Genomic DNA, 115095 nt, shown 5'->3' with positions numbered 1-115095 from the left:
AGAGCCGCCTGTGCGAGTCGTTGATTGACGCCGCCGAGAACGGCAAAGAGGTCACGGTGCTCATGGAGCTCCGCGCGCGCTTTGACGAGCAAAATAACATCGAGTGGGCAGAGCGTCTGGAAGAAGCGGGCTGCACCGTCATCTATGGCTCCGAGGGTTTTAAATGCCACTCAAAGATCTGCCAGCTTACCTATCGCGAGGGTATGGCGCTCACCCGACTCACGCTTTTGGGTACCGGCAACTTTAACGAGAAGACGGCCAAGCTCTACAGCGACTTTATGCTCATGACCGCCCATCCCGGCATCGGCGAAGACGCCAACCTGTTCTTCCGCAACCTGTCGCTGGGCAACCTGCACGGCGACTACCGCTTTTTGGGCGTGGCGCCCGTCGGCCTTAAGCCGCTCATCATGCGCGGTCTGGACCGCGAGATACAACGTGCGCTCGCCGGCGAGCCCGCCCGCGTGTTCTTTAAGCTCAACTCGCTGACCGACCGCGAGGTCATCGACAAGATCTCCGAGGCATCGTGCGCAGGAGTCCGCGTGGACATGATCATCCGCGGCATCTCGTGCCTGAAGCCCAACATTGCGGGCAAGACCGAAAACGTGCACGTACGTTCTATCGTCGGACGTTTCTTGGAGCACGCGCGCGTCTATGCCTTCGGCGTGGACTCGGACATGATCTACCTGAGTTCTGCCGATATGATGACGCGCAACACCGAGCACCGCGTAGAGATCGCCTTCCCCGTGCTCGACCCCACCTGCCGCGCGCTGGTGCACGAGTACATGGGCGTGCAGCTGCGCGACAACGTGAAGGCACGTAGCCTGACGAGCGACGGCACCTGGGTTCCCGTAGAGCGAAAAGAGGGTGAGAAGCCCTTTAACTCGCAGGAGTTCCTGTTGGAGCGCGCTTATCGCAACGCCGAGTCCGCAGCCGTGGCTTCGGAGCCCGTCGCCAAAGCAAAACCGGAATCCGCACCTGTTCTGGGCCCCAAGCCCAAGCCCCAGACGGACGTTCCCAAGGTCCAGAAGGTCCAGGCAACCGTCATTGAACCCGACCTGGAATCCGAACCCGAGCCTGCGCCCCAGCCCCAGCCTCAGCCGCAGACCGTCAAGTCCGCGCCCCATGCAAGCGCCCGCCGCGAGAAACCCGCCGGCAAGACCAAGGCCATCGAGCGCCATCGCCCCGGCCGCGTGCGCATGGGCTTGGGCCTGATCGGCCTGGGTCTTAAGACGCTCATTACCGGCAAGACGAAATAGACGTTTGTAGAAGCGCCCCGTATTTGAGGAATGCCTCAGATACGAGGCGCTTTTCCCTGCTACCATGGTTGCGGACAACAACGCGAATGACAGGCAGGAATATGAAGCTCACCATAGAATCGATGACGTATGGCGCCGACGGTCTGGCGCATGCCGACAACGGCAAAGCCGTATTTGTGCAGGGCGCCGTGGCGGGCGACACCGTCGAGGCCGAGATCGTGCAGGACGGCAAATCGTTTATGCGCGCCCGCGCCACCGAGATTCTGGAGCCGAGCCCCGATCGCATCCAGCCTCCCTGTCCCTTCGTGGGCATCTGCGGTGGCTGCTCGTGGGGCAATCTCTCACGCACCGCTCAGCTTGCCGCCAAGGAGCAAAACCTGCGCTCCACGCTCGAGCGCATCGGCAAGTTCACCCCTGAGCAAGTCGACGAGCTGGTGCAGCCCATCCGCCAGACCAAGGACGATTGGGGCTACCGCAATAAAATTGAGCTCGAACCGACCGTCGTCAACGGCCGCGTTCGTCTTGGCATGCACGGCGTCGATCCCAGCAAGATCGTGACCGTCGATTCGTGTCCGCTGTTCGATAAACGTTTTCCCAAGGCGCTCAAGTCGGTCGTCGGCGCGCTCAACTATCTGAGCGGGAGCCACGACCTAAGCCTGGAGCGCGTGGGCATTCGCGCCTCGCGTCGCACCAAGGCGCTCGAAGTCGCGCTCTGGACGCCCACGGGCTCGTTTCCGCGCTCGCAGGTCTCGCGCGTGCTGGCAGACGCTGCACACCCCACGAGCATAGTGCGCGTTATGAGCAAGGGTGAGAAGAAGGCCCGCCGCGTCTCCAAGGTTGAGATGCTCGCCGGCGAGGGCTCCTGGACCGAGAACATCGCCGACGGCCAGATGCGCCTTTCGGCCCCGTCGTTTTTCCAGGTCAACACCAAGGGTGCCGAGATTTTGATCGAGCTTGTCATGGAGGCGCTCGACCCGCAGGAAGACGAGCTGGCCGTGGACCTGTACTGCGGTGCCGGTACCTTTACCCTGCCGCTCGCCCGCCGCTGCGACTTTGTCGCCGCCGTCGAGGCCTACGGTCCGGCCGTGCGCGACCTGCGCCGTAACCTCGAGATCAACAAACTCGACAACGTCGACGTCATCGGCGGCGATGCCGTGCGCGAGTTCCCCGACCAGGATGCCGATGTCCTGGTAGTCGATCCGCCGCGCGCAGGCTTGGCACCCGAGGCCATCGACCTCATCGCCAGCACGAGCGCACGCGACGTGGCCTATGTGAGCTGCGACCCTGCCACCCTGGCGCGCGACCTTAAGCGCTTTGTCGAGGAAGGCACCTTCTCCCCCGTCAAGATCACACCGGTCGACCTGTTCCCGCAAACCTTCCACTGCGAAACCGTCGTCCACCTCAAGCGTAACTAGACCGTTTGCCCAAGACCACGCCCGATGATTTTTCTGGGACGGGGATAAAAAATTGTTCTGAATGATTATTTAATCCCCGTCCCGAAATTGAACCGCCCCCTCATTTCTTGGACATTAGAAATGGGGGGCTTCTTTATGGACGGGAGAGTCAGGCACGACGCCACGCTGAGGACTCTTGCAGCAGAGCTTTGCGACAGGGGGTGCGGGCGCGCCGAAGGCCAGCGGGAGGCCGAAGGGTGCCCGGACCCGGCCGGGGCCGGCAGCGTGCGAGGGCAAGCTCATGCGACGGAGCTGCTGCCCGGGCGCCTGAAGGACGAATTCTACAGGAGCCGGACGTGGCGGAGCTTCGAGGAGTTCAAGCGGGACCTCGAAGCCTATACCGTTCACTGGAACAAGAGGAGGCGGGTTAAGCAAAAGGGACTGACCCCGGAGGAGTTCCGAAATCAGTCCCCATGTGCGGCATAGGCCGCTAATTGACCCGTCCAAGTATCGGGGCGCAGTTCATTTCAGCGCCGCCCGAGAAAGCTAAACGCCTTCTGGCAGGTTGTCCCGGGCCGAGGGCGGCCACCTTGATCGCCCTCGGCCCTCACCCACCTCAACTGCCCCTCAATTACATAGAGCTGATTGAGGAGGGCGCAGGCTAGCGGGTGCCTTCCTCATCGTCGTTGGGCCGGTAGGTGATGAACTCGATAACAAAGGCCAGGACGGCAGAGACGAGCGAGGCGATGATCGCGAAGATCATGTGGGAGATCCCGGCGCCACCAGGGGTCCCGTCGATAAAGTTGAGCAGGTTGAAGACGCCGAGGCCGCCCGAGATGTACATGAGAGCGCCAGTCATTCCCACGATGGCGCCGCCCACGGCGGAGCTCAGGCATGCCACGACGAACGCGCGCTTGTTGGGGAGGGCGATGCCGTAGATGCCCGGCTCGGTGACGCCGAAGAAGAAGGCGGAGATCATCGCGGGAAGGGCGATGCCGCGGAAGCGCTCGTCCTTGTTTCTGAGGTACATGGCAAAGATGACCGCTCCGAGCGCGAACCCGTGGCCGATGGTGGCGGCGAGCACGCTGTCGTGGCCGAGGGTGTTCAGATTCATGATGGAGATGGGGATGAGGCTCCAGTGGAAGCCAAAGATGACGAGGCACATCCACAGTCCGCCAACCAGGGCGCTGCCCAGGACGGAACCAACCACGGGGAGCTGGAAGATGAACGAGAATGCCGCGCTCAGCAGGTTGGTGATGAGGGTGGCCACCGGGCCGATGATGAGGTAGCCCAAGACGATGGAGACCGTCATCGTGGCGAGCGGGACAAGGAACATCTTGAGCGCAGCCGGCATCCAGCTCTTGAGCCAGCGCTCAAGGATAGAGCCGAACCACACCATGAGAAGGACGGGGATCACCGAGCTCACGTAGCCGGACACGGGCATGATGATGGGGATCCCGAGGGCGGTGGCGTACCACGAGAACGTGCCGGCCACGCCGAGGTCGATGCTGCCGAGCGCCTCGCCCGAGGTCAGGGCGACCATCGTCGGGTAGAGGAGCGCCACGCCGATTGCCACACCGGTGAACTCGTTCATGCGGAACTTGCGCGCGGCACTGAACGCCAGGGCGACGGGAAGGAAGTAGAAGAAGCCGTCAGCCACGGTGTAGAGCAGCGTGTAGAGGCCGTCGTTTGCAAAGTCCGGGACGAAGTAGGTGATGAGGGCAAGCAGTCCCTTCATGATGCCTGCGGCGGCAAGCGGTCCCAGGATGGGCTGGAAGATGCCAGAGATGAGGTCGATGATGACGGAGGCCACGGTCTTCTCGCCCTGGGGCTCGTCGTCGGCGCTTGCGCCGCTCGAGAAGTTGCCGGACTCCAGGACCGCGTCGTAGACGTCCTCGACGATGTTACCCACGACCACCTGGTACTGGCCGTTGGCCTGGATGACCTGGATGACGCCCTTGAGGGCCTCGATCTTGGCCGTGTTGGCGCGGGACTCGTCCTTGAGTTTGAAGCGCACGCGCGTGATGCAGTGCGCGACGCTGGCGACGTTCTCTGTGCCGCCTACGTTCTCGAGTATGGATCTGGCCAGATCGTCGTATTTTTCAGCCATTATTTTCTCCTTAGTGATATTGCCCGGGCGGCTAGCCCAGGTCGCCTCCGTTGGTGGCGATGGCCTGTTGATACCAGTAGAAGCTCTTCTTGCGCCTGCGCTCGAGCGTGCCGTTGCCCAGGTTGTCGCGGTCCACGTAGATGAAGCCGTAGCGCTTCTCCATCTCGCCGGAGCCCGCGCTCACGAGGTCGATCGGCCCCCAGGTGGTGTAGCCGAGCATCTCGACGCCGTCCTGCTCGATGGCGTCACGCATGGCCTCGATGTGCTCGCGCAGGTAGGCGATGCGGTAGTCGTCCTCGATCGTGCCGTCGGGAAGCACCTCGTCATAGGCGCCGAGGCCGTTCTCCACCACAAAGAGCGGCTTCTGGTAGCGGTCCCAGAGGTCGTTGATCGTGATGCGGAATCCCAGCGGGTCGATGACCCAGCCCCAGTCGCTCGTGCGCACGTAGGGGTTCTCCACGCCGGCGAAGGCGTTGCCCTCGGCGACGCCGCCCACGGAGTCGGGGTCGCCCGCGGTGCAGCGCGAGGAGTAGTAGCTAAACGAGATGAAGTCGACGGTGTTCTCCGCAAGGATGCGCTCGTCCTCGGCGGTCATGCCCACGTCGATGCCCTCGCGCTCGAGCATCTTGAGCGCGTAGCCGGGGTAGTGCCCGCGTGCCTGCACGTCCACGAAGAAGAGGTCCTCCTGGTTCTTGACCTGCGCTGCACGGACGTCCTCGGGACGACAGGAGTAGGGGTAGTAGCTTCCCGCGGCGAGCATGCAGCCAACCTTGTTCTCCGGGTCGACCTCGTGGGCGATCTTGGTGGCCCAGGCGCTCGCCACGAGCTCGTTGTGCGCGGCGCGGTACTCGGCCTCGCGGGCATTCTCCCCGGGCTCGAGGACGATGCCGGCACCCATGAAGGGACGGTGCAAGATCATGTTCATCTCGTTGAACGTGATCCACCAATGCACGAGGCCGCGGTAGCGGTTGAAGAGCACCTTCACGAGCCGCTTGTAGAGCTCGATGAGGGCGCGGTTTCGCCAGGCGCCGTACTTCTTGACGAGGTGGATGGGGCAGTCGAAGTGCGTGATGGTCACGAGGGGCTCGATCCTGTGCTCGCGGCAGCAGCGGAACACGTCCTCGTAGAAGGCGAGCCCGGCCTCGTTGGGCTCCTCCTCGTCGCCATTGGGGAAGATGCGGCTCCAGGCGATGGAGAGGCGAAAGACCTTAAAGCCCATCTCCGCGAAGAGGGCTATGTCCTCGCGGTAGTGGTGGTAGAAGTCGATGCCCGTCTGGGCCGGGTAGTAGTACCCGGGCTCGAAGTCGAGCATGCGCCTCAGGCCGCGGCTTACGTCGTTGCGCTCCGGCCCGTGTGGGATGACGTCGACGTTGGCAAGGCCGCGGCCGCCCTCGTCATAACCTCCCTCGCATTGGTTGGCGGCGGTGGCTCCTCCCCAAAGGAACCCTTTTGGAAATGGCATGGTGCCTCCTTCTCTCTGGCGCCCCCATCTCTGCGGGGGACGCTTTATAACGTCCTTGCGGCCTCGCGCGCCTGGCCCGTGGCCCTTTCCCTGATGCGCGCGGGCCGCCTGTGAAGGGGTGACTAGCTGACGGCTTGTCCTGCGGCGGCGCGACGTGCCTCCCGGCCTCCAAGCAGGGAGGGGACCTGTGCCAGGCACACGCCGGCGAGGATGATGGCGACGCCCAGCCACTCGACGACGCCGAGCGGCTCGCCGAGGACGATCATGGCGATGAGCAGGCCGGCGGGGAGTTCCGCGGCGGCCATGACGGTGGACAGGCCCGCGGGCAGGTGCGGAGAGCCCATGCCGAAGAGCAGGACCGGGCAGAGCATGCCAAAGAAGCCGGCGATGACGGCAAAGGGCAGGATGCCCTGGGCGAGGACGCCCGAGACGACGTAGTCCGGACACACCGTGAGCGACATGACCACGGAGCCCGCGCATACGATGACGCCACGCTGCTCGGACGAGCAGGGGGCCTCGACCTTGCCGGAGAGGGTGACAAAGAGGGAGCAGGACACGGCCGCCCCCAGCGCGCAGAGCAGGGCCACGGGGTCGTACCCGGTGATGCCGGTCTTGTAGACGCCGCTGGCGAACACCGTTCCGAAGACGATGACCAGGGCGGAGACCACTTGGAGGAGCCTCGGCGGCCGGCGCGTCATGACGGTCTGCCACACGAGCCCCAGCCACGTGAACTGGAAGAGGAGCGTGAGTGCCACCGGGGCGGGCAGCACGCTCATGGCGTAGCAGTAGAGGATTGAGGTGAGGCAGGTGAGGGCTCCCAGGCCCATGAGCTTGAGGGCGAGCTTCCAGCCCACGCGCTGCCAGCGGTGCCCGAGTGCGTGCCCTGCGAGCGTGGCGAGGGCGAAGAAGAGGCAGCCGAACCACGCCTGGCTCGCCACCACCTGCGCTGAGGTGAAGCCCGCGGCGTAGGCGAGCTTGTAGGTCGTGGCCATCGCGCCGTAGCAGGCGCCGCCCGCAAAGACCTGGAGCGCCGCCTTGACCTGCCCCGCGCCCGCGGCTCCCGCCTCGGCGGTCTGTTGCTTGATTGTGTTTGTTTCTGCCATTAGGCTCCCTTCCGTCTGCTGTCTTGCAGATGCACGTCTCGTGCGTCTGTTCCCTGCAGTCGGAAGGTGGGCTCGTGCGGTCTTCTGGCGGTGCATGTGGTACCTGCTGCCAAGACGAAAAAAGCCACGCAACCGACTGCTCGGTTGCGTGGCAAAAAGGTGGCTAGCGCCCAGAAAAGTCCACGCGTTTTTAGACTGGGACAAAGTACTACAACAGGTGAGATTCCGTCAAGAAAAACCGAAGAAAAAAGTGAGCCTCTGCCCGCCGTACCTGTAGCGGTCGTTTCCCCGAACGGGGCGGTGCTGTTGGGGGCTGTCTCGATCTGTAACAGTAAGACCCGGTTTTGGTCCGTAGATGTTACAGATTTAGACGTTTTGTCGGGGCGGTTTCCGTTTGTCTTGATCTGTAACAGTTAGGGGTCAAAAGTGGGTCTAGATGTTACAGATTGAGATTGTTGAGGATGGGTGAGGGTAGCTAATTCGGACGGGGCTATTTTAGCTACCCTGCAAGTGGGGTAGCTAAAATAGCCCCGTCCCTTTTTAAACAATGGGAAATCGAGCGTGGCAAGCGGAGGTCTTCGGGGTATAAGACGGCTAATTGTATGCCGCCTATGAAAGGAACCCTCATGCCCAGCGTTGCCGTTCTCGCCGCCGATGGCTTTGAAACGATTGAATGCCTGACCATGGTCGATGTCATGCGTCGTGGCGGCGTGCGCGCCACGCTCGTCTCGATCATGCCCACGCGTGAGGTCGTAAGCTCGCTGCAGATCCCCGTGACCTGCGACGCGCTCTTTGATGAGATCGACTTTGACGAGTACGACTGCGTCGTGCTGCCCGGCGGCCTGCCCGGTGCCACCAACCTGCGCGCCGATCAGCGCGTCTGCGACGTGGTCTGCGAGTTCGCCGCGACCAAGCACGTCGCCGCCATCTGCGCCGCCCCGTTTATCCTGGGTGAGCTCGACCTGCTCGAGGGGCGCCACGCCACGTGCTTCCCTGGCTTTGAGAAGAGCTTCCCCGAAGGCGCCTATACCGGCGAGAAGGTTACGCAAGACGGCAACATCATCACCGCCAGCGGCATGGCCCAGTCGCTCCCCTTTGCGCTTGAGCTGCTGCGCACGCTCGCCGGCGACAAGGCCGTCGAGAAGGTCGCCGAGGGCATTCAGCTATGATTTTGGCTTCGCAATCACCGCGCCGCATCGAGCTGATGCGCGAGGCGGGCTATGACATTCGCATCATTCCTGCCGATATCGACGAAACGCCATTTGATGGCGAGGCCCCGCTTACGCTCGTTGAACGCTTAGCACGCGCCAAAGCCGCCGCCGTTGCCGCCGAGCATGCCGAGCCCAATGAGCTGACGGTCGCGGCCGACACCATCGTCACCTTTGACGGCAAGATTCTGGGCAAGCCGGCAACCGAGGACGAGGCGTGTACCATGCTCCGTGAGCTTTCGGGCCGCACGCACCAGGTCGCAACCGGCGTCTGCATCGTTAAGGCAGGCGATACGGCCGCCCCACATGCCGCCGAGAGCCTGTCCTTTGTCGATGTGACCGACGTGACGTTCTACGAGCTCAACGACGAACAGATCGAGCACTACGTCGCCTCGGGTGAGCCCATGGACAAGGCTGGCGCCTACGGCATTCAGGGCACAGGAGGACGCATGCTCGTGCATGATATATCGGGCGACTTCTATAACGTGGTGGGCCTACCCATCGCTCGCGTCGCGCGCGCGATTCAAAAACTCTCGTAATTGCATCTGGCGCTGGGTATCCCCCAGCGCCTACAATTTTGGCGTACCGTACGGATCCCGACCGGGCATAAGGCCCGGCGGAAAACCGATAGGAGATAATATGGACACACTGCTCGAAGCCATCGATGTCTGCAACGTCGATGGCTTTTGCTTTGGCAACTATACGGATGAGGAGGCTGGCACCGGCTGCACCGTAATCGTGGCGCCCGAGGGTGCCACCGGCGGCGTTGACGTACGCGGTGGCGCTCCCGCTTCGCGCGAGACCGACCTGCTGCGTCCCGAGAACACCGTCGATAAGGTCCACGCCGTCTGTCTTTCGGGCGGATCGGCCTTTGGCCTCGAAGCCGCAAGTGGCGTGGCCCGCGAACTCGAGAGCCGCGGCATCGGCCTTCCCGTCGGCCCCACGCAGGTGCCTATCGTGTGCTCCAGCTGTATCTTCGACCTCGCCTTTGGCGATCCCACCGTTCGCCCCGACATTGAAGCCGGCATCGCCGCCGTGCGCGAGGCACTCGACAACACCCCCACCACGCTCGAACAGGGCAATGTAGGTGCCGGCACGGGTGCCACCGTCGGAAAGCTCATGGGGCCCACCACCTGCATGAAAGCCGGCCTTGGCGCTGCCGCCGTGGCGCTCGGTCCCGTTAAGGTAGGCGCCGTGGTTTCGGTCAACGCCTGCGGCAACGTGGTCGACCCCTTCACCGGCGAGTGGGTCGCCGGCATGCGCGCCGCCGCCGATAGCGACCAGATCGTCGACATGGAACTCGCAGCCTTTGCTGCCGCCGGATCCATGCAGATGCCGCTCGACCGCACCAACACCACCATCAGCTGCATCGTCACCAACGTGGAGCTCACTAAGGCCCAGGCTACCAAGGTCTCCCAGATGGCCGCAGACGCCTACGCACACGCCATCCGCCCCACACACACCACCAACGACGGCGACACCATCTACACCCTCGCCAGCGGCAAACTGGGCGCCCAGGCAAGCGCCGCCGTTCCCCTAGACCTGCTGGGCATGCTCGCAGTAAGGGCCCTGGAAACTGCCATCGTAAACGGAGCAAAAAACGCCAAAACCTCCCACGGCATCCCCGGCGCCGCGAAGTAATCCACTCGACCGCCGGTCGGAGGCGGGCGGGCGTTACGTTTGCTGCTCTACAGTCCTATGCAAGACGAAGGCCACATTAAGTGGCCTTCTTTGCATGCGGAACTCGCGACAAACATAACCAAGCCCCGCCGGGCAACCTACCAACCAGATTCTTTTCAGCCCAGGCCCCTGTGTACCGCGCGTCTAAGATCTTCAAATTCAGACAGCCTGACAATTGATTCTTATAGCAGAGGCCCCTTGGCCTTTAGTTTGATACAAGTTCCGCACGAGCTGGAAAGCACTAAATGTGCCTTCCGTGCGAGCAGGACTGTTCGCAGTAGCAAACTAAAGGCCAAGGGGCCCAGTCAACCTATCAGCAGCGATTACTCAGCAGCTAGTTGAATTTGAAGATCTTTGAGGCAAGACGGTATAGGCCGAGTGTGGTTTTGTCTCCGGCCCGTCCGCGCAGGTTGGTGAAGAACCCGACCACGCCGTAGCGGGCACGACGATACATGCGCTCGTCGTAGGCCTTCAAATCATTCCACAGCGTCTTTAGGCGCTCGTCGGCGCAATCTTCCTCAGAAAGCTTGGTGAGCACCGAGCAAATCGCCATCATCATGGTGAAGTAGCCCATCATGTACGAACGCAGGCGCGACGACTCGACATCGCTGTACAGGTGGTACGACTCCATCATGATACGCGTAACACGGAACTGCTGGTCCAGACGCTTGACCATCGTTGCCTCGTTGACGCTCTGACCTTCGCGACCGATAAAGTAGCGGTAGAGGTCGATGTCGGCGTAGTACATGGTCTTGCAACGCGGCAGCGGCACGTAGGCGTAGATGTTGTCCACATAGAACGTGTGCGGCGGCATGGGAAGGTTGGACTCGCGCAGCACATCCGTGCGATAGCACAGGCTGTGCATGAGTAGGTTCTGGTCCAGGCGGAAATGACCGATCTGATCCCAGGAAAAGATCTTTTTGCGTGGCAGGGCAAATTTGTAGCCAATAGCGGTATGCGTGCCCTCGTAAACCTTCTCGTACACGTAGTTCGAGATAAACAGGTCAACGCGCTGGTCGCGCTCTTCAAAGCCACGCAGAATCGACAGCATGGTCGAAAGGGCAGCGCCGTCAAGCCAGTCGTCCGAATCAACAACCTTGTAGTAGGTGCCCTGCGCCTCGCGCAGACCCGAAAGGACGGCAATACCGTGACCGCCGTTCTCCTGGTGCACCGCGCGGATGATTCCAGGATAACGGGCCTCCCACTCGTCGGCCTTGGCGGCCGTCTCGTCCTTGGAGCCGTCGTCCACCACGATAATCTCGATATCGGTGGCGTAATTGCTCCCCTCCAAGATGGAGGTGATGCAATGGTCCATGTCCTTGGCGGCGTTATACGAGGGAATACCGAATGTTATGACTTTATGCATGGCAGGCGATAATCTCATCCGAAAGATCGAGGGCGGAATTGGTCACGGCGTCCATATCGTAGTAACGATACTCGGCCAGACGACCCACCGGGTGGAAGTTCGTCAGGTTCTGGACGCGCTCAAGATAGCGCTCATAGAGCTCACGGTTCTCGGGCTCAAGAATGGCGTAGTACGGCGTCTCGCCCGAGCCGGGCGTATAGGCCTTGGAGTACTCCTTCATGATGGTGGTCTTGCCGGGCAGGACCTGACCGGTCATGTTCTTGAACTCGGTGATACGCGTGTAGTCCTCGCTCGTGGTGTAGTTGACGGTGCCCACGGGCTGGAACTGGTCCATATCGAGCGTCTCGAACTTCATATCGAGCGTGCGGTACGGCAACGCACCCAAGTCGAGGCTGAACAGCTCATCGAGAGGACCGGTATAGACAATCTCGCCGCCGTAGACCTTGCCATCGATCTTGACGGTGGTCTCGTCGATTTCAAAGAGATCGCGGGCGTCCACGTCGCAGAACACGTCGATTAGGTCGTGGTCGAGCATGTGCTCAAAGAGCGCCGTGTAGCCCTCCTGCGGCATGCCCTGGAAGGGAGCCTGCGGGAAGTAGCGGTCATCGTCGCCCACAAAGACGGGAACGCGGCCAGTGATCGAGGGATCGATCTGGTCGGGCGTCTGGCCCCACTGCTTCATGGTGTAATGCAAAAAGACGTTCTCGTAGACGTAATCGGCGACCTCGGCCAAGTCGGGGTCGTTCTTCTTGCGCAGCTCCATGATGGGCACCTTGACATCCTTGCCAAAGGTCTCCACGAGCTTCTGATACAGTTCCTCGCCGCGCTCGTCACCAAAGGCGAGCTTGAGACTCGCATGGTTGAAGGGCACGGGCATAAGGGTACCGTTGATGTTGGCGAGCACCTTGTGCTGATAATCCGTCCACTTGGTAAAGCGCGACAGGAAATTGTGCACGCGCTCGTTAAAGGTGTGATAGATATGCGGACCGTACTCGTGGATCAGGATTCCGGCCTCGTCAGTGCAGTCATAGGCATTGCCCGCAATGTGGCTACGGCGCTCCAAAACGGCAACACGATAGCCGATGGTCTCGGCAAGACGGCGGGCGCAAACGGCACCGGCATATCCAGCACCGACGACAATCATGTCGTACGCGCCGGCGTTAAAGCCTTCAGGCAGGCCTGAGGTAATCTGCATCGATACTCCTTGTCAAAAGCCACGGGCTCGTTAGCTGGGCTTTTCTCGAACATTCTTCGAGACATATTTATCAGAGCGATTATAGCGCTAATGCGTCCTATAATGAGCTTGCCACACAAGGAAAGCTCAAGCACCGCGGCGTACAAATTTGAAAGGTAAACCCGCTAGCAGCGGGTTTATTCGTGAACAGCCGGGCGCCTGGAGCTTAGCAAAACGCTTGTAAGGAGTAACATGAGCGATTTCCTAAACCGTATGAAGTCTGCCGCTAAGGCCGACCTTAAGACGATCGTCCTGCCCGAGGGCGAAGATCCGCGCACTATCGTCGCGGCCACCAAAATCATCGAGGAGGGCCTGGCAAAGATCGTCATCCTGGGCAACCCCGACGAGATCAACGTTCCCGGTGCTACCGTCATCGACCCGCGCAATGCCGAGAAGCACGAGGAGTACGCGCAGAAGTTTGCCGAGCTCCGCGCCAAGAAGGGCGTTACCATCGAGCAGGCTCGCGCCCAGGTGATGGACGCCACCTACTTTGGCACCATGATGGTCAAGATGGGCGACGCCGACGGCCTGGTCTCCGGCGCCTGCCACTCCACCGCCGACACCCTGCGCCCTGCGCTTCAGATCCTCAAGACCGCCCCGGGCACCAAGCTGGTCTCGGCCTTCTTCGTGATGTGCACCGATACCCCGCAGTTCGGCACCGACGGCACGCTGATCTTCGCCGACTGCGGTCTCAACATCAACCCGTCCTCCGACGAGCTCTCCGAGATCGCCATCGCCTCCGCTCACTCCTGGTCCACCTTCATGGGCAACGTTGAGCCGCACGTGGCCATGCTCTCCTACTCCACCATGGGCTCCGCTGGCGGCGAGGTCGCCAAGAAGGTCCAGGAGGCTGTGAAGTTCTGCAAGGAGAAGGCTCCCGAGCTCGCCATCGATGGTGACCTGCAGCTCGACGCCGCTATCGTCCCCACCGTCGCCCAGCTCAAGGCTCCCGGCTCCTCCGTTGCCGGCAAGGCCAACGTGCTTGTGTTCCCCGACCTCGAGGCCGGCAACATCGGCTACAAGCTGGTCCAGCGCTTCGCCGGCGCCGACGCCTACGGCCCCATCCTGCAGGGCATCGCCAAGCCGGTTAACGACCTTTCGCGCGGCTGCTCTGCCGACGACATCGTGGGTGTCGTGGCCATCACCGCCGTCCAGGCTCAGATGGCTGAGTAGCGGACGTATCCCCTCGGGACCCTACAGGGTAAAGCTCTGAAAACGTCCTCGGACATGCATGAAACCCCCGCTGCGCACTTCGTGCGGCGGGGGTTTCATGCGTCCTGCGGAAAGTTTTCAGAGCTTTACCCTGTAGGGTCCCTGCCGCCATGTGGCAGTCAGGGTATCTGGAGTGGACGGCGGCTTGGCTACGAGCTAGAGCTGAGGATCTGAATGGTTGGGTGCCGTTGCTGGGAGCGCAGGCGTTGCTGATGATGATCTCTTTAGGACTGGAATTTCCGCCTGCTAGCAAAAAAGCCTCCGGAGCTGTTGCTCTGGAGGCCTTTCGTTTACTTGCAAATGCGCGCGTTAGTTGTTCTTGGTCAGACGCTCGACGTCGTGGGCGATCATGTATTCCTCGTCGGTGGGGATGACCATGACCGTGACGGCGGAACCGGCGGCGCTGATGACCTGCGGGCCGTTGCCCACGGCCTCGCGGTTCTTGTTGTTGTCGATACGTACGCCCAGCCACTCAAAGCAGTCGCAGAAGGCCTTGCGGATCGACCAGTCGTTCTCGCCGATGCCGGCGGTAAAGGTGATGGTGTCCACGCCCGCCATGGAAGCGATCATGGAGCCAGCCTGCTGCATGGCCTTGTAGGCGAACATATCGAAGGCGAGCAGGCAGCGCTCGTCGCCCTCGGAGGCGCGTGTACGGATGTCGCGAGCGTCGTTGGAGATGCCCGAGATGGCAAGCAGACCAGACTGCTTGTTCATCATGTCATCGACTTCCTGATAGCTGTAGCCGCCCTCGCGCTGGAGGTAGCACACGGTGGCAGGATCAATGGAACCACAGCGAGTGCCCATCATCAGGCCGTCGAGCGGCGTGAGGCCCATCGTGGTGTCGCGGCACACGCCGTCCTCGATAGCAGCGAGCGAAGCACCGTTACCCAAATGGCACGAAAGCAGACGGTGGCAGCGCGAACCCAGGATCTCCTTGGCCATCATCCACTCATAGCGGTGGCTCGTGCCGTGGGCGCCGTACTTGCGCACGTGGTACTTGTCGCACACGTCCTTGGGCAGCGCGTAGGTATAGGCAACCTCGGGCATGGTCATGTGGAACGAGGTATCGAAGACGGCGACGTTGGGCAGCTCCGGATACTTCTCGCGGCAATACTCGATTGCTGCGGCCTCGCCGTAGTTGTGCAGCGGAGCAAGCGGTGCCACCTCAAGAATCTTGGCCATAACCTCGTCGTCGACAACTGCGGAATCATCGAAGTGCCAGCCGCCCTGAACGATACGATGGCCAATGCCATCAATCGTAAAGTCGGTCTTCTCGAGCTCCTCGAGCACGCGAGCGATAGCAGAGCGATGATCGGGGAAAGGGACCTCCTCGGTCTGCTTGGCGCCACCGTTCTCGGAGTGGCCAAAGATGCCCATGTCCGAACCGATACGTTCGCAGTTGCCCTTGGCGAAAACCTCTCGGGTATCGGTATCCAAAAGCTGATATTTAAGGCTTGAGCTGCCGGCGTTGACAACAAGTACGTTCATGAGACTCCTTTGCAGTGCAATACGGTCGACGCAGACCCCTTAAGGCGGCCGCATTTTAATAAGAAGTTATCACAACTTGATAAATAGCTATCAAGCATATCGCCCAACGAGCACAAAAGAGGGGCCGAACGGCGCTCGGTCGTCCAGCCCCTCCCCTCTTGCAATTACTTGCCGTTGACGATGCGCTCGACGTCGGAAGCGATCATGAACTCCTCGTCCGTGGGGATGACGAAGATCTTGACCTTGGAATCCTTGGCAGACAGGCACCAAGCGCCGTCACCACGCAGGGCGTTGCGGGCATGATCCATCTTGACGCCCATAAAGGCCAGACGGTCGGCAACGCCGGCACGAACGGCCGGAGCGTGCTCACCGATGCCAGCGGTGAAGACCAGCGTGTCCATGCCGCACATGGAAGTAGCCATCTCGGCAGCCTTGGCGGCAATCTTGTAGACAAACATGTCGAAAGCGAGCTGAGCATCGGGGTCACCAGCGGCGGCGAGCTCCTCGACGTTGCGGCAGTCGTTGGTCTTGCCGCCGGTCACAGCCAAAAGGCCGGACTTCTTGTTCATCATCTCGTCGACCTCGTCGAAGGTGTAGCCGCCCTCGCGCTGCAGGTAGCACACGGTAGCCGGGTCGATGGAGCCGCAGCGGGTGCCCATCATGACACCGTCGAGCGGGGTCAAGCCCATGGTGGTGTCCATGCACTTGCCGTCCTCGATGGCGCACAGGGAAGCGCCGGAACCGATGTGGCACACGACGACCTTGCGGGCCTCGCCGTTGGTCATCTCGGCAACCTTCTTGGAGATGTAGCGGTAGCTGGTGCCGTGGGCGCCGTACTTACGGATGTGCAGCTTGTCGCAGACGTCCTTGGGCAAGGCGTAAGTCTTGGCGACCTCGGGCATGTTGAAGTGGAAAGCGGTGTCGTAGACCGTGACGTTGGGCAGGTCGGGATACTGCTCCAGGCAAAACTCGATAACGTTGGCCTCGGGGTTGTTGTGGAGCGGCGCCAGCGGGGCGACCTCGCGGATCTTGGCGAGAACGTCCTCGTCGACGAGGGAGGAATCGCCAAAGTACCAACCGCCCTGAACGATGCGATGGCCGATGCCCTCGATCTTGACGCCGTTGGCCTCGAGGTCCTTCAGGACGACCTCGATGGCGACCTTGTGGTCGGGGAACTCGATGTTCTCGGTCACCTTCTTGGAACCGTTGGCAGCGTGGGTGAAGGTACCGCCGGTAAAGCAGACGCGCTCGCAGGAGCCCTTTGCGGACACCTTGTGGGACTTGGTGTCGATGACCTGATACTTAAGGGTCGAAGATCCCGCGTTGACGACCAGAACGTTCATGTGACTCCCTACTAACAGGCGGTGTGGCGCCGCCAGGTTACATACGCTTTAATAATAAACCCAAACGCCCTCGCGCTCGGGTTTATTGCGTTGATATATAAGTTATCGGTGCCTAAATACTCATGGCCTTTGACTTGTAAGACGAAATAGCGCGGGGATATACACCAGGGAAGAAATCCCGAGCGCAACAAGCAATACGACTCGAATGCCCGCAACGCTACTCAGCACAGAGTTAAGCAGATAGAAAAGAACGGCACCCACCGCCACCATCTGGCTTTGAACCGAAATCAGTGAACAGCGCATCGATGAGTCGGCAGCATTTTGGAAAACTGAGTATTTGATTGGGGCAAACAACGAGTACGCAACCGTCTGCAGCACATAGAACACGGGCAGCAAATTAGCCGGAGTAAGGGGGATCAAAAACAAAGCTGTCAATACTAAGCGAATGATGCCGCAAATACGCGCAAAACGGCCCTTGTCGACATGAGCAATCACACTGGGCACAATAAGCCCCATGGAGGCCGAGGCAAGGAGCTGGACCGCAATGGTCACACCCGAAGCGACGGAATTCATTCCGCGGCCCGCAAGCAGCAGTGAGAAAAAGTCTTCCAGGGCGACAAAAGCAAATGCCTGAGAACAGTCCATTATGAACGCTGAACGAAGAATGCCATTACACGCAATAGCGGCACCGATCATCTTCGGGCTAATTCCACGCTCAGGTGCCCCCGCAGTGCCCCCTCTTCGCATCTCAGGAATGCAGACAACGACAACCAACGTCAACACCATTGCGATGATATCTGCCGAAAGACCAATGAGATATGCACCGACAGACGAAATGAAACCGCCCACGCAAGCGGAGATGGCATAAGAGGCATAGAAAACAAATCGCTCAACGACATTAAGTCTTACGAGCTGGTCCTGAGAGACGCTGTCAATGTAAATCGCTTCTATGGATCCGCTCAGACATGCAACGGCAAAACCTTTGAGAGCGAACGCACCGATTAAAAGCAGAGGGGAACGGACGAGAAGCAGGGCGGCGTAGTATCCAAGCATCCCCACGACGCCAACGAGACCGCTTGCCTTTCGTCCAAACCTATCAGCAATATAGCCAGTGGGAACTTCGAGGATGAACTTGCTCACTTGATATGCAATCATCATGCTAGAAATCGCCACTATCGAGAATCCGACGAATTCAAGGTAAACCGTCAGAAAATACAAAATAGTGCTGAAGTTCGACAGAAAAACGAACGTCATATAAAGCAAAACCGTACGGTTTTTCATGCTCCGCCCTCCAAGAGTCAGCAATCTAAATCGAAATCTTGGAAAAGCATGAGGGCAAAGCTGTCAGCTATGTGTTGCAGGGCGTCAACATTCACTTGACGACACGAGGCCAAATGGCCTCACGAAGCGAGATGACGCAATAGGTGAAGAAATACCGTCTGGTGTCGATCGGTCCAGGCATTTTGTCGATAGCAAAAGTAGATGGGCAAGGCTACGTCATGTGAGGCTTCAATGGAGCACTCGCTCACTTCCGATCCATCCGATGCGAGAGAAGAGCCAGAAAAACTCAATATCAATCCCCCGGCTTGAAGAAACTCAGCCTGCGCCCTGTTTCCGTATTCGACATCGCGAAAGCGGAAATTAACCAGCTGAGCTTCGGGACATTGATTGATTGCATTGAGACAGGGTGACAAATTAATGGGAACAGCGAGCCTGCCGCCCAGTAACTCACGAATGGTCATAGCGTCAACAGATTGATGACCAGCTGGACATGAAAGAACCCTGAGCTCCTTTTCACCCATATATTTTGAAGAAAGGACGCTGTCCCGTGGTTCCTCAAACGAGATAGCCGCGTCCGAAATTCCAAGTATAAGTGATTCAAAGCATGTTGCCGTTGGCTGATGCCACACATCAAGATGAATCTGAGGGTGCGAGCTTTCAAACGAGTCGTACCAGTTTTCGGAAAAAAGGCGCCCCCGCCCGTGAAGACAGGGGGCGTAAAGACGGAAATGGCCGTCGGGCGAAACGCCGCCGTTCCCCGATTGAGCGTACTTTTTGAGATCGTCGACTTGCGCCAGGATCACGCGTGCACGACGCGCAAATTCTCTGCCCGCCGGAGACAAAACAGCCTCCCCCGCCGATCGGTCGAGCAAAACAATCTGATACTCAGATTCCAACTTTTTTATTGCCGACGAAACGGCCTGCGGACTCACGTGAACGGCGCGAGCTGCTTTGCGCACGCCGCCATAGTTCGCTACAGCTTGAAGGTATTCGAGTTGAGAAAGCTGCATAGATTACTCCAAAGGCAGCCAAGTCGACGGCCTACGCGCCCTCAGATGAGGTTCTCGCCCAGGTTCTTGCCACCGAGAACGTGCATGTGGAAGTGCATGACGGTCTGGCCGGCGTTGACGCCCTTGTTGGAGATGACGCGGAAACCGTCCTCCAAGCCCTTGGCCTTAGCGACCTCCTGGATGGCGTGAGCCATGGCGCCCATGGTCTCGGCAGGTACGTTGTCGGCGATGTCACTGTAGTGCTTCTTGGGGATCACGAGCGTATGGACCGGCGCCTGGGGATTGAGGTCGTCGAAGGCGATGACCTGGTCGTCCTCATAGACAACGGTCGAGGGGATCTCGTGGTTGGCAATTTTGCAGAAGATGCAATCGCACATGGTTGGTTCCTTTCTCACAGACCAAGGTAATTATATTTGGTCGGGATGGTTAGAACGAGAGGTTGTCGTCGGTGTTGGCGGCTTCGCCGTCGGCGAGCACGTCGTTGCCGTCGACGTCCTTAAGGAGCACCGAGACTTTCTGCTCGGCATCGGACAAGCGGGTGCGCAGGCTCTTGAGGAGCTCGACGCCGCGGGTATAGCTCTCGAGCGACTCCTCAAGCTCCATATCGCCCGACTCCAGGCTACGGATGATGAGCTCCAGCTCCTGCGAGGCCTGCTTGTAGGTGAGCTGCTCCACCGGGGTCTTCTCTGCCATATCTGTTTCCTTTCCTAAAGGTTTATCACTATGAAACGCGGTCTACTCGACTGCGTTGACGGTTGCCGACACGTTGCCGTCCGCCATGCGCACGCGGATGGCGTCGCCGGGCTTAAAGGTCTTGGCGCTCGTAGCAACCCCATCATCGCTGTACGCGATGGAGTAACCGCGGGCAAGTACCTTAAGCGGCGACAGGGCATCGAGCGAAGCCGCCGCTCGGCCCAAGTCGGACGCGGGCTTGCTGAGCATCGTGCGCCCCTGATGCTCCAGACGGGAACTCGCAAGCGTGAGCGCATGGCGTTTGCCATCGAGCCCCGAAGTGCTTGCAACCAAACGCTCGGGCAGGCGCTCAAAGTTGGAGCGGAATGCCCCGACCGAGCGCGCTATGGCGCCCGACAGGCGGTCGGCAGTCAGGGCAAGCTCGGACTCGCGACGCTCAACCATAAACGTTGGATCGTTAAGACACGGGCGGCACGCGGCTGCATCGAGCGCGTCGCCCAGACGAGCCGTATAGGTGTCCCAGGCACGACGGCCGCGTTGGTCGAGCATTTCCAGATCGACCTGATCAGACCCGATCATCGAAGCCATCGCGGCGCCCAGACGCTGATGGCGCGTCTCGAGCACGTCGGCCAACTCCGTCATAGCCGGCGCCACCGATTCTGCCGCTGCCGTTGGCGTGGAGGCGCGACGGTCGCTCACCATGTCGCAGATCGAGGTATCGGGCTCATGCCCAATGCCCGTCACCACAGGCACGGGACAGGCTGCCACCGCACGGGCAAGCTCCTCGTCGTTAAAGGTCATGAGGTCCTCGAAGGAGCCACCGCCGCGCACGAGCAAAATGCAATCGGGCGCCGGCGTAATGGCAGCGGCGCGGCGCAAGCCTTCAATAAGCTCTGCCGGCGCACCCTCGCCTTGCACCTTGGCACCCACGCAAACAAGCTCGACAAGCGGGTTGCGACGGCGCAGCGTGCGCTTGACGTCGTCGATCACGGCACCCGAAAGCGAGGTGACGACTGCCACACGCGAGCAAAACACCGGAATGCGACGTTTGCGCGCCTCGTCCATCAGGCCCTCGCGACGCAGCTTTTCGGCCAACTGAGCCACCTGCTGACGCAGCAGGCCCTCCCCCGCCAGCGAGAACGAGCGTGCAACGAAGCTCATGCGACCCGTAGGCTTGTAGAGATTGAAGCTGCCCTTAAAGCTCACCTGCATGCCATCACGCAGATCGAAGGTACGCTTAAGGTAGGCGCCCTTCCAGATGATGCAGTCGACGGCCGCCGAGTCGTCCTTGATTTGGAAGTAGCAGTGGCCGCTTCGGGCATTGGGGCCACGGAAGCCCGTGACCTCGCCCAGAACGCTCAGCTGCGGAATGGCATCGAGCGCACCGGCGGCGATCTCTACCGCCTGGCTCACGCTGAGCTCTTTACGCTCCTGCTCGTCCGATCCGTCGAACTCGGCGGAAACGGTATTGCCGGTCAGATTCCAGCCTGCCACGCAGCCCCCTTTCGTCATCGTGCACATGGGCTCCGGCCCTGCGCAAATTCAAGTCCAACACATAGTACAGCGCCGCGGGGACACAAATCCCCACGGCGCCCAGCGACCCAATTTGTTATCGGTTGGAGTTTCTGTTGTAGCGAGCCATAAGGTAGAGCAGCTGAATGATCGAGGTGAGCGCCGCAGCCACATAGGTAAGCGCGGCGGCCGTCAGCACCTTCTTGGCACCGTTGACCTGCTTGGAGCTCATACCCGACTGCTCAATATACGCCACGGCGCGCCGACTGGCATCAATCTCAACCGGCAGCGTAACCAGCTGGAACAGCACGCTAAACGAGAAGAAGATCAGTGCGAGGGTCGTGAGTCCCGCGATGTTCATAAACAGGCCCATGAGCAGCACGATCGTCCAGGTGTTCTGGGTAAAGTTGACGACGGGGACCAAAGCGGTGCGTACCTTCATCATGGCATAACCACTTTGACGCTGAGCGGCGTGACCCGCCTCGTGACAAGCGACGGCAACGCTTGCGACCGAACCGCCCGAACGGTTGGCGTCCGAGAGATACAGGTTGTTATCCTGCGGGTTGTAATGGTCGGTGAGCTCACCGGCGACACCCTTGATACCCACGGCATTGCAACCGTTGGCGTCGAGCATGCGGCGAGCGACCGTGGCACCCGTGTCGCCGTCTGAGCGAACCTTGGACCAGGTTTTGTACGTCGAGTTGATATAGTTCTGTGCGGCAAGGCCAAGTACCGTGCAGACAAGAACAACCAGCAGGTACAGTGGGTCGATGCCAAAGCCGTATCCATAGTAATAAGGCATGCGAATTCCTCCGAATCGAGTTACACGTTGGAGGCATTCTACCCACTCAAGCTGCTAGGCTTCCTTATAGCAATTCAATTTTGCCGTCCTTCACCGTCAGCCCCATATTGCCCGAGAGCAGATCGTCCAGACGCGAACCCACAAGCTCAAAGCGCCAGCCTTCGCGCAGGGGGCTCTGCTCGGGGTGCTCGATATAGTCGGCCAGGTCATCGCGCGAGGCAATGACCGAGGTCGCCACGCCCGAGCGCTCAGCAACCAGGCGAATGAGCGCATACATGAGGTCCGTCACGCTCTCCAGCTCCGGAGAGATCTGGCGATGCCCGCGCACCATGAGCGGCAGGCGATCGTGCGGGCAGCTCGCGCCGCGCTTGATGGCCATGAGCGCACCGTCCACGTCGCGCTCCCCCAACTGATCGGTACCACGGATGCTGCGGAACTCCTCAACGCGCACAGGATTGCGCTTAACGAGCGCCAGCAGCGTGTCGTCGGACATGACCCACTTGCGCGGGATGTTGCGGCGCTCGGCGCGGTCCTCGCGCCAAGCGGCGAGCTCGCGCGCGATACCCAGCTGGTGACGGCTGCACGAGTTGATGCGTTTGACCTTGCGGAACGCCTCGTGGCGATCGGCGCGATAGTGCGATTCGTCAGCCAGCGGACGCAGCTCGTCGAGCACCCAGTCCACACGGCCCAGCTCGCGCAGGCGGCTCATCATCTCGGTATAGGCGACGATCAGGTACTTGACGTCATCGATCGCATACTCAATCTGCTTATCGGTCAGCGGGCGACGCGACCAGTCGGTCAGCGACTCGGTCTTGGGCAGCGATACACCGCAGAACGTCTGAACAAGCGCGCCATACGAAATCTGCTGGCGCTCGCCCAAAAAGGCGGCGGCCACCTGCGTGTCAAAAATCGGACGCGGCAGCACGCCTACGGTATGGAGCATGACCTCCATATCCTGCGAGCAGGCGTGGAAGACCTTGGTCACGCTCTCGTCGGCCATAAGCTCGGCCAGCGGCGATAGGTCGTCGATTACCAGGGGATCGACCGCTACGCTCTCGGCAGGGGTGGCAATCTGAACCAAACACAGACGTGGATGGAACGTGCGCTCGCGCAAAAACTCGGTATCGACGGCAATCGCGTCGAACTCACGGGCGCGCTGGCAAAAGTCGAGTAGAGCCTGATGTGTGGAAATGTACATATCAACCCATCGAATAAGGTTAGGCCCGAAAAACACGGGTAGGATATCGGCATTGCCTTACAACTATACTCGGTTAGTCACAGAACGGGAACGTAAGCATGCGCTGCCTTATCATCCACAACCCGGCATCGGGCCCCAGCTCAGATGAAATCTACGCATTCACGCACGCCCTCGCGCAGGGCGGCGACGAGGTCATGATGCGTTTTATCGGTGATGGCATGGAGCCCGAGGACGCCGTGGCAGACGTGCGCGAGTTCGACCGCGTGGTCGTTTCGGGCGGCGACGGCACTGTCTCCAACGTGCTCGACCAGATGCGCGGGTGCGGTGTCCCCACGCTCGTCTTCCCCTCCGGCACAGCCTGCCTGTTCTTCAACAACATCGGCAATGCCCCCGAGGCAGCGGCGCTCGCCAAGGCCTGCCGCGCCGGTCGCACGGTCAAAGTGGACATGGGCGAGCTCTTTTGGCTAGACGAGAACGGCAACGAGAAGCGCCACGGCTTTATCATCATCGCCGGCTCGGGCTTCGACGCCGAGATCATGATGAAGGCCGCCCCCACCAAAAACGATATCGGCGAGATCGCCTACTTCCTCTCCGCGCTCGCCACGCCCAACCCCACGGTGGCGCACTTTACGATTGAGCATGACGGCATTGTCGAGGAGCTCGATGGCATCTGTTGCATGGCCGGCAACACCTCGGTCATTCAAAACGACATCAACCTGTTCCCCGATTGCCGCATGAACGACGGCATGGTCGACATCGCGGTCATCGAGCCCGTGCGCACCGTGCAGCTGCTGCCCACTGTGATCACCGCTGCGCTCGATCCCGCCGGCAAGGTACTCGGGCGCCCGCAGTTCAAAATCATCCAGACCAAGGAAGCCAAGATCACCTGCACCCCGTCGCTGGGCATGCAGTTCGATGGCGAGATCATCTCCAGCAACTCGGGCGTCTTTGGTGCCCGCGCACTTCCGCAATGCCTCGACCTCATCGTCGACGAATTCTCACCGCTCGGAAAATAGGAGGACCCCATGAACGACAATCCCCTGCTCGGCTTTATCGTCATTGTTCTGGCCATGCTCGTCGGCTATGCGATCAACGTGATCCACCGTCGAAAGAAGTAATTCCACATTGGTCTGATATTCATCCAATTATCGTCTCCCCCGTTGTTTATGCATTTGCCAAACAGCGGGGGATTTTCTTTGCGCCCCGTGCAAGATGCTTTATTCAGGTACAGTAATTGCAGGGTGCCTTTATTTAAGTAAAGCTACAAACCGAGTATAATTAACCGCTCATCGCATATTTCATTACGCTTATCGAGTAAGTTTCTTTCATAGATGAATATTGTTTCCAGTTCGTTACGCTAATGGGGTGTCTTTATTGGCTGAAGCCCTCTGGCGACAGAGGGCTTTCGCACGCTGGGAGGGAAAATGAGGAAAACTCACCCCGTCAACGCGCTCAAGAAGCTAGGCATAGGCCTCGCCTTTGGAGCTGCAACCATCATGTCCATGCCGACCTCTGCGCTCGCCTGCACGCAGGTCTATATGGGCAACAAGCTGACGGCCGACGGTAATACGTACTACGGCCGTGCTGAGGACTACCGCAAGCGTTACCTCAAGCACTTTGGCATCGAGCCTTCGTTTGGCCCTGGTCACACCTACAGCTCGGATGAGTCTGCATTCGTGTATACCTCGACCAAGACCTCGTATCGCTACACCTATGTGCGTGACCACCCCAGTCAGTGGGACGAGCGCTGGGATGCCTACTCCGAGGCTGGCATCAACGAGAAGGGTGTCTCCTGCTCCGCCACGCTGACCACCTACATGAATGCAGCCGCCAAGGCTGCGGACCCCCTGACCGATACTGGCATTGGCGAATAAAGCTACGGCAGCGTAATCTTGGGCGAAAGCGCCACGGCACGTGAGGGTGTCGAGCTCCTCGGCAAGATCATCGACGACCAGGGCGCCTGCGGCAACGACCAGATTATCATCTCCGACAACAATGAGACCTGGCTGTTCGCCGCACTTTCCGGCCATCAGTGGATCGCCATGAAGCTCACCGATGACATCGCCTCGCTTAACCCCAACATCGGCAACCTCAACTACAAGGTTGACCTCAACGACACCGAGAACTGCCTCCACTCCGAGGGCATCGAATCTATGCCCAAGGAGAAGGGCTTTGCCGAGTACACCGACGGCAAGTTCGACGTCGCCGCAACCTATGGCGAGACCATTCAGAATTCCGGTATGCACCAGTGGACCCGCTACGTCCAGGGCCGTAACTACTTTGGCAACGAGCTCCAGGAGGGCACCGACTACGAGATCGTCAAGGACGAGCGCGAAGAGGCTCGCGCCACGACCGGCGCCTTGGTCCACGAGATGCAGCCGCTGTTCTTCCAGCCCGGAAAGACAGACTGGACTACCTTTGAGATGATTCGCTCTCTCGGTAACCGTGGCGAGAATACCCCGGGCCTTAACGCCAACACTGACGGTGCCTATGCCATCGGCACCGAGCGCAACACCGAGATTCACGTCTTCCAGGTTCGCAACGGTCTTGATCCCCAGGTTGCAACAATCCAGTGGGAAATGCTCTCCCGCGCCGCGTACTCCGTCGCCATCCCCTTCTACTCCGCGCTGATCACCGAGGTTAGCCCGTATTTCAGCGACCAGACCGTCTCCTTCGACCACTGCAAAGAGACGGACATCGTGAACAACGAGGAGCCCGAGAACTCCATCAACTACGTCCTCATGGACATCAGCTCCCTCTGCTTTGAGAATCCCGATACCCTTGGTATCAGCGTCCGCTCCTACCTCGATGCACTCCAGAACGAGCTCATCGAACAGAACAAGGAAGTCGACGCCGCCATGCTGGCCGAGACGACCACCGAGGGCCGCACCGCTCTGGCCAACAAGGCCGGCAAGGCTGCCACCGAAAACACCTACGTCAAGTGCAAGGCCCTGCTCCAGGAGATGCGCGCCTATCAGAAGGCCGGAAACTTTGACGAGCCCTTCACCCCGAGCGACCTGAACACCGAGACCAACGGCCTCAAGGTGTCCATCACTTACGCCAAGGATGCTCTTGCCACCGATCCGGTCACCCCGGATCAGCCCGGCACCCCCGAGCAGCCCGGCACCCCCGAGCAGCCCGGCACCCCCGAGCAGCCCGGCACCCCCGAGCAGCCCGCTAAGCCCGAGCAGCCCACCACCAAGCCCGAGAAGCCTGGCAAGTCGGACACCACGACTACGGTAACCACCAACAAGACGAACACCAAGGGCGGCCTGCCCACCACCGGTGATCGTTTTGATGGCCGCGTGGTGGCTGCATTCGCCATCGCTGGCGTTGCCGTCATCTCCGCGGGCGGTTACTTCCTCTACCGTCGCAATAAGGAGTAACGTCTTAGCTGAGCGGGCAAGGCAGCAATGGCAGCCTCGCCCGCTCAGCCCGCTCTTTTGACCGGCGGGAAACCCGCCTGAAATCTTTTTAAAAAAGATTTCCCCGCACACACTTCGCTGTGCTATAGTGCAGCGCAACAGCAACTAGGTGCGACCGCGCCACGGCATCACGAAAGGAGCCACCAACATGAAGAACACGATGAACTCTCTCAACAACTGGTGGTGGCGTGATGCGAATACGATCGGTCGACAGTGAGTCCCTCACGCCTGTTTTTGCGCTCTAGGTGATTGGAAGGCCTCCGGTTTCGACCGGGGGCCTTTTTTCTATCTCGAGCCCGATCGCATTCGCATCACGCGCCTCCGCTTTTCTCTTGCACTCCCATTCCGAAAGGATTTTCACCATGTCTCAGAACACCACCGCCGCCCAGCCCCGCACCGTCCAGACCGCCGATCGCGGCAAACTCGATGTCCGCGCCCTCGTCCTGCTCGCCATCCTGCTCGCCGCCGGCTTCATCCTCAACTTCACCGTCGGCAAGGCAATCTCGGGCATCTCGGGCGGCATGATCAGCCCCGAGTTCATCATCTCGGCCTTCTGCCTCACCATCCTGGTCGTTCGCCCCAACATCGGCCAGGCGCTCGTCATTGGCCTCATCTCGGCTGCCGTGATCCAGATCACCACCACTTCGCCGTTCGTCGATTTTGCCGCCGAGGGCATCGCCGCCATGCTCATGGCCGTCATCGTTAACGCTGCTGCCAAGGACGGACAGGTCAAGTCTGCCGTCGCCATCGTCGCAACGTTCGTGACCACCTTTGTCTCGGGCGTCATCTTCATGGTCATCAAGATGGCCATGCTCGGCGTGGTGGGCGAGCTCGCCGCCGCTATGCTGCCCGTCGTCGCCATGACCGCCGTCTTTAACGCCATTCTGGTCGGCGCCCTCTACTTGCCCATCCAGAAGGCCCTTAGGCTCAATTAACCCGCTCGGCTTTACGAGCCACCCCATCTTGGCGTTCATTCGTCACTCGCGTACCCAAGTACGCTTCGCCCCTCTTTCGCGCCAACCTGGGGCCCCTCGCAAAGCCGTCTCCGCACTCCACCAACAAAGACTGTCCCAAACGACTAGCTTTTGGGGACGTTCTTAAACAACTGGTCATTTAAGACTGTCCCCAATGACTATGAAAGGTATCCATGGAAACGATCATCAACGTCGACGATGTCTCGTTCTCCTATGGCACGCAGACCGAGCAGGCGCTTAGCCACATCTCGCTCAGCGTGAACAAGGGAGATTTCATCGGCATCATCGGGCCCTCGGGCGCCGGCAAGTCCACGCTTGCCGCCTGCCTGTCGGGTGCCGTGCCCCACCACTACACCGGCACGTTCTTTGGGTCCGTCATGGTTGACGGCCACGACACCTGCGAGGTCTCGCTGACCGACGTGTCGCAAATCGTCGGCAGTGTGCTGCAGGATATCGACACGCAGATGGTCGCTTCGGTCGTCGAGGACGAGATGCTCTTTGGACTCGAGAACTTTGGCGTTCCCCACGACCAGATCGAGCAGCGCGTGAGCGAAACGCTCGAGACCGTCGGCATCAGCGACCTGCGCGACCGCGAGATCGCCACCCTCTCGGGCGGACAGAAGCAAAAGGTAGCCATCGCCGCCATCCTCGCCATGCGTCCGCGCGTCTTGGTTCTCGACGAGCCCACCGCGGCACTCGACCCCGCCAGCTCCACGTTGGTCTTCGAGACGCTACGTGAGGCAAACCGCGCACTTGGAATCACCATCGTCGTCGTTGAGCAAAAGGTCGCCCTGCTCTCGGAGTACTGCAACCGCGTGCTCGTGCTCAACCATGGCGAAATCGCGCTGCAGGGCGAGCCACACGAGGTCTTCGCGCATACCGACGAGCTCCGTGCCATCGGCGTCGACTGCCCTCGCGTCACGCGTATCTTCAATAGCCTCGAGGCCGATGGCCTGGTAAGCGGTACCCCCTGCTTGGATGTCGATGAGGCCGAGCGCCTGATTTCGGGCATCGTCGACCCCGCACACTCGGCCATCGAAGCCCAGGCGCCCGCTGGTTCCCCGCATGCACCGTCGTTGCGCCCTCATGCCAAGGACGCCGAGCCCGTGCTCACCTTCGATCATGTTGAGTTTGCCTATCCCTATGGCGGCGCCGCCGTCCACGACCTCAACCTGACCCTCTATCCCGGCGAGCTCGTGGGTATCGTCGGCCAAAACGGTGCCGGCAAGACCACGCTCACCAAGCTGCTCACAGGCCTGCTTAAGCCCGCCTCGGGCAGCGTGCGCGTCACGGGACTGGATACCGCAGCCGTTCCCACGAGCCGTATCGCCCGCGAAGTCGCAACCCTCTTCCAAAACCCCGACCGCCAGATCTGCAAGGACACCGTGCTCGACGAGGTCGCCTTTGGCTTGGAGCTTACCGGCATCGACCGTGCCGAGGCGCTGCGTCGCGCCCAGCTCGTCATCGACCGCTTTGGCTTGCCGGCCGACGAGGCGCCCTTCTCGCTCTCGCGCGGTCAGCGACAAATGGTGGCGCTTGCCTCCGTCGTAGTTGTTGAGCCCAAGATCGTCGTGCTCGACGAGCCCACGAGCGGCCTTGATTACCGCGAGTGCATGACCGTCATGGAAACGGTGCGCACCATGGCCGAGCGCGGCTGCGCCGTGATTATGGTCTGTCACGACATGGAAGTCGTTTCCGACTTTGCCGAGCGTATCGTAGTAATGGCCGACGGTCGTATCCTCGACCGCGGCCGCACGCACGAGCTATTCTCGAACATCGAGCTCATGCAGCAAGCCTACGTTGAGCCACCTCAGGTCATAGAGCTTTCTCATCGTCTGGCATCCTCCGTCTCTCCCGTCTTTGCACAGGTGAGCGAGGTCACCGATATCGTTCGCATTACCGAGGAGATGGTCCACCGTGGTTAACGTCATCGACTATATGCCGGGCGACACACTGCTGCACCGCTTGAACCCGGTCGTCAAACTGGGCCTTGCCGCCGCCATCATCATCGGCATCTTCCTGTCCGACACCTACGTGGCGCTGTTGGGCTTTTTGGCACTCACCCTCGCACTGGGCGCCTATGCCGGTGTCGTCGACCGTCTGCTCTCGCTACTCAAGCTGCTGATTCCGCTCGCACTTATCATGCTGGTGCTTCAGCTGGCCTTTATGCGCGACGGCAACATAGTGTGGGGCTTTATCACCGACACGGGCCTCATTACCGGATCGAAGGCCTGCCTACGCCTGTTGGGCGTGGCGCTGCCACTCATCCTCATGCTTATGGTGACCAAGCTCAACGACCTCGCCAACGCCTGCGTCGAGGTGCTGCACGTGCCGTATCGCTATGCCTTCACCTTTACCACGGCGCTACGCTTTGTGCCGGTGTTTGGTCAGGAGATGAACGCCATCATGGAAGCGCAGACCGCACGCGGCGTCGAGTACGACACCAAGAACCCCATCAAGAAGCTTAAGCTCATGCTGCCACTGTGCGTGCCACTGCTCATCTCGAGCGTGGGCAAGACCGATGCCACAGCCTTGGCGGCAGAACAGCGCGGCTTCTATCTGCGTACACACGCCAGCTCGTACAAGCGCTACCCCATCAAGGGCCTGGACATCGCCGTGCTCATCGTCAGCATCGCCCTCATCGCCATCGGCTTCCTGTTCTAGTTCACCACCGACAGCAACCACCCAACGCAAAAGGCCTCGGCTCGCACCAAACGAGCCGAGGCCTTTACTGTTTCACCAGATAAAATCTACCAAAATTAACCTGTCCCTTTTTTGGCAGGTCGGAAGCTAGAGGCGGTAGGGAGCGCCGCTGCGGATGATGGATTCGCGCACCAGGACATCCATGGCATCGAGGGTGATCTCGGGCATCTCTCGATACTTCTGCAGCACCGATAGCTCGGTGCAGGCCAGAATGACACGGTCGCAGCCGCTACGGGCGAACTCCCACATCACGCGGTCGAACTTATCCATATCGGGCTCACGTCCGGCCTTCACATCATCGTAGATAAGCGACATCACATCGTTCTGACGTTTCTCGCTGGGATAGACGACCTCAACACCCGCAGCCTCGCATTCGCGGCCGTAGACGCCCGCGCCCACGGTTCCGTCGGTGCCCATAATGCCAATCTTGTGCACCGGCTCGGCCGGCATACTCAGGTTGGGGTCGAACTCGCACTCCCCCATCACCGCACCCGCAAGGGCATAGCGCACCGACTCACGCGGCATGTGGATAATCGGCACCTTCGTAAACGACTGGATCTGGTCGTAGAAGTAGTGTGACGTGTTGCAGGGAATGGCAATGTGCGCACAGCCCAGCGACTCGAGTGCCTGGGCACACTCTTTCATGGTCGCCAGCAGCTTGGCATGCTCGCCGGTCTTAATGGCCAGCGTGCGGTCGGGCATGGTCGACTTGGAGAGCACCACCATGTCGATATGTTCCTGATCGCAGGCAGCAGCCGTATGACGCACCACCTGGTCGTAGTAATATGACGTGGCCTCGGCGCCCATGCCGCCGATAACTCCCAGCTTTTCCATCGCCGCCTCCTTGGTGACGCTTGCGCAATTGCGCGTATCATACCCGCGCCCGCCCGATGTAAACCGGACGGGCGCCGCACTCATCTACTTGTAATACGTCTTGAACAGCTTAAAGTGGCGCAGCTTGGTGTGCCACATGCGCAGCCAGCGGTTAAAGACAAAGTCGCCCTTCATAAACGAAGGGTCGGCGCCCTTGCCTTCCTTGTCCAGGCGATGCACCTTAGCGCGCAGCTCGGGATCCTTGACGTACTTGTCGACGACGCCCATGGGAACGACCATCCACAGCGCCTCGTCCTGCGCCGTCACAAACTCCGGCTCAAACGGGCGGTTGAACACATACTCGTCCACCACATACTTGGCAACGTTAAAGCCGCTGTTAGTGACGTAGTAGTTGCTGCGACCTTGGCGCGTGTTGAAATCGAAGAACTTAAACGAGCCGTCGCGCTCGTCGTACTTAACGTCAAAGTTGGAATAACCCACAAAGTGAAGGTCCTCGAGCAACTTGCGCACGCCGCCCATGAGCTCGTCATTGGGCTCGGTGATGATACAGGCGTGGTTGCCGACACCGTGAGGCTGATGCTCCTCGAGCAGCACGTGGCCCAGGCACATCATGCGGACCTTGCCGTTGCGGTCGGAATAGCTGGTGAGCACGCGCATATACTCGTCGTTGCCGGGCACGCGATCCTGCAAGATCAGGTCGTCGGTGTAGCCGCTGGCATACGAGTCGCGAATGACCTGTTCCAGCTCGGCACGGTCGGCAATCTCATAGGCCTTTTTCTGGCCCTCGAACTCGTGCTGCCACCACATGATGCCGTCGGAAGGCTTCAGGATCATCGGGTAAGGAAAATCGATCTGGTCGAGCACTTCGGCAGGTGCCTCGCCTTGGGCATTCAGCATCGCCATGGTGAAGGTAAAGGTATGCGGATAGGGCACGCCGTGCTTCTCGCACAGCTCGTAGAAGATCTCCTTCTTCTGACACTGCTCAAGCATGCTGTAGGGAACGTAAGGCGCGACGATGTTATCCGCCAGCTCATGGGCATCCTTGGCCTGAGCCACAAGGGCAACATAGTTATCGCCACAGCCCACAAGGACAATCGTCTTGTCGGCATGCGCTTGGGCAATGCCGTTGACGGTTTTGAGCATCACGGGCATAGTGTCGATATCCACGTTGGGCGTGTAGTCGATAATCTGGCTGCGGTAAGCGGGACCCGTCTGGTACTTGCCAAAGACCAGACTCTTGACCTGGTACTCTTCGTAGAAGGCGCGCGCCACCGAATAGGCGTTGATGTCGCCTCCGAGCAGCACGGGAATGAACTCGCGCTCTGTAAACTGCAATGCCATGGAAACTTCCTATCATGAACTGCCCACACAACGGGCGGTCTTTGCGCAACTGATTTATTCTAGCGTGCCAAGCCGCCGGCGCCCAAAGCTCCACCGTATCTATGGCAATCGACGTGATCGTCCAGCATAAAGCCGCACTCACCGCGATGGGGCCTTGTAGCCGCAAGCCCCCTGTTGAGATAGCTTTCACGACCGAAAGCCCGTCCGCAAACAGGCCCCCGTAACGTTAAAGTTGAACTCTATGGTTTCTCAACAATTCATCATAACTGCTGGTCAAAGCCAAAGCCTCAAGTTCAACTTGACCCTTTGGAACCTTTAAGGTTCAAGTTGAGGTCGAAAGCAGTAGTAGAATACCGTTCGAACCATAACCTACGATTGATTGCAGAGGGACTGGATGCAGCATTCGAATCATCGCACCGCAGCGCTCATTGCGTCGAAGCCGGCTCGTATCATCACGAGCGCCGCGCTCGCCGTTGCGCTGACGGCCACGCCGATGCTCTCCCCCGTTGCGGCGTATGCCGCCTCGCAGGCAACGCAGGACCAGCTTTCCGCAGCCCAGCAGAAGATCGAAGCCGCCACGAGCGCCTACAACGACGCCCGCACCAAACTCGATGACCTGCAAAAGCAGATTGACTCCAACGAGGCAAGCATCGAGGAAATCGAGGCTAAGCTTCCCGAGCAGCAGGCCAAGGCAAGCTCCGCCATGCGCGATCTGTACAAGTATCAGAAGGGCACCAATCCCATCGTGAGCTTCCTGGTCAATGCGCAGAGCCTGGGTGAGTTCATCACGACCTGCAAATACACCAACCAGATCACGAGCTCGAGCGTCAACGAGATCGAAGAGCTCAATAATATGCAAACCGAACTCGAGCAGAACAAGGCCGAGCTCCAGCAGGCCAAGTCACAGCTTGAGGCAGAGCAGAAAAACGCCGAGGATGCGCTGGCGCAGGCCCAGCAGCTCCGCAGCGAGGCACAGGCAAAAGCCGAGCAGGAAAATGCCGCCGAGCTTGCCAAGCTTGAGGCCGATAAGGCCGCTGCCGCCGAGAAGCTCTCGGGCGAGGGCGTAAGCGGCGGCAATTCCAGCAGCCAGGCCACCAACACCAACACCACCATAGACACCACGGTGAACAACTCCAATACCGGTAGTTCCGATTACGATTCGTTCATTAATGAGTGGACGAGCCGCATCGACAATTATCTCGCCGGCTCCCCCATGGCAGGCCAGGGCTATAACTTTGCCGTCGCCGCCTGGAATACCGGTGTCGACCCCCGTTGGTCCCCCGCCATCGCCTGTATCGAGAGCACCAAGGGTGCTTATTGCGCCAATTCTTACAACGCCTGGGGCTGGAGCGCCCGTGGCGGCGGTTGGCGCAGCTTTGGCAGCTGGAGCGAGGGCATCTCCGCTCACGTTGCCTATCTGGGTGCCAACTACGGCTCCACCCTTACTCCGGCAGCGGCCAAAAAGTACTGCCCGCCCACGTGGCAGGACTGGTATAACAAAGTCGCCGCTCAGATGAACCGCATCTAAGCGCAACTGCAAAGGGCCCCAATGGGGCCCTTTTCTTTTAGGTAGCGGAGGTATCGACGACGCCGGTCGCATTGGCAACCGCGACTATGACGATCATGCATAGGAGCAGCACACCCAATGCCTTGAGCCAGAGTTTCGCGAGTTTCTTGCCGCGATAGCTGTCGAGCAGTACGAATCGCCGACGAAGACGGCGCTTATCGAGCAGCGCAAAATGCATAAGCACCATAAGGCCATCGACAAAGAAAAAATACTCGATTATGAGAAGCCACGTCGGGTAGCTTTGGTTTGCTCCCGTGGGGTGAAAGACGGCAAAGTGGCTTCCGGCAAAGAACACAAGTAGCGAGAAGCAGACAAGCGTATTCCAAATGCGCCCCAGAGACTCCGGAACGCGAGAGAGCAGACCGCATGCAACAGAGGCGGCAGGCCTAGGAAGCCCTGCGGGGTTCTGGAGCCCTTGGGGCGTCAACACCGTCTCCGAGTCTGGAGTACGGACAGGCGCAGGCGCAGGAGGCCGCACGGGGCGACTCAGATCGTATGCCGCGCGCGTAGCCCGTCCCAACGCTTCCGCACTCGCAAAACGCTTAGCCGGGTCGAGCGCCATCGACATGCAGATGACATCGGCAAGTGGAGTGGGAATGCCACGCGCCTCGCATTGCTCGCGCATGTCGAGCCCTGGTTTAGGGTCGATTCCCGTCAAGCAGAAGAACAACAGGGCGCCAAGTGCGTAGACGTCGCTGCGCACACTCGTCTGCCCAAACCCATACTGCTCGGGCGGCGCATAGGGTCGCGTGCCAAACTTGACGGTGTCGGCATCGGCGCCATCGCGCCATACGCGCGCGATCCCCAAGTCGATAATCACCAGCGATGAAAACGTCAGGCCCTCATCGAGCGTACGGCTCGCACCTGTCACGATGATATTCGATGGCTTGAGGTCGCGATGGATCACCGGCGCCGACGTCTCCCCCGCCATTGCAAAACCGGCGTGGAGCTCGCCCACGGCGTCGCAAAGGGCAGGATACAATTCACGTGCATAATCGGGGGTGGCTCCCAGACGGTCCACCAGCACCCCGAGCGTCTCTCCTTCGATATATTCCATAACCACGTTAAGCTCGTCGCCCACACGACGGCAATCGACGATTCTGGGCAGGTGCTCAAAACGCCCGCCCGCCCGCTGGGCGGCAAACAGACGCTCGTATGCCCCGCCGATTTGAGCCGAAGCATCGATGCGTTTACGGACAAAGGGGCCGATCGAACCACCACCGGTTCCTTCAAAGTACACGAGCTCGGTTGTTTCAACGGACGAGCGCTTAAGTACACGCTCCACGCGATAGCTGTCGTCGCGATCGAGCGACGCCAGATGTTCGGCAAGCGCTGCGGTCAGCTCGTCATCGGAATATGTTGTGGTCTGAGTATCCATAGCCTCCATCATAGCGCAGGGCGCAGACACCCCATGGCATCCGCGCCCCGTTCGTTTGCATCGTTGTTCGGCAGCTCCGCCGGCTCAGATATCAGCCGCTAACTCACCGTCTCCTCGCCAAAGCGATACAGCTCCTCGTTGACCTTTTGGAGGCTGCACCCGCGATCGATGCAAAAGATGATAATCGCATCACGGCGATCCTTGCAGTTAAGGACGCTTACCCCGGCAGCCGTCAGTGCACGGTTGGCCTCTTTGAGCGTCAGCGCCATCGCAAAGGCAATCTGCAGCACCTTATTGCGACTCGGATTGCGCGAACCAGTAAAGATCTGATAGCCAAAGGTCTCGTTGAGGTCGGCCATACGCACCACGCGCGAACGCTCCAAGCCCTTTTCCTGCAGCAGCTGCTTCAGGTAGTCCGAAAGCGACGGGGCGGCAAAGTCGTGCTCCCTGATATAGCCATCGATGTTCGGCGCATCGAGAAGCTCATTGAGCAACTCCTCGGTCAGCTTTTTATCGGGCATACGACTTCACCTCCCCCAGTGCATGCAACATGCTAGAAACCGCTTACGTCCGAACGCTCCCAGCTAGCAACCTGGTCGGGAGACACCGTACCCAGCGCCTCGAACTTCCAGGAGCCGCCCGCCTTCAGATGATTGGTGTTTGCAAGAGCCGTTCCAACCTGGTTGCCATCGGCATCATACAGAACATACTCAATCTGAATGTAGCTCTTTTCCTTGTCCGTGTTATTGGTCAGCGTGCCCGTGATCTTATAGGCAAACTGATTGGAGGTGTCTTCAGCCTCGTCAGCAATGGTATACGGTTCTTGCGGTTCTTTTTGCTCCTCAGCCTGCTGTGTCGTCTCGGCAGATTTTGCCGAATCGCTCGCAGACGAATCGGTTGAATTGCCACCCATAGAGCCCACGGCACCGACGATAACCAGCACCACGATGACGCCTAGGACAATCTTGCCGATCGGCTTCTTTCCCTCTTTTGCCATTATTCATCCTTCCTACGATCCGGCTACCGTGCCGGCACACAGCACATCGTAGGAAGGATTGAATTTGAATTCATTAGCTGAGAGCTAAGGTTGCGGTAAACGGCCAATGCAGCTATCCAGACGCCGAGCAAACGCACTTTGCGTGACCGTCTGCTGGCAGCGCATCAACCCACCGTGACGGATTTCCCGGTAAAGGCACTGATCATCAACAGGGCAAAGAACACCAGGTAGCTGACACTCAGCGGGTACGCAATGATCAGGAATACGACCCAGCCGACATTGGTTTTACCGTCGGCACGGCGTTGCCCGCGATTGCGGCAGAGCCAAATCGTCACGCCGATGGCAGTGATAAACAGTACGAGTGCCGCCGCAGCCAGCCCAGCAAGCACAAACATCACGCCAATGCTCACAGCAATGACCGGAAGTAGCAGCAAACCACACCCGCATCCACCCGGACTATATACGGCAGATTGCCGACGTCGCCTCATCGTCACTCCATCACAAGCAATCGTTTGTAGACATCGAGGTCCTTGAGTAGGATTTCCTCGTCAAAGAGCATGGTATCGGTATGCAGGGCGCTTGTTGCATAGGCGGGGCAGCCATCCGAATCGCTCGGGTTTTCTTGACCCTCCGGCACGCCCGTGCCCAGCAAGAAGAACACGCCCGGCAGATGACGCTGATAGAACGCGAAATCCTCGGCGATTAGCAGTGGCTCGTCCACAAGTTGCAGCTCGGACAAGGCAGGCGCAATGTGGGCGAACAGCTCGGGGTCGTTATCGACCGGCGGATAGCCCTCGGCAAAGTCGAGGTCGTACGTGCAGCCTGTTGCGGCGCAGGCCTCGTCCAACACGCGGCGCACGCCCTCGCGCGCACGGTCGAACATACCGTCCGTAAACACGCGCAGGCTGCCAGCCACATGGGCCTCCCCCGCCACCGCATTGCAGACGGTGCCGGCCTGCAGCAGGCCGAACTTACCAATGCAGGGCTCGTCGGCACCCAACTCGTCCATGAGCTCGCGCTCGGAAACCAAGAACTTGGCCGCTGCCAGCGCGGCATCATGCGATTCCTCGACTGGAACGCCGTAGGTCTTGGCGATATGGATGCTCGTGCCATGGATATGAATGTGCGTCTCACTTGAGCGCGCCAGCAGCGGACCGGAACAGCTCGCCAACGTGCCGGCGGGCAAATCGGGCCATACGTGGAAGCCAAAGATGCGATCCGCCCCGTAGCGCTCGAATACGCCGCTCTCACACACCGTCTTGGCGCCACCGGTCGTTTCCTCGGCCGGCTGAAACACAAAGAGCACGTTGCGCTTGATGGCGCCCGGCTGCTCACGAATCGTTCGGTCGACAAAAGTCGCCGCCGCGAGCGCCATGGCCATGTGACCGTCGTGACCGCACGCATGCATCCTACCGGGATGCGTCGAGGCAAAGGCCGCGCCCGTTGCCTCCGCGATGGGCAGGGCGTCCATTTCGGCGCGAATCGCCGTGGCATGCGCGGCGCCCGTGCCGGCATCGAAGAAAGCGCAGACGCAGCTGCGACACGGATGGGTCACCTCGCAGGCGAGCGGCGCCAACACGCCCTCGATATAGGTGATAGTCTGCGGAAGATCGAAGTCGAGCTCCGGAATGCGGTGCAGGTCGCGACGATAACGACGGAGTTCTTGGAGCTCGGTCATAAAGGTTCCTTTCATAGGTGCGCGCCAGTTGTCATCTTATTGTGCCGCAAGATTGCCGCGCCCTTATTTCCAGCATATCCCTGCATTTTTTAAACGTTATATACGAATACTCTTGTTTGGTAAAGTGCAACGTGATAGGGTCTTTACCACTTGATAGAGGCGCGGGCACGAAGAGCCGCGGGCGAGCCGGCAGGCTTTGACCCCGTGGGGAGGCGAAACCCGCCGAACTGGGTTTTTCGGGCACGAACAGCCTGGTGGGCCTGCGGGAAACACCCGCAGGACTGTCTGCAGCAATGCGGGAGCGCTATCCGGACATTGGGTCCACGCTATGCGGATTCGATGCGCAGGTAGCGCCGTCTGGATAGCGAGGTTTACGGGACATGTCATTGACTCCCAACGAGGCATATGCGGCCAAGCAGCCGTTTGTGGACAAGGAGACGCTCGAGCATATCGTCGAGCAGTTCCCCACGCCATTTCATCTATACGACGAGGCGGGCATCCGCCGCAACATGCAAGAAGTGCGCGACGCCTTCGCATGGAACCCGGGCTTTAAGGAATACTTTGCCGTCAAGGCCAACCCCAACCCGGCGCTCATCTCCATTCTCAACGAATACGGCTGCGGTTGCGATTGCTCGAGCTATACCGAGCTCATGATCGCCCGCTCGCTGGGCATCACGGGGCATGACATCATGTTCTCGTCCAACGACACGCCGGCGGCGGACTTTGAGCTCGCCGACAAGCTGGGCGCCATCGTCAACTTTGACGACATCAGCCACATCGAGTTCTTTGAGCGTGTTGCGGGACCCATCCCCAAGACGGTCAGCTGCCGCTTTAATCCAGGCGGCCTGTTCCAGCTCTCCAACGGCATCATGGACAACCCGGGCGACTCCAAATATGGCATGACCACCGAGCAGCTCTTCGAGGCCTTCCGCATGCTCAAGGCCAAGGGTGCCGAGGACTTTGGCATCCACGCATTCCTTGCCAGCAACACTGTCACCAACGACTACTACCCCAAGCTCGCGCGCATCCTCTTTGAGCTTGCCGTACGCCTGGAGCGCGAGACCGGCGCACACGTCGCCTTCATCAATCTGTCCGGCGGCGTCGGCATCCCCTACCTGCCCGAGCAGCAGGCCAACGACATTCGCGCCATCGGCGAGGGAGTACACGCGGCATACGACGAGATCCTGGTTCCCGCCGGCATGGACGATGTGGCCATCTGCACCGAGATGGGCCGCTTTATGATGGGCCCCTACGGCTGCCTGGTCACCAAGGCTATCCACGAGAAGCAAATCTACAAGGACTATATCGGCGTGGACGCCAGTGCCGTCGACCTCATTCGTCCCGCCATGTATGGCGCTTACCACCACATCACGGTGATGGGTCAGCCGGGCGGCGCCGACAAGGCCACAGCGCCCGTCACGAACACCTATGACATCACGGGCAACCTATGCGAGAACAACGACAAGTTCGCCATCGATCGCGAGCTGCCGCATATCGACATGGGTGATGTGCTCGTGATTCACGATACCGGCGCGCATGGCTACTCCATGGGCTACAACTACAACGGCCGTCTGCGCTCCGCCGAGGTGCTGCTGCGCCCCGACGGCTCGGCCGACCTTATCCGCCGCGCCGAGCGCCCGGGTGATTACTTTGCCACGCTCGACGTGCTGCCGTGCGGTCGTGAGCTGCTGGCCAAGTCGCGCGCCGAAAGCGCCCGCCGTCGCGCCCAGGACGAGCGCCTGGCAGTCGCCGCCCAATGGAACAAACGCATCCAGATCGCGGAAGCGAAGGAGAAGAACATGGACATCCGCAACCTCGAGGGCTCAATCGTCGCCCTTGTTACGCCGTTTAAAAAGGACGGCAGCGTCGACTTTGACGCACTCGAGCGCCTTATCGATTTCCACCTGCAAAACGGCACCGACGCCATCCTCACCCTGGGCACCACCGGCGAGAGCGCCACGATGACCGATGACGAGGACAACTCCGTTGTCGCCGCGGTGGTCAAGCATGTTGCAGGACGCGTCCCCGTCATCGCCGGATCGGGCTCCAACTCCACGCAGACTATGCTCACCAAGTCGCTCACCTATCAGGGCCTGGGCGCCGACGGCCTGCTGCTCATTACCCCCTACTACAACAAGTCCAACGAAGAGGGCATCTATCAGCACTTTAAGACCGTTGCCGATGCCGTAGATATCCCCTGCATCCTGTACAACATTCCCGGCCGCTGCGGCTGCGGCATCAGCGAGCGCAACGTAGAACGCTTGGCCGCGCACCCTAACATCATGGGTATTAAAGAAGCCTCGGGCAACGTCGCCTACGCGGCCAAGATCGCCCACCTGCTGTCCGACGACTTCCGAATGTACTCGGGCGAGGACGCCCTCACCGTGCCGCTCATGAGCCTGGGTGCCTCGGGCACCATCAGCGTGTGGGCCGATGTTCAGCCGCAGCTCGTGCACGACATGTGCCGCGCCTATCTGGACGGTGACGTGGAGCGCGCCCGCGATATCCAGATTGCCGGTCAGCCGTTCATCAACGCCCTCTTTAGCGAGGTCAACCCCATCCCCGTCAAGGAAGCGCTCGCTCAGATGGGTATGATCGAGGCAAACTACCGCATGCCGCTGTGCCCCATGGCAGACGACACGCAAGCCGCACTTACCGATGCTCTGAAGGGAGCTGGTCTGCTTGATTAAGACCGTCATTATGGGAACGGGCCGCATGGGCTCGCTCATCCGCACTACCGCCGAGGGTATTGTCGATACCGCCGGACAGCCCGTTTTCGACATTGTGGCCCAGATTGGCTTCGATTTGGGCGAGCTCGAGAACGCACCGGCTGCCGATGTGATTATCGACTTCTCGAACGTCGTGACCTTTGACGCCGTCGTCGCCTATGTCGAGCGCACGGGCGCGGCGTTGGTCTCGGGCACCACAGGCTACACTCCCGAGCAGATGGACCGCCTGCGTGAGCTGGGCCAGAACGCCCGCGTCATGCACTCCGGCAATTACTCCATCGGCATCGCAGCCCTGCGTCATCTAGTGGCCCAGGCCACGCGTGAGCTGCCCGGCTTTGACTGCGAGATTGTCGAGACTCACCACAACCAAAAGGTCGACGCCCCCAGCGGCACCGCAAAGCTGCTGCTCGACGCCGTAGTCGAGGCCGAGCCCGAGGCAGGCTACCACCCCGTCTATGGCCGCGAGGGCATGTGCGGCGCGCGTGACCCCAAGGAGATCGGCATGCACTCGCTGCGCGGCGGCACCGTCGCCGGCGTGCACGAGGTGAGTTTCTTTGGCCAGGACGAGGAGGTCACGCTCACCCACCGCGCCACGAGCCGTCAGATCTTCGTCAACGGTGCCTTGGCAGCCGCGCAGAAGCTCATCACCCGCGAACCCGGCTTCTACACCTTCGACCAGGTCATGTTCGCCTAACTAGTTATCAACCATACCCCCTCAAAGGAGAGACAGCATATGAGCAACGCAGCCGAGATGGACGCACAGGAGATTATCAACTACATCGCCACCGCGCCCAAAAAGACGCCCGTCAAGCTGTACGTGCGCGAGAAGCCCGGCATGAAGGTTGCCTGGGGCGACGCGCATGTCTACGGCGGGCGGCGCGGCAAGACCGTCTTTGGCGACTGGGATGAGCTCAGGGCAATCCTCGACGCCAACGCCGACTCTATCGACTACTACGACGTAGAGAACGACTGCCGCAACTCCGCCGTGCCCATGCTCGACCTTAAGGGCATCAACGCCCGCATCGAGCCGGGCGCGATCATCCGCGACCGCGTCGAGATCGGCGACCGTGCCGTCATCATGATGGGTGCCATCATCAACATCGGCTCCGTTATCGGCGAGGGTTCCATGATCGATATGGGCGCCGTGCTGGGCGGCCGCGCCACCGTGGGCAAGAACTGCCATATCGGCGCCGGTACCGTGCTGGCAGGCGTTGTGGAGCCCGCCAGCGCCACGCCCGTCATCATCGAGGACGATGTCATGATCGGCGCAAACGCCGTGGTCCTGGAAGGCGTGCGCGTGGGCAAGGGCGCTGTTGTCGCCGCCGGCGCCGTGTGCGTCGAGGACGTCCCCGCCGGCGCCGTCGTGGCCGGTGTCCCCGCCCGCGTCATCAAGATGCGCGACGAGAAGACCGACAGCAAGACCGGCCTGGAAGAGGGTCTGCGCCAGCTTTAATAGTTACGCGGTTTTGACAAACCGCGTTTTCGCTGACTTATGCTCAACCTGCGGGGCAATTCATCCCCAAACAAGAAGGCCGAAGCCCCTAGGAGCTTCGGCCTTTGCTTTCTCGCTGTAGGCGTAACGCAACTTATCGATTCTCGATGCTGCCGATATTCTTGAGCTCGATGGAGATAAGGCCGTTGGGCTCGTTGACGAACTCGATGTACTCGGAATTCGAACCCATCTCGGCCGGGAAGCTGATTTCGATACCCGTGTCGGTACGGATCTTGTGATTGCGCACGGCAGCGCGCTCGACCTGCTTGCGCTCCACGGGAACGCGCTCGGGAACCTTCTCCTCGGTCAGTGCCGCGCGCACGCTTTCCTTGATGACCGGTTCGTCCTCAAAGACCTCATCGACGATATCCCAAGGCGGCAGCTCCTCGTCATCCTCAACCTTCTCGGCAACGGCAGCCTTAACCTTGGCGAGTGCCACGGCCGTATTGGCACCATGCTCCTCGGCGACTTCCTCGACCACACGCGTCACGGTGTCGATGACCTCCTTGCCCGATACACCCGTGTCGCACTGCAGCAGGCCATCGGGGATAAGCATACGGTCCTCGCCGGCAATCTTGCGCTTCTTGTCCACGTAGCCGATCTCCATGGTACTCGCGCGCACGATGGCATAGCTCGGCACCTTTTGCGAGGGGTTTGGCAGAATAGCGTAGTGGCGCGCGATGTCGTTGCGCACCTCCCCCTCCTCGCGGCCCACTTCGTGCATAAAAGCCTGCTTGGAGCCCAGCAGCATCACGGCAAACCAGCGGGCATCCTCATCGTCATCAAAGTCCGCCACAAGCACGTCGGTGGACTCGGCTTTCTCGGCTTTGGTGAGCTCGGAGGAGATAAACTCCGCAATCTGCTGCGACAGGTCCACGAACTCGCGCTCGCCAAAGAAATAACCCTTGAGCTCGCCGCCAAACGCAGAGTTCTCGGCAAACGTGGCGCGTTTATTGTCGGCCGAGGTACGTGCGCGGCGCAGATGCGTGGTCACGAAGTTGCGCACGGTACGGCTCTCGATATCGAGCTCGCGCTGGCTCATAACGTTGACGGCAGAGTCAAAGTCCAGGATATGCAGAATCGCGTGATTGATTTTCATATACGGCATTCCGTTCTAGATCGATTTCGGCACGAACCAGTATAGCGGTCGAGCCCTCCCCGAGCGCATCGAAGATTGGTGCATCGGGGACAGGTTGCTTTGCACCAATGGCTAGCGCAGGAGCTCGGACTGCCAAGCCTCGAGCTGTTCTGCCAGACTCTTACCGGCAGCGGACATGTCGATCTGGGGTCGTTTGGGCAGCAGTGCGCATTTAAGGATTGCCACTATGGTCTGCGAGACAAAGCGGCGCGTATCTCCGTCAAAGCCCTGCGCAGCCTGGAGCATCACAGGCAGGCTCTCGCGCAGATTCCCAGCGATATCCGCAAACCGCTCAGCACCCGTAGCCTCAAACACGGAGAACAACGCATCTACAAAACGCTCGCGCTCGCTAGGCCCCACTGCAAGCAGCATCTCGCGAATGGAGCCATCAACGTATCGAGCACCGGCGGACAGGCGTTCACAGTACACGAAGTCGCGGCCATCAACCACCCAGCTAAAGGGATTGTGCTGCAGCAGGCTGAACTCGGTGCTCTCAACGATGGCATAGTCCTCCTGTGTCTCGAACATCATGCCAAAGATCGACGACCGTGGCAGAGTCTTGTCGATTCGACCGGAAAGATCGGCAAAGGCGTTACCGTTCAGAAACTCCTCGACGAAGCCCGGACCATCATGGGAATACGCCCGTTCGATTCGCGCACGGGCGACATCGGAGCACATCGCCGCACCGTACACCGCAAGGTTTCCACCCTTGGAATGACCTCCGCACAAAAGCGGCCCGTCGATCGCATCCGCCGCCTCGTCCACATAACGCGCCGCGGATTCCTGGGCCGGCACAGGATACCGGAACGCCATGTTAAAGTCCTCTTTCCAGCCCACAATCGTGCTGTCGGTCCCTCGGAAGGAAAGATAGCTAAACCCCGCCGGAAACCGGAACGCCATGGCTGCAAACTGCTCTGTCGCCACCACATCGCTCACGGCACGATAGCCGCAAACGTGCACGCCACGGTAGCGAGGGCTTGCTGCCACGGCCTCCAACAAGGCCCTGCTCCCCTCTGGATCCCACAAGTCGTCAATCATGTCCCGGTAGCACTCGGCACGCAGCAGCTCGCGTACGTCTAGGCCCTGCCAGTTCGTCAGCTCTGCCATATCACCCGGCAAACGCAAATACGACAACCAGGCAAAGACCAGGCTATCCACCGCGCAGAACGGCCGCTCCTCAAACGGATCAAACGCCGTCTGGGCATAGGTCAAAAAATTAGGCGAATCCGACATGGCCCTCCCATCAACTATGGTGCATTGGGGTCAGGTTACTTTGCACCAAAAAGGCGCCCGGGCCGTGTGGACCCGGACGCCTTCATTGTAGCTTTTCGCTCTAGCGAGCTTGATTTAGCAGGAGAAGTCGACGCTGTCGATGATGTCCTTGAGGGCCTTGGCGGAGGCGGTGAGCTCATGCTGCTCGTCATCGTTCAGCGGCACGGGGACGCGACAGACGACGCCGTCGCGGCCAACGACCGTCGGCATGGAGATGGCAAGATCGGACAGGCCATACTCGCCCACCATGAGCGAGGAGACGGGCAGAACGGTCTGCTCATCGCGCATGACGGCGGTGCAGATGCGCTTGACGGCCATGGCGACGCCATAGTAGGTGGCGTGCTTCTTCTCGATGATGGTGTAGGCGGAGTTCTTGACGTCCTCGGCGATGCGCTTCTCGGCAGCCTCATGCTCCAGATGACCGTGAAGCTCGCAGAAAGTGTTCAGCGGCACGCCGGCAACCTGGGCGCTGGACCAAGCGACAAACTCAGAGTCGCCGTGCTCACCCATGACATAGGCCTGGACATCGCGCGGGTCAACCTCGACGTGGGCACCAAGCATCTGCTGCAGACGGCCAGTGTCGAGCACGGTGCCGGAGCCGATGACATGGCCCTCGGGCAGGCCGGACATCTTGATGGCGGCATAGGTCAGAACATCGACCGGGTTGGAGACAATGAGCAGAATGCCGTCGAAGCCAGACTTCTTAATTTCGGGAATGATGGACTTAAAGATGTTGACGTTCTTGTTGACCAGGTCCAGACGGGTCTCACCGGGCTTCTGGGCAGCGCCAGCGGTGACGACGATCATGGCGGCGTCGGCGACATCGGAATAATCGCCGGCGTAGATCTTCATCGGCTCGGCAAACGTCATGCCGTGCGCGATATCCAGGGCCTCACCCTCGGCGCGGTTCTTGTCCACGTCGATGAGGACCATCTCGGAGAACAGACCGCTCTGCATCAGCGCGAACGCCGAAGACGAACCGACGAAACCGCAGCCGACAATAGCGACCTTCTTCTCGTTAACCATTAGAAACTCCCATCTCTCTCCACAAACAAGCCACCCGGGAACGACCCGAGCGGCTTGTCGTAATCCCAATACATCCAATCGGGACTTTGATTATGCTCCTATTCGCAGCCAAAAATCGACCGTTTACCGAAATTGTTTGCAGGATTCGTAAAATAACTGCACGAAATCGGTTTCGAGCTATTGACGAGTCGAAACAGGTTTCTAATACAGACCCGCCTCGCGGATGGCCTCGACAGCCAAAGCAATCTGATCGGGCGGCAGGACCAGCGCCATGCGCACGTGCCCCTCGCCCGAAGGACCAAAGCTCGCGCCCGGCGTCACCACAACGCCGGCCTTCTCCATGAGCTCCTCGCAAAACGCCATGGAATCGGTGCGACCACCGGGAAGCTTGGCCCACACAAACATAGAGCCATGCGCGTTGGGACGCTCCCAGCCCAGGCCCTCAAGACCGTCGCACAGGGCATCGCGGCGCTCCTGGTACTTCAGACGCTGCGCCTCGACCTCATCGCGCGGACCGTTCAAGCAGGCGATAGCAGCCTTCTGGATCGGGAAGAACATACCAAAGTCGATCTGGCCGCGCAGCTTGGCAAAGGCCGAGACCACATCCTCGCGACCGACCAAAAAGCCGATACGCGCACCGGTGACGTTAAACGACTTGGAGAGCGAGAAGAACTCAACGCCCACCTCGAGCGCGCCGGGATACTGCAAGAAGCTGCCGCCCGGCTCGCCGTCGAACACGATGTCGGAGTATGCGTTGTCGTGAACGATGAGCAGGTCGTGCTCGCGGGCGAAAGCGATGATCTCCTCGTAGACCTCGGGCGTGCCCACCGAGCCCACCGGGTTGGCGGGCAGCGACACAATCATGTACTGGGCACGATCGGCCACCTCGGGATCGATACCCGCCACATAGGGTAGGTAATTGTGCTCCGCCACCAGCGGATAGTACTCGAGCTTGGCATCGGCGATCTTGGCACCTGCCTCAAAGACCGGGTAGCACGGATCGGGAACCAGAATGGTGTCACCCGGATCGAGCAGGGCAAGGCCCAAATGGCCAACGCCCTCCTGCGTGCCGTTGCACGACTGCACCATAGACGGCGTAATGCCCGAAACGCCAAAGCGACGCTCGTAGTAATCGCACACGGCTTGCTTGAGTTCGGGCAGGTCGCGCAGGGCATACTTCCACATCTCGGGGTCCTGGGCCGCTTGCGTGAGCGCCTCGACCACGTGGTCGTACGGCTTAAAGTCGGGCGTGCCCACGCTCATGTTGTAAATGGTCTTGCCCTGAGCCTTCAGCGCAAGCAGTTTGTTGTTGAGCGAGGCGAAGACCTCCGCGCCAAAGCGGTCGAGACGCTGCGATGCCTGCATGGTGCCACCTTTCGATATGAAAAACGCGGCGCTCCGACAAGAGCGCCGCGCGATACGGGCCATCAGATTGCAAAAGTGTAACGCTTGCACCCGCTGTTTTGGTTCAATTTGGCAACCTTAGTCCATCGGATTGAGCGCGTCAATCTGGGCGAGCCACAGGCGCGAGCTGGCGTCACTCGGCATGCGCCAATCGCCGCGCGGGCTGAGCGTGACCGAACCCACCTTGGGGCCATCGGGCAGGCAGCTGCGCTTAAACTGCTGGGCAAAGAAGCGACGGTAGAACGTACGCAGCCACGTGTGAATGGTCTTGACGTCGTAGGCGCCCTCGAAGCTCTTGAGCGCCATGCGGTAGATCTTGCCCGGCTCAAAGCCAAAACGCAGCAGGTAGTAGAGGAAGTAGTCGTGCAGCTCGTACGGGCCCACCAAATCCTCAGTCTTCTGCGCAATCTCGCCGTCGCCCGTGGGCGGCAGAAGCTCGGGGGACACCGGTGTATCGAGGATATCGAGCAAGACCTCGGCAATACGCCCGCCAAAAACATCAGCGGCATAGCGCACCAGATGGCGCACAAGCGTCTTGGGCACGCTCGCGTTGACGGCGTACATGCTCATGTGGTCGCCGTTGTAGGTAGCCCAGCCGAGCGCCAGCTCCGACAGGTCGCCCGTGCCGATGACAAAACCGCCGGCCTGATTGGCCAGATCCATCAGAATCTGCGTACGCTCGCGGGCCTGGCTGTTCTCGTAGGTCACGTCCTGCACGGCCGGATCGTGCTCGATGTCCTTAAAATGCTGCTCCACGGCTGCATGGATCGAGACTTCGCGGAAGCTCACGCCTAGGTCGCGAGCGAGCGACTCGGCATTCGACTTAGTGCGATGCGTCGTGCCAAAGCCGGGCATGGAAACCGCCGTGATACCCGTGCGTGGCAGCCCCAGTGCATCGAAGGCACGCACGGTCACAAGCAGTGCCAGCGTGGAGTCCAGGCCGCCTGAAAGACCGATGGCAGCTGCCTTAGTACCCGTATGGGCAAGGCGGGTCTTGAGGCCGGCAGTCTGCAGGTCGAGAATCGTCTCGCAGCGCTCGGCTAGGTCGCCATGGTCGGCCGGTACAAAGGGCGCGCGCGGGAAAACGCGGTCGATATCGCAGGCATCGCGCAGGACAGGTTCGTCTGTCAGCACGCCCTCAAAAGAGAACTCAACGGTCGTGGCCTCCGGCGCATCGTCCGCGCGCGTCCACGTCGTCGAGCGACGGCGCTCGGCAACCAGACGGTCAAGATCGACGTCGGCGATGGCCATGTCACAGGTGAGAAGCCTGGTCGCGGCAAGCTTGGAGCCGTTTTCGTAGATAAGGTTCTCGCCCGCAAAGACCATGTCGGTCGTGGACTCGCCCTCGCTCGCGTCTGCGTAGGCATAGGCGCAGTACAGGCGTGCGCTCTGGTTGGAGATGAGGCTGCGACGGTAATCTGCCTTGCCGATGATCTCGTCCGAGGCTGACGGGTTGAGGATCACCGTGGCACCGGCAAGCGCCATCTCGGTCGAAGGGGGCGCCGGCACCCACAGGTCCTCACAGACCTCGACGCCCAGCACTAGGTCCTCGGCACCCTCATCACAACAGCGGTAGACAAGTCCCGAGCCAAGCGGCACCGGACCTTGACCGGCAAATTCAACCCACACGGGATCGGCGGGCGCCGGAGCAAACCAGCGGCGCTCGTAGAACTCACCGTAGTTGGGCAGATACTTTTTGGCCGTAAGGCCCAAAAGCTCGCCCGCGCAGCACACGGCCGCGCAATTGTAGATGTTTTCGGTCACCGCAACGGGCAAGCCAACAGTAAAGACGATCGGCAACTCGCGCGTTTCATCGAGGATGCGCACCAGCGCCGCCTCGCAGGCGTGCAGCAGCGTGCGGTTATGGAACAGATCAGCCGCGGTATAACCAGTCAGGTTAAGCTCGGGCAGCACGAGCGCACGAACGCCGCGCTCGGTAGCCTCGCGAACAGCCGCCAGCGCAACCTCGGCATTGCCCTCAACATCGGCCACGCGAATCTTGGGCGAGGCCGCTGCCAGGCGCAAAAAACCGTCGTTCTCAACTTGACCGTTTAGAAAATCGTTCATGCGAGCTCCAGCACATCCGTTAGCCGCAACGAGCGGCGGCGATATAGTCCGCCTCCATTGTACTGTCAAGTTCAATCAGCACAGATGGGACAAGCTCATGATTAAAATTGGAAAAGAGAAGCCGGGATGACGTTTAGCAGTAGAACGAGATCTCGTCCACAAGGAAAAATGCCTTCCATTTAGAGCAAATCAATTCATGCTGAGCGGCGATGATTTCACAGAGGTCATCAAGCGTGCTCCGGGGGATCTTCGCTTTGTTATTAGCGACAATGCAGCCACCTCTTCGAGTCAGCCAGATTTTGGCCGAGTTATCTGAAGGCGCCCCCTTGCAAACATGGACATGGATTGGCTCGCCCGCTTCATTGGACCAAAAGAAGACCCGATAGCCGCCAATAAGAAAAAGGCTAGGCAACTTTAGCTCCTCCGTTTGCGGCGTAGCGATACAGCAGATGGGCGTTATTGCCCAGAAAAGTCTCAAAACCTCGCTTCTCCTCGTCGGTAAAACGCCCCTCCCACATGGTCCAATTGTAAGAAGGCAGCTCGCAACGAGCGGAGTCGAAACCCTCTGCCGTCGGTCGTTCAAAATGCACGATGACCTTTTCGATATCGCCATCTGTGATCAGGTCAGAATGAATGACCTCGGTACCATCTTCGAATGTCATATACGGGTACATCACGTAAACCACCTCGCAATCATTAATTCAGTTTAGCATCAAGCTAGTGCACCAATGATAGCAAGCCCCCTTGATGAGTTGATGGCATCTGTTGCCAGCACGATCGACGGCGGTCCGGATTGTTGGGCCCCGGCCATAATCGACCGCCACGAAGCGTTCATCCGCAGGTGCATGGCATAGCGCCTAGAACACTAGCTGAGACAAGGACACTATCGCTGGCATAGTGAACATAGACAGAAGGGTGGTAACACAGACTGTTCCACATGCATATCGATAGTCCTTATTATGCTGCTGGGCAAAGATGGCTACATTCGCGCCGGTGGGGGTCGCAGCCGCAATCAGCAGCGCCATCTTAATTGACCTATCACATGGAAAGAGACATAGGAACAGGAGCGAAAGAATCGGAATGACAAGCAGCCTGACCGATGAGACGGCAAACAAGCTTTTCGCCCTCAGGAGCGCCATCAAATCAGACTGAGCAAGATAGATACCGAGAGTCATCATTGCTAGCGGAGTGTTGAGCCCCGAGATATACGAAAGCACTGACTGTGCCAGAGGGACCGTTGGGACACGAAGGATAAAAATCAAGAAACCGCCCAATAAAGCCATGACCATTGGACTTGTCAGGATCGCTTTAGGACTCATACATTTTTTAGACCCCGACAGCAGATACTGCCCGTATGTCCATTGCATGGCATTGAGAAGAGCGATCATGCACGTGATGAAAAACACGGCATCTTTTCCAAGCGCCGCTTCAACAAGGGGTATTCCCACAAATCCAGCATTCGAGAATGCCGCAGCAAAAATGTCGATGGGACGGCCCCTGAACAACAGGCGGGCAACAACGCAAGCGAGCAACAACATCGCCGCCGACAGCATTAAGGTCATTCCCAACTCATACATCCTCTGAAACGAATACTCGATCCAAAATGATTTGAGAATGATTGCGGGAATCACAAGGTTGATGAGCAACTTTCCGAATTCTATTGCAGCCTGCTCGCTCAATATGCCCAAGCGGTTTAGAGCGTAGCCCATTCCCATGAGCAAAAACATGATAAGGACTTGTTGGATGAGAGGTTCAATGATTGACACAATACATGCTCCGTATAATCCTGACCGGTTCATCTACCACGATGGTCTATAGCGCCTGCTATAGCGCGGCACCGACCGCCTGAATGATTCGCGCAACGAACGCATCGGCAACCCCGCGCGGCGTTCGCGAGTTGTAGGTTTCAAAATACTTGCCGTAGTCTTCCTGAGGCACAAGGTAGTTGCAGTACGTGTTCGCATAGCCGATAACAAAGACGTTGTATTGGCTAAACGCCCTCTTAAAATCCAAGCCTAATGTGCTACACGTATCGCATGGCATCGTGATAAAAATGCAGTTACCAATTACCGCAAACTGGCTCGGAAGCTCAAGCTCGATTTTCCCCATCGAGAGCTTAAGCTGTTGCCGCTTAAGGAGAAAGTCTCGCATCGGGCTCGCATCCATAGCCTCTATCCGATTGGTCATCTCGATCCAATCCGGATCTGTTTTTGCATCGTAGACACTCTTCATGCTGATAGAGCCCCAACGCGGAGTATCAACTCTGAGTGCCGCGCGCTCACGCTTGGATTCAATTTGAGCGCAAAGTTCGTTAGCCGTACGCTCGAGTTCGGCAACTCCCTCCCCTTGCCGATAGAAACGCGTCGACACATCCCCGCACGTTCCGTTGACGCAAAGTACAGGACAGCCATATTTCCTCTCCAAACGCTGCCTGACATGCCCAATCAAATCAGCAGAGAGGACGGCGCTTTTCCCATTAAGGATGGTAGGATGAGCGGACATGAACAGCATTTTTCCAATTGGGCGACCACCTTGAGCGTCCTCAAACGAGAAAATACTTACCTGTTTATCGGCCGGACCGCCCTGAACATTTCGATTCCCGTACAGTCCCTCGATGCCTAACATCTCCATCGATACGGTCGCCTTCGACCTGGACGCCCATGCAGATACCGCCGCCTCGGTAGCCAAGCCAATCAAATCACTCGTCAATTCGGTTTCAGGTAACGTGTCCTCGTAGGCAAGCTTAAAATAGCATGGTGCAGAATGGGTATGAATGCATGCGACGACGATATTGCTCGAATCGATGCCCGTTTTTGACGATACGGCGTTCTTGACCGAAAGGGAAAAATCTTTCGACACCATTATTGAATCGAGCTCGATAAGAATAAACGGGACAAGATCAACACAGACAGCGCTAGCGTTGACCTCAATAGGATCAAGAACATCCGTCCAGGCACCTTTTCTGTTGTAGCCGCCCATGCGGCAAGGAGACTGGGGTGTTACGTCAATCTTCGAGATTCCAAACTCTATGTTCATTCCAACTCCAACTCTTCGCGGCACACGCCGCCCAAACATCGGAAATAGAAATACAAAAAGAGAAGGGCGTCATGGACGCCCTTCCAATGCGTCCTGCCACACGCAGGCCGTAGAAAACTTAACGCTCGGAAACGGGACCATTCTCGAGCTCATCCGCCGTAAAGCCCAGGAAATACGTGCCCAAGGCGCTCACAAGGAAGCCTGCACCAGCAGCGATTCCAAAGTTGATGAGATTCTGGGTCCCGCCGCCCGCAAACGCGAGGAACTCCAAGAAGTTAGATGCCGCGCCGGCAGTATAAACCGTGGCTCCGAGAGCGATTGCAAGCGCACCGGCAACAAAGGATCCGATAATCTTCCAGACAAACACGCGGCGATAGCGCAGCATCATGCCGTAGATGAAAGGCTCGCCGACGCCTCCGACAATGTTTGCGACCAAATAGCCGAATGCCATGCTCTTCTCGTCTTTATCGCACAGCTTGAGCCAGGTCGCCACCTCGCAGCCGAAGGTCGCCCAAAGGCTAACGCCCGTCGCAACCAAAACAAAGCTGTCGGTTCCCACAGTCATATAGTTAGCGATGGCAATCATCGCAACCGCCACATGCATGCCGGTAATAATCATTGGGCACCAAAGACCCGCCAGAATACCTCCTCCGAGGATGGCGGCGATACCACCGGAAGTACCAAGGAACTCAAAACCGGCGGCGAGGGCATTACCGGCCCATGAACCAACAGGGGCGAGAGCGCAGAGAGACACAGGAACAGCGACGACCATGGTAAGGAAAGGCGCGAAAACCGTTGAAAGGGTATCTGGCACATATTTGCGGAAGAAGCGCTCGATATAACTCATCGCCCACACGGACAGAAGAATGGGAAGGACCGTCTTTGTGTAGTTTGCGGCGACGCAGGGAATGCCATAAACGGAGAACTGAGCTCCATCGGTCGCAAGCTGAATCATGGTCGGGTCGATAAGAATGCCGCCCATAAAGGCACCGAGGACAGGCGTTACGCCAATGTTCTTAGCCGCATTATAGCCAAGGTAGATGGGGATAAAATAGAACGCTGCGTCATAAACCATGTTCATCAGAACATAAAGGTCGCTTGTGTCGGACAGCACGCCCGCCATCGTAGGTCCCAGCACCACCGCTACGGTCTTGAACAGGCCAGCACACATTAGGACGGGGATCATAGGCACCATGGAGCTTGACAGGTAGTTGAGGATGTTATTGCCAATAACCTTAGGTGTGAGCTTCTGCTTAGGAGCATCAAGGTTCTCGTCGATGGCGTCCTGCTTGGCAAAGCCGCCGATCTTGCAGAGCTCGTCATAAACCTTGGGCACGTTTTGGCCCACGATTACCTGGAACTGCCCTCCGGAGATTTGAGCACCCAACACACCGCCAATCTTCTTCACTTCTTTGATATCGGGGGCATCGATATCTTTGAGGTTAAAACGCAGGCGCGTCATACAGTGCGCAACAAACGTCACGTTCTCCTTGCCACCGACGGCCTCGAGCACGTCCGCGGCGATTTTCTTATTGTCAGTCATAGCTGAACTCCCTTGCTTTTCTGTCTTCCCGTTTGCGCACACGCGAAGAACCGATTACGGCAGGCCTGACACGAGGCAAATCGAGAAAAGCAAGAAGAAGACAAAAACAGAAGAGCCCCAAAGCACAAAGCGGACAGGGAACTGTCTACGTCATGCTTCGAGGCTCTTCTCGAATAACACCTTATGTGACTATGAAACTACATCCAACAGTTGCTTTTACGAAAGTCGAAACCGGCCAACGGTCAAACTTCAGCGGCGAGCGGTCGATTAGGACCTAGATCCCGCGCAGACGCGATTGACGTGGAGCATCAGGTAGACCTTCTCTTCATCGGCGAGCCCGGCGTCAAAGCGCTCTTCGATAAGCGCGGCCATGCGGTCGACGCACACGGCCACGTCGGGATGCTGCTCGCAGAGCGGTCCGTAAAGCGCGCCGTTCTCCGTGTTGAGGGGCTCTCCTGTCTGCACGCGTTCTAACAGGTAGCGCACGTGCGTGGCATAACGGCAAAAGTCAAAGCCGTCGCGGTCCACGCAAACCCCCAGCTCGGATTCGATAATCTTGGTGAAGCTCTCGAGCATCACCTCGTCCTTACGCACCGTATTGGATTTGGCCTTTGAAGACGAGGCGACCACGCTGTTGACGATACAGAGCGCGATACCGCTCGCCTCCCCCCGCGGCATCTTGACGTTGAAGCCGCGATTGATGCCCTCAATCGCGAACTTGGCGATCTTGTACTCAATGGGGTACATCTGCTGCACATCATAGGAGAGCGGCATCTGCACAAACATATGCTCGCGGCAGCGTTTGATGGCAAAGGCGATATGGTCAGCCATGGTAAAGGGAAGGTTTGCCGAGAGCTCGCGCGAGATGTTGGAGCGAGCGATATCGGCAATCTGGGCGGAGAACTCCATCACCTGAGGATCGATCTCGTCGAGCAGCGCTAGGTAGCGCGAGTCGACACCGTAGAAGGTTCGCTCGATCTTATCGAGTGTGACCTCATCGGGGCCATTGGGAAACCCGATACCGCGGCCAATTGCCACGAGTTCACGGCCCTTGGCGTTTACGCAGATAACCGTATTGTTGTTGATCCGCTTAAGGATTTTCATGACGCTCCCTACCCGGCGCAAGCAACAGCGCCGCGAGCCCGATTATTCCACGGGATTTCAAATCCGGTCAACCTTCCTTTCGACATCCGAACGATTCGCCCCGTCTTCATTCGGTCAGCCTGAGAAGAAGTTTCGCGCTTTGGTGAGTTGATGGTGTTGCGGGCGAATCCATCTCCGGTTCACACCGACTGGGTACCCTGAGGGCTGAACAACCTGTCGCAGCACTAAACGAACCGGGAGGACCCCGTATGACGACTGAATATACCGACGCGCCGCGCACGCGCGTCATGACGCCGGCATCGCTCAACAACGGCGTGCACGAGAACCATTCCATCGGACAGACCATGGCCATCGCACCCAAAAAGGGCCTGTTTGACGACATTTCCATTCCCCAGATCATCGCCGGCGCCGCAGCTGCCGCCACGAGCGTCGCGCTTGCCTCCAAGATTGGTATCGCTGGTTCAGTAATTGGCGCCGCCGTGAGCTCGGTCATCACCGTTGTGTCCTCGCAGGTCTACCGCCACTTTATCTCTGCCAGCGCCGAAGCAATCAAGGGCACGCATGCCGCTGTCGACTACCCTGCCGGCGCCTACGAGCCCGTTGAACCCGATGTCGAGGAGCACCTAGGTGGCGCCGCGACCACGCAGGAAATGCGCCAGGTTGCGGGACGCGCGACCACGGCGCGCGTCGCCCCTAACAGTCTGCGCGCCAAGGCGGCGGCAGAGCGCAGCCAGACGCAAAAGAAGGTCATCGTCTTCTCGATCGCCATCGCCATCGTCGCGGTCATCGCCTGTACCGGCGCCATCCTTATTACCACCGCCGGTGAGGGTCTGGGCGAGCGCCCCGAGCCAATCCTTTCGTCGCGCACGACCGAGAGCGATGCAAATGGCAACACCCAGTCGCAAGATCAGCAGGCACAGGCGGACGGCACGCAAGACAGTTCTACCTCTGCCAATTCGTCCTCGAACACCCAAAGCCAATCGCAGGGCACCGATTCCTCTACGGCCAACAGTGGCGCGCCGTCCGGCACGACCGACTCAAGCCAAACGACTGACGGTTCGCAGCCGAGCACGGGCGGCCAGACGAGCGACACCGCTTCGGGAACGGGCACAGCAGACAGCAGCAACACCAACAGCTCGAACAGCTCGAGCGGAACCGCGTCCGGCACGGCATCTGACAACTCGAGCCAAGGCACGGCATCGGGCAACTAAGCACATTTGCCTCTCATAGATAACCGACCTGTACAACGGGCGCGAATCGAAAGCGGTTCGCGCCCGTTTGCCTTGGGCGCCGCCATGGCGAACGCTATGCGATGGTAAGATGCTTTACATGTGTAAAGAGGAGATTTGCCATGAGCAAGACAATAGTTAGGCCCACGCTTTCGCTGGGCAACCACATCTATCTGTATCGCCTGCTGCGCGACGCGATTGGGTGCGGCAAGCAAACGTTTATGACGCAGGTCGAGGAGGCACTCGCCGCTGGTGACATGGCCGCTTATGACCTGGGCTTTGAGTCCACGCGCGAGCTGCTCGAGGAGCTCGACGACTGCATTAAGCTGACCGTCTTTAAGGGCGGTCGCCTGTATGCCACCGTCATCGCCAACGAGGCCTGGGATGCCGCCCTTGCCAAGGGCGAGGACAAGCCCAAGGCAGCCAAGGGAGCCAAGCAGTCCTACAAAAAGAAAAAGCGCGGCGAGAAAGACCTCAAGGCCGTACGTCCCAAGCACGTTAAGCGTCCCGAGCCCGTGGCCGAAGTCGCTCCGGAGCCCGAGCCGAGACAAAGATCGAAGTCGCTATTGAGGTAGCAGCAGAAGCCGAAACCGAAATCGCCGCCACAACCGATCCCAAAGTCATATCCGAGCAGGAAGCCACTGCGGAGCCCAACGAGGCTCCCGAGTCGACAACCGAAGAAGCCGCTGACCAGCCCGAGACGTCTGCGTTCCAAAACGGCGATGTCTTTGGCGACGAGGCTGAGGACGATCAGCCCGAAGAGCCCGCAGAACAGGACGCTACCGAGGCGGCATCGGAGCCCGAGGCACCGCAGCCTGCCATCTCGCTCACGGTCGTCTATGACCCCGAGAACGTAAACGCCGGCATCACCACCATGGCATCCACGCCCATCGAGGCAAAGTCGAGCGTCGAGAACGAGAACGCGACGCAGGTTGAGGTTGAAACTGCAGCTGCAGACGCGCCCGCCATCGTGAAACCCGCAGATTCCACGATCAAGCCGGAAGCGATGCCGGAATCCGCACCCGTCATCGAGTCCGTGCCCACCTCTGCTTGCGACCAAATTCCCGCACCGGCACCGGCTTCGGCACCCGCAGCGGCCCCAACCCCCGCACCTGCAGCGCCCGCCATCCCCAAGGACTTCCCCGTCGATTTCACAACCGAGGTCTTCTGCCCCGGCCCGCTTCTGCACCAGCTGTCGACCTATCTCCCCTACGGCGCCGACACCCTCGGCATCGTCGGCGAGTACTACTGGATCGCCCGCGAGCACGGCACTATCGACGTCGCACGAAACCGAGCGAGCTTCCCCCTGCGCTACACGCAGGCCGGCGAGCGCCGCGAGGTCACCGTGCGCATCCGCCGCAACACCACCGGAGGCCTCGGAGCCACCTGGACCATCGACAAAGTCGAGCCTTCTACCAAGTAACAAAAAGGGACGATAACCCTCAAGGTTATCGTCCCTTTCTCAATAGGTCACCTGAGCTCAACTAATCACGCGTCAGCTTGCGGTGAATACGATGCGGCTGGGCTGCGTCCTCGCCCAGGCGCTCGATGCGATTGGCTTGATAGGCCTCGAAGTTGCCCTCGAACCAATACCAGTTGCCCGGATTCTCGTCGGTGCCCTCCCACGCCAGAATGTGCGTGGCGACACGGTCCAGGAACATACGGTCGTGGCTAATGACCACCGAGCAGCCCGGGAACTCGAGCAGCGCCGCTTCGAGCGAGGACAGCGTCTCGACGTCGAGGTCGTTCGTGGGCTCGTCGAGGAGCAGCAGGTTGCCGCCCTGCTTGAGCGTAAGCGCCAAGTTCAGACGGTTGCGCTCGCCACCGGAGAGTACGCCAGCGCGCTTCTGCTGGTCCTGGCCCTTAAAGCCAAAGCTCGCCACGTACGCGCGGCTCGGAACCTCGGTCTCGCCGACCATCATGTGGTCCAGGCCATCCGAGACGACCTCCCATAGGTTCTTGTCGGGGTCGATGCCGGAACGGTTCTGATCGACATAGGAGATCTTGACGGTCTCGCCCACCTCGAGCTCACCCGAAGTCAGCGGCTCCAGGCCAACGATAGTCTTGAAGAGCGTAGTCTTGCCCACGCCGTTGGGACCGATCACGCCCACGATGCCGTTGCGCGGCAGGGTGAACGATAGGTCATCGATGAGCACGCGACCGTCGAACTCCTTGTGCAGGTGATGGGCCTCGAGCACCTTGTTGCCCAGACGCGGACCCACAGGGATGCGGATGTCAGTCCAGTCGAGCTTCTGGCTTGCGCGGGCCTCGGCCTCCATCTCCTCGTAGCGAGCCAGACGGGCCTTGTTCTTTGCCTGGCGAGCCTTGGGCGAGCTGCGCACCCACTCGAGCTCGGCCTCCATACGCTTGGCGAGCTTGGCGTCGCGGTTGCCCTGCGCCTCGATACGCGCGGCCTTGGTCTCCAGATACGTGGAGTAGTTGCCCTTGTAGGGATAAAGGTGGCCGCGGTCGACCTCGCAGATCCACTCGGCAACGTTGTCCAGGAAGTAGCGATCATGCGTGACGGCAAGCACCGCGCCCTGGTAGTTGTGCAGGAAGTGCTCGAGCCACAGGATCGATTCGGCGTCCAGATGGTTCGTGGGCTCGTCGAGCAGCAGCAGGTCGGGAGCCTCGAGCAGCAGCTTGCATAGGGCCACGCGGCGGCGCTCGCCGCCGGAAAGCACGTTAACCGGCATGTCGGAATCGGGCAGCTGCAGGGCGTCCATGGCCTGGCCGAGCTTGGAATCGATATCCCAGCCGTCGGCGGCGTCGATCTCGTCCTGGAGCTTTCCCATCTCGGCCATGAGGGCATCCATGTCGCAATCCGGGTCGCACATCTCCTCGCCGATCTTGTTGAAGCGATCGACCTTGGCGATCATGTCGCCAAATGCCATGCGCACGTTCTCGATGACGGTCTTGTCGTCGTCGAGCGGCGGCTCCTGCTGCAGGATACCCACGGTGTAGCCGGGGGTGAGCCTGGCATCGCCGTTGGAGACTTCCTCGATGCCGGCCATGATCTTGAGCAGGGTCGACTTACCCATGCCGTTAGGACCCACGACGCCGATCTTGGCACCGGGGTAGAAGCTCAGGGTCACGTCGTCAAGGATTACCTTGTCGCCATGGGCCTTGCGAGCCTGATACATCTGGTAGATAAACTCCGCCATATGTCTGTTCTATCCTTTCTACCTGCTGTTTCCCTATTCTTGATTCGCTTTAGTGGAAACGAAATGAGGAAACCAACTCTAAAACTTAACGAAAAAGGGGCATGGTTGCCCACACCCCCTAATACTACCTGGGAAAAGTCCCCCGGAGCATACTATGAACTGCGTACGCTAGTTTTCCGCAACCTTAGCGAACGGTTCGCTGCGATTTGCGCCACAGCAGATACGAATAGACGTAGGCAGCTACAGCTGAACCGAACGCCAGAACCGCAATCACCGCGGCGACGACTTCACTCGAAAGCACACTACCTGCCACGCCCATCACAATCAGGCCAACACCCAGCACCATAAAGCAGGCACCGCCAAAGCGCTGCGTACGGCGCCAGTTCTCGGGGTCGGCAAGCGCCCAGGGCGTCTTGATACCGAGCGTGTAATTCTGCTTCACACGCGGCAAGTAGTTGCCTACGCCGATGAACAGCAAACCGACAACACCGGAAATCAGCACGTTAACCGAACCGACCGCCGGCACCACACCCCAGACCGTAAGCTCTCCCAGCCAGCTTATGGCGCACATGAACAAGGTGAAGGCGATTACGAAGCCCTGATAGAACTTGCCCGAGGTCCGATACGCCTCGCCCTTAGGGTCGATGCGTGGCACGACGTAGAACATCGCGAGAAGTGCCAGAGGCAACACGCCGAGCGCGGAGGCCATCCAGCTAGGGCCCCAACCGTCGACGGCGCCGTTCGCGCCCCAGTGCGTGGGAATCTGCGCAGGCAAGCTCGGCATCACCATGAGGTGCGCAGCAACATTAATAGCGCAGACCACAACAAGCATGACCCACACGCGCGGCGATACCCCCGTGGCGTGAATTCCCTTGTTTTCATTATTCATTCTTATCACCTTCAGTGTTTGTAAAGCCCATAAACCAACCGATCAAGTCCTGCATGACGGTGGTGTTTAGGCTGTAAACGATGTTTTGGCCATGACGTTCGTCGGTCACCAACCCGGCGTTTTTGAGCGTCGCCAAATGATGGCTCAGTGACGGCTTGCTAATGTCAAAATGCTCGGCAAGCTCCCCGGCCGTACAATTGCCCTCGCGCAGCAGTTCCAAAATGTGACGTCGTGTAGGATCGGCCAGCGCTTTAAAACCCTCTCCCGGCATAGGACCTCCTCTCAGCACCCCTCATGACGCGTACACTATACTCGATATTTAGATGTTTGTCTAACTATCTAATCTTGTACTCAAAAAATAGCCGCCTTCGCGTAATGCGAAGACGGCCACTTCTCACGCTACAAATGTGTTTGGGAGTTGGCCAGCCCGCTGCAACGGGTGCCATTTGCTTCATCTTATGCGAATCGCTGCCTCATTTCAACAAGCCCCAAGGGCTCAAATGGAATCGCGATAATACCTATAATGACGATAGCTAAAACACGATTCGCTTCCCCATCGGAGGATGTCTATGACCGAAACCACAGCCGCAACTCCCAACGAGACACGCGACACCAAGCTCGAGATCATCATGGGCCGCGAGGCACTCGATAAGCTCGCTGATGCCACGGTGCTGGTGCTCGGCTGCGGAGGTGTGGGATCTAACTGCTGCGAGGCACTTGCCCGCGGCGGCATCGGTCATTTCGTCATTCTGGACAAGGACATCGTCGCGCCCAGCAATATCAATCGCCAGGCTATCGCCTTTCACAGCACCGTCGGCAAACGCAAGGTCGATGTTATGGAAGCCATGATCCACGATATCAATCCCGCCGCCACCGTCATCAAGCGTACCGAATACCTGCTGAGCGACAACATCGACGAGTTCTTCGCGAGCGTTTTGGAGCAGACGGACGGCAAGCTCGACTACGTCGTCGACGCCATCGACACCATCTCGGCCAAGCTCACCATTGCCAAATATGCTCAAGACCACGACATTCGCCTGGTGAGCTCCATGGGCGGCGGCAACAAGCTGCATCCCGAGTGCCTGCGCTTTGCCGACATTTTCGAAACGGTCCGCGATCCCATGAGCCGCATCATGCGCAAAGAGTGCAAGAAGCGCGGCATCAAAAGTCTTCATGTGCTGTTTAGCTGCGAGGAATCGGTTAAGACACAGCCCCGCGACCCTTCCAACATCCACGAGCGTACCGAGCTCGGAACCGCCAGCTTTATGCCGCCCATCATGGGTCAGATGATTGCCGGCGAGGTTATCCGCCAGATCAGCGGCCGCGGCGCTGAGCGCGTACGCTCCGATGGCCAGCGCCTAGACTAGCGGAGCGCGCCGAGATGGAGCCCCGGTTATTTGATGCACACTGCCATCTTGATTTAATGGCTCACCCGGACGCCGTTGCCGATGAGGCAACGGCGCTGGGCTTGGGTCTATTTGATTGCGGCGTCGATCCACGCGACTTCGCTAGCGCACATGGGCGAACCCGTCGCCCTCCTACCGTCATCAAGGGTATCGGCCTCCATCCCTGGTGGCTCGCCGACGGCCGCTGCGGTCCTGCCGAAGTCAATCTGCTTTGCGAAGTTGCTGCCCACGAGCACTATATCGGCGAGGTGGGACTCGACTTTTCCGCGCGCTTTGCCGGAAGCGAACCACTTCAAATACAGGCATTTGACCGGCTCTGCGATACACTCGTGCAGCATCCTCTTGCCGGGCGCGTGATATCAATTCACGCCGTTCGTTCAGCAAGAGCCGCACTGGACGTCCTCGAATCGCATGGACTACTCATCCCAAACCCCGACTCCCCCGCTATCATCTTCCACTGGTTTAGCGGTACTTCGGACGAACTCGTCCGCGCGCGAAACGCAGGCTGCTATTTCTCCGTGAACGAGCGTATGCTCGCATCTAAACGAGGACGCGAATATGCCCGACAGATTCCACTCGACCGTCTACTGCTCGAGACCGATGCGCCGGCCGAGCCAAACACGGAAACAAGCGCGCAGTCGCTCATCACATCGCTCACAAGGACCTCGATGCGCATTGCCTCACTCAAAAACTGTGATGCAAAGCGCATCGAGTCGGCAGTTTTAGCAAATGCGCACTCTGTTTTTGACCTTCGCTAACCCCTGTGGCAAAAATGCCAAGGGGCATGCGAATCGCACAACGCAGTCCCTATTGAAAGACAGTACAATTCGGCAGCATTACACCAATTCATGCATGAGATCACGGTTGCGTGCATACAATTCGTCAAAGATATGGCGGCGCGACGCATATAACTCGTGGGCAGCCATATCGGGCACGATTGTTTGCGCAACGCCAAGGACTTGGGCGAGTTCATCCCATGATGCATAGGCGCCACCTGCGAGAGCTGCCATGATGGCATCACCGAAGCATGCGCCCACCGTAACCTTGGCAACCGAGACCTCGCGCCCGCATACGTCGGCGATAGCTTGCATCCAAACTGGATTCTTGGTTCCACCTCCGACAAGCATAATGCGCCCAATTGGCAGTCCATGCTCTCGCTCGATAATGTCGACATGGGATGCAACGGTATACGCGACGCCTTCCAAGGCGGCGCGAACCATATGGGCTCGCGTATGCCTTCCGGTCAGGCCAAAGAAGACGCCACGCGCCTCGGTATCGTTGAGCGGAGTACGCTCCCCCGCAAAGTACGGCAGACACAGGAGCCCATCGGCACCCGGCGCCACATCGGCGGCATCATGCGCCATAACCGAATACGCATCGGGGCCACCGTGGCCCTCGGCCTCTACGGCGTCGCGATACAGCTCTTGGCGCAACCACGATGTGAGTGCACCCGCTGTATTGGTCCCCGCGCAGATCCCGTAAGTTCCGGGAATGATAAACGTCCCTGGCCACAGGCGAGCATCATCGACCATATGATCAGCTAAGTAGATGAAATACGCCGTGCTCCCCAACTGAACCATCATATCGCCGGGACGGAATACACCCGTCGAAATGGCCTCGGCACCAGAGTCGCCCGTTCCCACCAAGACAGGTGTCCCTGCCGCGAGCCCCGTCGCCTCAGCCGCACGCAGCGTAATCACCCCGGCAATATCGGTAGCCGACATTACCTCCGCCATCTGGTCAGGCCGGCAGAAACGAGCACATTCCCGAGCATCAACCTTCCAAGTGTAGCGATCGTATAGGGGAAGAAAATCCTCCGCCAAATAACGGTCCACCGTAAAACGCCCCGTCAACTTCGCGCACAGAAACGATGACGCCGTCAGGAACTTCGCGGCACGTTCGTGCACCTCGGGCATATTCTCCTTAAACCACAAGATCTTGGGAGCAATATCTGACGAACAGGGATCGTGCCCGAAAAGCTCGCGTGCGCGATCTGACCCATATTCGGAAAGAAGCTCGTCAATCTGCGGCTTCGAACGTGCATCGACTCCATATAAAATCGCGGGCGCCAGCGCGTTGCACTCGGTATCGACCGGCACGCAGTCGCAACCCAATGCGGAAAGGCCCACGCATCCAATCTGCGCCGCGTTAACCCCCGATCGCACCACCAGCTCGCGCGACAAGCGGCAAAAATCGCCCCACCAAACTGCCTCCGCATCATGCTGGTACCATCCATCACGCGGGTTGTCTGTCTCGTGTCCACAAGAGGCCTGGCAAACGATGCTGCATCGATCATCGATTAAAACGCCTTTAGAGGCGCTTGTCCCAATATCAATACCCAGATAGAACGCCATAGGCGCCTACTCCCCTCGCGCCGCACGAGCGGCAGCCATAAAACAAACTACCCGCTCAACATCAACCGGGGCATCCAGCTTTCCGTCGCGCTTTAAGCACGTGCCGACAAACGCGCCATCGTAGTGAGCAAATACGTCAGCCACGGAATTTTCGCGACAACCGGTGCCACATACCACAGGCACTTCGTCAACACGCTCGCGGACCTCATCGGCAAGCTCGCCCGAAGCGCCACGACCGGCAGCCGAACCACCGATGACCATCGCATCCGGTAGGCAATTAAAGAGAAGTGAATCGGCAATGTCCGCAGTCGTGCGGTCGTTGAGATAAACCTCTCCCTCGCTCGTGATGAAGTGAAAAAGCTTGAGGTCGTCCAGGCGCAGCGCCGCCTTACGACGCATGGTGTGCGCGAAATCTCGGTTAATCAGCCCGAGATCACCGGCCCAGGCACCGCAAAAATTGCAGCGCGTGAACTGCGCATCGACGGCAGCGCACAGCTCGATTGTGGCATCACCATCGTAAATAGCCTCAGCTCCCCAAGGGGTCGACAAATCATGGGACAGAGCCCCGATTACATAGCCCATCGATGCAAGGGTTGAGGGAGAAACGTGCTGCTCATAGGGCATCGAGAGCTCATTGGTAATCAAAATGCCATCGACACCGCCCTGCTGCAACGCTTCGAGATCGCGCTTGGCGGCTTCCACGACCTGCGACACGCTTCCGCCCGGGTAATACAGTGGATCGCCCGGCAGAGGACGCAGGTGCAGCATTCCGATAACCGGCTTTTCGGTCTTGAACATCGAGGTCAGAAACGACATAACGTGCTCCTTCATAGGGTTATTGCAGGGACGTTACTCCCCCAGCACCTCGACGTACACTTTTCGCTTCTGCGGGCCGTCAAACTCCGCAAGATAGATGTTCTGGGCACCTCCGCACACGATGTGGCCATCTTGGACGGGAAAGAAGCAACTGTTTCCACAAATCATGCTCTTGATATGTCCACAGGAGTTGTTGCCGGTAGCTCCATAGCTCGGCAGGAAGTGTGCATGTGCATAGGGGGCATCGAGTGGGGCGATGCGATCAAGCGTCTCCATAAGATCCGTCTCCACGCAGGGCAGCCCCTCGTTTACCACGATTCCGCAGGTCGTATGCGACAAAATAATCGCTGCCAAGCCATTGGTCACCGAGCTGCGCTCGATGGCAGCGTGCACGTCTTCGGTAATATCGATGAACTGGTCCGGAGCAGTCGATAGATAGTTCAACGTCTCGAGCGTCACCATGTTCACTCATCCCCTTCAAGAAAACGCAGGGCATTACCCCAGTAGAGCCTTTCTCGCGCATCATCGCGCATGGACACGGTATCGAGCGCCCGCTTGAGTTTGAACGCACGGAAGCGCGGCGTATTGCTGGCGAACATCACTTGATGCGATAGCGCGCGCTCATACCACAGCGGCCCCATATCGACCGTGAAAAGACGCTGCATCATCTCCTCGGGCGAATCGATGTAAGTGATAGAGGTGTCCGTGTAGCAGTTGGGATACTTGAGCAGCATCGCCACGGTCTCGCGCACCCAGGGCCAGCCAAAGTGGGTCAAACTAAAACGCACATTTGGATGCGTTGCGATTGTGTGCTCAAATGCAAGCGGGTTACTGCGCGAGAGCTCTGCACCCGGCTCCCAAGACATACCGGCATGGAAAACCACCGGCTTGTTATAGCGCTCGCACAGCTCGTAAAGCGGCTCGGCCACGGCATCATCGGGGGCAAAACCCTGCTTTGCCGGATGCAGGCAAAGCCCCTTTGCCCCCAACTCGGTAAAGGCGCGCTCCAATTCGCCTGCGGCGCCGCTCACCTGCGGATCTACGCTCGCAAATCCCCACAGACGATCGGGATGCGCGGCAACCAGCATGGCGATCTGGTCATTGGTGCCAAAATGCCCTCCGCATGCCGTGGTTACATCGAGTGGCATGAGCACACTCTTCTGCACATCGCAGACGTCCATCTCGACTTGAAGCTCATCCCAATCCATGGGGCCCATATGCCCCATACCAAATTCTCGTGACCAAAAACCGAATCCATCAGGCTCATCACCCGGCGTACAGATCTCGCTGTAGAGCATGGGCTGAACCAACATGTCGATAACCATTTCGTACTCCTTTCCAGGCGTTTGACCCTAGTACGGCTCAAACGAACCAATCACTCGGGACGACAGCTCAGCGCCCGCCTTCATGCACGCCGGAATATCAAGGCCATCGATCACGCCCTTGGTAAACCCGGCAATATACGAGTCGCCGGCACCCACGGTATTAACGACCTTCTCCGCCGGTACGATCCCGCACTCATAGAAGCGCTCACCGTCATAGGCAATGCTTCCCTTCTCGCCAAGCGTGGCAACTGCCGCCCGCGGTCCCAACTCCTGTACGTGACGTACCCAATCACGCAGCTCCGGAGTGTCCTCTTCAAATGACATGAACGCATAGTCTACGTAAGGAAAATGAGCCTCGCAGGCATATTCGGGATCCTGGCTGAACACCGAGAAGTCCATAACCACCGTCTTGCCCGCATCATGCCATTCGGGCAGGAGGTCCAAACAATTGCCAAACAGGTCGGTGTGAATGATGTCATGTTCTAGGATAAACGCCCGGTCATCTTCATTCGGTCGATATGTCTCCATTACGCCATCGATTGCCTCGAGATGTACGCGATCGACGCCGTCTTTCAACGCCATGAGCATCACCGAGGTGTCGCCATCCTCCACCCGCAGATGTGAGATATCGAACCCCTCGGCGGCCAACGCCTCCCTCATCTTGTCTCCGTACTCGTCCTTGCCGACAACCGACACGGCGGATACCGAAACGCCCATTCGTGCAAGATGGATACCCCAGTCAATGCCATTGCCAGTCGGATAGAACACGCCGATGTTTTGATAGACGTCCGCACAGCAAAAACCAGCCGCGCACGCTTTAATACCCATGGTCTTCTCCAATGTTCAAAAGGGGACCCACCACATGGCGAGCCCCCTTTTCGCGTTTCGCTTATTGTTTTGCATCGGCTGTCCAAGGCCTCATAGCCAGACCGCCGTACGCTTTCTTAAGCTATTCGACGATTGGTGCTCCGTGGCCCCAAGATCCTTCCATGCCGCACACGGTCGAGGCAAACCCGGCAGCAAAGTCGAGCGCGCGCTCGATGGCCTCGGCGCCGTCCTCACCGCGCTTGGCGGAATCGAGATAGCACATCAAAAACGAGGTGAGGAACGAGTCGCCCGCTCCCATGGTGTCCTTCATGTCCGTTACCGGTTTAGCCAGCTGGCGGTAATAACGCTCGCCGTCGTAAGCAATGCAGCCCTCGGCGCCCGCCGTAGCCGACACAAAACGCGGACCCAGGCCCTTCACCCATGCCAGACGCTCGCGAATCTCGTCCTCACTTGCGGCATCCGCCGCACTAAAGAAAGCGAAATCGACGTAGAGCGCAATCTGCTCGTAGTACTCGTCGGTGGAGTCGTCCGAAAAGTCAAAAGAGACCGTGACGCCCGCAGCCTTCAACTTGGGCAGCTCGCGCTCGGTAAAGCAATAGTTGCCCGAATGAACCACATCGAACTGCTTCATGTACGAAAGGTCAAAGCGATCGAGGACATAGCGCGCATCGCCACGGATACCGCCCTCGTTGGAGCCGAGGAAGACACGGTCACCGTCAACGACGGTCACGCGAGCCGCTCCGTTCTCGCCAATCATCTGCTCGCACTTGTCAAGCTCAATACCCTCATCCTCGAGACTTGCAATGACATGCTCGGCAGCGGCGTCATTGCCAAAAATGCCCATGTATGCAGAGCGTGCGGCACCGCATTTCTTGGCATAAACGGCGAAGTTCACCGCATTGCCACCGGGATACATGGTGTGGATATGCTCGTAGCGATCGACGACGTTGTCGCCAAATCCGAGCGCGTTAACGTTAAATGCCATGGCCTTTGCCCCTTCTAGTACTCGACAACACCCATATAGCGACGGAAATCGGGATCGTGATCAAACACCTTGCCGCGAGCAGCACGCAGCTCGCAGTTCATGGCGTAGAACAGCACCGGGTCAAGATAGGCACGGACGCTCGCCGGCACGGCTTCCATACCGTACTCCTTGGCATCGAGCACCATCAGCGTATCGGTATGCGTCTTAAGGAACGCCAGGGCGCGCTCGTCCATAGCACGGCACTCGCTGGAGCCCATCTGCAGGAAGTAAAAAACGCCGTCCTGAGTAGCCTCGAAGGGGCCGTGGAAGTACTCGGCAGAGTGGATGTAGCTGCAGTGCTGCCACTGCATCTCCATAAGAGAGCAGATAGCGAAACCGTAGGTCTGGCTAAAGTTGGGACCGCTGCCCAGAATATAGAAGAACTCGTGCTCCTGGCAAAGCTTGGCAAAACGATCGCCCAGCTCAGCATTTACCTTCTCACGTGCCGGGGGAAGAATCTTATCCATCTCGGCGATACCGGCATACATATCGGCAAGATCGGCGTAGCCCTCCTGCTGATCGAGCAGCTCGGCCGCGAGCGACAGCGAAATACCAGCGGGGACCTCGGCCTGCGGCACGCCCTCGCCCCACGGGTAAACCCACGTGGTCCATTTACCGGTGTCGATCTTAGATCCAGCGTTGTCGGTCTGGGCGATCACCGTAGCGCCGGCGGCAAGGGCAATCTCGCAGCCCTCGACGACCTCGGGGGTGTTGCCACTGTGGCTGCAAGCAATGACCAGGGACTTCTCGCCCAGACGACGCGGACGCATAATGTCGAATTCACGCGCGGTATAGATATACGAAGCGAAGGTAGTTGCCTCACGCTGCAGAAGCTCATGAGCCGGGATCAAATCGATCATGGAGCCACCGCAAGCAATCCAGTAGACGCTGTCGAACTTGCCCTTCTCGGCAATTGCCTCTTTGATCAGATCGTGTGCGTTCATATCCAGTTCCTTTCTTGTTTGGTCCGCAATCAATGACGTTGGCTGCGTGGCCGATAGCTGTTTTAGTCAATCAGATATTTCTCGAATGCGGCCATGTTCTTGGCATCTGCCGCCGCCGGGTCATCGTAGTAACGGCCGTCCGTGATTTCCTGGCCCAGCATGCCGTCGAAACCATGGGCGTTGAGTGTGGCGACGAAGGCGTCCATATCGTGCTTGCCATCGCCCCACACCAGATGGCCATACGGGTCGCCGTCGATAAAGTGCATCTCGTGAATTGCCCCATCACCAAAGGCGGCAAACCAGTCCTCGAGCGTCTCGCCTGCAACGCCCATCGCGGTTGTATCAACCATGGGCTGTAAGTACGGGCTCGCAACCTCGTCAATCATGCGCTTCGCATCGGAAACCGTCGTCACAAGGTTGCTCTCCTCGGGACGCAGGCTTTCCATCGTAAGCACCAAACCGTGCTCGCCGGCATACTCCGCCAGAATGGACAAGTGCTCGCGGCTGCGCTTCCAGGCTTCCTCGCGGTCCTCGTCCCAGTCGCCCCAGCCCGAGTTAACGGACATACGGTCGCACCCAAGTACCTCGGCAAGCTCAATGCCGTGCTTAAAGTACGCCAGGCTGCGCTGTTCATGCAGCGGTTTGCGTGCGCAGTACTGCCAAGGATAGACAACATTCTCGGGGCACAGAGTACGATACCTAAGCCCACGGTCTGCAGCCTTTTTCGCCAGAACCTCAGCCTCAAAGTAGCCCGTGTGGTCGAGCGTCACATGCGGCTCCGCACACCACAGCTCAATGGACTCAAAGCCCAAACGCTGCTGCACATCAAGGAAGTAATCGAGCGACCACATGATGTAGTGGATATTCATGCCCGCAATCTGCTCGCGACGCAGCGTCGGCTTGGATTCAGACATCTTATGCCTCCTTGTTTCGAGCGAACACGATTTGTCCGTCCGACATCGTCATATCAACCGCAAGATCGCGTGCATCGCGATAATCGAGGTCGAACACATCCCGATCGAGCACGCAGATATCGGCAAGCTTGCCAACCTCAAGCGTACCCAGCTCGTCTTCGCGCATCAGATCGTACGCGCCCCCGGCAGTCCAAGCACGCAAGAGCTCGACAAGCGTCAGCGCGTTGGCCTCATTCACGGGCAACCCATCGTCGAAGTATCCGCCGCACGCGCTGTAGATTGACTCGCCCAGGCTCGGAATCAGCAGCGGCAAATCCGTACCACAGCACACCGTGCATCCGGAATCTTCCATGCCGCGGCGATTCCAGCTGTGCAAAAGTCGCGTCTCGCCAATTTGTCGACGCATCATCGACAGGCAATCCTCGCGCCGGTCCAGCGTCAGAATCTGCGGATAGACCTCACAAATTCCACCTAACTTGCCAAACTCGACAAGGTCGGTCGGGTCAGAGTTCTCGAGATCGGTAATCGCATGGCGGCGAAGCAACCGTCCATGCTCGTCTCGAGGCAGCGAGGCATAGAGCGCCACGGTGCGACGAACGGCGCCATCGCCCTGGCAATGCAAGGAATATCGGAAGCCGTCAGCATCAATTGCGCGCAGCTCGTTCTCAATCAGATCCCACTCGGGCTCCTCGACAACCGTCTTGCCGGCAGCTCCCGCATCGGCCGTGTCCTCATAGGGATCAATCATCTCGGCAAGCCCCGCCCATACGCCGCGATCGGTCATACGGTTGAAGCCAGAAAAACGAACGAACGGTCCCCGGAAGCGCTCTCGTGCCTCGCGGGCATATGCCAGATTTGCACCGGCACCCACCGGCTGCGACATCATAGAGACGCGAACCGTCAGCTCACCAGATTCCTCACGGCGAGCCATTTCGTCGGCAAAGCCGTAGTAGTCATCAAACGCCATCTCCTTGATGGCGGTAACGCCGCGCTCGTTAAGCATGCTCATGTAGTCCGAATACCCCGCACGTACCTCGGGCAGCGCGAGGAAATCGCTCATCATGCGCCAGATCTTCTCGGCATAGCACGCCTGCGGTGTAAAGCCGTATCGCGCACTGGCGGCAGCATTGAGAACGCAGGTCTCCGCACCCGATGTAAAGCAAACGACAGGGATATCGCCAAAACAATCGTCAAACACAGCTGCCGTATTTGCGTTCTCGGCATCCGACGCCAACATTTCGGGTAGGCTGTGGCCAAAAGCCGCCGCACAATCCGGATGATCTTCTTTCCATGCACGCAAGAGCGACACGGCCTCTTTGGCATCGGCGATGCCGGACAGATCAGACCCCAACGTCCGCAGCGCCCAGCCTGTATAGAAGGTATGCACATCGATCAGGCCGGGCATGACGGTGCGGTCGCCCAGGTCAACTACCTCGTCCGCTTGGGTCAAATACGAAGCTACCTCACACTTGGTGCCAACAGCCTCAATTCGATTGCCACGGACCGCTACGAAACCTTCAAACGGCAGGTCCCCCGTACCGGTAAAGACGCTCTTAGACGTCAGGACCGTTAAACGATCAGACATCACAACCACCTACACCGGAAGCATGCCAGAGATTGCCGTTACGATCAGGCCAAAGACGACCATGAAAATGAAGAACTTCCAAATGGTCTTCCACCATTGGCCAAACGAGATCTTTGCCACGGCAAGGCCGGCAACCGTCATGCCCGCCACGGGACTGATGGTGTTGATGGTCTGATTGGCAAACTGGAGCGCGGTAACGGCGGCCTCGGGATTGAGGCCCATAAGCTCGGTCAGCGGACCCATGACGGGCATGGTGAGCGCCGCCAGGCCAGAGCTCGAGGGAACCAGCAAAGAGAGCAGGCCAAGGACGATATACATAAACGTGGTGTAGACGGCGGCGGGTGCACCGGCGAGCGCAGTAGCGAGCGCCTGGAGAATGGTGTCGATGATCATGCCGCCCTCGGCGATGACCAGAATGCCGCGAGCGATACCGATAACGATAGCGGCGTACGCAAAGTCGGCGAGACCTTTAACGAACTCCTCAGCAATCGTCTGCTGGTCAAGACCGCCCAGGATACCGGCAAGCAAGCCCATGCCAAGGAACACGGCGGAAATCTCATTCATGTACCAACCCTGGGTAACAAGACCCCAGACGATAATGCCCATACCGCAGGCAAAATCGATAAGCACGAGCTTCTGACGGATAGTGAACTCTTCCTCGATGGAGGCATCGGTCACGGAAAACTCGATACGCTTGAGTTTATCGTCCTCGTACGTAATGGACGACTCGGGGTTTTTCTTGACGCGCATAGCGTAGCGCATGGCCCATGCGATACCGACGGCAGTGAAGATGACCCAAGAAACGGCGCGCAGCCACAGCTGAGGATTGCCCTCGATGCCGATAATGCCCTGTGCGATCAAGACGTTAAACGGATCGATGGTCGAGGCACAATATCCCAGGTTAGGACCAAGGAAGCAGATGATGAATGCCGTCATCGAGTCATAACCGATACCCATCATGATGGGAATGAAGATGGCATAGAACGGCAGGGCTTCCTCAGACATACCAAACGTAGTGCCGCAAATGGACAGCAACGTCATCGTGATGGGGATGATGAGGATGTCCTTGTTCTTGAGCTTTTTAATCACACGGCTCATGCCGGCATTCAAAGCGTTGGTCTTGGTGATGATTGCGAACGATCCGCCAATCAATAAGACGAACGCAACGACGTCGGCAGCCTCCTGGATGCCCTTAGTAGGCGCTTGCAGGACCGCAAAGATATCCTGGCCCAGATTGATGGTCTCGCCGGTTTCGGAATCGGTGTAGTTCTTATCGACCTGTTCATAGGTTCCAGCAACGGCGACTTCACGCTCGCCCGCCGCTGTCGAAATCGTCTTGCGCTGATACTGACCAGAAGGAACGATCCAAGTCAGGACCGCAAAGACAACGATCAGCAAGAACATGATCGTATAGACATGCGGTAATTTGAACTTAAAACGTCTGTTTGTCTTCTTCGCCTTCGTATCTGACATAGATACCTCCAAAGAACTCGAGACTGCATCGCATCTCGCTTCAACGTTTGCACAAGGCAAACGTTCTATGACGTTCTATAGATTACCAGCAGCTTTTCTCGTCATCAAGATAATTTCAAACTGATTGCCGCAACGCGGTTGAACGGTTGCGTTTGCGCCGTGAACGGTATGGAGACGCCCGGTGAGATGATCCACCGGGCGCTTCCATTCGCAATGTCCTAGATGTCAAAAACGTAGCGAGACCCAACGATCCGCTGACGACCGATGATAAACGGCCGCCGCTGTTCATCGAAAAAGAAGGCTTCCATATAAAACAAGGGTTCGCCAACGGGAACTGCCAACAACCGAGCGACCTCGGGCGACGCGCACGCGATCTCAAGCGTGCATGGGTCGGTAAACGCGGGCGTGCGGCCCGTCCGGTTGCGCACGAACTCAAAAATGGATTGGTTAGATAGAGGTGCCGTTGATAGATAGGCGTTGTCCTCGTAAACATATATGTTGTTCTCGAGCATGACAGGGACGCCATCGGCAGTACGCACGCGCTCAACGCAGATCAAGTCAGTTCCAACGGGAACACCAAAGAACTGTGCTTCGGTGGAATCCGCCGGCAGTATCTTTCTCGAAATGACACGCGCCCCCGGTTCCATTCCGTTTACGCGGCATGCGTCCGAAAAACTCTGGACGTCATCCTTCTGGCGAATCTTGCGTTTGAGCTTGGGGGCATTGACAAACGTGCCTTTCCCCTGTCGCTTCGTTAGATAGCCCTGTTGGACGAGCTCCTCAATAGCGCGTCGCACGGTAACGCGGCCAACTTTATAGCTCTCAGCCAATTCGAATTCGTTGGGTATCCGCGCGCCTGCCTTGTAGGCACCGGAGTTGATTTCGTTTTTGATGATATCGATAACCTGTTGGTACAGCGGTATCGCTGCTTTACCGTCAGTTAGCCCTTCAGTCGGTGGCATATACCCTCTCCAAGCACAATTAAGTCTAAAACGGACTTAGGGGCATTCAACAAGTCCTTAAGCCCGCATTAGCTTAAAGTATGCTAGGTGTCGCACCAAAATGTCGGCTATTTACTCATCAGACCCGAAAAACGCGCAACTACCGCGCTCCTAAGAAAGCGTGAGCAGCTCCGGCAGCTGGTCGATGATCTTGTCCGCGGCATCCTGGCTAAAGCCGAAGCGCTCCTCGCGCTTGGCAATGACTGTCAGGCCGGCTCGCTTGCCGGCAGTGATGCCAGGCACCGAATCCTCAACGCAGCAGCAGCGGTCCGCGGGCAGCCCCAGCAAGTCCAGTGCATGCAAGTAGATATCGGGCTCGGGCTTGCTCTCCTTAAACTGCTCGCCGCTCACCACATATTCAAAGGCATCCGACAACCCGCACGCGTTGAGCACTTCCTCGATGCTATCCACGGGAGACGAGCTGGCAAGCGCCACGCGAACGCCACGGCGCGGCAGCTCTCGAATCGTATCCACGGCGCCTGGGTTAATCAAAGTCTGATAGTCGCGCGGACGCGTATGCGCCCACTCGTCCCAACGGGCCAACGCTTCTTCGCCAGTGAAATGCCCCTTACCGGCACGCTCAAACCAATCGACCAGCATATGCAGGAAGAACTGATGCGAGGTACCGACCTGCCCATTCAACTCCTCTTGAGTCAGGTTCAACCCAAGCTCCTTGGCAAACGCGGCAGTCTCGCCCAGGTAGTAATACTCGGTATCGACAATGACACCGTCCATGTCAAAGATAACGGCGTCGAACGGAAATGCAGACACGGCACCCTCCCTAACAAAAGGGCGCCTGTAAGCAGGCGCCCGAACCATGCATTATCGGCGATTCTAACCCAGCAGCTTATCCAGCGCCACCGCAATACCGTCTTCGTTGTTATTGGCGGTCACCATCTGGGCCACAGCCTTAACCTCATCGACGGCGTTGCCCATGGCAACACCGGTGCCGGCCCACTCAATCATGGACTTGTCGTTCTGGCCGTCGCCAAACGATACGACCTCACTGGCATCGATGCCGAGCTTGGGCAGGGCACCCTCGAGCGCACGGGCCTTGTCGATACCGGGCGCCGTGTACTCAAAGTACCAGTCAGCCGTAAACATGCCCGAAAGCGTCTGGGTAAAGGGCGCATACATCTCCTCGTAATGCGCCTGCAGGTACGCGGGGTCGCCCGCGGTGAGCAACTTGTCTACCGGATAGGCGTCTGCCACCTCGTGAAGACTCTCGACTTCACGGATCTTGAGATCGCAGGCATCGCGCTCGTATTTGACGATGTTTTTCTGCGAGCCATCCGGCAGCGTAATCATGCAGCGGTACGAATCCTCGACATGCAGATCGCGACCAAGCGAGATGATGGGGATCACGTCGAAATTGCGCAGATGATCAATCAGACGGTGCAGCTCGTCAGCCGGCATGGCTTGGTCAAAAAGGACCTCATCGGTCTGAGCGTCAACCACATGCGCGCCATTAAAGGCAACTAGCAGACCGTCATGGTTTTGAAGATCGAGCTCCTGCGCCAAGGCGTGCAGTCCCCATGCGGGACGACCCGAAGCCAAGATGAGCTTAATGCCCGACTCCTGCGCCGCGAGCAGCTTCTCGCGCGTGCGCGGGCTGATGACCTTCTGGTCGTTGGTGAGCGTACCGTCGATATCCATTGCGATGGCTTTAATTGCCATATGCGCCTCCTTGCATCGTTTTTCCGTGCACCATCTTATCCGAGCCGGGGCACGTTCGCACGGCGCGGCGCGTGACGGCAGCAAAACCACCCCATTTGAAAAAGTAAAAAAGTACTTGCAAAGACGAACCCCGACATTTAAGTTAAAAAAGACCGCCGTTGCGGTTTTGAGTAGATCGAGCATATGCAGTTTGAGTTTTAGCATGTAAGAGAAGGAAGATCGGCAAAGTACAACCCCAAGCGTAATGACAACTTAATGAGGTAACTGCCATATGTGAGGCATCCCGGGCATTGCTGTCTCGATTTTGAGCACAGTGCGCTCCGCCTTGCATGGGCAGTCCCACCCCGCCCCCGCAGCAACCGCCTCACGGGCTCATTGAAAACCGCATAGCACCCCAACGTCAGCACATCACCTACGGCAAGCACATCACACCTGACAACCGACACATCAACAAACAGCACGAACATCAACCGATTGGAGAAGCTATGACAACCTACCGTATTGAAGACGGCAATAAAGGAAGCGTCCTGGATGCCCGCATTGAGCGAGCACCCGCAAACAAATACGACGCCGCCTTTGCCGCCGCAACCATCGAGAACTTCGCGTCGCTGCCGCTCGCGACGGTCTTGGCCGGCAAGCCTCAACTGCTGAAGCGCTGCATCAAAATCATGGGCGATCCCAACATTCGCAGGCTGACAGATCCCTATGCCCCAAATCGAGATAACGAGCCTCGCGTCCTTACTATGGGCTGCTTAGCCCATATGCTCACGGCGCTCGACACGAAACTCAAGCTCGAATGGACACCCGACGAACGTTGCAAGCTCGAAATCAAGCGGGACGCCCTGTGCACTGCATTGTTCCTTCCGCTGAACGACCTCAAGCGCGGCAACGTCGAGCTCGATGCGCAGACCCGGCAAATGCAAATGCCCGGCACCGCGAGGCAGAAGACCCCAAGGCCCCGTGCGACCGTTATCGACCGCAACCGCCATAACCAGTTGACCGCGCAGTTTTCCATCGATGAGGCAGCCGTTAGAGCCTTGGTCGACACATTGTGCCTCCTGAGCATCAACGAACTGTTCGAGGGCTATCTCGCCCTTGTCCCCGCGACGGCACCCAAGTCGGTGGCAAAAATCATCGAGACCTGCAGGCACCAGTTTGGGCGCCATCGCAACGACGAGGAAATGAACGCCAGCATCGTGCGGTACTACAAGGCCCATTACACAAACGGCGAACGCGCCCCAGTGGAGCATCAGCTACGACTCGCATACACCACGCCCATCGCAACGCTCCATCGCTTTGGAGCCCTTGACACCCGAGAGCCGCACGAACAGGCGGCCTGTCCCGAAACCGAGCTCGATCGCAGGCTCGGACGAACCCGATAGCTCGCCCGCCGCGAGCTTTCCGTCGTGGGCGACATCAACAGTGCGATGGCGCATGACCTGTGCCAGCAGATCCGCCTACTCGAAGCCGCCGACCCCACCGCCCCCATCACCGTCTTTGTCTCCAGCCCCGGCGGGAACGTTCGCGCCGGCCTCGCCATCTACGACACCATGCGTCTCTCGCCGTGCCCTATCCACACCGTCTGCCTGGAGCTTGCGGCCTCTATGGGCGCCATCATCTTTATGGGTGGCGACGAGCGCCGCATGGCGCCCCATGCAGAACTCATGATTCACGACCCGCTCATCCCGCAAGGAGCTGGGGGCTCGGCCCTAGCACTCCAGGAAACAAGCCGGCGTCTCATGCGGACCCGCAAGGCCCTGACGCAAATCCTGTCTGATCGCAGCGGTCTTTCGGCCAAGCGCGTACAGACGCTCACGGCAAAGGACACATATCTTTCGGCCGAGCGCGCCGTCGAGCTCGGCTTTGCCCACAGCATCCTCACCTCGACCAAGGAGACCGCTCATGTCTAACCTCAACGCAGCTCTGCACGCCCCGGCCCCTGCCATCCTTGCGCAGGGTCATATGCTCTCGTGCAATACACGCCAAACGGGTCTCAACAACAATATGCTCGTGATCGGCCCTTCGGGAGCCGGCAAGACCCGAAACGTCCTCAAGCCCAACCTGCTGCAGATGAACGCGAGCTATATCGTGCTCGATACCAAGGGCACGATCTGTCGCGAAGTGGGTCCCGTGCTGGCGGCCCACGGCTACCCTGTGCAATGCCTCAACTTTGCCGACCTCAACAACGCCCCGGTCCTTGCGCATGGCATCGAGCGCTGCGGCTACAACCCCCTGAGGCATATTCGCCGCAAGGCGGACGGCAGGCCCAACCAGCAGGACATCCTCTCGGTGGCAAAGGCAATCTGCCCCATCGAGGACAACAACCAGCCTTTTTGGGATCATACGGCAGCAAACCTGTTGTCGTGCTTCATCGCCTACGTCACAGAGCAGCTGCCCGCCGACGAGCAGACGATCTGCTCGGTCATCAAGCTCATCGAGCACCTGGAGGACGGCGCCACGGGCCGATTGTTCGATGACCTGATCACGACCGACCCCCAAAGCTATGCCCTCTCGCTCTGGCGTCGCTACGCCATTACGCAAAGCGCCGAGCGCATGCACGCAAGCATCGTCGGCATTCTCGCCGAAAAGGTCATGTGCCTGGGGTTCGACGGCGCGACGCAGCTCTATCAGGAATGCCATCAGGTGGACTTCGCCTCCATGGGACACGCCCCTTGCGCCCTATTTGTAACCGTGAGCGATATCGACCGCAATCTCGACCCACTGACCAGCCTCTTTATTACGCAGGCGTTTATGGGTCTCATGCGCGAGGCCGACAAGCAGCCCGACGGCAGCCTGCCCGTGCCCGTGCGCTTTATGCTCGACGATTTCGCGAACCTGCAGATTCCCCAAATCGACAACGTGCTCTCGATTATCCGAAGTCGCAACATCTGGGCAACGCTGCTGCTGCAGTCGACCAATTAGCTCGATGCGCTCTACGGCGAGGCACGCGCACGCTCCATCATGGGCAACTGCGACGCGCATCTGGTGCTGGCGTTCCAAGACCCCGAGAGCGCCCGAGTGTTTTCCGACCGAGCCGACGCATTGCCCAGCACGCTTATGGCGACGCCGATCGATCGCTCATGGCTCTTTGTGCGCGGTCGCGCCCCCGAGCAGGTCGAACGCTTTAGGCTCGAAGACCATCCGCTCTACGGGGAGCTGCCCGAGGCGCAGCGAGGCCATGCGGAGGCCGAGATCTAGGCGCAGGGTTCTCGCAGCGCGCGGCGCCCCGGCGATGTTCCACAAAGGCCGTGCGCCCCGGGACCACGGCAAAGCAAAGGGGCCCGCATCCGATAGGATACGGGCCCCTGACTATAAGACGCGATGCGTTAACAGCAGCGACTACTTGCGATGCGCGCGGTAGAACTCGATGAGCGCCTGAGTCGAAGCGTCCTGCTCGGCCTTGGCGGCGTCGTCGTGGAAGGCCGGGGTGATCTGCTTGGCAAGCTGCTTGCCCAGCTCGACGCCCCACTGGTCGTAGGAGTCGATGCCCCAGACCGTGCCCTCGACAAACGTGATGTGCTCGTACAGGGCGATGAGCTCGCCGAGCGCGAACGGGGTCAACGTGTCGCCGAAGATCGAGGTCGTCGGACGGTTGCCCTCAAAGCAGCGGGCCGGGACGATCTGCTCGGGCGTGCCCTCGGCGCGCACCTCATCGGCCGTCTTACCAAAGGCGAGCGCCTTGGTCTGGGCCAGGAAGTTGCCCAGGAACAGCTCGTGGACATCCTGGCCGCTGTCGGTTGCGGGATTGGCAGTGTTGGCGAAAGCGATAAAGTCGGCCGGGACCACCACGGTGCCCTGGTGCAGCAACTGGTAGAAGGCGTGCTGACCGTTGGTGCCGGGCTCGCCCCAGAAGATCTCACCGGTGTCGGAGGTCACGGCGCTGCCGTCCCAGCGGACGTGCTTGCCGTTGGACTCCATGGTGAGCTGCTGCAGGTAGGCCGGGAAACGGTGCAGGTACTGGCAGTACGGCAGTACGGCGTGGCTCTTGGAACCGAAGAAGTTGACGTACCAGACGTTGAGCAGGCCCATCAGCGCGACGGCGTTGTTCTCGAGCGGGGTATTGCAGAAGTACTCGTCGATGGCGTGGAAGCCCTCGAGGAACTGCTGGAAGCGCTCGGGGCCGAGCACGACGATCAGCGACAGGCCCACGGCGGAGTCGACGGAATAGCGGCCGCCGACCCAGTTCCAGAAACCGAAGGCGTTGGCGGGGTCGATACCGAAGGCCTCAACCTTCTCGAGTGCGGTGGAGACGGCGACGAAGTGCTTTGCCACGGCCTCGGCGTTCTGCTCATCGGAGCCGTCGATGGCGCCCTGAGCCTTGAGCTGCTCGAGCATCCAGGTCTTGACCTCACGGGCGTTGGTGAGGGTCTCGAGCGTGGTGAAGGTCTTGGAGACGATGATCACGAGCGTGGTCTCGGGATCCAGGCCCTTAAGCTTCTCGGCCTGGTCGTTGGGGTCGATGTTGGAGATATAGCGGCAGTCGATACCGGCGTCGGCATAGGGACGCAGAGCCTCGTAAGCCATGACCGGGCCCAAATCGGAGCCGCCGATGCCGATGGACACCAGGTGCTCGATCTTCTTGCCGGTAACGCCCTTCCACTCACCGGAGCGCACGCGCTCGGCGAAGGCATACATGCGGTCGAGGACCTCGTGCACGTCGGCGACGACGTCCTGGCCGTCGACGATGAGCTGACCCTTCTCGGTTGCCGGGCGGCGAAGCGCGGTGTGCAGGACGGCGCGGTCCTCGGTGGTGTTAATATGCTCGCCGGAGAACATGGCGTCGCGGCGCTCCTCGAGCTTCACCTCGCGGGCAAGATCGCACAGCAGCTTGACGGTCTCATCGGTCACCAGGTTCTTCGACAGATCGAAGTGCAGGTCACCGGCGTCAAAGCTCAGCTTGTTCACGCGCTCGGCATCGGCGGCGAACCAGGCCTTGAGGTCGATACCTTCGGCCTCGAGCTTCTCCTGATGAGCCTCGAGTGCCTTCCAAGCGGCAGTCGACGTAGCATCGATAGGTGCGGCAACAGTTGCCATAGAGTCCTCCTCAGCATACGGGCGCACGCCTCCATGCGCCCGGACATTCAGATGCCACTATTCTAGCGCAGGTCAAGACTACAATCAGCGAGCGTTGCCAATCGGCCCCCAAACGGCAACCGATCAAAAAGGGACAGGCTTATTTTGGCAGGTCAAACGCTTTACCAACCAAAAATAACCCGTCCTTTTATGGCAAATATTAGGCCGCGGCGCAGACGCTACCGAGTAACTCACGCAGAGGAGACCCGATGCCCTCCAGCAGTTCGGGCGCGATAATGGCAAAAACGGGAACCTCGCCGGTACCCACAACGGCGGGCACTTTTCCCTCGGAGACGATGCATCCGTAGGGAACAAAGCCGTCCTCGCCGGCATCAAGCACGGCCATGCAACGAGCGAGTTCACGCGCAAAGCTCGCCGTATCGGCATCGCCAATCGCCAGGACAAAGTCCACGCCTTCGTCGGTCGCCAGGGCCACGGCTTCGTCGATCAGCTCGTCTCCCCCGTCGCCTCCAACCGAGCCGCAGCGGAAAAGCACGCGCTCGAGCAGGGCGCGATCGAGCGAGCCCAGCGCCGCCGAAACGAGCTCATCACGCGTGTGCTTGTCGCCTCCCAGCACGACCAGTGCCTTGGTGCCGCCATAGTGGGCAACCAATCGCCCGCACCAGCGAGCCACATCCCCATCCGCAACCAAGCGCGTCGGCATACCAAACCCATAGTTGACCATTATCCCCACAACCCTTCCGTGCTTTATGGTGGTATCAATCGTTAGCCTCATGCTACGAAGCGAGCTTTTCCGAGCTGTTTCGCGCTCTTTAGGGCTGCGTTAAAAACCCGATGCAACCGCACGACCATACCTGCCAAATAGGGACAGGTTTTGACGGTGTCCGGTCGAGCAGGTATTATCGAACAGGTATTCGATAAGAACATGTGTTTGATGGGAGGCTCGGATGGAGCACGAGCAGCACACCTACATCTGCATCGACCTCAAGACGTTTTATGCCAGCGTCGAGTGCGTCGATCGTGGGCTCGATCCGCTCACCACCAACCTGGTCGTTGCCGACGAATCGCGCGGACGCACGACCATCTGCCTCGCCATCACGCAGGCCATGAAAGACCTCGGGATACACAACCGCTGCCGTCTGTTCGAGATTCCCGACGGCATCGGCTACATCAAGGCCATACCGCGCATGCAGCACTACATGGAGGTGTCGGCGAAAATCTACGGCATCTATCTGGAATACGTGAGTCCGCAAGACATTCACGTCTACTCCATCGACGAATGCTTTATCGACGTGACGCCCTATCTGGACCTCTATCACACCGATGCGGAAGGGTTCGCCTGCACGCTGCGCGACGAGGTCTTGGCGCGCACCGGCATCACGGCGACGGTCGGCATCGGCCCCAACCTATTCCAGGCCAAGGTAGCGCTCGACATTACCGCCAAGCACGTACCCAGCCGCATCGGCATACTCGACGACGGGACCTTTCGCAAGGAGATCTGGCCCCATCGCCCCATCACCGACATCTGGGGCATCGGCCCCGGCGTGGCGGCCCGTCTCGAGAAATACGGCGTCTACGACCTGATGGGCGTCGCCGCACTCGACGAGAACCTGCTCTACGACGAACTCGGCGTCAATGCCGAATATCTCATCGACCACGCCTTCGGGCGCGAGCCGACAACCATCGCCGATATCCAAGCCTATCGCCCGCAAGCGACCTCGACCGCCACAGGACAGGTGCTCTCGAAGGGCTATGCCTACGAGCAGGCCTACACCGTCTTACGCGAGATGGTCGACAACGCCGTACTGGACTTGATCGATAAGCACGTGGTGTGTGACAGCATCTCGCTCTTCGTGGGCTACGCGAGCGAGCGAGCCGACATACGCCGCCTCGACGCCAGCGGTACAGCGCAATATGTGGACGGATGCGGACACCTACGCTCGAGCACGTCGAGTATCGAACCCACCGCAACCGCCGGCCCCGAACTCGCGCCCCGTGCGCCCAAGCCCGTCCAACGCGATGACGAACGGCACCGCTTGGTGCGCGAGGCGCAGGCAATCGACGGCATCTTTGTGGGGGAACACGGCGGCAAACCGCGCGGTGGCTATGCCGCACTCTTCGCGCACTCCAACGCCTCGCGAAAACTGCCCGAGCGCACCAATTCATTTAAGAAGATCATGGGCTATTTCGATGAGCTCTGGGCGCAGACTGTCAATCCCAAACGACCGGTCAAGCGCATCAACCTGGGATTTGGCAATCTGGTACCCGAAGAATTTGCCACCATCGATCTGTTCAGCGATATCGAGGCCGATGAGCGCGAGCGCGACCTGGCGCGCGCCGTCCTGGCCGTGAAAGGCAAGTACGGCAAGAACGCGCTCGTCAAGGGATTAAGCTTTACCGCCGGCGCCACCGCGCGCGAACGCAACGGCCAAGTTGGAGGACATCGTGCCTAAACCCAAGCAGCAGCCCGTGCGCCCGCCGACCGCCTTCGAGCGCCTGGCGGACCCCGAGGGCAGACGCCGCGCCGCCGACCCCAAGCTCACTGCCAACGGTGCCGTGCGCGCCAACCGCGCCGCACAGTTTATGCCCTTTGCCGCCCTCACGGGATACTACGAACTCGTGCGCAAGCAGGAAATCACCGTCGAGCCAAAACGTGAGCTCACGGAAGAAAAAGCCCTCGCGCTTTCTAAAAAGCTCGAGGGTCTCAAACGTGGCGACTTGATTCGTGTCACCTATTACGATACATACGGCTATCGCAGCCGCACCGGCATCCTCGACGAGGCGCTCCCCGCCTTCAAGCTCCTCAAACTCCGAGACATCGCCATCGACTTCGACGACATCCAAGACATCGAACTGCGCGGACGAGCCTAGCCAAGGAAGCGCATCCAGGGCGGCGCTTACAGAGTCATGACGTAGTAGCCCGCGTCTTTCACGGCCGTCTCGAGGACACCACGATCAACCGGCTGCTTAGAGCGCACGCGTGCCGTGTGGTCCGCATACGTCACCGTTGCCCACACGCCATCCAGCGCATTGAGGGCATTGGCTACGTTCTGAGCGCAGCCGTCACAGTTCATGCCGCCGATGAGCAGCTCATCGCTATAGGGATAGTGTGACGCATCGGTATCCACCACAACAACCTTTTTGGCCTTCTTGCCGCTCGTACCATCGCTGCAGCAACTCTTCCCGTGTGTCGAAGCGGCAATGCGACGCAGTCCAAAAAACATGCCGACGGCAATGACGGCCAGCACGATGAGATTCGCAGGGTTGAGCAAGTCACTCATGCGCTCCCCTTTCAAGTAGCACTATCTAGATACCCCCATGGGGTGCCCCCATCTTAACCCAAAATCATGTCTGTTCGGTCAATTAGTTTCCCTCTTCAAACTTTTTTGTTGACCATGGCTTACTTTCGTGTATAAGTTTTCCTAGGCTAACAGTTTAGATCCGTAAGGAGCGCCGTGACTCGAACCATAGACATCCCAACGTTTCAGGCGGCAGTCGTGCGCAACTGCTCTCCCACGCTCGCGGGCATCAAGCCGGCATCGCTCTTTACCTATCCAGGCACCTACGCCCACGGGGACGGCTCGACCACAACCGAAACCATTGCAGAACGCCGAGCACGCCTGCTCAACGTTATCGCCCAGTGCAATCGCGAGCTTGACCCGCTCGGCATCCACCTGAGTGTTTTGGTCTGGCGGCCCTGCGGAGCGCTCGTGTACGCGTACCGAGCCAAAAGCCTCACCACCTATTTCGCAGACCCTCGCGTCCAAACGGCGCTCACCTCGGAAGGCTACGACACGAGAGACCTTTCGGCATGCCTTGTGCATTTGGCATCACGCATCACGCTCGCGAGCAATAACGTCGCGGAATGCGCCTGCAGCCAGACTCGATGCGCACTACCCCAGCAAGCTAGCTGCAGCAAAGACTGCACCTGCGAGTTTCCGCACGAAATAGGCTACTTCCTTGGATATCCCTACGACGACGTGCACGAGTTTATCGTCCAGCGCGGCGAGAACTACAAGGTCTTTGGAGCTTGGAAGGTCTACACGAATGTCGAGCAAGCGCTTGCGATGTTTGACGCCTACCGCGCTTGCACTCAATACCTCACCTTTGTCTATCAGCAGGGCTGCAGCTTGGCGCAACTTGCCCAGGCAACCCGATAGAACATAGAAGCCGCGGCAACCTGCCGCACAACTGAAAGGACTCAACATGAGCAAGATCGCCGTCGTCTACTGGAGCGGCACGGGCAATACCGAGGCCATGGCAAACCTCGTCGCCGAAGGCGCCACGTCCGCGGGGGCCGAGATTGAGGTCATCCCCTGCGCCGACTTCTCTGCCGACAAGGCCGCCGAATATGATGCCTTCGCCTTCGGCTGCCCCGCCATGGGCTCCGAGGAGCTTGAGTATGACGAGTTTCAGCCTATGTGGGACGAGGTCAAGGAGACCCTCGGCGACAAGAAGGTCGTCCTCTTTGGCTCCTATTCGTGGGCCGAGGGCGAGTGGATGGACAACTGGAAGGCCGACGCCGACGAGGCCGGCGTCAACGTCGTGGACTCCGTCATTTGCTACGATGCGCCCGACGATGAGGGCGAGGCGGCCTGCAAGGCCCTCGGAGCCGAGCTCGCGTAACGAAACCAGGCCTCCAAAAGAGCCTGTATCACAGCGCATCCCCATCCCTACAAAAGAGCGGGGGCTGGATTCAAGTCCAGCCCCCGCTCTTTTGTAACGGCAGTTACATCAACCGGCTACGAGATATTTCCCAAGAACGCCTTGGTGCGCTCGCTCTTGGGGTGGTCGAAGACCTCGCTCGGCGTACCCTCTTCCACAATGACGCCGCCGTCCATAAAGATGACGCGGTCGGCGACATCGCGGGCAAAGCCCATCTCGTGCGTCACGACGATCATGGTCATGCCGTCGCGTGCCAGGTCGCGCATGACACCCAGGACGTCGCGCACGAGCTCGGGGTCGAGCGCCGAGGTGGCCTCGTCAAAGAGCATGACGTGCGGGTTCATCGACAGGGCGCGGGCGATGGCAACGCGCTGCTGCTGACCGCCCGAGAGCTGGCTCGGCATAAAGTCGATACGCTCGGCAAGACCGACCTTGGTCAGCTCCTCGACGGCAATCTTCTCGGCCTCTTCCTTGCTGCGCTTGAGCACCTTCTGCTGCGCGAGCATGACGTTCTTTTTGACTGAGAGGTGCGGGAACAAATTGAACTGCTGGAACACCATACCCAGATGCGTGCGCACCTTGTTAAGATCGACGCCCTTGGCGCACACGTCCACACCCTCAACGACAATCGAGCCACTCGTGGGATGCTCAAGACGGTTGATGCAGCGAAGCATCGTCGACTTACCCGAGCCCGAGGGACCCAGAACTACGACGACCTCGCCCTTGTGCACATCCAGATCGATATCGCGCAGGACCACGTTATCGCCAAAGGCCTTCTGGAGGTTCTTGATGCTGACGACGACCTCGTTCGAGTTATTGGTTTCGCTCATGATAGGACCTCCTTACAGACCGGCGATGTGATCGGCGGGCGTCGCGACGACCTGTCCGGCGCTCTTGGCGGGACGCTTCTTCTTAGTTTCGGCCGTGCCCAAAAGCCTCGCCTCAAGGCCGCTCACCAAGCGAGCGAGCGGCAGGGTGATGACCAGATAGAACAGGGCGGCAACCACGTACGGTGTAATAGAGCCCGTCGTGGCCACGATGGTGCGGGCGTTCATGACGATCTCGACCACGCCCACGGCCGCGAGCAGCGACGTATCCTTGTAAAGCAGGATGAACTCACTGGTCAACGTTGGCAGAACATTGCGGAACGTCTGCGGAATCATAACGTAGAGCAGTGTCTGGAAGGCGTTCATGCCCAGCGAGCGCGCAGCCTCGTTCTGGCCCTTGGGGATCGACTGAATACCGGCACGGAAGATCTCGCACAGGTAGGCGGACGAGTTCATGGCCATGACGATGACGCCCAGCACATAGTCGTCAACCTTGACGCCGGCCAGCGGCAGGCCAAAGAACGCGATGTAGATCTGCAGGAACGCCGGCGTACCACGAATGATATTCACATAGATACCGGCAAGGCAACGCAGGATGCGCGACTTGGAGATGCGCATGAGCGACAGGGCGAAACCAAAGGGAATTGCCAGCGGAAACGCCACGAGCACGATCGAGAGCGACATGAGGAAGCCTTTGAAGACGATCGGCAGGCTCTGGACCAAAATGACCGGGTTCAGGAACAGGCGCAGGAACATGTTGGAATTCCATGCCTCGACCCACGGCTGCTCCTTAAGGTCGGCCAGGAAGTTATCGAATGCCGTCACGCCCTTGATCTCCACCGACGGAATCTTGGAGATCTTCTTGGTCGAACCATCGGCCAAAGTGTAGGTGCCGCTAAAGGCCTCGTCGCCGCCCTCGACGGGGAAGGTCACGCCGTAGACCTCGACACGGAAATAACCGCCGGCGGGCACCGTCTCACCAAAATCGATCTTGAGCGTCTGACCATCGACCTTGCACGTGGGCTTCATGGGCGTACGGTCCATAAGGTCATCGCCCGAGAGCATCGTCAGACGCGTGTCGTCCGCACCAAAGGTCGTGCCATCGACAAACGTCAGCGAAAGACCGCTCAGCTCCTCATCGGCATCGGCCTGGACCTCCCAGGTGATACGAGTCTCGGTGCCACCGACCACGTCGCTACCCGAACCGGTATTGGGTCGGGCGGTGATCTTTGTGGTCTCAAGTGCCTGAGCAGTCGAGGGCACGCAGGCCCCCGCGCATACCAGGGCGAGCGCCACAGCCAGGGCACAGGCCAGCTTTTGGAGCATCGAGGGCAGTGGATGGCTCTTGCCCATGGCTCCTTGGTTCAATCGAGACAAGGTGGCTCCTAACGTTTAAGTTGCCGACATAACGGGGCGGGATGACGCCCATTCAAGAAACGCAAAGGCCCTCTCCGCCAAAACGGAAAGGGCCCGCGTGCAATCAAGTAGCTATTTTACTTGATGTTGTACTTAGCCATAAGGGTGTCAACGGTACCGTCATCGGTCAGGTCCTTGATGGCCTGGTTGACGTCGTCCTTGAGCTTAGTGTTGCCCTGGTTGATGGCGATGGCGTACTCCTCGCCGGTGCTGATCTGCTTGATGGTCTGGCAGGTGTTGAACTGCTCGGCGGTCAGCTGGCTGGCGACGGAGCGGTTGGTCACCACGGCGTCACCCTTATCGGACTGCAGGGCGCTGAAGCACTCGGTGGCGTCCTTGTAGGGAACAATCTTGGCCTTGGGGAAGTTCTCCTGGGCAAAGGCCTCGGCGGTCGAGCCAGACTGGACGATGATGGTAGCGTCGGCGTTGTTGAGCTTCTCGCTGTAGTTGTCGGCCGTGATGTCGGTGTTATCGACCTTGGTCACGATAGCCTGATCGTCCATGTAGTAGGAATCAGAGAAAGTGACTTCCTTCTCACGCTCGGGCGTGTCGGTGATAGCCGCGATGGAAACGTCATACTTGGCGCCCGAAGCGACGCCCGGAACCAGCGTGTCAAAGTCATTGTTGACATACTCGACATCCAGGCCCAGCTTGTCGCCGATAGCCTTGATGAGCTCAAGGTCAAAGCCCTGGTAGTCGCCGTTGTCGTCCTTGTACTCAAACGGAGCGTACTCGGCAGAGGTGCCGACGGTCAGCGTACCGTCCTTGACGAGCGCGTACTCCTTGGAGCCATCGACCTTCTCGACCTTCGCGTCGTCAGAGCTGCTGGAACCGGCATCGGAACCAGAGGTGGCGTTGGACGAGCCGCAACCCGTCAGTGCAAGAGCGAGTGCCATGGCACCCGTGGCGGCAAATGCGCCAAGCTTCTTAAGCTTCATGATCAGTCTCCTTCCAATGACCCCACGTGATTCAGAGGTCTGCAAAAACTGAGGGCTATTATGCACCCGCTTGTAAGAATCTGCAATTAGAAAACTGATTGAAACAAATCCATAACGTGAATGAAGCATTCCACTTTGTGACAGTTATTACTGCTGCAATGACTTTAATAGTTTGATTTCAGCTGCATAACCTGCAAGTTCGTTCGGTGTCTCCAAAATGAACGGCAGTGCACGCAAACGGCTATTCGATACAATATTCTGCATAACCTGCATACCGGCGCCAAACTCCTCGCTGCCAAGGTATCCCTTGCCGATGCACTCGTGACGATCTTTATGGGCGCCACAGGGATTCTTTGAATCGTTGATGTGTACGGCATGCAGGCGATCGATGCCCACCACGCGGTCGAACTCGTCGAGTACGCCGTCCAGATCATGGATGATGTCGTAGCCGGCATCGCTCACATGACAGGTGTCCAAACAAACGCCCAGCTTATCGGACAGCTCTGGGCACTTGGCGGCAACGCCCTCGATAATGCACGCCAGCTCTTCAAAGCTACGGCCCACCTCGGTGCCCTTGCCCGCCATGGTCTCGAGCAACACCGTCGTCTGCTGTCCCTCAAACATCACCTGGCACAGCGTGTCGACAATCATCTGAATGCCGGCGTCTGCCCCCTGTCCCACATGCGCACCGGGATGGAAGTTGTAGTAATTGCCGGGCAGCGCTTCCAGACGCTGCAAGTCCTCGGCCATTGCCTCCAAGGCAAACTCGCGCGCCCGCTCTTTAGCCGAACAGGGGTTATAGGTATACGGGGCATGAGCCACGAGCGGACCGAAGTCGTTTTGCGCCATAAGCTCGCGCAGAGCCGCCACGTCATCCATATCAAGGTCTTTTGCCTTGCCACCACGCGGGTTGCGCGTGAAGAATGCAAAGGTATTGGCGCCAATGGATAGCGCCGTCTCCCCCATTGCCCGATAGCCCTTCGTCGTCGAAAGATGACACCCGATCGTTAGCATCTCCAACTCCCCCTCATCAGTTGCGGTGAAATACGGTCTATTGGTGCCTTATTTTGGCGCAAACAGACCGTATTCCACCGCAAGATATAAAAGGGGCATCAGGGGCAAGGTCCGCCGAGCCCCCTTGAGCACCAGCACCGCAGCCTAGAGCGTCAAGCGAATCGCATCAATGATCTGCGCACAGCGCTGTGTGGCGGCAAGGGGCATGACGGGACTCTCGAGTTTCCCCGCCCGGATGAGCTGGGTCACATGATGAATTTCGCCGTAGAAATCATCGACCTCAAACGGGGCATTTATTTCGAGCATTCGTCCGTCGGAGTACTTCACATGGGCGAGCTCGGGGCGATGGAGGCGCTCGATTTCCAACGAGCCCCGCTCGCAGGCAATCGTTAAACGGCTTTCACATGCTGCTTTGCCGTCGCACACCATATGAATGGGTATACCGCCGACACTCATATGGATCTCATCGGCCCAATCCACGCGGCCACCCGATACGTCACGCCAGCGAACTTCACGAGACGAAACATCGCACGCACCCGCAAGAAGATCCTCAAACCACCCGACCGCGTAGCAGCCCATGTCATATAGACAGCCACCCTGCAACGGATCGAGCAGATAACTCGAAGGCGGCTGACCATAATCGAGTTTTTGCACGCTTTCGATCGAGACGATACGGCCAAGCTCGCCCGACGCAAGCAAACCCTTCACGCGAGTATGCATCGGACAAAACCGATTCTTCATCGCCTCCATAAACAGTACGCCGCGCTCGCGAGAGGTGGAGGCAATCGATAGAGCCTCTTCCTCACTCAAAACGGCCGGTTTTTCGCACAGCACGGCCTTTCCCGCGCGCAGTGCCCGACAGACCCAATGCGCATGCATGCCATGTGGAAGAGCCAAGTAGATTGCGTCGACATCGGGGTCGGCAATCAGCGCATCATAAGCCGCATCGCCGCTATCGTCAGTCGTGGCATAGCTGTGCGCGGTATCAATCGAAAACGCCCTGCAAAACTCCTCAACATGCGAAGGGGTGCGACCGGCGGCAGCCACAAGCCGCGCCCCGTCCACCTCCTTGAGCGACGATGCAAATCGATGCGAAATGTGCCCAGCGCCCAAAACGCCCCAACGAACCTCGCGCAAATCATCACATGAATCCCGATGGCCCACGACAGCCCCCTTCAGTTGCGGTGGATTAGTTCCTGTTTAAGCCCCATTCTGCCGCAAACAGGAACTATTCCACCGCAAGCTATAAAAGGGTCATGAGGAGCGCGTTTTGCCGAAGGCCTTGAGCACCGCCGTCACGGGGCCAGGCTGAAAACGGCGGCGTACGTCGTCCAAGCGCCCGGGAATATCGATGTGTTGCGGGCAGTGACGCGCGCATTTGCCGCATTTAACGCAGTTGCTCACCAACTTGGGCTCGCTCGTCCGCACCGCGCTCGCCGTAAAATACTGCGATAGACCCGTAAACCAGCTGTGCGCATAGCTTGCATTGTAGGCGGCAAAACACCCAGGGATATTGATGCCTTTGGGACACGGCATGCAGTAGCCGCATCCCGTACAAGGCACGCGATTCGATTTTTCAAATTCCGTCAGCACGCGCGCAATGGTATCGAGCTGAGCGCCCGTCATCGAATCCGGCAGGGCTCGGTCGGCCAGCGCCGCGTTCTCATCCACTTGCGCGGTATCGGTCATGCCCGAAAGCAGCATCGTGACCTGAGGATGGTTCCACACCCACGAAAGCCCCCAGGCGGCAGGAGTGCGCAGGCGCGGGTCATGGGCGCCATCGAGCACGGCGCGGGCCCGCGGCGGCAGCTTGCCCGCCAAACGCCCGCCCAACAGCGGCTCCATCACAAACACCGCGAGCCCGCGCTCGGCGGCTGCCATGAGCCCCGCCGTCCCCGCTTGGTAGCGCTCTCCAGCGTAGTTGTACTGGATCTGGCAAAAATCCCAGTCATACGCGTCAAGCATCGTGAGGAAGTCCGCCGCACTGCCGTGGTACGAAAAACCTATCTGGCGAATACGCCCCGCAGCCTTTTGGTGCGCAATCCAGTCCTCGATGCCCAACGCCACCACGCGCTCCCACTGGGCGGGCGAGGTGATGTTGTGCATAAGGTAATAGTCGATATGGTCGGTCCGCAGGCGACGCAGTTGCTCGTCGAAAAACCGGTCGAAATCCTCCGCGCACTTGCACGAAGCGTGCGGCAACTTAGTCGCCAGCAACACCCGGTCGCGCAGCCCCAAGCGCTCAAGTGAGGCGCCCACGCATGCCTCGTTACCGGGATAGAGATACGCGGTATCCAGATAATTGATCCCCTGCTCCACCGCATGGGAAATGATGGCGTCGGCTGCCTTAGCGTCCGGATGGCCCGGCGCACCGGGAAACCTCATGCAGCCCAGACCGAGAGCGGATATTCGGTTACCACTTTTGGGGTCAACGCGGTATTGCACGGCCCCTCCCTTCGCCATCAGCGCCCCGGCACGGCGAAACACAACGGTCACGCGGCCGAAACATCGTGGAATCGCAATCGAGAACGTATCGTAACGCAGCAGAAATCGAGCCGTCATGACACCGCTTTAACATCAGCAAAAAGCCCGATGAAAGGAGCCACCCATGCCCGCGCTCGACCTTTGGAACCTCGCATCCCAGCTCAAAAGCACCGATTATCGCTGGGTCAACCTCACTCACACGCTCTCGTGCGACACCCCACACTGGTTTGGCTTTAAGCCGTGAGTTCCCATGCGTTTGTTCTTCTAAATACCGCTATCCGGAGCACGCAACACGCTCCGGTAAAACCAGAGTTGAGGCTAACTTTAGGACCCCACGATCTCGTCCTCATCATCACGGCAAAGGACGACGCCGGCGCTTCCCAGCGCAGCGACAGCAATCAGGGCCCCCACAACGATAGGAGCAGCTCCGCACGTGCCCTGCATACCCGCGACGAGCGCGGCCGTAGGACCAAGGCAGCCAAGCGTCAATGCAACGGCGGCAACGGCGATATCTCGAGCGTTCACAAGACCACTTCCTCCACGAGAACGACTTTGTTTCTCGTGACTTAGTGTGCCCCGCGCCCATATGCGCGGCGTACGGCCACGGTAAGCGCTCTGTTAACTCAAGCACGCACAAAAAACGGACGCCCTTACGTTGCCCAAAGGCTCGGTAAAGACGCCCGCCCGTCATGTCCTATTGGCTTATGGCAGATTACCAACCGGTATAGTAGTCGGTGGTTCCGGCAGCACAGCCGGAGTCATAGACCTTGCACTCGCCCTTAGAGCCCGTAAAAGTCGAGCCCTGGGCCTTATCGCCCGCGGCAACGACGTAGTAGCCATCGGAATCGCGCCAAAAGCCCTCGGAATCCTGCGTCCATTCGCCCGTGCGGTGGTGATACAACACGTTGCTGCTGTAATAAGTCTCGCGGCGGCCGTTATAGTTATTGACGCCGCTCGAGCGCGTCAGACCCGAGCCGTTCGCGCAATACGCAGCAGACGTGTAAGACGAGCCGGAGCCGGCGTTGTAATACGAAGCCTGAACGGCCTCAGCGGCCTCGGCTTCGGCTGCGGCAGCCTCGAGCGCCTCGCGCTTGGCATCCTCAAGCGTGGAGCGAAGCTCGTCGAGCTCGGTCGACTTGGCGTCGACCTCATCCATCGTCAAAAGACTGCCCGCACCGTCGATGCAACCCTGTAGTACAGCGCGCTCGTCATCGGTGGCATAGTCACCGTACATGTTCATAATGATCTGAGCGCGCATCTCCAGGGAATCGCGCTTTGCCCCCATCGAGGCGTTCCACTCCTGCATAGAGCCATAACCGTCGCCGCGGTAGTCGACGGGCTGCACCAGCGTCGCCTCGGACGACGTAGATCCGACCGTATCGGATAGTGTCGTCGCGTGGGCATCAGTTGCGCCGGCGCCCGCCAAAAGTGCCACGGTCAGAGCGGCGGAAAGGGCGGCGGCTTTCGGTTTTCGTGAATCGATCCTCATGTAGCTGGAAACCTCCGTAGTACGTTTTTGCTGCGTTTAAGCTGCGTGTGATTCGATCGCGCTGCATAGTACCCCGAGCAAATCGCGACCTGCGGTTTTTCTCAAAAGGTGCACGTCAATTGCGTAAAACTCACATCCTCTCAACAGGAGTTTTCCATAACTCGAATGCATAAAGCGTGTCAAAAACCCTGTTTTTGCACCCGCTCTATGCAAAAAAGGCGCCTGTGCAACCATTGTTCGCACAGGCGCCTTGAGCAGGCATTTTATGCAGTTATACCTATCGAGTCGCAAGGGGTCCTTGCACAAGTCGCCTTACTCGTCCAGCGCGGCGAAGGCCTGCTTCAGATCCCAAATGATATCCTCGGCGTTCTCGGTACCGATGGAAAGACGGATCGTGGAGGGCGTGATGTTCTGCTCGGCGAGCTCCTCGGCAGAGAGCTGGGAGTGCGTGGTGGTAGCCGGGTGCACGACGAGCGACTTGACGTCGGCCACGTTGGCGAGCAGCGAGAACACCTGCAGATGATCGATGAACTTCCAGGCGGCCTCCTGGCCACCCTTAATCTCAAAGGTAAAGATCGAGGCACCGCCACGGGGGAAGTACTTCTGATAGAGCTCGTGATCGGGGTGCTCAGACAGGCTCGGGTGGTTCACCTTGGCGACATGGCTGTCACCAGCCAGGAACTCAACGACCTTCTTGGTGTTCTCGACATGACGGTCAACGCGCAGCGACAGAGTCTCGGTGCCCTGGAGCAGGATCCAGGCGTTGAACGGGCTGATGCAGGCGCCCTCGTCACGCAGCAAGATAGCGCGGACATAGGTTGCGAAGGCGGCGGGACCGGCAGCCTCGGCAAACGAGACGCCATGGTAGGAGGGGTTGGGCTCGGCGATCTGCGCATACTTGCCGCTCGCCTTCCAATCGAAGTTACCGCCGTCGACGATCACACCGCCCAGCGAGGTGCCGTGGCCGCCGATGAACTTGGTTGCGGAGTGAACGACGATGTTGGCACCATGCTCCAGCGGACGGAACAGATACGGGGTGCCGAAGGTGTTGTCGACGACAACCGGCAGACCGTGCTTCTTGGCAATCTCGGAGATGGCGTCGATGTTGGGGATGTCAGAGTTGGGGTTGCCGAGCGTCTCGAGATAGATGACCGTGGTGTTGTCCTTGATGGCACCCTCAACCTCTTCCAAGTTATGGGCATCGACAAACGTGGTCTCGACGCCAAACTGGGAGAGCGTATGCTCCAGCAGGTTGTAGGAGCCACCGTAGATGGTCTTCTGAGCCACCACGTGGTCACCGGCCTGGGCAAGGGCCTGCAGGGTATAGGTGATGGCAGCAGCGCCGGAGGCGACGGCAAGACCTGCCACGCCGCCCTCGAGTGCGGCGATACGGTCCTCGAAGACACCCTGGGTGGAGTTGGTCAGACGGCCGTAGATGTTACCGGCGTCGGCAAGACCAAAGCGGTCGGCGGCGTGCTGGGAGTTGCGGAACACATAGCTCGTGGTCTGGTAGATGGGCACGGCACGGGAGTCGGATGCGGGATCGGCGCTCTCCTGGCCAACGTGCAGCTGCAGGGTATCGAAACCAAAGGTGTGCTCAGGGTTGTTGATGAACTGGCTCATGATGATCTCCTTGATCGAACGAAAGTAAATAAAAAGAGAGAAGTAATTCGCTGTCTCCTGATCACGCCGACGGGCGCAAACAGGAGCCCGGCATTCGTCTTGGTAAGCAATTCATATGCAGGCCTCCTTTCGCGTCCCGGTTCCGTAGTTGGCTTAATTACCTACCGCCTTTGTGTGTTTTGAATAGTACGGGCATTGTCTCCCTCGGTCAATCACTTAAATGCGCTAACTTGTTATCGGTTTTTTAGATAGCTATCGAAAGGACGGGCGCCAATGACCCTCCAGCAGCTTCGCTTTTTGATCGCCGTGGCAGAGTCCGGATCGATCAACGCCGCAGCCCAGCGCCTCTATACGGCACAGTCCAATATCTCCAATGCCGTCAAAAGCCTAGAGCAGGAGCTCCATCTGGAGATCTTTACGCGCTCCAGCCGCGGCGTCACGCTCACCAACGACGGCACCGAGCTTTTGGGCTATGCGCGCCAGGTCGTAGAGCAGGCCGACATGCTCGAGGCGCGCTACGAGGACGGCGGCACCCCGCAAGCCCGCCTCGCCATTTCCGCCCAGCACTACGCCTTTTCGGTCGAGGCCTTTGTCAACGTGGTCGAGCGCTGCCGCGACAGCAAGTTCGAGTTCATCATGCGCGAGACCACCACAGCGCAGATCATCGACGACGTACGCGCGTTTCGCAGCGATATCGGCATTCTGTATCTGGACGACTTTAACGCCCGCGTTCTGCAGAAGGCCTTCGCCGATGCCCGTGCAAGCTTCCATCCCCTATTCGACGCGACGGTCCACGTCTTCGTTAGCGAGCGCCACCCGCTCGCACGCCGCCCGCAGCTGTCCCTTGCCGACCTCACGCCCTATACGCGCTACAGCTTTGAACAGGGGACCTCAAACTCCTTCTATTACGCCGAGGAACCTTTTAGCTATATCCCTTGCGACCGCAACATACGAATCTCGGACCGCGGAACACTTACTAACTTACTTATCACGTCGAACGGTTACACCCTGTCGACCGGTGTCCTCTCCAATGAAATGCAATGGGGTATGGCATCGATCCCGTTAGCAGACGCCCCAACGATGCACGTAGGCTATATCATGCACGACGAGCGCAAGCCCTCTCCCCTCTTGCAGCAATACCTCGACGAGCTCAACCGCATCATCCATGCCAACTAACTGTCGGAAGACGGGGTAGAAATCGTAGATTGCTAGCCCCCGGCGGGCATGGCGCTACAATGGTCACTCACATGAAACGCACTCAACGAAAGGAAGCCCGTGAAGGTCATCATCTATACCGACGGCTCGGCCCGATCAAATCCGGGACGCGGCGGCTACGGCGCCGTGCTCAAATACACCAACCCCGCCGGCAAGACCTTTACCTCCGAGCTTTCGCGCGGCTACGCCAAGACCACCAACAACCGCATGGAACTCATGGCGGTTATCGTGGCGCTCGAGGCGCTCAACCGCCCCTGCGAGGTCGAGGTCCATTCCGATTCGCAGTACGTCGTCAACGCCTTCAACAAGCACTGGATTGACGGATGGAAAAAACGCGGCTGGAAGACCGCCAACAAGCAACCTGTCAAGAACCGCGATCTGTGGGAGCGCCTGCTCACCGCAAAGAGCAAGCACAAAGTGGAGTTCATCTGGGTTAAGGGCCACGCCGGCCATGAGCTCAACGAGCGCTGCGACGAACTTGCCACCACGGCGGCCGACGGCAGCAACCTCGATATCGACACTGGCTTTAACGAGAGCGACCTGTAACGGCGTTTTCGCACGCTATTTCCTGCCTCCTCGCGCTACACTCATCCTGTAAACCGAACGGCACGAGGGGGATACATGCTGCGCATAGCGACCATCGGCACATCCATGATTACCGACGACTTTATCCAAGTCGTCAACGCCAATGACCAAGCCGCGTTTGTGGGCACGCTTTCACGCGATGCCGATCGCGGTGCTGCCTTTACCGCCGAGCGCGGTGGCGAGCGAAGCTTTACTTCACTCGATGAGCTTGCGGCAGCCGCCGACGTCGACGCCGTCTACATCGGCAGCCCCAATGCGCTCCACTACGAGCAGGCGCTCGCCTGTATCGCCGGCGGCAAGCACGTTATCGTCGAAAAGCCTTTTTGTGCCACCGAGGCGCAAGCGCTCGAGGTCTTTCGCGCAGCCGAGGCGGCGGGCGTCGTAGCCCTCGAGGCCATGCGCCCGCTCCATGACCCTGCTTTCCACGCCGTCGAGGACGCCCTGGGCGAGATTGCGCCCATTCGTCGTGCATCGTTGCGCTTTGGCAAGTATTCTTCGCGCTACAACGAGGTTCTCGCGGGGCGCGCCACCAATATCTTCGACTGCCACATGGCATCGGGTTCCCTCATGGACATCGGCGTCTACACCGTCGAGCCCATGGTCGAGATCTTCGGCATGCCCTCCGGTCTTACGAGCATGACTACTCTGCTCGACCCCACCACGCGACAGCTCACGCACGGCCCCATCGACGGCTGCGGCTCCATTCTCGCCAGCTATGGCGGAGGCCGCATTTCCGTCGAGCTTGCGCATTCCAAGATCACCAACGATCTGCTGCCCTCGCAAATCGAAGGTGAGCGCGGCACCATCCAGATTGACCATCTGTCCACGCCCCGCAACGTACGCATCGATTATCGCGGCGACGTCGTGCGCGGATCGGCGACCGAGGCGCCGCGCGAGCAAGGCGACAACGGACGCGCGCTCGACCTTCCCAAATCGAGCAACACCATGGAGTACGAGCTCGCGGACTTTATCACCGCCATCGGCGGCATCGATAACGTTAAGGAAGAGATTTGGGAGACCCCGGCGGGACGTCACGAGCTTGGCCACTACCGCGATGTCACGCTCGTCTCGCTGCGCATCATGGATGCCGTGCGCCAGCAGGCCGGCATTACCTTCCCGGCCGATGCAGGCAAGCAGGCCTAGCGATGGGCTTCTTCGATACGTTCTTCTCCAGCGTCACCGGCGGCAGTCGAGAGCCTCAAAAACCATCAAACGTCGAGCTCGAGCTGCGCCGCAGGCTTACTGTGCTCGCAAGCGACGAGGCCACTCAAGACACTCCCCTGCGCTATTTCCTACGCTGGGAGGGGCAAGTCCAAGGCGTTGGTTTTCGCTTTACCAACACCAACCTCGCACAGGCACGCGCACTCACCGGCTGGGTGAGTAACATGGAAGACGGGTCAGTCGAGATGGAGATACAGGGAGCTCCGGCAAACATCCTGTCTCATCTCGAGGCGCTTCATGCCTCCTATGAGCGCATGGGAACGCGTTTTCGCCTCGTAGACGCCCAGACCCGAGCCCCACTTGCCAATGAAGACGGTTTCATTCCTCGTTATTAGTATTGTGTGCTAAATACGGTATCATTTACCTACGACCGTTGATAGAAAAGAGGCGAGGCGCATGGCGGTGCAAAGAAGGAATACCAAGCAGCGAAAGCTGGTTCTTGACGCTGTGCGCCAAAGCTATAACCATCCCACCGCCGACGAAATCTACAACGCCGTACGCGAACAGGATGACAAGATCAGCCGCGGCACGGTCTACCGCAACCTCAATCTCTTAGCCGACGCAGGGGAGATTCTCTCTATTAAGACGCCGGGCGGCAGCCGCTTCGATCGCACCATCGAGCCGCACGCACATATCATCTGCACCTCGTGCAGCCGCGTCATCGACGTGCCGCTCCCCTTCGATGCCCAACTCGACGACAAGGCGTCCGAGCAAATCGGCTGGCACGTCACGTCGCACTACACCATCTTTGAGGGTCTCTGTCCCGACTGCCGGTAGATGTTTGGGACACGCCTTAAAATCCACCTTTCTGCACTCTGCAGCAAAAAGTCGATTTCTAGGCATGCCACATATATCTACTCGGCGAGCAGGCGATGCAGTTCCTCTTCGACCGTGCGCACGTAGCGGACACGGTCATTGACACCGCGCATGGTAGGGTTGCAGCTCTCCATCAGATAGGGATGGCCCACGACGTTGAGCATGTCGCGATCGTTCTCATTGTCGCCAAACGCCATCATCGCATCGGGCGAGATCCCCAGGGCACGACCATAATCGGCAAGCGCGGACCCCTTGCCCGAGTCAAAGCCGATAAAGTCAGTCCATTCGGTTCCCGACGTCATCACATCGACTCGGTCGCTAAAGAGACGCTCGAAATACTCCAGGGCCACCGGCTGATCAATTTCGGGCGTCTGGAAGGCAATCTTAATGACATCCTCGTCGATGTCCTCGGGACGGTCAACCACCGCCACATCGCAGTGGACCTCATAGCGCAAATGGTCGACGAACGCATCGTTGCCGCTCATGGTGTAGAGGTGCCCCTCGCACGAAAGGGTCACGTCGGCATGGGGATACGCAACCACGGCATTCGCGATATCCATAGCAAGGCTACGCTCCATGGAACGCTTGACAACGGCATGCCCCTCGCTCATCACCAGGGCTCCGTTTTCGCATACATAGGCGAGCTCATCGGCCACCGGGGCAAACAGGTAGCGCAGGCTCGCATATTGACGGCCGCTCGCCGGCATAAACACAATGCCGCGACGATGTAGCTCATCGATGAGCTCAAACGCCTCGGAACGCGGCTCGCGCTCCCCCGGATGCAGCAACGTGCCATCCAAATCGCAGGCGATCAGCTTGATTCCCTCAAGACCCATATGTTTCCCCCAAAACATCTCATCAACAGCAAGACGGACTTTGAATCGTTGCCTCTCAAAGTCCGTCTTGCATATATGCGCGTTAACCACGCGCCGCCTTTACGATTGTAAAGTCGGGAGCCATACTCACGACAACATCCGCCGCGCTCGACGCAAAGCGCCGACTGGCATCGAGCTCGCGCGTAACCACCGAGAGCCGAACACCCTCGACACCCCGGAGCATGCGGCCCAAAACAGGCTGCACCGGCGTATACATGCGCACGGTATGCTCGTCCGAGTCGCCTCGGAAAAGCGGCGCGTGCATATTGCCGATCTCCCAGCACGCATGCGCGAGCGCAATCGGGTCCATGCGGTCAACTTCGACTAAATAAACCTCGGCGCTGCGCAGGCGCACGACAACCGCCACGGGCGCCATGCCCAAACGGTCAATGGCGAGCACGTCGCCGTCGGCAAGACGACCGCCGTCGGACGCCAGCCGAACATCGACCGTGCGCCCCAGCTCCGTCACGCCCACAAACGTGCGCGCATCAGCCTGGTCCCAATCGAGCAGGAGCTCGTCAACTTCAAAGACACCGCCCAGCTCCCGGCGAAGTAGGAGTTCATAGGACGGATCGTTGAGATTTCCCAAGCATGTCGTCGAAACCAAGCGTTCAGGCATGCTCTAGCCCTCGACCTCGACGAGCTCGATATCAAAGTTGAGGTCCTTGCCGGCCAGCTCGTGGTTGGCGTCGAGCGTCACAGCCTCGGGCGTCACGTCAATGACGACGGCGGGGACGGGCATACCGCTCGGCGTGGACAGGAAGAGCTTCATGCCCTTCTCGATCTGCTCGATGTTGGGAACCTGCTCGGCCGGGAAGGTCAGGACCATCTCGGGGTTGTGCTCGCCGTAGGCATCGGCAGCCGGGATGTGCACAGTCTTCTTCTCGCCCACCTGCATGTCGACAACAGCAGCGTCGAAGCCCTTGATCATCTGGCCGGCGCCGCAGGTGAACTCCAGCGGCTCGCCGCGATCGTAGGAGCTATCGAACTGCGTGCCGTCATCGAGCGTGCCGCGATAATGAGTCTTAACCTTCTTGCCCTGGTTGGACATGGTAACCTCCGTGATAAGGGCGGCGCACAACGCGGACCGCCATGAACATATGGCGCTAACTATACCCTAGTCATACAATTCAAGGACAGTTTGCAAAGAAACGCTGCAACCGGAGGAACTATGGCATTTCCCGTATTTGACCTACACTGCGACACCGCCGATCGCATCGGCTGGGCCACGCTCGATCTCGACCTGCGCTTTACCGCGGGCACCGACGGGTATTTCCCCGGCGACGAAACGCATCCGCAGGATTTCGACCTCATCGAGGGCAACGCCTGCGCCATCTCGCTCGCAAAGATCGGCAATACGCCGTGGGCACAGTGCTTCGCCACGTTTGTCCCCGACGAGATTCCCACCGCCCACGCCGCGCGCTTCCAGGCGCAGATCATGGCGCACATGAGCGGCCAGGCAATGCTCAACCACGACCGCATGGTCAACGTACGCAGCGCCGCCGACATTCGCCCTGCGCTCAAGGGCGGCAAGGTCGCCTGCATCCACACTATCGAAAACGCCACGTTCTTTGCCGAGGACCCCGCGCTGATCGAGGTGCTCAAGAGCTTGGGCGTGCTCATGTCATCACTCAGCTGGAATGCGCAGGGACCGCTCGCGAGCGGACACGATACCCACGCCGGCCTCACCGCCGCCGGCATCGAGGCGCTTACGCAGATGGAGCACGCCGGCATGGTGCTTGACGTCTCCCATCTTAACGACGAGTGCTTTGACGAAGTTGCCGCCCGCGCCACGCGCCCCTTCGTCGCCAGCCACTCCAACTCCCGTGCGGTTTGCGGCGTCAAGCGCAACCTTACCGACGACCAGTTCCGCACCATTCGCGACATGGGCGGCATCGTCGGCCTCAACTACTGCAGCGAGTTCCTGTCTAACGAAGCAACCGACGAGACCGCTGCAGATGTCACCTTCGACCAGCTGGCGGCCCATATCGAGCACTGGCTCGACCTGGGCGGCGAAGATGTCATCGCGCTCGGCGGCGACTGGGACGGCGCCACGGTGCCCGCTTTCCTCTCCGATGCCAGCATGATGCCCGAGTTCCAGAACATGCTCTCCAAGCACTTTGGCAAGACCGTGATGCAAAAGCTCTGCAGCGACAACGCGCTTGCCTTCTTTGAGCGTTATTAGTTTCACATCCCTTGAGCGGGCCGGCATGCCGAACGGTCGACATGCCGGCCCGTCCCCAACCCAAAGGACCGCTTTTGACGCAGCAATTTACGATTTCCGTATCTCGACCGGATGGGACGGCCTTGCCCGTCATCGTTACCAAAAAACGCGTCAAGAACTTCAACCTACGCGTCACATCGAGCGGTGAGGTCCACGCCAGCGCACCGCTCGGCGCCGGTCGCGAGCGCATCGAAGCGTTTGTGAAGCGCAACAGCGCCTGGATTATCGGCCGACTTGCCCAGCGCGAGCAACGTCAGGCGACGGCGCGAGAGCCGCTCAGCCCCTCGTCCATCATTGCACTTTGGGGCAAGCCCATCACGGTACAGGACGCACTCGATCACAACTTTGCATCGCCCGCACCGCGGCCCAAGCAGGCCACCTTCGCAAGTTTTATGGGTACCGACGAATCGGACGAAGGCCCACAGGCCAAGCGGCGCGCAATCCTCGACGGCCTAACGTCCGACGAGCTCCAAGCCCACATCGACCAGCTCTATACGTCCGAGGTCACATCGGCGCTGCGCGATATGGTGCACGCGTACGAAATCGCAATGGGTGTCGCCGTCTCCCGCGCCTCCGTGCGCAGTATGAAGACGCGCTGGGGCTCATGCACGCCCAAAACCGGCGCCATTCGCATCGCACGCGAACTGGCCGCCTACCCTGTCGAATGCCTCGACATGGTTGTCGCCCACGAGCTCGTTCATCTGCTCGAGCCGAGCCACAATCAACGGTTCCATGCCCTGCTCGACACGTACTGCCCCGACAATAGAGCCCTGTCGCAGCGGCTCAAAAAACCGCCCGCCGACGAGCTCTAGCGTCGCCTAACGCACGCGCTCGATCTCGACGCCGCAGCTTGCCAGGGGCAGGCCAACAGGAGCCCACGGCTTATCGAGCTTGATGCGCACACCAAGCAGCGAGGGATAACGACGCAGCAGCATCTGGGCCACACCCTCGGCTGCCGCCTCGATGAGCTTAAACGTGTGCTCGCGCAGATAGCCATCAACATCGTGGCACACCGAGCCGTAGTCAATCGAGGCATCCAGGTTATCGTGCTCCCCCGCCGCGCGCAGGTCGGCATAGAGCACCAGAGAAACGATGAACTTCTGACCCAGCGCGTTCTCCTCGGGATACACGCCATGGTTGGCAAAAACCTCAAGGCCGTCAATGACAATACGATCGGCATGGCGCAGATCATCATAGCTCACGTGAGGCACCGCCGTTGCGGTGGATATTTCGCCCCTTCCACGGCGGGCGAGCTCAGCACCTTCAGTCTTGGTTGCATTCTCGGGCAGTTTTTTGTTACTCAACGCGATCGTCTCCTTCGTTTAGAACCCCAACCGCGCAAACTAACTACACGCGAATCGACAGGTTCTTTTTATCATCGCTCCAGTTGCAAGCATTGCGCGCGGGGCATGCAAAGCAGGCGCGCGATGCTTTGTCGGCCGCATAGAGCAGACGCTCAAGCGGTTGGCTGTTCACGCGCAGCTTTCGATGGCCCAGAATGGCCGTCTTAATGGCTGCGGCATCGGCCGGCTCAAACGCCACATCATCGGGCATGCCGCCGAGAATCGCATCAGCGACGCGTTCGCTTGCAACATCATGGGATATACCCGATTCATACTGTTCATCTTTGCCGATATCGTGAAGAAGTGCCGTGGCGTAGATGACCTCGCGGTCAAATTCGAGCTGCTCCTCGAGATTCTTGATCCACATAATGCGAGCGACATCGAGCAGATGGTCAATACCGTGGCGGCAGAAGATGCGCCCCGATTCCAACTGTACGATGTTGCCCAGGTGCCGCCGGAACAGCCCGTTGGCACAAATGTAATCAATGCGAGGCATGGCACCAAAGGGGGCCAGGCCCGAAGCCATAAAGCCGCGACGCGACGTCCCCTCATCGGTCTTCGATGTAAAGTCGTTGACGACTCTCATGGTTAGCGGCCCAGCATCCTAAAGAAACGCTCCTCGAGCGCGGGATCGGTCTCAAAGACGCCGCGGCGAGCAAGCGTCACGGTCTTGGTGCCGGGCTTTTGCACGCCACGCATCGTCATGCACATATGCTCGGCCTCCATCAACACAATCGCTCCCTGGGGAGCGAGATAATCCATGAGGGCATCGGCAACCTGTGTGCACAGTTGCTCCTGCAGCTGAAGACGGCGGGCATAAACCTCAACCGTGCGGGCGAGCTTGGAAAGCCCAGCCACCCGACCGTTAGGGATATAACCAATGGCGGCCTTGCCATAAAACGGCAGCAGATGATGTTCGCACAGCGAGTAGAACGTAATGTCGCGCTCGATAACCAAATCGTTCGAAGCGACGGCAAAGGTTTTGGACAGGTGCTCCTCGGCACTCTGGTCCATGCCGCCGGCGATCTCACCATACATACGGGCAACGCGCGCCGGGGTCTCCAGCAGGCCCTCACGAGTTGGGTCCTCGCCTATGCCCTCAAGCAACAGCTTAATGGCGGCCTCGACTTTTTCCTGATCGACCATCTGGGCCTCACTTTTCCGATTTCACGTTCGCGCTATGGTACCACGCCCTCCGGCATCGACCACAAGCTACATAGTATGGGTCGAATAGACTGGATCGTCCCGCCAAAGCTCCACAGCGTCGCAAAGCGCAACGCCCTCACGCACGGCGCGGTCGCGCGTAGCGTTCATATCGATCACACGCTGGTTACTCGAGCCCCTAAAGCGCAACGAGATATCATAAAGATCCTGAACAAACGGGCCATCCACCAACATGTCGAGGCAGGCAAGGATACGGTCCGTGACCTCGGTATGGTGACGACCACCCGGCATAAGCTCCTCGAGCACGTCGCCGGTAAAACACCAAATGGTCTTTCCTGACCCCGCAGGATAAGCGGCACGAACACGCTCGACAAACTCAACGAGCCCCGCCTGGTTCTCGGGCTCCATGGGCTCTCCGCCCAGAATCGTCAGGCCGTCAATAAAGGGATGATCGAGGCTCTCGATAATCTTGTCCTCGACGGCACGATCAAAGGGCTCGCCCGCAGCAAAGTCCCACGCGACGGAGTTAAAGCAATTCTTGCAGCCACGACGGCACCCGCTCACAAACAGAGAAGTGCGGACGCCTTCTCCATCAGCAATGTCGAAATACTTAATGTTCGCGTAGTTCATAGGTAACCTTCCTGGGGGTCTGGAGTATATCATCCCGTCCTCAAACATTCTCGGCCTTCGGCCTGCGAAACTGCGGGCGGGACGATATACTCCAGACCCCTCGCGAGCGATACTCAATGAACTCAGCGAACATCGAGTATAGGGTTCGAGGTCCAATAAAAACAATGCTGCAGCTCAACCGTTATCGCAAGCAGACCGTTGTCGCAGGTCAACTCATTTCCGCTAAGAACTTCGAGGAGCGAGCAGGCTGCGTGCTGCATCTCAGCTACATCAACTTGGCCGCCCCGTAGCGAGGCCCCGGACCTTTGCTCGATATGAGTTCCGCACGAACAGGAGGCGCCAGTGGCGCCTCCGTCGTGAGCCAGGACTGTCCGAAATAGCGAGTAAAGGTCCGGGGCCTCGCTACGGGGCGGCCTGGGATGGTTATTAGAGATGCAGCACGCGGTCGCGGATCTCCTCGGTTCGACCCTGGTTCCAGAACTGGGTACCGATGTAGCCGCACGTACGACGAGCGACGTTCATCTTCTCCTGGTCGCGGTTGCCGCAGCTGGGGCACTCCCACACCAGCTTGCCGTCATCCTCGACAATCTTGATCTCGCCATCGTAGCCGCACACCTGGCAGTAATCGCTCTTGGTGTTGAGCTCGGCGTACATGATGTTGTCGTAGATGTACTGCATCACGCGAATGACAGCCTTGAGGTTGTCCTGCATGTTGGGAACCTCAACGTAGGAGATAGCACCGCCCGGCGAAAGCTGCTGGAACATGCCTTCAAACTTAAGTTTGTCGAAGGCATCGATCTCCTCGGACACATGGACGTGATAGCTGTTAGTAATGTAGCCCTTGTCCGTCACGCCCGGGATAATGCCAAAACGACGCTGCAGGCACTTGGCGAACTTGTAGGTCGTCGACTCCAACGGCGTACCGTACAGCGAGAAATCGATATCACTTTCGGCCTTCCACTCCGCGCACCTGTCGTTCATGCGCTGCATGACGGCCATGGCGAACGGCGTGCCCTCCTTCTCGGTGTGGCTGTGACCCGTCATGTACTTGACGCACTCATACAGGCCGGCATAGCCCAGGCTGATGGTGGAATAGCCGCCCACGAGCAGCTTGTCGATCGTCTCGCCCTTCTTCAGACGCGCCAGGGCGCCGTACTGCCAAAGAATCGGCGCGGCATCCGAAAGCGTGCCCATCAGGCGCTCATGACGGCACAGCAGGGCACGATGGCACAGCTCAAGGCGCTCGTCGAAGATCTTCCAGAACTTATCCATGTCCTGATGCGAGCTCAGCGCGACATCGGGCAGGTTGATGGTCACAACACCCTGGTTAAAGCGACCGTAGTACTTAGGCTTGGTCGGGTCATAGTTCAGCGCGTTGGCGACATTGTTAAAGCCGTTGCCCGAACGGTCGGGCGTCAGGAAACTGCGGCAACCCATGCAGGTGTAGCAATCGCCGTTGCCGGCAGTCTCGCCCTTAGACAGCTTAAGCTCGCGCATCTTCTTCTCGGAGATGTAGTCGGGCACCATGCGCTTGGCGGTGCACTTGGCGGCGAGCTTGGTCAGATAGAAGTACGGCGAATCCTCGCGAATGTTATCGTCCTCGAGCACGTAGATGAGCTTGGGGAATGCCGGGGTGATCCACACGCCGGCTTCGTTCTTAACGCCCTCATAGCGCTGACGAAGCGTCTCCTCCACAATCATGGCAAGGTCGTGCTTCTCCTGGGGCGTACGGGCCTCATTGAGATACATAAAGACCGTCACGAACGGCGCCTGGCCATTCGTGGTCATAAGGGTCACGACCTGATACTGAATCGTCTGGACGCCGCGACGGATCTCGTCACGCAGGCGGTCCTCAACAACCTCGCGGACCTTTTCGGGAGATGCCGAAACACCGAGCTCCTCGAGCTCGCGGGCAACCTCGCCGCGAATCTTTTGACGGCTCACCTCAACAAAGGGGGCGAGATGGGTCAGCGAAATAGACTGGCCGCCGTACTGGGAGGAAGCAACCTGGGCGATAATCTGCGTCGCGATGTTGCAGGCAGTCGAGAAGCTGTGCGGCTTCTCGATCAGCGTGCCCGAGATAACGGTGCCGTTCTGGAGCATGTCCTCCAGGTTCACCAGGTCGCAGTTATGCATGTGCTGGGCAAAGTAGTCAGAATCGTGGAAGTGGATCAGGCCCTCATTGTGGGCATCCACGATCTCCTGGGGCAGCAGCACACGCTGAGTCAGATCCTTTGAAATCTCGCCGGCCATATAGTCGCGCTGGACGGAATTGACGGTCGGGTTCTTGTTAGAGTTCTCCTGCTTGACCTCTTCGTTATTGCACTCGATCAGCGACAGAATCTTGTCGTCGGTCGTGTTCTTCTGGCGCTTCAGGCTCTGAACATAGCGATAGATGATGTAGTGGCGGGCGACCTCGTAGCAGTCGAGACGCATGATCTCGTCCTCGACCAAATCCTGGATCTCCTCGACCGAAACGGTGTGGCCCGCGTTCTCGCATGCCTCGGCGACGTTTTGCGCCGCATAAACCACCTGGCGGTCGGTAAGACGAGAGCTCTCCTCGACCTCCAAGTTTGCGGCGCGGATGGCATTGACGATCTTATCGATGTCAAAGACAACCTCGGTGCCGCTGCGCTTGATGATCTTCATCCTCTTGCCTCTTTCGCGTCGTAGCCTCATTGCGCTTCAGAGCCAAACGATACCCGGCAGGGCCTGCCCCTGCCTTGCGGCGCCGTCGCGCAATCTGTGTTCTCGATAAACCATAAGCCTCCATGCGGACATTCCCTAGAGCCAATCAAGCGGTTCAAGGACACGTTCAAAAGAGGCAGTTAAGGTCTTCGTTCTCTGTCCGCCATCTATCATACGACAAAGAAGCATCTATATCCTGTATTCTTTTTTTAGGTCAAACACAACATATAGTGTTTCAGCAGGTCAAAGCAATTGGTCATTTTGCAGACGCATTAAAAATGAGGGGTATTTGACAAGTCGGTAAAACGTTACCAACACGGCTACCTGCATGGCAGTTATAAAACCCCCTTAGTCAAGCCGCTGACAAATCCTACCAAAACCAAGCCGCTCACGCCAAAAGAATCCAAAAGATTATGCTTGACCAACATGTTGCGGTCGTGCCTTGCCGAGTCTCATGCCACCGCGGCACGAATCCTTGAAAGATATGTGTATGCAAACGGAGAAGATGAGAGTTTCCTCGGATGACTACTGAGAAGCATCCCGGAAGATCAAAAACTCGAAATTTGGTGACGTATTTGGCGACCAAAACAAAACAGCCCAGAGGCGATGCCTCTGGGCTGCGAACATTTGGTGGGCGTTAGAAGATTTGAACTTCTGACCTCTTCCGTGTCAGGGAAGCGCTATCCCCCTGAGCTAAACGCCCAAATGGAGCGGACAACGGGGCTCGAACCCGCGACCCCAACCTTGGCAAGGTTGTGCTCTACCAACTGAGCCATGTCCGCTTACGAGGATTAATCTTACGTGATACCCGCATCCTATGCAAGAACTTTTTTTAAAAAGTTTTGCGACGCCCTCGCGAACCTCGAGAAGGCATCAGCCACCACGGAAAGTGCAGGCAAACGCAAACTCGCCGCAAGAGGCCCCTACAACTCAGCGAGCATGATCCAGGCAGAGCTGTCCTGCGCGAGCCTGCCGTCTGCAAGCGGTGATGAAGTGAGCAGGACCCTGCCCGCCGGCAGCTCCACGGGTGCTGCACCGAAGTTCGTCACACACGCCCAGCCGTTATCGCGGCGATAGGCAATGACGCCGCCCTCAGCGCCCTCGGCACCATCCGCAAGACCGGTGTGCCCGTCAAGATCGAGCCACGCAAGATCGTTGGCGCACCCGCGCAGCTTGCGCCGCAGCCAGAGGGCGTCACGATAGAGCGCAAGCATCGATGTCGGGTCCGTTTCTTCCCTATCGGCAGCATAATAGGAGAACCATGCAGGCTGCGGCAGATGGGGCGCCGCATCGGCGTCTGCCGGCGAAAACCCAAACGATCCGCCCTGCGCGGGATCGTCCGCCGCCACCCACGGCAGGGGCACACGACAGCCGTCGCGCCCCTTCTCGCGCTTCGGTCCGCGCGTATTGGTCGCAGTAGGATCTTCGAGTGCAGCCCACGGAATGTCAGCCACCTCAAAAAGGCCGAGCTCCTCACCCTGATACACGTATGCCGAGCCCGGAAGCGCCAGCTCGAGCAAAAGGGCCGCCCGCGCGCGGCGCTCGCCGAGTTCACGGTCCTCGTCATAAGACGACCCGTCGCGTAAGAGCCAGTCGAGCGCAATCTGGTGGTAGCGCGTCGCCTTGATCTGCGGCAGGGCATAGCGCGTCGCCACGCGCGGCACGTCGTGGTTGGAGAGCACCCAGGTCGAGGCGGAATCGGATTCTATAGCTGCCTTCAAGCCCTCCTCGATTGCAGCATGCATGTCATCATAGGTCCAAGTGGCCTTGGCAAACTCAAAGTTGAATGTCTGGCCAAGCTCGCTGGGACGCGCGTAGAGATACTGGCGCTCGGGCAGCACCCACGCCTCGGCAACGGCGCTGCGTGGCGGATCATAGCGGTCGAACACGCGGCGCCACTCGCGATAGATCTCGTGGACCTCGTTGCGGTCCCACAGCGGATGGGTGCCGTCCTCAACCATGTCATCGCCCTCGGCGAGATGCCACCGGTCGAGGTCATCGCGGTCGAGATCCTTGGCGAGACCGTGCGCCACATCAATGCGAAAGCCATCGACGCCTCGATCGCTCCAAAACGCCAGGACGTCGCAAAAGAACGCATGAACCTCGGGGCACGACCAGTCAAAGTCCGGCTGCTCGGGCGTAAACATGTGCAGATACCACTGACCGTCCGCGACGCGCGTCCAGGCGGGGCCACCAAAGTTGGCATTCCAATTGGTGGGAGGCAGCTCGCCGTGCTCGCCGCGACCATCGCGGAAGATATAACGGGCGCGCTCGGGCGATCCGGGGCCGGCGGCAAGAGCGGCTTTGAACCAGGGGTGCTGGTTGGACGAATGGTTGGGCACGATGTCGACGATGACCTTGATGCCGTGCGCATGAGCCGCGGCGATCATGTCATCGAAGTCGTCAAGCGAGCCGAGACGTGGGTCGACATCGCAGTAGTCCGCCACATCATAGCCGCCATCGACGAGAGGCGATGGGTAAAACGGGCTCAGCCAGATGGCCTCGATACCCAGCCGCTCAAGATAGTCCATCTGCTGGGTAATGCCCGCGATATCGCCCAGACCCGAACCAGTCGAATCCTTAAACGAGCGCGGATAGATCTGATAGATCGCGGCATCGGACATCCATGGGCGCGACGAGGACTTTTCTGTAGCCATGGGATGAGTCTCCCTTGCAACGAGGTTTTGCGAGATGCCCACGATGATACGCCCAAAGCGGACATTCGCGGCAAACAACGCCACAGCCACGCCCCAAAACGCTCGCTCCCTCTCGGGTTCGAGTCTCCTGGGACGAATCGATCGATCAGTGAAAAGAACGGAAGGCCCACTCCTCCGGCCACGACAGCGAGCGGGCTCCGGGTGCCCCAAGTTGCCGCGAAAGAGGAGGGAAGCGTACTTTATGTACGCGACCGACGATTGAGGGGCAAGATGGGGTGCCCGGGGCTCGCGCAGCGTCAACAAAAAACGCGGTTCGTTAGAACCGCGTAAGATAGTTGGAGCGGACAACGGGGCGTCTGCGTATTCGCTTCGCGGATCCGCACCGGCTTCGGCCGCCTGCCGGCGTCCTCGCCAGCTCGCTACAAACGCTCCGCGTTTGCTTAACGCTCGCTCCCTCTCGGGTTCGAGCCCAAGCGATGGGTACGAAAAAGCCCGGCTACCGTAGTAGTCGGGCTGCTGCGTTTGGAGCGGACAACGGGGCTCGAACCCGCGACCCCAACCTTGGCAAGGTTGTGCTCTACCAACTGAGCCATGTCCGCATATGTAAAACAAAACGGGCGCCGGAGCGCCCGGATGTTGTCTGGAGGCGAAGCCCGGATTCGAACCGGGGGTAAAGGCTTTGCAGGCCTCTGCCTTACCACTTGGCCACTTCGCCGAAAAAGGACCGCCTAAACGGTCCGGAAATGCAATGGAGCGGACAACGGGGCTCGAACCCGCGACCCCAACCTTGGCAAGGTTGTGCTCTACCAACTGAGCCATGTCCGCTTGCGGGTTATTAATTTACGCGAGTTGTCCAAAAGACGCAAGTACTTTTTTCAAAAAACTTGTCTGCCGCATGTTCTTAGTAGCTAAACGCGCTAAAGCGATTGGCTAGGCACACGACTCCAGCGCTCCGCTAAACAGCTTCACCATCTGCACGCGCGTGCCGGCGCCGTCCGTACGACGAGCAACCTCCACGTTATCGACGAGCATACGCATAAGCTTGATACCACGGCCGCGCTCCTCTGATGCGACCGGTTCGCTCGTTTCATCGATAGAATAGCCGGCACCTCGATCAAGCACCTCAACCACAACGCGATCGCCATAGGCCTGAACCGTCAGGACGCACCCGATACCGCCCGCATGGTCATAGGCATTACCCAGCGCCTCCCCCGACGCCAACGCGACATCGTAGCGCTCGTCACGGCGCAACGGAAGCGATTCAAGGAGTTCGGCGATGCGATGTCGGTAGTATGGAAGATTCTCGATACCCTGACGGACCTCGACGCTCTTACTCCAGCGAGGCAGCTCCCCCACCGGAATGGCGGGAATAGACTCCCGTGCCGGCCCCGCGACATGAAGAATATCGACAAGACGGGCAATCTCCAAAAAGCGAACAACTTCACCTGATGCATTGACGAGCGAAAGCAGGCCTTCTCGCCTCATGAGCTCACGAGCGCGCGTAAGCAGGAATGCCAAGCCCGTCGAATCGATAAAGCTAACAGCCTGGCAGTTGATGACGACACGACGCACGCCGCGGCCAATCAAAGCATCCAACCGCCGACGCAGCGCAGGCACCGTGGCGATGTCGATATCGCCTGGTGGCGTCAAAACCACTATGTCATTCCACTCATTCATACGACCATGGTTCCCCAAAAAAGCCCACTCGATGCATTCGTTTCCCCAACCGTACGGATTCAGCCCGCCCAGCGTCGTCTATGAACGACCCCGTAAAAACTCAAGGGACACCAATGCAATGTCATCGTCCAGCGCCGATTCGGTAAATCGGTCAAGCTCGCCCAAGACCTTGCCGCAAATGCCCGACACGCCCTCACCCGAGACAGAGAGCAGAAGGTCGCGAAGGCGCTGCTCGCCAAAGAAAGCACCCGAGCGGTCACGCGCTTCGATTGTTCCGTCGGTGTACATAAATAGCATGTCACCAGGAGCGAACGTAAACACGCCTGTCTCGTATACCATGCTCTCAAAGGCACCGATTACCCCCGATTGGCATCCAAGCAGCTCGACCTCCCCCCCACGGGCCTCGCCGCCACCCAGCGGCATCGACTCTGGCCTGATGACCATGGTCGGAGGATGGCCCGCCGAACAATACGTTGCACGTCCGGCTTTAAGGTCAATCTTGGCGATAAAGGCCGTCACGAACGTCTCGACCCTTGAAAAGCCCATGAGCATGCTGTTAAGGGAGCGTGCCATGCGGGCCGGCCCAGCGCCCTCCCAGGCATATGCCGTCAGGGCCGTCTTGACGAGCGCGGACATCGATGCAGCCTCAATGCCTTTGCCAGACACATCGCCCAGAATCATGACGGCGCAATCGTCGGGAAGACGGATGAGCGTATAGAAATCGCCGCCGACCAACGCCGAGTTCGTGGCCGACAGGTACACCGAATCGGCGGCGATTCCCGGAACATCCCCCAGTGAATTTCTCATGCCAATCTGAAGGGTCTGAGCGATATGGCGCTCCTCACGCTTTTGAGATTCGCCTTCATAGATCAGTTCAAAGTCATGAGCCAAGTGCACCAAGTAGTCATATTCAAGGTCATCAATCGGCTCTTGGCTACCATCACGAAGCAGCAGCGCGCGCGTCGTCGGGCCCTTCGCAACAGAAGCAGGAACGATCGCGTCGTTACTGTGCTTGCCATCGCCCTCAGAGCGCGGGCGCCCCGCCTCGATGCCGGCGTCGACGTAGAGACCCTGGCAAGGCAGGCCATGCGCCCTAAGCCAGCCTCCCATAGGCATCGATTCGTCAACGCGAGTTATACGGACGTGTTTAAGGTCCCCGGCGCTCGTGCCGCCCAAAACAGATGCCTCAAAGCCATCAGGGCCAGCCCCCAGACGTGCCGCTGGCGCCGTCGTGGAAAAGAAAAGCTTCTCGGGATCGTCCGGCAAAGCAACGCGACTGCCGCCTTCAAAATCTATGACGTAGGAATCCAGACTGGCGTCATACTCAATAGGGCAAAAATGGCAGTTGAGCATATTGCAGATCTCGGACGATACCGCCTGGGTAGCCGCGGCGGAATCGTCTAGAAAGGTAAACAACTCGTCACGCAAGACATTGAGCGAGCGGCCAAGCTCGGCCGTGCGACGGGAGCGAAGGCTCGATGCCATGCCGACCAGCTGGATAGACAGGTAATCGCAAATGACCTCGAGCACATTAACGTCATAGGCGAGCGGTGCCTGAGGGCGTTTCCAACCAACTTCCAGCACGCCAAGGATCTGCGTACCGTAAAAAACGGGAAGACAGATCTCGCTGCGGTACGGAGGCATATCCTGCATGCGCAACAGGTGCTTAGAACGATTGTCCAGATCCATGAACATACCGGAGGCGACCTTATCACCCTCAAGGTCCTGTTGAATCGACAAGCGACAGGCACGCGACTCACGAAGAACATACGTCGGAATGCCAGCGCCATACGGCAAAAACTCAGGAAGGTAGCTGTCGTACAGCTCCTTGGAAACACCGCGAAGTTTAAAACCACCGCTCTCAGAAAAATAGATAGCGGCACCCGAAGCATCGAGCGTTCCTACAAGCTGGTTCAAAACGGTATCAAGTAGGCTGGGCAGCTCATCGGAGCCCACGGTACTCATAATGACCGAGAGCGTGCCAGAGAGGCGCTTGTTCGCCACTCTAAGCTCCGAAAGCGCACGCTTGAGTTGCCGGTCGTGAGAATACTGTTCCTCGATACTGTGAAGCGCCACCAGGACACGTGGTGCGCGGCGCCCAAAGATGTGTGGAGGCGTTACGGAGCCCGCACGAACCAAGACGGGAATAAAAGAGCCGTCACTCAGCTTGAGCATCAGTTCGTTCTCGGAGCCATCAGTTTCAAATGGCAGACGATGTTCCGTCGCACGTTCAAAAGCGGACGAGTACAGGACGTCTTTAACATCTCCGCCGATGACGTCGGCGCGTTCCTCGCACATCAAACCAAGTAAGCGATTATTCACATGCAGAATGGTTCCGTCGAGCTCGCAGATGATGACAGCATCGCTCGTGATCTCGACTAGTTGGGCAACGTCTGCCCACTCGTTGCGTTCAAGCGTTTCCATCGTGGACCTCACCGTCTATCGGTAACAAAAAAGCCTCCGAAGAGGCTTCTCAAATGCGATGGTGTCGGAGGCGGGACTTGAACCCGCATGACCAAAAAGCGGTCACTAGCACCTCAAGCTAGCGCGTCTGCCAATTCCGCCACTCCGACATGCTATGTTGTTGATTCGCGGTTCGTTTTGTTGGACCCGCGCGTTCAACGAGGAAGATAATAACCTATGATTCGAGAACTGTGCAAGCACTTTTTTCAAAAAAGTTTACGAATTTGTAATTGCGCAGGTAGATCCGCATGTCCGGCCCCGAATCGGTGCTGCCTCCCGGCGCGTCCTCGGGCATGAGCGATATTTTGCTGCGCACTTCGTGCTGCAAAATATCGCTCCCCCTGCGGAATGCGCCGGG

104 protein-coding genes, 6 tRNA genes, 3 pseudogenes and 1 riboswitch (1 of these 114 only partly in view) are annotated in these 115095 nt (G+C 59.1%); of the genes and pseudogenes, 35 read left to right on the top strand and 78 right to left on the bottom strand.

From position 1 onward, the window contains the following. From ppk1 to DW195_RS10690, 3 genes are all read left to right on the top strand, one after another. Positions 1 to 1256, top strand: the 3' portion of a protein-coding gene (gene ppk1 / locus DW195_RS04730; protein WP_233540818.1) for a polyphosphate kinase 1. 1192 nt of this gene lie to the left of the window's left edge; only the last 1256 of its 2448 coding nucleotides appear in the window; its start codon lies beyond the left edge, outside the window; its stop codon occupies positions 1254 to 1256. 86 nt (positions 1257 to 1342) lie between these two features. Then, positions 1343 to 2671: a 23S rRNA (uracil(1939)-C(5))-methyltransferase RlmD gene (rlmD, locus tag DW195_RS04725; RefSeq protein ID WP_118205998.1), complete on the top strand. Its 1329-nt coding sequence runs from the start codon at positions 1343 to 1345 to the stop codon at positions 2669 to 2671. Positions 2672 to 2791: 120 nt separating this feature from the next. Next, positions 2792 to 3136, top strand: a complete 345-nt coding sequence (locus DW195_RS10690; protein WP_370215086.1) for an IS3 family transposase — start codon at positions 2792 to 2794, stop codon at positions 3134 to 3136. A 175-nt stretch (positions 3137 to 3311) separates the two neighbouring features. Here DW195_RS10690 and DW195_RS04715 read toward each other — a convergent pair whose 3' ends face one another. The 3 genes from DW195_RS04715 to DW195_RS04705 all read right to left on the bottom strand — a co-directional run bounded on the left by DW195_RS04715 (position 3312) and on the right by DW195_RS04705 (position 7325). Continuing rightward, positions 3312 to 4760, bottom strand: coding sequence for a PTS transporter subunit EIIC (locus DW195_RS04715; protein WP_118205997.1), 1449 nt, complete (start codon positions 4758 to 4760; stop codon positions 3312 to 3314). 31 nt (positions 4761 to 4791) lie between these two features. Beyond that, positions 4792 to 6222 carry a 6-phospho-beta-glucosidase gene (locus DW195_RS04710; RefSeq protein ID WP_117638211.1) on the bottom strand — a complete coding sequence of 477 codons (1431 nt, stop codon included), beginning with the start codon at positions 6220 to 6222 and terminating at the stop codon, positions 4792 to 4794. Positions 6223 to 6344: 122 nt separating this feature from the next. Beyond that, positions 6345 to 7325, bottom strand: a complete 981-nt coding sequence (locus DW195_RS04705; protein ID WP_117583935.1) for an EamA family transporter — start codon at positions 7323 to 7325, stop codon at positions 6345 to 6347. Positions 7326 to 7951: 626 nt separating this feature from the next. On the opposite strand from DW195_RS04705, the gene DW195_RS04700 reads away from it, so the two are divergent. From DW195_RS04700 to DW195_RS04690, 3 genes are all read left to right on the top strand, one after another. Further along, complete coding sequence (locus DW195_RS04700) at positions 7952 to 8494, top strand: DJ-1 family glyoxalase III (RefSeq protein WP_118205996.1); 543 nt, start codon at positions 7952 to 7954, stop codon at positions 8492 to 8494. After that, positions 8491 to 9072 (top strand): nucleoside triphosphate pyrophosphatase, encoded by a 582-nt coding sequence (locus DW195_RS04695; RefSeq protein WP_117766176.1) that lies wholly within the window; start codon positions 8491 to 8493, stop codon positions 9070 to 9072. Before DW195_RS04700 ends, DW195_RS04695 begins: the two co-directional genes overlap by 4 nt. 100 nt (positions 9073 to 9172) lie before the next feature. Next, entirely contained in the window at positions 9173 to 10174 is a 1002-nt protein-coding gene (locus DW195_RS04690) for a P1 family peptidase (RefSeq protein ID WP_118205995.1), read from the top strand. A gap of 373 nt (positions 10175 to 10547) precedes the next feature. On the opposite strand, the gene DW195_RS04685 is transcribed toward DW195_RS04690, so the two are convergent. Both DW195_RS04685 and glf read right to left on the bottom strand, forming a co-directional pair. Further along, on the bottom strand, positions 10548 to 11579 hold the full coding sequence (locus DW195_RS04685) for a glycosyltransferase family 2 protein (RefSeq protein WP_022094096.1): 1032 nt from the start codon (positions 11577 to 11579) through the stop codon (positions 10548 to 10550). After that, entirely contained in the window at positions 11572 to 12774 is a 1203-nt protein-coding gene (gene glf, locus DW195_RS04680) for a UDP-galactopyranose mutase (protein WP_118094540.1), read from the bottom strand. The genes DW195_RS04685 and glf overlap by 8 nt, the downstream gene beginning before the upstream one ends. Before the next feature lie 231 nt (positions 12775 to 13005). Between glf and pta the strand changes: the two genes are divergently transcribed. Continuing rightward, complete coding sequence (gene pta / locus DW195_RS04675) at positions 13006 to 13986, top strand: phosphate acetyltransferase (protein ID WP_006234296.1); 981 nt, start codon at positions 13006 to 13008, stop codon at positions 13984 to 13986. Positions 13987 to 14334: 348 nt separating this feature from the next. Here the strand turns inward: pta and DW195_RS04670 are convergent, their stop codons facing one another. From DW195_RS04670 to rnd, 9 genes are all read right to left on the bottom strand, one after another. Then, the gene (locus DW195_RS04670) at positions 14335 to 15513 is read right to left on the bottom strand and encodes an acetate/propionate family kinase (RefSeq protein WP_117820680.1); all 1179 of its coding nucleotides are present in this window, start codon (positions 15511 to 15513) and stop codon (positions 14335 to 14337) included. A gap of 164 nt (positions 15514 to 15677) precedes the next feature. Next, on the bottom strand, positions 15678 to 16856 hold the full coding sequence (locus tag DW195_RS04665; RefSeq protein WP_118205994.1) for an acetate/propionate family kinase: 1179 nt from the start codon (positions 16854 to 16856) through the stop codon (positions 15678 to 15680). A 120-nt stretch (positions 16857 to 16976) separates the two neighbouring features. After that, entirely contained in the window at positions 16977 to 18137 is a 1161-nt protein-coding gene (locus DW195_RS04660) for an MFS transporter (protein WP_117770120.1), read from the bottom strand. A 119-nt stretch (positions 18138 to 18256) separates the two neighbouring features. Further along, positions 18257 to 19147, bottom strand: coding sequence for a LysR family transcriptional regulator (locus tag DW195_RS04655; RefSeq protein WP_118205993.1), 891 nt, complete (start codon positions 19145 to 19147; stop codon positions 18257 to 18259). A 41-nt stretch (positions 19148 to 19188) separates the two neighbouring features. Then, positions 19189 to 19524, bottom strand: coding sequence for a histidine triad nucleotide-binding protein (locus DW195_RS04650; RefSeq protein ID WP_035137921.1), 336 nt, complete (start codon positions 19522 to 19524; stop codon positions 19189 to 19191). A gap of 49 nt (positions 19525 to 19573) precedes the next feature. After that, positions 19574 to 19840 carry an exodeoxyribonuclease VII small subunit gene (xseB, locus tag DW195_RS04645; protein WP_006234311.1) on the bottom strand — a complete coding sequence of 89 codons (267 nt, stop codon included), beginning with the start codon at positions 19838 to 19840 and terminating at the stop codon, positions 19574 to 19576. Positions 19841 to 19882: 42 nt separating this feature from the next. Further along, positions 19883 to 21334, bottom strand: a complete 1452-nt coding sequence (gene xseA, locus DW195_RS04640) for an exodeoxyribonuclease VII large subunit (RefSeq protein ID WP_370215085.1) — start codon at positions 21332 to 21334, stop codon at positions 19883 to 19885. A gap of 115 nt (positions 21335 to 21449) precedes the next feature. Further along, positions 21450 to 22154 carry a zinc metallopeptidase gene (locus DW195_RS04635; protein ID WP_022094105.1) on the bottom strand — a complete coding sequence of 235 codons (705 nt, stop codon included), beginning with the start codon at positions 22152 to 22154 and terminating at the stop codon, positions 21450 to 21452. Between the two features lie 64 nt (positions 22155 to 22218). Further along, complete coding sequence (gene rnd / locus DW195_RS04630; RefSeq protein ID WP_006234315.1) at positions 22219 to 23352, bottom strand: ribonuclease D; 1134 nt, start codon at positions 23350 to 23352, stop codon at positions 22219 to 22221. 98 nt (positions 23353 to 23450) lie between these two features. Between rnd and DW195_RS04625 the strand changes: the two genes are divergently transcribed. The 5 genes and pseudogenes from DW195_RS04625 (at position 23451) to DW195_RS04600 (ending at position 30415) form a co-directional block, all read left to right on the top strand. Continuing rightward, positions 23451 to 24368 (top strand): diacylglycerol kinase family protein, encoded by a 918-nt coding sequence (locus DW195_RS04625; protein WP_118205992.1) that lies wholly within the window; start codon positions 23451 to 23453, stop codon positions 24366 to 24368. 408 nt (positions 24369 to 24776) lie between these two features. Beyond that, positions 24777 to 26738, top strand: a pseudogene (locus DW195_RS10740) (C69 family dipeptidase). Between the two features lie 401 nt (positions 26739 to 27139). After that, complete coding sequence (locus tag DW195_RS04610; RefSeq protein WP_118205989.1) at positions 27140 to 27712, top strand: hypothetical protein; 573 nt, start codon at positions 27140 to 27142, stop codon at positions 27710 to 27712. Positions 27713 to 27924: 212 nt separating this feature from the next. Then, the gene (locus DW195_RS04605) at positions 27925 to 29676 is read left to right on the top strand and encodes an ABC transporter ATP-binding protein (RefSeq protein WP_118205988.1); all 1752 of its coding nucleotides are present in this window, start codon (positions 27925 to 27927) and stop codon (positions 29674 to 29676) included. Further along, positions 29669 to 30415: an energy-coupling factor transporter transmembrane protein EcfT gene (locus tag DW195_RS04600; RefSeq protein ID WP_118205987.1), complete on the top strand. Its 747-nt coding sequence runs from the start codon at positions 29669 to 29671 to the stop codon at positions 30413 to 30415. The genes DW195_RS04605 and DW195_RS04600 overlap by 8 nt, the downstream gene beginning before the upstream one ends. Positions 30416 to 30541: 126 nt before the next feature. Here DW195_RS04600 and DW195_RS04595 read toward each other — a convergent pair whose 3' ends face one another. Both DW195_RS04595 and DW195_RS04590 read right to left on the bottom strand, forming a co-directional pair. Next, on the bottom strand, positions 30542 to 31288 hold the full coding sequence (locus DW195_RS04595; RefSeq protein WP_055287235.1) for an aspartate/glutamate racemase family protein: 747 nt from the start codon (positions 31286 to 31288) through the stop codon (positions 30542 to 30544). An 84-nt stretch (positions 31289 to 31372) separates the two neighbouring features. Beyond that, positions 31373 to 32629 (bottom strand): ATP-grasp domain-containing protein, encoded by a 1257-nt coding sequence (locus tag DW195_RS04590; protein WP_118205986.1) that lies wholly within the window; start codon positions 32627 to 32629, stop codon positions 31373 to 31375. A 394-nt stretch (positions 32630 to 33023) separates the two neighbouring features. On the opposite strand from DW195_RS04590, the gene DW195_RS04585 reads away from it, so the two are divergent. Next, on the top strand, positions 33024 to 34157 hold the full coding sequence (locus tag DW195_RS04585; protein ID WP_117655310.1) for a glucosaminidase domain-containing protein: 1134 nt from the start codon (positions 33024 to 33026) through the stop codon (positions 34155 to 34157). Positions 34158 to 34194: 37 nt separating this feature from the next. Here DW195_RS04585 and DW195_RS04580 read toward each other — a convergent pair whose 3' ends face one another. The 5 genes from DW195_RS04580 to DW195_RS04560 all read right to left on the bottom strand — a co-directional run bounded on the left by DW195_RS04580 (position 34195) and on the right by DW195_RS04560 (position 38249). Beyond that, complete coding sequence (locus DW195_RS04580; RefSeq protein ID WP_158567898.1) at positions 34195 to 35574, bottom strand: protein kinase; 1380 nt, start codon at positions 35572 to 35574, stop codon at positions 34195 to 34197. 98 nt (positions 35575 to 35672) lie between these two features. Next, positions 35673 to 36095, bottom strand: coding sequence for an XRE family transcriptional regulator (locus DW195_RS04575; RefSeq protein WP_117583918.1), 423 nt, complete (start codon positions 36093 to 36095; stop codon positions 35673 to 35675). A gap of 32 nt (positions 36096 to 36127) precedes the next feature. Then, positions 36128 to 36571, bottom strand: a complete 444-nt coding sequence (locus DW195_RS04570; protein ID WP_089573052.1) for an FxLYD domain-containing protein — start codon at positions 36569 to 36571, stop codon at positions 36128 to 36130. Positions 36572 to 36735: 164 nt separating this feature from the next. Then, the gene (locus DW195_RS04565; RefSeq protein WP_117583917.1) at positions 36736 to 37005 is read right to left on the bottom strand and encodes a hypothetical protein; all 270 of its coding nucleotides are present in this window, start codon (positions 37003 to 37005) and stop codon (positions 36736 to 36738) included. A gap of 56 nt (positions 37006 to 37061) precedes the next feature. Further along, positions 37062 to 38249: an amidohydrolase gene (locus DW195_RS04560; protein WP_117629768.1), complete on the bottom strand. Its 1188-nt coding sequence runs from the start codon at positions 38247 to 38249 to the stop codon at positions 37062 to 37064. Between the two features lie 146 nt (positions 38250 to 38395). Further along, positions 38396 to 38564, top strand: a riboswitch (Lysine riboswitch). A 65-nt stretch (positions 38565 to 38629) separates the two neighbouring features. On the opposite strand from DW195_RS04560, the gene dapA reads away from it, so the two are divergent. Genes dapA through dapD form a run of 3 tightly spaced genes read left to right on the top strand, consistent with a single transcriptional unit; the run spans position 38630 to position 42431 of the window. Further along, positions 38630 to 40939 carry a 4-hydroxy-tetrahydrodipicolinate synthase gene (dapA, locus tag DW195_RS10575; RefSeq protein WP_118205984.1) on the top strand — a complete coding sequence of 770 codons (2310 nt, stop codon included), beginning with the start codon at positions 38630 to 38632 and terminating at the stop codon, positions 40937 to 40939. After that, positions 40932 to 41672, top strand: coding sequence for a 4-hydroxy-tetrahydrodipicolinate reductase (dapB, locus tag DW195_RS04550; RefSeq protein ID WP_233540816.1), 741 nt, complete (start codon positions 40932 to 40934; stop codon positions 41670 to 41672). Before dapA ends, dapB begins: the two co-directional genes overlap by 8 nt. Before the next feature lie 39 nt (positions 41673 to 41711). After that, positions 41712 to 42431, top strand: coding sequence for a 2,3,4,5-tetrahydropyridine-2,6-dicarboxylate N-acetyltransferase (gene dapD / locus DW195_RS04545; RefSeq protein WP_118094523.1), 720 nt, complete (start codon positions 41712 to 41714; stop codon positions 42429 to 42431). Positions 42432 to 42564: 133 nt separating this feature from the next. Here the strand turns inward: dapD and DW195_RS04540 are convergent, their stop codons facing one another. From DW195_RS04540 to DW195_RS04490, 11 genes are all read right to left on the bottom strand, one after another. Beyond that, entirely contained in the window at positions 42565 to 43569 is a 1005-nt protein-coding gene (locus DW195_RS04540) for a nucleoid-associated protein (RefSeq protein WP_022094136.1), read from the bottom strand. Positions 43570 to 43680: 111 nt separating this feature from the next. Next, positions 43681 to 44841, bottom strand: a complete 1161-nt coding sequence (locus tag DW195_RS04535; protein WP_117629765.1) for an Mbeg1-like protein — start codon at positions 44839 to 44841, stop codon at positions 43681 to 43683. Between the two features lie 114 nt (positions 44842 to 44955). Beyond that, on the bottom strand, positions 44956 to 45906 hold the full coding sequence (locus DW195_RS04530; protein ID WP_006234343.1) for an L-lactate dehydrogenase: 951 nt from the start codon (positions 45904 to 45906) through the stop codon (positions 44956 to 44958). Positions 45907 to 46107: 201 nt separating this feature from the next. Further along, complete coding sequence (locus DW195_RS04525) at positions 46108 to 47271, bottom strand: pyridoxal phosphate-dependent aminotransferase (protein ID WP_118205983.1); 1164 nt, start codon at positions 47269 to 47271, stop codon at positions 46108 to 46110. A 117-nt stretch (positions 47272 to 47388) separates the two neighbouring features. Next, complete coding sequence (locus DW195_RS04520; RefSeq protein ID WP_118205982.1) at positions 47389 to 49377, bottom strand: NAD(+) synthase; 1989 nt, start codon at positions 49375 to 49377, stop codon at positions 47389 to 47391. Between the two features lie 133 nt (positions 49378 to 49510). Next, positions 49511 to 49789, bottom strand: coding sequence for a DUF4160 domain-containing protein (locus tag DW195_RS04515; protein WP_117635420.1), 279 nt, complete (start codon positions 49787 to 49789; stop codon positions 49511 to 49513). Next, positions 49782 to 50051 (bottom strand): hypothetical protein, encoded by a 270-nt coding sequence (locus tag DW195_RS04510; protein ID WP_118205981.1) that lies wholly within the window; start codon positions 50049 to 50051, stop codon positions 49782 to 49784. The genes DW195_RS04515 and DW195_RS04510 overlap by 8 nt, the downstream gene beginning before the upstream one ends. 183 nt (positions 50052 to 50234) lie before the next feature. Continuing rightward, on the bottom strand, positions 50235 to 51143 hold the full coding sequence (locus DW195_RS04505; RefSeq protein ID WP_158550973.1) for an AEC family transporter: 909 nt from the start codon (positions 51141 to 51143) through the stop codon (positions 50235 to 50237). A 58-nt stretch (positions 51144 to 51201) separates the two neighbouring features. Further along, on the bottom strand, positions 51202 to 52413 hold the full coding sequence (locus tag DW195_RS04500) for a hypothetical protein (RefSeq protein ID WP_117773912.1): 1212 nt from the start codon (positions 52411 to 52413) through the stop codon (positions 51202 to 51204). A gap of 118 nt (positions 52414 to 52531) precedes the next feature. Continuing rightward, the gene (locus DW195_RS04495; protein WP_117635424.1) at positions 52532 to 53956 is read right to left on the bottom strand and encodes a PTS transporter subunit EIIC; all 1425 of its coding nucleotides are present in this window, start codon (positions 53954 to 53956) and stop codon (positions 52532 to 52534) included. Positions 53957 to 54223: 267 nt separating this feature from the next. Beyond that, entirely contained in the window at positions 54224 to 55060 is an 837-nt protein-coding gene (locus DW195_RS04490; protein ID WP_117655301.1) for a PRD domain-containing protein, read from the bottom strand. Between the two features lie 248 nt (positions 55061 to 55308). On the opposite strand from DW195_RS04490, the gene DW195_RS04485 reads away from it, so the two are divergent. From DW195_RS04485 to DW195_RS04475, 3 genes are all read left to right on the top strand, one after another. Further along, entirely contained in the window at positions 55309 to 56271 is a 963-nt protein-coding gene (locus DW195_RS04485) for a hypothetical protein (protein ID WP_118205980.1), read from the top strand. Between the two features lie 140 nt (positions 56272 to 56411). Next, complete coding sequence (locus DW195_RS04480; RefSeq protein ID WP_118205979.1) at positions 56412 to 56864, top strand: hypothetical protein; 453 nt, start codon at positions 56412 to 56414, stop codon at positions 56862 to 56864. Between the two features lie 299 nt (positions 56865 to 57163). Continuing rightward, a complete protein-coding gene (locus DW195_RS04475) occupies positions 57164 to 57712 on the top strand; it encodes a hypothetical protein (RefSeq protein WP_118205978.1) in 549 nt (182 codons plus the stop codon). Between the two features lie 61 nt (positions 57713 to 57773). On the opposite strand, the gene ettA is transcribed toward DW195_RS04475, so the two are convergent. From ettA to DW195_RS04460, 3 genes are all read right to left on the bottom strand, one after another. Next, complete coding sequence (gene ettA / locus DW195_RS04470; RefSeq protein ID WP_055251458.1) at positions 57774 to 59453, bottom strand: energy-dependent translational throttle protein EttA; 1680 nt, start codon at positions 59451 to 59453, stop codon at positions 57774 to 57776. 184 nt (positions 59454 to 59637) lie between these two features. Next, the gene (locus tag DW195_RS04465) at positions 59638 to 60342 is read right to left on the bottom strand and encodes an SdpI family protein (protein ID WP_118205977.1); all 705 of its coding nucleotides are present in this window, start codon (positions 60340 to 60342) and stop codon (positions 59638 to 59640) included. Next, positions 60335 to 60613, bottom strand: a complete 279-nt coding sequence (locus tag DW195_RS04460) for an autorepressor SdpR family transcription factor (RefSeq protein WP_118205976.1) — start codon at positions 60611 to 60613, stop codon at positions 60335 to 60337. The genes DW195_RS04465 and DW195_RS04460 overlap by 8 nt, the downstream gene beginning before the upstream one ends. A 298-nt stretch (positions 60614 to 60911) precedes the next feature. Here DW195_RS04460 and DW195_RS04455 point away from each other — a divergent pair, with 298 nt between their 5' ends. Further along, positions 60912 to 61709 (top strand): ThiF family adenylyltransferase, encoded by a 798-nt coding sequence (locus tag DW195_RS04455; RefSeq protein WP_118205975.1) that lies wholly within the window; start codon positions 60912 to 60914, stop codon positions 61707 to 61709. 14 nt (positions 61710 to 61723) lie between these two features. Beyond that, entirely contained in the window at positions 61724 to 62506 is a 783-nt protein-coding gene (locus tag DW195_RS04450; RefSeq protein WP_118205974.1) for a TatD family hydrolase, read from the top strand. 78 nt (positions 62507 to 62584) lie between these two features. Here the strand turns inward: DW195_RS04450 and DW195_RS04445 are convergent, their stop codons facing one another. From DW195_RS04445 to DW195_RS04385, 13 genes are all read right to left on the bottom strand, one after another. After that, on the bottom strand, positions 62585 to 64102 hold the full coding sequence (locus DW195_RS04445) for an FGGY-family carbohydrate kinase (protein WP_118205973.1): 1518 nt from the start codon (positions 64100 to 64102) through the stop codon (positions 62585 to 62587). Positions 64103 to 64108: 6 nt separating this feature from the next. Further along, entirely contained in the window at positions 64109 to 64918 is an 810-nt protein-coding gene (locus DW195_RS04440; protein ID WP_233540815.1) for a BtpA/SgcQ family protein, read from the bottom strand. A 33-nt stretch (positions 64919 to 64951) separates the two neighbouring features. Next, entirely contained in the window at positions 64952 to 65380 is a 429-nt protein-coding gene (locus tag DW195_RS04435) for a secondary thiamine-phosphate synthase enzyme YjbQ (RefSeq protein ID WP_118205971.1), read from the bottom strand. Positions 65381 to 65382: 2 nt separating this feature from the next. Next, entirely contained in the window at positions 65383 to 66243 is an 861-nt protein-coding gene (locus DW195_RS04430; protein WP_118205970.1) for an amidohydrolase family protein, read from the bottom strand. Positions 66244 to 66270: 27 nt separating this feature from the next. Further along, positions 66271 to 67071 carry a fructoselysine 6-kinase gene (gene frlD, locus DW195_RS04425; RefSeq protein WP_118205969.1) on the bottom strand — a complete coding sequence of 267 codons (801 nt, stop codon included), beginning with the start codon at positions 67069 to 67071 and terminating at the stop codon, positions 66271 to 66273. Positions 67072 to 67192: 121 nt separating this feature from the next. Beyond that, positions 67193 to 68056 (bottom strand): PfkB family carbohydrate kinase, encoded by an 864-nt coding sequence (locus tag DW195_RS04420; protein ID WP_118205968.1) that lies wholly within the window; start codon positions 68054 to 68056, stop codon positions 67193 to 67195. Between the two features lie 14 nt (positions 68057 to 68070). Continuing rightward, the gene (locus DW195_RS04415) at positions 68071 to 69039 is read right to left on the bottom strand and encodes an SIS domain-containing protein (RefSeq protein ID WP_118205967.1); all 969 of its coding nucleotides are present in this window, start codon (positions 69037 to 69039) and stop codon (positions 68071 to 68073) included. Positions 69040 to 69101: 62 nt separating this feature from the next. Next, a complete protein-coding gene (locus DW195_RS04410; RefSeq protein ID WP_117629752.1) occupies positions 69102 to 69953 on the bottom strand; it encodes a sugar phosphate isomerase/epimerase in 852 nt (283 codons plus the stop codon). Position 69954: 1 nt separating this feature from the next. Beyond that, positions 69955 to 71538, bottom strand: a complete 1584-nt coding sequence (locus tag DW195_RS04405; RefSeq protein ID WP_118205966.1) for an amidohydrolase — start codon at positions 71536 to 71538, stop codon at positions 69955 to 69957. A 9-nt stretch (positions 71539 to 71547) separates the two neighbouring features. Then, positions 71548 to 73011, bottom strand: coding sequence for a YfcC family protein (locus DW195_RS04400; protein WP_118205965.1), 1464 nt, complete (start codon positions 73009 to 73011; stop codon positions 71548 to 71550). A 218-nt stretch (positions 73012 to 73229) separates the two neighbouring features. Then, positions 73230 to 73973: a GntR family transcriptional regulator gene (locus tag DW195_RS04395; RefSeq protein ID WP_117786622.1), complete on the bottom strand. Its 744-nt coding sequence runs from the start codon at positions 73971 to 73973 to the stop codon at positions 73230 to 73232. Positions 73974 to 74123: 150 nt separating this feature from the next. Beyond that, a complete protein-coding gene (locus DW195_RS04390; protein ID WP_370215084.1) occupies positions 74124 to 74783 on the bottom strand; it encodes an HAD family hydrolase in 660 nt (219 codons plus the stop codon). Positions 74784 to 74846: 63 nt separating this feature from the next. After that, positions 74847 to 75689 (bottom strand): Cof-type HAD-IIB family hydrolase, encoded by an 843-nt coding sequence (locus tag DW195_RS04385; RefSeq protein WP_118205963.1) that lies wholly within the window; start codon positions 75687 to 75689, stop codon positions 74847 to 74849. Positions 75690 to 76174: 485 nt separating this feature from the next. Between DW195_RS04385 and DW195_RS04380 the strand changes: the two genes are divergently transcribed. From DW195_RS04380 to DW195_RS04370, 3 genes and pseudogenes are all read left to right on the top strand, one after another. Further along, positions 76175 to 77071, top strand: coding sequence for a hypothetical protein (locus tag DW195_RS04380; protein WP_118205962.1), 897 nt, complete (start codon positions 76175 to 76177; stop codon positions 77069 to 77071). Positions 77072 to 77089: 18 nt separating this feature from the next. Next, a pseudogene (locus DW195_RS04375) lies at positions 77090 to 77599 on the top strand (ClpP family protease); the annotation flags it as partial. Next, positions 77592 to 78887, top strand: a pseudogene (locus DW195_RS04370) (type IV secretory system conjugative DNA transfer family protein). The pseudogenes DW195_RS04375 and DW195_RS04370, both read left to right, overlap by 8 nt. Positions 78888 to 79028: 141 nt before the next feature. Here the strand turns inward: DW195_RS04370 and pgi are convergent. Together pgi and DW195_RS04360 are read right to left on the bottom strand one after the other, a co-directional pair. Then, on the bottom strand, positions 79029 to 80723 hold the full coding sequence (pgi, locus tag DW195_RS04365; RefSeq protein ID WP_089573015.1) for a glucose-6-phosphate isomerase: 1695 nt from the start codon (positions 80721 to 80723) through the stop codon (positions 79029 to 79031). Between the two features lie 199 nt (positions 80724 to 80922). Further along, complete coding sequence (locus tag DW195_RS04360) at positions 80923 to 81447, bottom strand: iron-containing alcohol dehydrogenase (protein WP_158567897.1); 525 nt, start codon at positions 81445 to 81447, stop codon at positions 80923 to 80925. Between the two features lie 223 nt (positions 81448 to 81670). On the opposite strand from DW195_RS04360, the gene DW195_RS04355 reads away from it, so the two are divergent. Next, positions 81671 to 83176: a DNA repair protein gene (locus tag DW195_RS04355; protein WP_118205960.1), complete on the top strand. Its 1506-nt coding sequence runs from the start codon at positions 81671 to 81673 to the stop codon at positions 83174 to 83176. Further along, positions 83169 to 83594 carry a hypothetical protein gene (locus tag DW195_RS04350; RefSeq protein WP_233540813.1) on the top strand — a complete coding sequence of 142 codons (426 nt, stop codon included), beginning with the start codon at positions 83169 to 83171 and terminating at the stop codon, positions 83592 to 83594. The genes DW195_RS04355 and DW195_RS04350 overlap by 8 nt, the downstream gene beginning before the upstream one ends. A 26-nt stretch (positions 83595 to 83620) precedes the next feature. Here DW195_RS04350 and DW195_RS04345 read toward each other — a convergent pair whose 3' ends face one another. After that, positions 83621 to 84004, bottom strand: a complete 384-nt coding sequence (locus DW195_RS04345) for a heavy-metal-associated domain-containing protein (RefSeq protein ID WP_117583897.1) — start codon at positions 84002 to 84004, stop codon at positions 83621 to 83623. Between the two features lie 174 nt (positions 84005 to 84178). On the opposite strand from DW195_RS04345, the gene DW195_RS04340 reads away from it, so the two are divergent. Both DW195_RS04340 and DW195_RS04335 read left to right on the top strand, forming a co-directional pair. Further along, entirely contained in the window at positions 84179 to 84883 is a 705-nt protein-coding gene (locus DW195_RS04340) for a DUF3793 family protein (RefSeq protein ID WP_117646573.1), read from the top strand. 46 nt (positions 84884 to 84929) lie between these two features. Next, positions 84930 to 85349, top strand: coding sequence for a flavodoxin (locus DW195_RS04335; RefSeq protein ID WP_117646574.1), 420 nt, complete (start codon positions 84930 to 84932; stop codon positions 85347 to 85349). Positions 85350 to 85465: 116 nt separating this feature from the next. Here the strand turns inward: DW195_RS04335 and DW195_RS04330 are convergent, their stop codons facing one another. The 9 genes from DW195_RS04330 to DW195_RS04290 all read right to left on the bottom strand — a co-directional run bounded on the left by DW195_RS04330 (position 85466) and on the right by DW195_RS04290 (position 95179). Beyond that, entirely contained in the window at positions 85466 to 86218 is a 753-nt protein-coding gene (locus DW195_RS04330; RefSeq protein ID WP_118205959.1) for an amino acid ABC transporter ATP-binding protein, read from the bottom strand. A gap of 12 nt (positions 86219 to 86230) precedes the next feature. Beyond that, on the bottom strand, positions 86231 to 87568 hold the full coding sequence (locus DW195_RS04325; RefSeq protein WP_233502381.1) for an ABC transporter permease subunit: 1338 nt from the start codon (positions 87566 to 87568) through the stop codon (positions 86231 to 86233). Positions 87569 to 87708: 140 nt separating this feature from the next. Further along, positions 87709 to 88569: an ABC transporter substrate-binding protein gene (locus tag DW195_RS04320; protein WP_117583895.1), complete on the bottom strand. Its 861-nt coding sequence runs from the start codon at positions 88567 to 88569 to the stop codon at positions 87709 to 87711. 147 nt (positions 88570 to 88716) lie between these two features. Then, positions 88717 to 89583, bottom strand: coding sequence for a deoxyribonuclease IV (locus tag DW195_RS04315; RefSeq protein WP_118205958.1), 867 nt, complete (start codon positions 89581 to 89583; stop codon positions 88717 to 88719). A 144-nt stretch (positions 89584 to 89727) separates the two neighbouring features. Further along, complete coding sequence (locus DW195_RS04310; RefSeq protein ID WP_233540812.1) at positions 89728 to 90747, bottom strand: Gfo/Idh/MocA family protein; 1020 nt, start codon at positions 90745 to 90747, stop codon at positions 89728 to 89730. Positions 90748 to 90837: 90 nt separating this feature from the next. Then, on the bottom strand, positions 90838 to 92145 hold the full coding sequence (locus tag DW195_RS04305) for an aldo/keto reductase (protein WP_233540811.1): 1308 nt from the start codon (positions 92143 to 92145) through the stop codon (positions 90838 to 90840). Between the two features lie 246 nt (positions 92146 to 92391). After that, positions 92392 to 92592: a hypothetical protein gene (locus tag DW195_RS04300; protein WP_118205956.1), complete on the bottom strand. Its 201-nt coding sequence runs from the start codon at positions 92590 to 92592 to the stop codon at positions 92392 to 92394. 187 nt (positions 92593 to 92779) lie between these two features. Further along, complete coding sequence (locus DW195_RS04295; protein ID WP_117716544.1) at positions 92780 to 93556, bottom strand: hypothetical protein; 777 nt, start codon at positions 93554 to 93556, stop codon at positions 92780 to 92782. Between the two features lie 312 nt (positions 93557 to 93868). Then, entirely contained in the window at positions 93869 to 95179 is a 1311-nt protein-coding gene (locus DW195_RS04290; protein WP_118205955.1) for an O-acetylhomoserine aminocarboxypropyltransferase/cysteine synthase family protein, read from the bottom strand. A gap of 273 nt (positions 95180 to 95452) precedes the next feature. On the opposite strand from DW195_RS04290, the gene DW195_RS04285 reads away from it, so the two are divergent. The 5 genes from DW195_RS04285 (at position 95453) to DW195_RS04265 (ending at position 98977) form a co-directional block, all read left to right on the top strand. Beyond that, positions 95453 to 96355: a LysR family transcriptional regulator gene (locus DW195_RS04285; RefSeq protein ID WP_117646581.1), complete on the top strand. Its 903-nt coding sequence runs from the start codon at positions 95453 to 95455 to the stop codon at positions 96353 to 96355. A gap of 99 nt (positions 96356 to 96454) precedes the next feature. Further along, positions 96455 to 96940 (top strand): ribonuclease HI, encoded by a 486-nt coding sequence (gene rnhA / locus DW195_RS04280; RefSeq protein WP_117564440.1) that lies wholly within the window; start codon positions 96455 to 96457, stop codon positions 96938 to 96940. A gap of 75 nt (positions 96941 to 97015) precedes the next feature. Then, positions 97016 to 98122, top strand: coding sequence for a Gfo/Idh/MocA family protein (locus DW195_RS04275; RefSeq protein WP_118205954.1), 1107 nt, complete (start codon positions 97016 to 97018; stop codon positions 98120 to 98122). Positions 98123 to 98124: 2 nt separating this feature from the next. Continuing rightward, entirely contained in the window at positions 98125 to 98535 is a 411-nt protein-coding gene (locus DW195_RS04270; RefSeq protein ID WP_118205953.1) for an acylphosphatase, read from the top strand. A 61-nt stretch (positions 98536 to 98596) separates the two neighbouring features. Further along, positions 98597 to 98977: a Fur family transcriptional regulator gene (locus tag DW195_RS04265; RefSeq protein ID WP_199576309.1), complete on the top strand. Its 381-nt coding sequence runs from the start codon at positions 98597 to 98599 to the stop codon at positions 98975 to 98977. Between the two features lie 77 nt (positions 98978 to 99054). Here DW195_RS04265 and DW195_RS04260 read toward each other — a convergent pair whose 3' ends face one another. From DW195_RS04260 to DW195_RS04250, 3 genes are all read right to left on the bottom strand, one after another. Beyond that, positions 99055 to 99852, bottom strand: coding sequence for an HAD-IIB family hydrolase (locus tag DW195_RS04260; protein WP_158567896.1), 798 nt, complete (start codon positions 99850 to 99852; stop codon positions 99055 to 99057). An 82-nt stretch (positions 99853 to 99934) separates the two neighbouring features. Next, positions 99935 to 100510 (bottom strand): urease accessory protein UreE, encoded by a 576-nt coding sequence (locus tag DW195_RS04255; RefSeq protein ID WP_118205951.1) that lies wholly within the window; start codon positions 100508 to 100510, stop codon positions 99935 to 99937. A gap of 3 nt (positions 100511 to 100513) precedes the next feature. Continuing rightward, positions 100514 to 100942, bottom strand: a complete 429-nt coding sequence (locus DW195_RS04250) for a peptidylprolyl isomerase (RefSeq protein ID WP_035138874.1) — start codon at positions 100940 to 100942, stop codon at positions 100514 to 100516. A 120-nt stretch (positions 100943 to 101062) separates the two neighbouring features. Here DW195_RS04250 and DW195_RS04245 point away from each other — a divergent pair, with 120 nt between their 5' ends. Both DW195_RS04245 and DW195_RS04240 read left to right on the top strand, forming a co-directional pair. Next, on the top strand, positions 101063 to 102076 hold the full coding sequence (locus DW195_RS04245; RefSeq protein WP_117646587.1) for a dipeptidase: 1014 nt from the start codon (positions 101063 to 101065) through the stop codon (positions 102074 to 102076). 74 nt (positions 102077 to 102150) lie between these two features. After that, the gene (locus DW195_RS04240) at positions 102151 to 102927 is read left to right on the top strand and encodes a M48 family metallopeptidase (RefSeq protein ID WP_233540810.1); all 777 of its coding nucleotides are present in this window, start codon (positions 102151 to 102153) and stop codon (positions 102925 to 102927) included. Positions 102928 to 102933: 6 nt separating this feature from the next. On the opposite strand, the gene folB is transcribed toward DW195_RS04240, so the two are convergent. The 15 genes from folB to DW195_RS10570 form a co-directional block, all read right to left on the bottom strand. Further along, the gene (gene folB / locus DW195_RS04235) at positions 102934 to 103419 is read right to left on the bottom strand and encodes a dihydroneopterin aldolase (protein WP_199576308.1); all 486 of its coding nucleotides are present in this window, start codon (positions 103417 to 103419) and stop codon (positions 102934 to 102936) included. A gap of 43 nt (positions 103420 to 103462) precedes the next feature. Beyond that, a complete protein-coding gene (locus DW195_RS04230; protein ID WP_172622418.1) occupies positions 103463 to 104044 on the bottom strand; it encodes an HD domain-containing protein in 582 nt (193 codons plus the stop codon). A 2-nt stretch (positions 104045 to 104046) separates the two neighbouring features. Next, complete coding sequence (folE, locus tag DW195_RS04225; protein ID WP_055251394.1) at positions 104047 to 104604, bottom strand: GTP cyclohydrolase I FolE; 558 nt, start codon at positions 104602 to 104604, stop codon at positions 104047 to 104049. 66 nt (positions 104605 to 104670) lie between these two features. After that, the gene (nrdG, locus tag DW195_RS04220) at positions 104671 to 105252 is read right to left on the bottom strand and encodes an anaerobic ribonucleoside-triphosphate reductase activating protein (protein WP_055251392.1); all 582 of its coding nucleotides are present in this window, start codon (positions 105250 to 105252) and stop codon (positions 104671 to 104673) included. 426 nt (positions 105253 to 105678) lie between these two features. Next, the gene (gene nrdD / locus DW195_RS04215) at positions 105679 to 107901 is read right to left on the bottom strand and encodes an anaerobic ribonucleoside-triphosphate reductase (RefSeq protein ID WP_117640824.1); all 2223 of its coding nucleotides are present in this window, start codon (positions 107899 to 107901) and stop codon (positions 105679 to 105681) included. A gap of 667 nt (positions 107902 to 108568) precedes the next feature. Beyond that, a tRNA-Val gene (locus DW195_RS04210) sits at positions 108569 to 108643 on the bottom strand. A 3-nt stretch (positions 108644 to 108646) separates the two neighbouring features. Further along, a tRNA-Gly gene (locus DW195_RS04205) sits at positions 108647 to 108722 on the bottom strand. A gap of 141 nt (positions 108723 to 108863) precedes the next feature. Continuing rightward, on the bottom strand, positions 108864 to 110597 hold the full coding sequence (locus DW195_RS04200) for a glycoside hydrolase family 13 protein (RefSeq protein ID WP_147356483.1): 1734 nt from the start codon (positions 110595 to 110597) through the stop codon (positions 108864 to 108866). Between the two features lie 523 nt (positions 110598 to 111120). Further along, positions 111121 to 111196 (bottom strand) — tRNA-Gly (locus DW195_RS04195). A gap of 42 nt (positions 111197 to 111238) precedes the next feature. Next, a tRNA-Cys gene (locus DW195_RS04190) sits at positions 111239 to 111312 on the bottom strand. 34 nt (positions 111313 to 111346) lie between these two features. After that, a tRNA-Gly gene (locus DW195_RS04185) sits at positions 111347 to 111422 on the bottom strand. A 105-nt stretch (positions 111423 to 111527) separates the two neighbouring features. Further along, a complete protein-coding gene (locus tag DW195_RS04180; protein WP_118066018.1) occupies positions 111528 to 112274 on the bottom strand; it encodes an anti-sigma factor antagonist in 747 nt (248 codons plus the stop codon). A gap of 78 nt (positions 112275 to 112352) precedes the next feature. Next, positions 112353 to 114698, bottom strand: coding sequence for a GAF domain-containing SpoIIE family protein phosphatase (locus DW195_RS04175; protein ID WP_118205948.1), 2346 nt, complete (start codon positions 114696 to 114698; stop codon positions 112353 to 112355). 59 nt (positions 114699 to 114757) lie between these two features. Beyond that, a tRNA-Leu gene (locus DW195_RS04170) sits at positions 114758 to 114847 on the bottom strand. Between the two features lie 65 nt (positions 114848 to 114912). After that, positions 114913 to 115095: hypothetical protein (locus tag DW195_RS10570; protein ID WP_233540809.1), on the bottom strand; the 183-nt coding region annotated here is incomplete at its 5' end.

It is taken from the genome of Collinsella sp. AM17-1, assembly GCF_003470665.1.
Lineage (GTDB): Bacteria > Actinomycetota > Coriobacteriia > Coriobacteriales > Coriobacteriaceae > Collinsella.
Note: the sequence above shows the minus strand (reverse complement) of the source record. Positions and strands in the feature narration are given on the sequence as shown.

What these genes read in the sequence shown, in the direction of transcription:
- DW195_RS04275 (WP_118205954.1), top strand. Translation starts at nt 97,016, where the DNA reads ATGCTGCGCATAGCGACCATCGGCACATCCATGATTACCGACGACTTT.
- DW195_RS04295 (WP_117716544.1), bottom strand. Translation starts at nt 93,556, where the DNA reads ATGAGGATCGATTCACGAAAACCGAAAGCCGCCGCCCTTTCCGCCGCT.
- DW195_RS04530 (WP_006234343.1), bottom strand. Translation starts at nt 45,906, where the DNA reads ATGGTTAACGAGAAGAAGGTCGCTATTGTCGGCTGCGGTTTCGTCGGT.
- DW195_RS04575 (WP_117583918.1), bottom strand. Translation starts at nt 36,095, where the DNA reads ATGCCCGATAAAAAGCTGACCGAGGAGTTGCTCAATGAGCTTCTCGAT.
- DW195_RS04440 (WP_233540815.1), bottom strand. Translation starts at nt 64,918, where the DNA reads ATGTCGTTTCTGACCTCGATGTTCAAGACCGAAAAGCCGGTTATCGGA.
- DW195_RS04325 (WP_233502381.1), bottom strand. Translation starts at nt 87,568, where the DNA reads ATGGGCAAGAGCCATCCACTGCCCTCGATGCTCCAAAAGCTGGCCTGT.
- DW195_RS04605 (WP_118205988.1), top strand. Translation starts at nt 27,925, where the DNA reads ATGGAAACGATCATCAACGTCGACGATGTCTCGTTCTCCTATGGCACG.
- DW195_RS04410 (WP_117629752.1), bottom strand. Translation starts at nt 69,953, where the DNA reads ATGTCTGAATCCAAGCCGACGCTGCGTCGCGAGCAGATTGCGGGCATG.
- DW195_RS04510 (WP_118205981.1), bottom strand. Translation starts at nt 50,051, where the DNA reads ATGTACCCGTATATGACATTCGAAGATGGTACCGAGGTCATTCATTCT.
- DW195_RS04330 (WP_118205959.1), bottom strand. Translation starts at nt 86,218, where the DNA reads ATGAGCGAAACCAATAACTCGAACGAGGTCGTCGTCAGCATCAAGAAC.
- DW195_RS04475 (WP_118205978.1), top strand. Translation starts at nt 57,164, where the DNA reads ATGGCATCCACGCCCATCGAGGCAAAGTCGAGCGTCGAGAACGAGAAC.
- DW195_RS04535 (WP_117629765.1), bottom strand. Translation starts at nt 44,841, where the DNA reads ATGTCGGATTCGCCTAATTTTTTGACCTATGCCCAGACGGCGTTTGAT.
- ettA (WP_055251458.1), bottom strand. Translation starts at nt 59,453, where the DNA reads ATGGCGGAGTTTATCTACCAGATGTATCAGGCTCGCAAGGCCCATGGC.
- DW195_RS04705 (WP_117583935.1), bottom strand. Translation starts at nt 7,325, where the DNA reads ATGGCAGAAACAAACACAATCAAGCAACAGACCGCCGAGGCGGGAGCC.
- DW195_RS04435 (WP_118205971.1), bottom strand. Translation starts at nt 65,380, where the DNA reads ATGGTGACGCTCGAGACGTTGAACTATCTATCGACTGCTCCGGACCAG.
- frlD (WP_118205969.1), bottom strand. Translation starts at nt 67,071, where the DNA reads ATGGGTATTAAAGCGTGCGCGGCTGGTTTTTGCTGTGCGGACGTCTAT.
- DW195_RS04625 (WP_118205992.1), top strand. Translation starts at nt 23,451, where the DNA reads ATGCGCTGCCTTATCATCCACAACCCGGCATCGGGCCCCAGCTCAGAT.
- DW195_RS04580 (WP_158567898.1), bottom strand. Translation starts at nt 35,574, where the DNA reads ATGGATACTCAGACCACAACATATTCCGATGACGAGCTGACCGCAGCG.
- nrdD (WP_117640824.1), bottom strand. Translation starts at nt 107,901, where the DNA reads ATGAAGATCATCAAGCGCAGCGGCACCGAGGTTGTCTTTGACATCGAT.
- DW195_RS04360 (WP_158567897.1), bottom strand. Translation starts at nt 81,447, where the DNA reads ATGGTCAACTATGGGTTTGGTATGCCGACGCGCTTGGTTGCGGATGGG.
- DW195_RS04450 (WP_118205974.1), top strand. Translation starts at nt 61,724, where the DNA reads ATGGAGCCCCGGTTATTTGATGCACACTGCCATCTTGATTTAATGGCT.
- DW195_RS10690 (WP_370215086.1), top strand. Translation starts at nt 2,792, where the DNA reads ATGGGGGGCTTCTTTATGGACGGGAGAGTCAGGCACGACGCCACGCTG.
- DW195_RS04490 (WP_117655301.1), bottom strand. Translation starts at nt 55,060, where the DNA reads ATGAAAATCCTTAAGCGGATCAACAACAATACGGTTATCTGCGTAAAC.
- DW195_RS04405 (WP_118205966.1), bottom strand. Translation starts at nt 71,538, where the DNA reads ATGTCTGATCGTTTAACGGTCCTGACGTCTAAGAGCGTCTTTACCGGT.
- DW195_RS04305 (WP_233540811.1), bottom strand. Translation starts at nt 92,145, where the DNA reads ATGACGGCTCGATTTCTGCTGCGTTACGATACGTTCTCGATTGCGATT.
- DW195_RS04485 (WP_118205980.1), top strand. Translation starts at nt 55,309, where the DNA reads ATGACGACTGAATATACCGACGCGCCGCGCACGCGCGTCATGACGCCG.
- DW195_RS04610 (WP_118205989.1), top strand. Translation starts at nt 27,140, where the DNA reads ATGTCTCAGAACACCACCGCCGCCCAGCCCCGCACCGTCCAGACCGCC.
- xseB (WP_006234311.1), bottom strand. Translation starts at nt 19,840, where the DNA reads ATGGCAGAGAAGACCCCGGTGGAGCAGCTCACCTACAAGCAGGCCTCG.
- DW195_RS04655 (WP_118205993.1), bottom strand. Translation starts at nt 19,147, where the DNA reads ATGCAGCTTTCTCAACTCGAATACCTTCAAGCTGTAGCGAACTATGGC.
- DW195_RS04255 (WP_118205951.1), bottom strand. Translation starts at nt 100,510, where the DNA reads ATGCCTGAACGCTTGGTTTCGACGACATGCTTGGGAAATCTCAACGAT.
- DW195_RS04635 (WP_022094105.1), bottom strand. Translation starts at nt 22,154, where the DNA reads ATGCCTTATTACTATGGATACGGCTTTGGCATCGACCCACTGTACCTG.
- DW195_RS04270 (WP_118205953.1), top strand. Translation starts at nt 98,125, where the DNA reads ATGGGCTTCTTCGATACGTTCTTCTCCAGCGTCACCGGCGGCAGTCGA.
- DW195_RS04695 (WP_117766176.1), top strand. Translation starts at nt 8,491, where the DNA reads ATGATTTTGGCTTCGCAATCACCGCGCCGCATCGAGCTGATGCGCGAG.
- DW195_RS04200 (WP_147356483.1), bottom strand. Translation starts at nt 110,597, where the DNA reads ATGGCTACAGAAAAGTCCTCGTCGCGCCCATGGATGTCCGATGCCGCG.
- DW195_RS04285 (WP_117646581.1), top strand. Translation starts at nt 95,453, where the DNA reads ATGACCCTCCAGCAGCTTCGCTTTTTGATCGCCGTGGCAGAGTCCGGA.
- DW195_RS04445 (WP_118205973.1), bottom strand. Translation starts at nt 64,102, where the DNA reads ATGGCGTTCTATCTGGGTATTGATATTGGGACAAGCGCCTCTAAAGGC.
- DW195_RS04260 (WP_158567896.1), bottom strand. Translation starts at nt 99,852, where the DNA reads ATGGGTCTTGAGGGAATCAAGCTGATCGCCTGCGATTTGGATGGCACG.
- nrdG (WP_055251392.1), bottom strand. Translation starts at nt 105,252, where the DNA reads ATGAACTACGCGAACATTAAGTATTTCGACATTGCTGATGGAGAAGGC.
- DW195_RS04595 (WP_055287235.1), bottom strand. Translation starts at nt 31,288, where the DNA reads ATGGAAAAGCTGGGAGTTATCGGCGGCATGGGCGCCGAGGCCACGTCA.
- DW195_RS04700 (WP_118205996.1), top strand. Translation starts at nt 7,952, where the DNA reads ATGCCCAGCGTTGCCGTTCTCGCCGCCGATGGCTTTGAAACGATTGAA.
- DW195_RS04250 (WP_035138874.1), bottom strand. Translation starts at nt 100,942, where the DNA reads ATGTCCAACCAGGGCAAGAAGGTTAAGACTCATTATCGCGGCACGCTC.
- DW195_RS04500 (WP_117773912.1), bottom strand. Translation starts at nt 52,413, where the DNA reads ATGAACATAGAGTTTGGAATCTCGAAGATTGACGTAACACCCCAGTCT.
- DW195_RS04685 (WP_022094096.1), bottom strand. Translation starts at nt 11,579, where the DNA reads ATGCATAAAGTCATAACATTCGGTATTCCCTCGTATAACGCCGCCAAG.
- DW195_RS04665 (WP_118205994.1), bottom strand. Translation starts at nt 16,856, where the DNA reads ATGAACGTTCTGGTCGTCAACGCGGGATCTTCGACCCTTAAGTATCAG.
- DW195_RS04670 (WP_117820680.1), bottom strand. Translation starts at nt 15,513, where the DNA reads ATGAACGTACTTGTTGTCAACGCCGGCAGCTCAAGCCTTAAATATCAG.
- DW195_RS04320 (WP_117583895.1), bottom strand. Translation starts at nt 88,569, where the DNA reads ATGAAGCTTAAGAAGCTTGGCGCATTTGCCGCCACGGGTGCCATGGCA.
- DW195_RS04245 (WP_117646587.1), top strand. Translation starts at nt 101,063, where the DNA reads ATGGCATTTCCCGTATTTGACCTACACTGCGACACCGCCGATCGCATC.
- DW195_RS04290 (WP_118205955.1), bottom strand. Translation starts at nt 95,179, where the DNA reads ATGAGCCAGTTCATCAACAACCCTGAGCACACCTTTGGTTTCGATACC.
- DW195_RS04715 (WP_118205997.1), bottom strand. Translation starts at nt 4,760, where the DNA reads ATGGCTGAAAAATACGACGATCTGGCCAGATCCATACTCGAGAACGTA.
- DW195_RS04660 (WP_117770120.1), bottom strand. Translation starts at nt 18,137, where the DNA reads ATGAAAAACCGTACGGTTTTGCTTTATATGACGTTCGTTTTTCTGTCG.
- DW195_RS04690 (WP_118205995.1), top strand. Translation starts at nt 9,173, where the DNA reads ATGGACACACTGCTCGAAGCCATCGATGTCTGCAACGTCGATGGCTTT.
- DW195_RS04385 (WP_118205963.1), bottom strand. Translation starts at nt 75,689, where the DNA reads ATGGCAATTAAAGCCATCGCAATGGATATCGACGGTACGCTCACCAAC.
- rlmD (WP_118205998.1), top strand. Translation starts at nt 1,343, where the DNA reads ATGACAGGCAGGAATATGAAGCTCACCATAGAATCGATGACGTATGGC.
- DW195_RS04480 (WP_118205979.1), top strand. Translation starts at nt 56,412, where the DNA reads ATGAGCAAGACAATAGTTAGGCCCACGCTTTCGCTGGGCAACCACATC.
- DW195_RS04710 (WP_117638211.1), bottom strand. Translation starts at nt 6,222, where the DNA reads ATGCCATTTCCAAAAGGGTTCCTTTGGGGAGGAGCCACCGCCGCCAAC.
- DW195_RS04395 (WP_117786622.1), bottom strand. Translation starts at nt 73,973, where the DNA reads ATGCCACCGACTGAAGGGCTAACTGACGGTAAAGCAGCGATACCGCTG.
- rnd (WP_006234315.1), bottom strand. Translation starts at nt 23,352, where the DNA reads ATGTACATTTCCACACATCAGGCTCTACTCGACTTTTGCCAGCGCGCC.
- DW195_RS04460 (WP_118205976.1), bottom strand. Translation starts at nt 60,613, where the DNA reads ATGCCGGGAGAGGGTTTTAAAGCGCTGGCCGATCCTACACGACGTCAC.
- DW195_RS04380 (WP_118205962.1), top strand. Translation starts at nt 76,175, where the DNA reads ATGACAACCTACCGTATTGAAGACGGCAATAAAGGAAGCGTCCTGGAT.
- DW195_RS04570 (WP_089573052.1), bottom strand. Translation starts at nt 36,571, where the DNA reads ATGGCAAAAGAGGGAAAGAAGCCGATCGGCAAGATTGTCCTAGGCGTC.
- DW195_RS04175 (WP_118205948.1), bottom strand. Translation starts at nt 114,698, where the DNA reads ATGGAAACGCTTGAACGCAACGAGTGGGCAGACGTTGCCCAACTAGTC.
- DW195_RS04650 (WP_035137921.1), bottom strand. Translation starts at nt 19,524, where the DNA reads ATGTGCGATTGCATCTTCTGCAAAATTGCCAACCACGAGATCCCCTCG.
- glf (WP_118094540.1), bottom strand. Translation starts at nt 12,774, where the DNA reads ATGCAGATTACCTCAGGCCTGCCTGAAGGCTTTAACGCCGGCGCGTAC.
- DW195_RS04585 (WP_117655310.1), top strand. Translation starts at nt 33,024, where the DNA reads ATGCAGCATTCGAATCATCGCACCGCAGCGCTCATTGCGTCGAAGCCG.
- DW195_RS04540 (WP_022094136.1), bottom strand. Translation starts at nt 43,569, where the DNA reads ATGAAAATCAATCACGCGATTCTGCATATCCTGGACTTTGACTCTGCC.
- DW195_RS04415 (WP_118205967.1), bottom strand. Translation starts at nt 69,039, where the DNA reads ATGAACGCACACGATCTGATCAAAGAGGCAATTGCCGAGAAGGGCAAG.
- DW195_RS04230 (WP_172622418.1), bottom strand. Translation starts at nt 104,044, where the DNA reads ATGAGAGTCGTCAACGACTTTACATCGAAGACCGATGAGGGGACGTCG.
- DW195_RS04345 (WP_117583897.1), bottom strand. Translation starts at nt 84,004, where the DNA reads ATGAGTGACTTGCTCAACCCTGCGAATCTCATCGTGCTGGCCGTCATT.
- DW195_RS04420 (WP_118205968.1), bottom strand. Translation starts at nt 68,056, where the DNA reads ATGGCATTTAACGTTAACGCGCTCGGATTTGGCGACAACGTCGTCGAT.
- pgi (WP_089573015.1), bottom strand. Translation starts at nt 80,723, where the DNA reads ATGGCAACTGTTGCCGCACCTATCGATGCTACGTCGACTGCCGCTTGG.
- DW195_RS04495 (WP_117635424.1), bottom strand. Translation starts at nt 53,956, where the DNA reads ATGACTGACAATAAGAAAATCGCCGCGGACGTGCTCGAGGCCGTCGGT.
- DW195_RS04455 (WP_118205975.1), top strand. Translation starts at nt 60,912, where the DNA reads ATGACCGAAACCACAGCCGCAACTCCCAACGAGACACGCGACACCAAG.
- DW195_RS04400 (WP_118205965.1), bottom strand. Translation starts at nt 73,011, where the DNA reads ATGTCAGATACGAAGGCGAAGAAGACAAACAGACGTTTTAAGTTCAAA.
- folE (WP_055251394.1), bottom strand. Translation starts at nt 104,604, where the DNA reads ATGGTCGATCAGGAAAAAGTCGAGGCCGCCATTAAGCTGTTGCTTGAG.
- DW195_RS04335 (WP_117646574.1), top strand. Translation starts at nt 84,930, where the DNA reads ATGAGCAAGATCGCCGTCGTCTACTGGAGCGGCACGGGCAATACCGAG.
- dapA (WP_118205984.1), top strand. Translation starts at nt 38,630, where the DNA reads ATGTCATTGACTCCCAACGAGGCATATGCGGCCAAGCAGCCGTTTGTG.
- DW195_RS04520 (WP_118205982.1), bottom strand. Translation starts at nt 49,377, where the DNA reads ATGAACGATTTTCTAAACGGTCAAGTTGAGAACGACGGTTTTTTGCGC.
- DW195_RS04430 (WP_118205970.1), bottom strand. Translation starts at nt 66,243, where the DNA reads ATGGTTATCGACATGTTGGTTCAGCCCATGCTCTACAGCGAGATCTGT.
- DW195_RS04560 (WP_117629768.1), bottom strand. Translation starts at nt 38,249, where the DNA reads ATGACCGAGCTCCAAGAACTCCGTCGTTATCGTCGCGACCTGCACCGC.
- DW195_RS04315 (WP_118205958.1), bottom strand. Translation starts at nt 89,583, where the DNA reads ATGCTAACGATCGGGTGTCATCTTTCGACGACGAAGGGCTATCGGGCA.
- DW195_RS04525 (WP_118205983.1), bottom strand. Translation starts at nt 47,271, where the DNA reads ATGCAGGCATCGCAGCGTCTCGACCGCTTTGGCGCGGAGGTCTTCGCC.
- pta (WP_006234296.1), top strand. Translation starts at nt 13,006, where the DNA reads ATGAGCGATTTCCTAAACCGTATGAAGTCTGCCGCTAAGGCCGACCTT.
- DW195_RS04265 (WP_199576309.1), top strand. Translation starts at nt 98,597, where the DNA reads ATGGCGGTGCAAAGAAGGAATACCAAGCAGCGAAAGCTGGTTCTTGAC.
- DW195_RS04590 (WP_118205986.1), bottom strand. Translation starts at nt 32,629, where the DNA reads ATGGCATTGCAGTTTACAGAGCGCGAGTTCATTCCCGTGCTGCTCGGA.
- dapD (WP_118094523.1), top strand. Translation starts at nt 41,712, where the DNA reads ATGAGCAACGCAGCCGAGATGGACGCACAGGAGATTATCAACTACATC.
- DW195_RS04180 (WP_118066018.1), bottom strand. Translation starts at nt 112,274, where the DNA reads ATGAATGAGTGGAATGACATAGTGGTTTTGACGCCACCAGGCGATATC.
- DW195_RS04355 (WP_118205960.1), top strand. Translation starts at nt 81,671, where the DNA reads ATGGAGCACGAGCAGCACACCTACATCTGCATCGACCTCAAGACGTTT.
- DW195_RS04465 (WP_118205977.1), bottom strand. Translation starts at nt 60,342, where the DNA reads ATGAATAATGAAAACAAGGGAATTCACGCCACGGGGGTATCGCCGCGC.